Source organism: Flavobacterium flevense (assembly GCF_900142775.1).
Classification (GTDB): domain Bacteria; phylum Bacteroidota; class Bacteroidia; order Flavobacteriales; family Flavobacteriaceae; genus Flavobacterium; species Flavobacterium flevense.
In genome coordinates, this window is record NZ_FRCC01000003.1 from 346029 (window position 1) to 449634 (window position 103606).

At 33.0% G+C, this 103606-nt stretch carries 95 protein-coding genes and 1 tRNA gene (1 of these 96 running past the window's edge); 64 read left to right on the plus strand and 32 right to left on the minus strand.

What is annotated here, in order from left to right; genetic code table 11:
- The 3 genes from BUB89_RS07550 to dnaK all read right to left on the minus strand — a co-directional run.
- Positions 1 to 222, minus strand: partial view of a hybrid sensor histidine kinase/response regulator gene (locus BUB89_RS07550; protein WP_073243609.1) — the 5' end (the start) only. It extends 3330 nt beyond the left edge of the window; 222 of the gene's 3552 nt are visible here — the first part of the coding sequence; the start codon lies at positions 220 to 222; its stop codon lies off the left edge, out of view.
- A 22-nt stretch (positions 223 to 244) separates the two neighbouring features.
- The gene (locus BUB89_RS07555) at positions 245 to 1468 is read right to left on the minus strand and encodes a hybrid sensor histidine kinase/response regulator (RefSeq protein WP_073243611.1); all 1224 of its coding nucleotides are present in this window, start codon (positions 1466 to 1468) and stop codon (positions 245 to 247) included.
- Between the two features lie 573 nt (positions 1469 to 2041).
- Positions 2042 to 3922 (minus strand): molecular chaperone DnaK, encoded by a 1881-nt coding sequence (dnaK, locus tag BUB89_RS07560; RefSeq protein ID WP_073243613.1) that lies wholly within the window; start codon positions 3920 to 3922, stop codon positions 2042 to 2044.
- A 289-nt stretch (positions 3923 to 4211) separates the two neighbouring features.
- On the opposite strand from dnaK, the gene BUB89_RS07565 reads away from it, so the two are divergent.
- Together BUB89_RS07565 and BUB89_RS07570 are read left to right on the plus strand one after the other, a co-directional pair.
- On the plus strand, positions 4212 to 4601 hold the full coding sequence (locus BUB89_RS07565; RefSeq protein WP_073243615.1) for a DUF1398 domain-containing protein: 390 nt from the start codon (positions 4212 to 4214) through the stop codon (positions 4599 to 4601).
- 295 nt (positions 4602 to 4896) lie between these two features.
- Entirely contained in the window at positions 4897 to 6180 is a 1284-nt protein-coding gene (locus BUB89_RS07570) for a serine hydrolase domain-containing protein (RefSeq protein WP_073243617.1), read from the plus strand.
- A 17-nt stretch (positions 6181 to 6197) separates the two neighbouring features.
- Here BUB89_RS07570 and BUB89_RS07575 read toward each other — a convergent pair whose 3' ends face one another.
- Complete coding sequence (locus BUB89_RS07575) at positions 6198 to 7040, minus strand: transglutaminase-like domain-containing protein (RefSeq protein ID WP_073243619.1); 843 nt, start codon at positions 7038 to 7040, stop codon at positions 6198 to 6200.
- Positions 7041 to 7427: 387 nt separating this feature from the next.
- Here BUB89_RS07575 and BUB89_RS07580 point away from each other — a divergent pair, with 387 nt between their 5' ends.
- The 18 genes from BUB89_RS07580 (at position 7428) to ypfJ (ending at position 28755) form a co-directional block, all read left to right on the plus strand.
- Complete coding sequence (locus BUB89_RS07580; RefSeq protein WP_073243621.1) at positions 7428 to 7865, plus strand: acyl-CoA thioesterase; 438 nt, start codon at positions 7428 to 7430, stop codon at positions 7863 to 7865.
- Between the two features lie 83 nt (positions 7866 to 7948).
- Positions 7949 to 8722: a patatin-like phospholipase family protein gene (locus BUB89_RS07585; protein ID WP_073243623.1), complete on the plus strand. Its 774-nt coding sequence runs from the start codon at positions 7949 to 7951 to the stop codon at positions 8720 to 8722.
- 76 nt (positions 8723 to 8798) lie between these two features.
- The gene (locus BUB89_RS07590) at positions 8799 to 10028 is read left to right on the plus strand and encodes an ATP-binding cassette domain-containing protein (RefSeq protein ID WP_073243625.1); all 1230 of its coding nucleotides are present in this window, start codon (positions 8799 to 8801) and stop codon (positions 10026 to 10028) included.
- Positions 10029 to 10107: 79 nt separating this feature from the next.
- On the plus strand, positions 10108 to 11337 hold the full coding sequence (locus BUB89_RS07595) for an MFS transporter (protein WP_073243627.1): 1230 nt from the start codon (positions 10108 to 10110) through the stop codon (positions 11335 to 11337).
- A 419-nt stretch (positions 11338 to 11756) separates the two neighbouring features.
- The gene (gene bla / locus BUB89_RS07600; protein WP_073243629.1) at positions 11757 to 12566 is read left to right on the plus strand and encodes a subclass B1 metallo-beta-lactamase; all 810 of its coding nucleotides are present in this window, start codon (positions 11757 to 11759) and stop codon (positions 12564 to 12566) included.
- A 166-nt stretch (positions 12567 to 12732) separates the two neighbouring features.
- A complete protein-coding gene (locus tag BUB89_RS07605; protein ID WP_073243631.1) occupies positions 12733 to 13650 on the plus strand; it encodes a 6-phosphogluconolactonase in 918 nt (305 codons plus the stop codon).
- Between the two features lie 104 nt (positions 13651 to 13754).
- Positions 13755 to 14177: a VOC family protein gene (locus BUB89_RS07610; RefSeq protein ID WP_073243633.1), complete on the plus strand. Its 423-nt coding sequence runs from the start codon at positions 13755 to 13757 to the stop codon at positions 14175 to 14177.
- A gap of 19 nt (positions 14178 to 14196) precedes the next feature.
- On the plus strand, positions 14197 to 14487 hold the full coding sequence (locus BUB89_RS07615; protein WP_073243635.1) for an RNA polymerase alpha subunit C-terminal domain-containing protein: 291 nt from the start codon (positions 14197 to 14199) through the stop codon (positions 14485 to 14487).
- Between the two features lie 110 nt (positions 14488 to 14597).
- Complete coding sequence (locus BUB89_RS07620; protein WP_073243637.1) at positions 14598 to 15005, plus strand: VOC family protein; 408 nt, start codon at positions 14598 to 14600, stop codon at positions 15003 to 15005.
- Between the two features lie 235 nt (positions 15006 to 15240).
- On the plus strand, positions 15241 to 16539 hold the full coding sequence (locus BUB89_RS07625; protein ID WP_073243639.1) for an APC family permease: 1299 nt from the start codon (positions 15241 to 15243) through the stop codon (positions 16537 to 16539).
- 405 nt (positions 16540 to 16944) lie between these two features.
- Positions 16945 to 18273 carry a rhamnogalacturonidase gene (locus BUB89_RS07630; protein WP_073243641.1) on the plus strand — a complete coding sequence of 443 codons (1329 nt, stop codon included), beginning with the start codon at positions 16945 to 16947 and terminating at the stop codon, positions 18271 to 18273.
- A gap of 82 nt (positions 18274 to 18355) precedes the next feature.
- Positions 18356 to 19648: an acetylxylan esterase gene (locus BUB89_RS07635; protein WP_073243643.1), complete on the plus strand. Its 1293-nt coding sequence runs from the start codon at positions 18356 to 18358 to the stop codon at positions 19646 to 19648.
- 46 nt (positions 19649 to 19694) lie between these two features.
- A complete protein-coding gene (locus tag BUB89_RS07640) occupies positions 19695 to 21059 on the plus strand; it encodes an MGH1-like glycoside hydrolase domain-containing protein (protein WP_174799728.1) in 1365 nt (454 codons plus the stop codon).
- A gap of 131 nt (positions 21060 to 21190) precedes the next feature.
- Positions 21191 to 22009 (plus strand): 3-methyl-2-oxobutanoate hydroxymethyltransferase, encoded by an 819-nt coding sequence (panB, locus tag BUB89_RS07645; RefSeq protein WP_073243644.1) that lies wholly within the window; start codon positions 21191 to 21193, stop codon positions 22007 to 22009.
- A gap of 176 nt (positions 22010 to 22185) precedes the next feature.
- Positions 22186 to 22875 carry an RluA family pseudouridine synthase gene (locus BUB89_RS07650; RefSeq protein WP_073243646.1) on the plus strand — a complete coding sequence of 230 codons (690 nt, stop codon included), beginning with the start codon at positions 22186 to 22188 and terminating at the stop codon, positions 22873 to 22875.
- A 60-nt stretch (positions 22876 to 22935) separates the two neighbouring features.
- On the plus strand, positions 22936 to 23694 hold the full coding sequence (locus tag BUB89_RS07655) for a hypothetical protein (RefSeq protein WP_073243648.1): 759 nt from the start codon (positions 22936 to 22938) through the stop codon (positions 23692 to 23694).
- 193 nt (positions 23695 to 23887) lie between these two features.
- Complete coding sequence (locus BUB89_RS07660; protein WP_159434570.1) at positions 23888 to 27874, plus strand: PAS domain S-box protein; 3987 nt, start codon at positions 23888 to 23890, stop codon at positions 27872 to 27874.
- A gap of 11 nt (positions 27875 to 27885) precedes the next feature.
- Positions 27886 to 28755 carry a KPN_02809 family neutral zinc metallopeptidase gene (ypfJ, locus tag BUB89_RS07665; protein WP_073243652.1) on the plus strand — a complete coding sequence of 290 codons (870 nt, stop codon included), beginning with the start codon at positions 27886 to 27888 and terminating at the stop codon, positions 28753 to 28755.
- Between the two features lie 85 nt (positions 28756 to 28840).
- Here ypfJ and BUB89_RS07670 read toward each other — a convergent pair whose 3' ends face one another.
- The 6 genes from BUB89_RS07670 to BUB89_RS07695 all read right to left on the minus strand — a co-directional run bounded on the left by BUB89_RS07670 (position 28841) and on the right by BUB89_RS07695 (position 35642).
- Complete coding sequence (locus BUB89_RS07670) at positions 28841 to 30145, minus strand: ammonium transporter (protein ID WP_073243654.1); 1305 nt, start codon at positions 30143 to 30145, stop codon at positions 28841 to 28843.
- 236 nt (positions 30146 to 30381) lie between these two features.
- Positions 30382 to 31455, minus strand: a complete 1074-nt coding sequence (locus BUB89_RS07675) for an alanine/ornithine racemase family PLP-dependent enzyme (RefSeq protein WP_073243656.1) — start codon at positions 31453 to 31455, stop codon at positions 30382 to 30384.
- On the minus strand, positions 31455 to 32606 hold the full coding sequence (gene alr / locus BUB89_RS07680) for an alanine racemase (RefSeq protein ID WP_073243658.1): 1152 nt from the start codon (positions 32604 to 32606) through the stop codon (positions 31455 to 31457). Before alr ends, BUB89_RS07675 begins: the two co-directional genes overlap by 1 nt.
- On the minus strand, positions 32578 to 33750 hold the full coding sequence (locus BUB89_RS07685; RefSeq protein WP_073243660.1) for an amidohydrolase: 1173 nt from the start codon (positions 33748 to 33750) through the stop codon (positions 32578 to 32580). The genes alr and BUB89_RS07685 overlap by 29 nt, the downstream gene beginning before the upstream one ends.
- A gap of 7 nt (positions 33751 to 33757) precedes the next feature.
- Positions 33758 to 34192, minus strand: coding sequence for a GNAT family N-acetyltransferase (locus BUB89_RS07690; RefSeq protein ID WP_073243662.1), 435 nt, complete (start codon positions 34190 to 34192; stop codon positions 33758 to 33760).
- Positions 34173 to 35642 (minus strand): sodium:solute symporter family protein, encoded by a 1470-nt coding sequence (locus BUB89_RS07695; RefSeq protein WP_073243834.1) that lies wholly within the window; start codon positions 35640 to 35642, stop codon positions 34173 to 34175. The genes BUB89_RS07690 and BUB89_RS07695 overlap by 20 nt, the downstream gene beginning before the upstream one ends.
- Before the next feature lie 412 nt (positions 35643 to 36054).
- Here BUB89_RS07695 and BUB89_RS07700 point away from each other — a divergent pair, with 412 nt between their 5' ends.
- From BUB89_RS07700 to BUB89_RS07710, 3 genes are all read left to right on the plus strand, one after another.
- Positions 36055 to 37029, plus strand: coding sequence for a Gfo/Idh/MocA family protein (locus tag BUB89_RS07700; RefSeq protein WP_073243664.1), 975 nt, complete (start codon positions 36055 to 36057; stop codon positions 37027 to 37029).
- A 50-nt stretch (positions 37030 to 37079) separates the two neighbouring features.
- A complete protein-coding gene (locus BUB89_RS07705) occupies positions 37080 to 38615 on the plus strand; it encodes a YifB family Mg chelatase-like AAA ATPase (protein ID WP_073243666.1) in 1536 nt (511 codons plus the stop codon).
- Between the two features lie 270 nt (positions 38616 to 38885).
- Positions 38886 to 39491 (plus strand): REP-associated tyrosine transposase, encoded by a 606-nt coding sequence (locus tag BUB89_RS07710; protein ID WP_073243668.1) that lies wholly within the window; start codon positions 38886 to 38888, stop codon positions 39489 to 39491.
- Between the two features lie 479 nt (positions 39492 to 39970).
- Here the strand turns inward: BUB89_RS07710 and BUB89_RS07715 are convergent, their stop codons facing one another.
- From BUB89_RS07715 to BUB89_RS07725, 3 genes are read right to left on the minus strand one after another with little or no spacing between them, the layout of a single operon-like run.
- Positions 39971 to 42013, minus strand: coding sequence for a protein-disulfide reductase DsbD family protein (locus tag BUB89_RS07715; protein WP_073243670.1), 2043 nt, complete (start codon positions 42011 to 42013; stop codon positions 39971 to 39973).
- A complete protein-coding gene (tilS, locus tag BUB89_RS07720; protein ID WP_073243672.1) occupies positions 42013 to 43323 on the minus strand; it encodes a tRNA lysidine(34) synthetase TilS in 1311 nt (436 codons plus the stop codon). The genes BUB89_RS07715 and tilS overlap by 1 nt, the downstream gene beginning before the upstream one ends.
- 18 nt (positions 43324 to 43341) lie before the next feature.
- A complete protein-coding gene (locus BUB89_RS07725; RefSeq protein ID WP_073243674.1) occupies positions 43342 to 44628 on the minus strand; it encodes an anthranilate synthase component I family protein in 1287 nt (428 codons plus the stop codon).
- Positions 44629 to 44987: 359 nt separating this feature from the next.
- On the opposite strand from BUB89_RS07725, the gene BUB89_RS07730 reads away from it, so the two are divergent.
- Positions 44988 to 45368, plus strand: coding sequence for a DoxX family membrane protein (locus BUB89_RS07730; protein ID WP_073243676.1), 381 nt, complete (start codon positions 44988 to 44990; stop codon positions 45366 to 45368).
- 66 nt (positions 45369 to 45434) lie between these two features.
- On the opposite strand, the gene lpdA is transcribed toward BUB89_RS07730, so the two are convergent.
- The 3 genes from lpdA to BUB89_RS07745 all read right to left on the minus strand — a co-directional run bounded on the left by lpdA (position 45435) and on the right by BUB89_RS07745 (position 51431).
- Positions 45435 to 46838: a dihydrolipoyl dehydrogenase gene (gene lpdA, locus BUB89_RS07735; protein WP_073243678.1), complete on the minus strand. Its 1404-nt coding sequence runs from the start codon at positions 46836 to 46838 to the stop codon at positions 45435 to 45437.
- A 200-nt stretch (positions 46839 to 47038) separates the two neighbouring features.
- Positions 47039 to 48490, minus strand: a complete 1452-nt coding sequence (locus BUB89_RS07740; protein WP_073243836.1) for an FAD-dependent oxidoreductase — start codon at positions 48488 to 48490, stop codon at positions 47039 to 47041.
- Between the two features lie 16 nt (positions 48491 to 48506).
- Positions 48507 to 51431 (minus strand): FAD-binding and (Fe-S)-binding domain-containing protein, encoded by a 2925-nt coding sequence (locus tag BUB89_RS07745; RefSeq protein ID WP_373862910.1) that lies wholly within the window; start codon positions 51429 to 51431, stop codon positions 48507 to 48509.
- 369 nt (positions 51432 to 51800) lie between these two features.
- On the opposite strand from BUB89_RS07745, the gene BUB89_RS07750 reads away from it, so the two are divergent.
- The 16 genes from BUB89_RS07750 (at position 51801) to BUB89_RS07825 (ending at position 68677) form a co-directional block, all read left to right on the plus strand.
- Positions 51801 to 53072 (plus strand): acyltransferase family protein, encoded by a 1272-nt coding sequence (locus tag BUB89_RS07750; RefSeq protein ID WP_073243682.1) that lies wholly within the window; start codon positions 51801 to 51803, stop codon positions 53070 to 53072.
- Between the two features lie 135 nt (positions 53073 to 53207).
- Positions 53208 to 54743 carry a glycoside hydrolase family 10-like protein gene (locus BUB89_RS07755; RefSeq protein WP_073243684.1) on the plus strand — a complete coding sequence of 512 codons (1536 nt, stop codon included), beginning with the start codon at positions 53208 to 53210 and terminating at the stop codon, positions 54741 to 54743.
- Between the two features lie 12 nt (positions 54744 to 54755).
- Complete coding sequence (locus BUB89_RS07760) at positions 54756 to 56015, plus strand: MFS transporter (protein WP_073243686.1); 1260 nt, start codon at positions 54756 to 54758, stop codon at positions 56013 to 56015.
- 144 nt (positions 56016 to 56159) lie between these two features.
- On the plus strand, positions 56160 to 56984 hold the full coding sequence (locus BUB89_RS07765; RefSeq protein WP_073243689.1) for a KilA-N domain-containing protein: 825 nt from the start codon (positions 56160 to 56162) through the stop codon (positions 56982 to 56984).
- 26 nt (positions 56985 to 57010) lie between these two features.
- Complete coding sequence (locus BUB89_RS07770) at positions 57011 to 58606, plus strand: glycoside hydrolase family 3 protein (RefSeq protein ID WP_073243692.1); 1596 nt, start codon at positions 57011 to 57013, stop codon at positions 58604 to 58606.
- Positions 58607 to 58741: 135 nt separating this feature from the next.
- Positions 58742 to 59380 (plus strand): peroxiredoxin, encoded by a 639-nt coding sequence (locus tag BUB89_RS07775; protein ID WP_073243694.1) that lies wholly within the window; start codon positions 58742 to 58744, stop codon positions 59378 to 59380.
- A 144-nt stretch (positions 59381 to 59524) separates the two neighbouring features.
- Positions 59525 to 59833 carry a thioredoxin family protein gene (locus tag BUB89_RS07780; protein ID WP_071186001.1) on the plus strand — a complete coding sequence of 103 codons (309 nt, stop codon included), beginning with the start codon at positions 59525 to 59527 and terminating at the stop codon, positions 59831 to 59833.
- 38 nt (positions 59834 to 59871) lie between these two features.
- The gene (locus BUB89_RS07785) at positions 59872 to 60129 is read left to right on the plus strand and encodes a DUF6952 family protein (protein WP_073243696.1); all 258 of its coding nucleotides are present in this window, start codon (positions 59872 to 59874) and stop codon (positions 60127 to 60129) included.
- 187 nt (positions 60130 to 60316) lie between these two features.
- Positions 60317 to 60814, plus strand: a complete 498-nt coding sequence (tpx, locus tag BUB89_RS07790; protein WP_073243698.1) for a thiol peroxidase — start codon at positions 60317 to 60319, stop codon at positions 60812 to 60814.
- Positions 60815 to 60824: 10 nt separating this feature from the next.
- Positions 60825 to 61199, plus strand: coding sequence for a diacylglycerol kinase family protein (locus tag BUB89_RS07795; protein WP_073243701.1), 375 nt, complete (start codon positions 60825 to 60827; stop codon positions 61197 to 61199).
- Positions 61200 to 61219: 20 nt separating this feature from the next.
- Positions 61220 to 63658, plus strand: coding sequence for a DNA translocase FtsK (locus BUB89_RS07800; protein WP_073243703.1), 2439 nt, complete (start codon positions 61220 to 61222; stop codon positions 63656 to 63658).
- A gap of 4 nt (positions 63659 to 63662) precedes the next feature.
- Positions 63663 to 64304 carry an outer membrane lipoprotein periplasmic chaperone LolA1 gene (locus BUB89_RS07805; RefSeq protein WP_141384472.1) on the plus strand — a complete coding sequence of 214 codons (642 nt, stop codon included), beginning with the start codon at positions 63663 to 63665 and terminating at the stop codon, positions 64302 to 64304.
- A 9-nt stretch (positions 64305 to 64313) separates the two neighbouring features.
- Positions 64314 to 65798 (plus strand): LptF/LptG family permease, encoded by a 1485-nt coding sequence (locus BUB89_RS07810; RefSeq protein WP_073243707.1) that lies wholly within the window; start codon positions 64314 to 64316, stop codon positions 65796 to 65798.
- On the plus strand, positions 65785 to 66918 hold the full coding sequence (gene ribB / locus BUB89_RS07815; RefSeq protein WP_073243709.1) for a 3,4-dihydroxy-2-butanone-4-phosphate synthase: 1134 nt from the start codon (positions 65785 to 65787) through the stop codon (positions 66916 to 66918). Before BUB89_RS07810 ends, ribB begins: the two co-directional genes overlap by 14 nt.
- A 158-nt stretch (positions 66919 to 67076) precedes the next feature.
- Positions 67077 to 67161, plus strand: a tRNA-Ser gene (locus BUB89_RS07820).
- A gap of 271 nt (positions 67162 to 67432) precedes the next feature.
- The gene (locus tag BUB89_RS07825; protein ID WP_073243711.1) at positions 67433 to 68677 is read left to right on the plus strand and encodes a site-specific integrase; all 1245 of its coding nucleotides are present in this window, start codon (positions 67433 to 67435) and stop codon (positions 68675 to 68677) included.
- A 51-nt stretch (positions 68678 to 68728) separates the two neighbouring features.
- Here the strand turns inward: BUB89_RS07825 and BUB89_RS07830 are convergent, their stop codons facing one another.
- Positions 68729 to 70642: a WG repeat-containing protein gene (locus BUB89_RS07830; RefSeq protein ID WP_073243713.1), complete on the minus strand. Its 1914-nt coding sequence runs from the start codon at positions 70640 to 70642 to the stop codon at positions 68729 to 68731.
- 107 nt (positions 70643 to 70749) lie between these two features.
- Between BUB89_RS07830 and BUB89_RS07835 the strand changes: the two genes are divergently transcribed.
- The 11 genes from BUB89_RS07835 (at position 70750) to BUB89_RS07890 (ending at position 82445) form a co-directional block, all read left to right on the plus strand.
- A complete protein-coding gene (locus BUB89_RS07835) occupies positions 70750 to 71526 on the plus strand; it encodes a hypothetical protein (protein WP_073243715.1) in 777 nt (258 codons plus the stop codon).
- Positions 71527 to 71608: 82 nt separating this feature from the next.
- Entirely contained in the window at positions 71609 to 71893 is a 285-nt protein-coding gene (locus BUB89_RS07840; RefSeq protein ID WP_073243838.1) for a helix-turn-helix domain-containing protein, read from the plus strand.
- Positions 71894 to 72024: 131 nt separating this feature from the next.
- The gene (locus BUB89_RS07845) at positions 72025 to 72327 is read left to right on the plus strand and encodes a hypothetical protein (RefSeq protein WP_141384470.1); all 303 of its coding nucleotides are present in this window, start codon (positions 72025 to 72027) and stop codon (positions 72325 to 72327) included.
- 14 nt (positions 72328 to 72341) lie between these two features.
- Positions 72342 to 72710, plus strand: a complete 369-nt coding sequence (locus tag BUB89_RS07850) for a hypothetical protein (RefSeq protein WP_073243719.1) — start codon at positions 72342 to 72344, stop codon at positions 72708 to 72710.
- 160 nt (positions 72711 to 72870) lie between these two features.
- Positions 72871 to 73680, plus strand: coding sequence for a DUF5131 family protein (locus BUB89_RS07855; protein WP_073243722.1), 810 nt, complete (start codon positions 72871 to 72873; stop codon positions 73678 to 73680).
- Positions 73681 to 73698: 18 nt separating this feature from the next.
- Positions 73699 to 74091, plus strand: a complete 393-nt coding sequence (locus tag BUB89_RS07860) for a hypothetical protein (protein WP_073243724.1) — start codon at positions 73699 to 73701, stop codon at positions 74089 to 74091.
- A gap of 560 nt (positions 74092 to 74651) precedes the next feature.
- On the plus strand, positions 74652 to 75311 hold the full coding sequence (locus BUB89_RS07865) for a hypothetical protein (protein WP_073243726.1): 660 nt from the start codon (positions 74652 to 74654) through the stop codon (positions 75309 to 75311).
- Positions 75312 to 75579: 268 nt separating this feature from the next.
- The gene (locus tag BUB89_RS07875) at positions 75580 to 78378 is read left to right on the plus strand and encodes a class I SAM-dependent DNA methyltransferase (protein WP_073243730.1); all 2799 of its coding nucleotides are present in this window, start codon (positions 75580 to 75582) and stop codon (positions 78376 to 78378) included.
- Positions 78379 to 78380: 2 nt separating this feature from the next.
- Positions 78381 to 80318, plus strand: coding sequence for a DEAD/DEAH box helicase (locus BUB89_RS07880; protein ID WP_073243732.1), 1938 nt, complete (start codon positions 78381 to 78383; stop codon positions 80316 to 80318).
- Positions 80311 to 81513 (plus strand): GIY-YIG nuclease family protein, encoded by a 1203-nt coding sequence (locus BUB89_RS07885; protein ID WP_073243734.1) that lies wholly within the window; start codon positions 80311 to 80313, stop codon positions 81511 to 81513. The genes BUB89_RS07880 and BUB89_RS07885 overlap by 8 nt, the downstream gene beginning before the upstream one ends.
- Positions 81514 to 81557: 44 nt before the next feature.
- Complete coding sequence (locus tag BUB89_RS07890) at positions 81558 to 82445, plus strand: PDDEXK family nuclease (protein ID WP_073243736.1); 888 nt, start codon at positions 81558 to 81560, stop codon at positions 82443 to 82445.
- 57 nt (positions 82446 to 82502) lie between these two features.
- Here the strand turns inward: BUB89_RS07890 and BUB89_RS07895 are convergent, their stop codons facing one another.
- Together BUB89_RS07895 and BUB89_RS07900 are read right to left on the minus strand one after the other, a co-directional pair.
- A complete protein-coding gene (locus tag BUB89_RS07895) occupies positions 82503 to 82895 on the minus strand; it encodes a hypothetical protein (RefSeq protein WP_073243738.1) in 393 nt (130 codons plus the stop codon).
- A gap of 39 nt (positions 82896 to 82934) precedes the next feature.
- Positions 82935 to 83213 carry a helix-turn-helix transcriptional regulator gene (locus BUB89_RS07900; protein WP_073243740.1) on the minus strand — a complete coding sequence of 93 codons (279 nt, stop codon included), beginning with the start codon at positions 83211 to 83213 and terminating at the stop codon, positions 82935 to 82937.
- Between the two features lie 143 nt (positions 83214 to 83356).
- On the opposite strand from BUB89_RS07900, the gene BUB89_RS07905 reads away from it, so the two are divergent.
- A complete protein-coding gene (locus BUB89_RS07905) occupies positions 83357 to 83647 on the plus strand; it encodes a hypothetical protein (protein WP_073243742.1) in 291 nt (96 codons plus the stop codon).
- 148 nt (positions 83648 to 83795) lie between these two features.
- Positions 83796 to 84431 (plus strand): recombinase family protein, encoded by a 636-nt coding sequence (locus tag BUB89_RS07910; protein ID WP_073243744.1) that lies wholly within the window; start codon positions 83796 to 83798, stop codon positions 84429 to 84431.
- Positions 84432 to 84701: 270 nt separating this feature from the next.
- Here BUB89_RS07910 and BUB89_RS07915 read toward each other — a convergent pair whose 3' ends face one another.
- The 6 genes from BUB89_RS07915 to BUB89_RS07940 form a co-directional block, all read right to left on the minus strand.
- Positions 84702 to 85211: a hypothetical protein gene (locus tag BUB89_RS07915; RefSeq protein ID WP_073243746.1), complete on the minus strand. Its 510-nt coding sequence runs from the start codon at positions 85209 to 85211 to the stop codon at positions 84702 to 84704.
- Positions 85212 to 85226: 15 nt separating this feature from the next.
- Positions 85227 to 86450 (minus strand): FISUMP domain-containing protein, encoded by a 1224-nt coding sequence (locus tag BUB89_RS07920; RefSeq protein WP_073243748.1) that lies wholly within the window; start codon positions 86448 to 86450, stop codon positions 85227 to 85229.
- Positions 86447 to 86692 (minus strand): hypothetical protein, encoded by a 246-nt coding sequence (locus tag BUB89_RS07925; protein ID WP_073243750.1) that lies wholly within the window; start codon positions 86690 to 86692, stop codon positions 86447 to 86449. Before BUB89_RS07925 ends, BUB89_RS07920 begins: the two co-directional genes overlap by 4 nt.
- Positions 86693 to 86711: 19 nt before the next feature.
- Positions 86712 to 87287, minus strand: a complete 576-nt coding sequence (locus BUB89_RS07930; RefSeq protein ID WP_073243752.1) for a hypothetical protein — start codon at positions 87285 to 87287, stop codon at positions 86712 to 86714.
- Positions 87280 to 87732 (minus strand): hypothetical protein, encoded by a 453-nt coding sequence (locus BUB89_RS07935; protein ID WP_073243753.1) that lies wholly within the window; start codon positions 87730 to 87732, stop codon positions 87280 to 87282. Before BUB89_RS07935 ends, BUB89_RS07930 begins: the two co-directional genes overlap by 8 nt.
- 120 nt (positions 87733 to 87852) lie before the next feature.
- Positions 87853 to 88374 (minus strand): hypothetical protein, encoded by a 522-nt coding sequence (locus BUB89_RS07940; RefSeq protein ID WP_073243755.1) that lies wholly within the window; start codon positions 88372 to 88374, stop codon positions 87853 to 87855.
- A gap of 625 nt (positions 88375 to 88999) precedes the next feature.
- On the opposite strand from BUB89_RS07940, the gene BUB89_RS07950 reads away from it, so the two are divergent.
- The gene (locus tag BUB89_RS07950; protein ID WP_234982556.1) at positions 89000 to 89224 is read left to right on the plus strand and encodes a helix-turn-helix transcriptional regulator; all 225 of its coding nucleotides are present in this window, start codon (positions 89000 to 89002) and stop codon (positions 89222 to 89224) included.
- A gap of 147 nt (positions 89225 to 89371) precedes the next feature.
- Here BUB89_RS07950 and BUB89_RS07955 read toward each other — a convergent pair whose 3' ends face one another.
- Both BUB89_RS07955 and BUB89_RS07960 read right to left on the minus strand, forming a co-directional pair.
- Positions 89372 to 92545 (minus strand): SIR2 family protein, encoded by a 3174-nt coding sequence (locus BUB89_RS07955; protein ID WP_073243758.1) that lies wholly within the window; start codon positions 92543 to 92545, stop codon positions 89372 to 89374.
- Positions 92546 to 92556: 11 nt separating this feature from the next.
- Positions 92557 to 93753 (minus strand): pentapeptide repeat-containing protein, encoded by a 1197-nt coding sequence (locus tag BUB89_RS07960; protein WP_073243760.1) that lies wholly within the window; start codon positions 93751 to 93753, stop codon positions 92557 to 92559.
- Positions 93754 to 93916: 163 nt separating this feature from the next.
- Here BUB89_RS07960 and BUB89_RS07965 point away from each other — a divergent pair, with 163 nt between their 5' ends.
- The 8 genes from BUB89_RS07965 to BUB89_RS08000 all read left to right on the plus strand — a co-directional run bounded on the left by BUB89_RS07965 (position 93917) and on the right by BUB89_RS08000 (position 99833).
- The gene (locus tag BUB89_RS07965) at positions 93917 to 94834 is read left to right on the plus strand and encodes a hypothetical protein (protein WP_073243762.1); all 918 of its coding nucleotides are present in this window, start codon (positions 93917 to 93919) and stop codon (positions 94832 to 94834) included.
- 69 nt (positions 94835 to 94903) lie between these two features.
- Positions 94904 to 95110, plus strand: a complete 207-nt coding sequence (locus BUB89_RS07970) for a hypothetical protein (RefSeq protein ID WP_073243764.1) — start codon at positions 94904 to 94906, stop codon at positions 95108 to 95110.
- 12 nt (positions 95111 to 95122) lie between these two features.
- Positions 95123 to 95437: a helix-turn-helix domain-containing protein gene (locus BUB89_RS07975; protein WP_073243766.1), complete on the plus strand. Its 315-nt coding sequence runs from the start codon at positions 95123 to 95125 to the stop codon at positions 95435 to 95437.
- A gap of 439 nt (positions 95438 to 95876) precedes the next feature.
- Positions 95877 to 96260, plus strand: coding sequence for a hypothetical protein (locus BUB89_RS07980; RefSeq protein ID WP_073243768.1), 384 nt, complete (start codon positions 95877 to 95879; stop codon positions 96258 to 96260).
- A gap of 1 nt (position 96261) precedes the next feature.
- Entirely contained in the window at positions 96262 to 96471 is a 210-nt protein-coding gene (locus BUB89_RS07985) for a hypothetical protein (protein WP_073243770.1), read from the plus strand.
- Between the two features lie 402 nt (positions 96472 to 96873).
- Positions 96874 to 98094: a site-specific integrase gene (locus BUB89_RS07990; protein WP_073243773.1), complete on the plus strand. Its 1221-nt coding sequence runs from the start codon at positions 96874 to 96876 to the stop codon at positions 98092 to 98094.
- 90 nt (positions 98095 to 98184) lie between these two features.
- Positions 98185 to 98523, plus strand: a complete 339-nt coding sequence (locus BUB89_RS07995) for a helix-turn-helix domain-containing protein (protein ID WP_234982558.1) — start codon at positions 98185 to 98187, stop codon at positions 98521 to 98523.
- Between the two features lie 59 nt (positions 98524 to 98582).
- A complete protein-coding gene (locus BUB89_RS08000) occupies positions 98583 to 99833 on the plus strand; it encodes a type II toxin-antitoxin system HipA family toxin (protein WP_073243775.1) in 1251 nt (416 codons plus the stop codon).
- A gap of 111 nt (positions 99834 to 99944) precedes the next feature.
- Here BUB89_RS08000 and BUB89_RS08005 read toward each other — a convergent pair whose 3' ends face one another.
- The 4 genes from BUB89_RS08005 to BUB89_RS08020 form a co-directional block, all read right to left on the minus strand.
- Positions 99945 to 100235, minus strand: a complete 291-nt coding sequence (locus BUB89_RS08005) for a helix-turn-helix domain-containing protein (RefSeq protein ID WP_073243777.1) — start codon at positions 100233 to 100235, stop codon at positions 99945 to 99947.
- A 64-nt stretch (positions 100236 to 100299) separates the two neighbouring features.
- Positions 100300 to 100737: a hypothetical protein gene (locus tag BUB89_RS08010; protein ID WP_073243779.1), complete on the minus strand. Its 438-nt coding sequence runs from the start codon at positions 100735 to 100737 to the stop codon at positions 100300 to 100302.
- A gap of 43 nt (positions 100738 to 100780) precedes the next feature.
- On the minus strand, positions 100781 to 101062 hold the full coding sequence (locus tag BUB89_RS08015) for a hypothetical protein (protein WP_073243781.1): 282 nt from the start codon (positions 101060 to 101062) through the stop codon (positions 100781 to 100783).
- A 6-nt stretch (positions 101063 to 101068) separates the two neighbouring features.
- Positions 101069 to 101491, minus strand: a complete 423-nt coding sequence (locus tag BUB89_RS08020) for a hypothetical protein (protein ID WP_073243783.1) — start codon at positions 101489 to 101491, stop codon at positions 101069 to 101071.
- A 27-nt stretch (positions 101492 to 101518) separates the two neighbouring features.
- Here BUB89_RS08020 and BUB89_RS18340 point away from each other — a divergent pair, with 27 nt between their 5' ends.
- Entirely contained in the window at positions 101519 to 102040 is a 522-nt protein-coding gene (locus BUB89_RS18340) for a TraM recognition domain-containing protein (RefSeq protein ID WP_304364774.1), read from the plus strand.
- Between the two features lie 54 nt (positions 102041 to 102094).
- Positions 102095 to 102277 (plus strand): hypothetical protein, encoded by a 183-nt coding sequence (locus BUB89_RS18345; protein ID WP_304364773.1) that lies wholly within the window; start codon positions 102095 to 102097, stop codon positions 102275 to 102277.
- A gap of 735 nt (positions 102278 to 103012) precedes the next feature.
- On the opposite strand, the gene BUB89_RS08030 is transcribed toward BUB89_RS18345, so the two are convergent.
- The coding region (locus BUB89_RS08030) for an OmpA family protein (RefSeq protein WP_143161159.1) at positions 103013 to 103606 on the minus strand (594 nt) is incomplete at its 5' end.

Sequence of the window (103606 nt, forward strand, 5' to 3'; positions counted from 1 at the left end):
TTCTTTACCGGTGATTAAAAATCCTCTCACGCTGGTTTGCGATTCCAGTAAAATTGATTTGCCTTCGTTTATATTATAGATTACTTCCTGTGTATGATACACCAGATTATTGCTTTGTAAAAGACTGCGAATACTTAAAAAAGAAGCTATTGAACTGACCAGTAATATAATTACTGATATGGCAGAGCTAATTAATACATTTCTTTTAAAATTTCCGTTCATAGTAGATTAAGGGTAAATTAGCTTATAAAATTATTTCGTTTGTTAAAGGTAAAATCAGGATAAAAGTGGCTCCTTCATTAGCAACACTTTTGGCAGTAATTAAACCATTGTGTTTTTCAATTATTTTTTTTGCAATGGCTAGACCAATTCCGGTTCCTTCGTAAGCACTTCGGACATTCAGGCTTTGAAAAATCATAAAAATGCGATCGATATAATTTTCATCAAAACCAATTCCATTGTCTTTCACCTCAATGCGGCAATATTTCCCGTCTTCTGAAGGTTCACTGTCAAAAGATTTTTCAGCAATAATTTGTGAGGAAACAGAAATAACCGGTTTAGTATCTTTTTTAACAAATTTCAGGGAATTGCCAATCAAATTTTGAAAAACCTGACGCATCTGGCTAGGAATAACGGTAAGTGTGGGTAAATTGCCCACGTAGATTGAAGCCTCTTTTTTATCAATTAAGTAATCAAAATCAGTGACAACTTCTTCTACAATTAAATTCAGATCTGTTTCTTCCGGAGGCACATTCGAGGAAAGTCTGGAATATTCTAAGAGATCCGTTATTAAATTTTCCATCCTTTCGGCAGAGCGAATAGTCCGGTCAATGTAGTCTAAAGATTTTTCCTCCTGAATCAGGAATCTTTCTTTAATCATTTTAATAAAAATCTGAATTTTTCGAACAGGTTCTTTTAAATCATGCGATACTACCCATGAAAATTGCTGTAACTCATGATTACGCATTTCTAACTCTTCATTCTTTTTTACCAGTTCTTTAGTTCTTTCGGCAACAATAATCTCAAGATTTTCCTGGTCTTTTTTTCTAATTTCAATTTCTTTAGCTAATAAATCGCGTACAATTTTAAGTTCATTCTGCTGATTGTAAATTTTCAAGAAGGTTTTTACCTTTAAAATCAGTAAATCAGGATCTACAGGTTTAGTAATGTATTCAACACCTCCTGTTTCATATCCTTTAGAAATAAATTTCTTTTGTTTATTAACTGCTGAAAGAAAAATTACGGGTATGTCCTTGGTTTTTTTATTTCCGGCTAAAATTTCAACAACTTCAAAACCATCCATTTTAGGCATTTGCACATCCATAATTATTAAAGAATAGCTTTTCTTTAAAATTTTCTTAAGTGCTTCTTCTCCTGATGTCGCTGTATCAACCTCAAGATTATGTAACTCCAGAATTTTTTTCAGGGCAATTATATTTGCCTCAATATCATCAACAATTAAAATCATAATTAGGTATGCCTCTTTTTCAAATGGATTTGTCAGATGGTCAGGAGACTAAAATTTAAATTAATAAAACTTTTTACAACAGTACTATTTGCAAAACTTTTAAACATCTTAAATCAAAAATAAAGAAAAGAAGTCATAAAACCGCTTTATATAAAGCAATTTTCAAATTTTAAATCAAGTATTAAATTCACGACATGCTCTGTTTTCAATTTTTTTTGATTCCGTAATTCATCATTCTTTTATGGTCATTTATAAAAAAAACAGCCTTAGTTAGAAAGCTGTTTTTTTGTACTGAAATTTCAATCTGTATATGGGGCTACAATAGCTAACGCATTATATTCTATGAATCTCATTGACTAAACTTTTTTTATTTGACTTCTGTTAAAAAAACAAATACAACTGTTTTCATTATTTCAATTTGTATATTTCAAAATTCATGAATTTATCAATATAAGCTCTTATATAATTTTTCAGATATGTTTCAAAATTTCATTTACCCCTATTTATAAATAAAAAAACCGAGCCATTTCTGACTCGGTTCTATCTTAATATTTAGTAGTAACTACTAAATAATTACTTCACTTCTTCGTAATCTACGTCCTGAACGTTATCACCTTCAGCTTGTGGTTCAGCTGCAGCAGCTTGACCTTGCTCTCCTTGAGCGTACATAGCTTCAGTAGCAGTTTTCCAGGCAGCGTTTACATTATCTAAACCTTTTTGAATAGCAGCGATATCCTGAGATTGGTGTGCCATTCTAAGTTCAGTTAAAGCAAATTCGATAGCTGTTTTGTTCTCGTCTGAAATTTTATCTCCTAACTCTTTCAATTGAGATTCAGTTTGGAAAATAGTACTATCAGCTTCGTTTAATTTTTCAGCTCTTTCTTTTGCAGCTTTATCCGCTTCAGCATTAGCTTCAGCATCTTTTTTCATTTGTTCGATTTCATCAGCTGTTAAACCAGAAGAAGCTTCGATACGGATATCGTGAGATTTTCCAGTTCCTTTATCAGTAGCAGTTACTTTAATGATACCATTAGCATCAATATCAAAAGAAACCTCGATTTGAGGAACTCCTCTTGGTGCTGGTGGGATACCATCTAAGTGGAAACGACCAATAGTTTTGTTATCAGCAGCCATTGCTCTTGCTCCTTGTAATACGTGAAGCTCAACAGATGGTTGAGAATCAGCAGCAGTAGAGAAAACCTGAGATTTTTTAGTTGGGATAGTAGTGTTAGCTTCGATAAGAACAGTCATTACACCACCCATAGTTTCGATACCTAAAGATAACGGAGTAACGTCAAGTAACAATACATCTTTTACATCTCCAGATAAAACTCCACCTTGAATAGCAGCTCCAATAGCTACAACTTCATCAGGGTTAACTCCTTTAGACGCTTTTTTACCAAAGAATTTTTCAACTTCTTCAACGATTCTTGGGATACGAGTAGAACCTCCTACTAAGATTACTTCGTCGATATCAGAAACTGTTAAACCAGCATTTTTCAACGCTTTAGCAACTGGTTCCATAGAACGTTTTACTAATGAGTCAGTTAATTTCTCAAATTGAGAACGAGATAATTTCTTAACTAAGTGTTTTGGTCCTGAAGCCGTAGCCGTAACGTATGGCAAGTTGATTTCAGTTTCAGCAGAAGAAGACAATTCAATTTTAGCTTTTTCAGCAGCTTCTTTGATACGTTGTAATGACATTGGGTCAAGACGTAAATCAATTCCTTCTTCAGCTTTAAATTCGTCAGCTAACCAGTCAATAATTACGTGGTCAAAATCATCACCTCCTAAGTGAGTATCTCCATCAGTAGATAATACTTCGAAAACTCCGTCTCCTAATTCAAGAACAGAGATATCAAAAGTACCTCCACCTAAATCGTAAACAGCAATTTTTTGATCTGTTCCTTTTTTATCTAATCCGTAAGCTAAAGCTGCTGCTGTAGGCTCATTGATGATACGCATTACTTTAAGACCAGCAATTTCACCAGCCTCTTTAGTAGCCTGACGTTGAGCATCGTTAAAGTAAGCAGGAACAGTAATAACTGCTTCAGTTACAGTTTGACCTAAATAGTCTTCAGCAGTTTTTTTCATTTTTTGAAGTGTCATTGCTGACAATTCCTGAGCAGTATACAAACGACCGTCAATATCCACACGTGGTGTATTGTTGTCTCCTTTTACTACACTATAAGGAACTCTTTTTGCTTCTTCAGTAATTTCAGCAAATGAATGTCCCATAAAACGTTTGATAGAAGCAATAGTCTTAGTTGGATTAGTTACCGCTTGTCTTTTAGCAGGATCACCTACTTTAATTTCTCCACCTTCTACAAAAGCGATGATAGATGGCGTTGTTCTTTTTCCTTCTGCATTAGGAATAACAACTGCTTCGCTACCTTCCATTACAGAAACACAAGAGTTCGTTGTACCTAAATCAATTCCGATTATTTTACCCATTTTTAATATATTTAATTTTTATTATATACTCGATTTAATAACTCAAGGTGCATAAGTCAATCTTTGTGCCAATATCAAAGCCTACTGTAAATTGTCAGAAAACAGAAAAGCTGTCGCAAAATTAGCTGACAATATGACATTTTAAAACAACTGACAGTCTTGCGGAGACCCTAATTAAAACTGTCACATAAAATCGTAGTAAAAATTTACAGAGCATTGAAACTAAAACAGAATGATATTGCTATAATTTGTTTTTAAACTATATTTGAAAAACTTAAAAAATTAAAATATGTTTACCATAGATCAAATCAAAGCAGCACATGAAAAAGTAAAATCGGGAGCTGATTTTCCAAATTACATTCAGGACTTAATCAATCTGGGTGTAAAAGGTTATGATACCATTGTGAGCGACGGTAGTGTATCTTACCTTGGAGATAACGGTTTTGCTGCAAGTACCGAAAAAAAATACGACACCCTGGCTGTTGCTGCTGTGGCTAACAAAGAGCGTTTTATTGAATTTCTGGTCATGCATCAGGACGGTCAAACGGATTATTATACTTTTTGCCAACATGCTGCTCAATGCGGAATTGCCAAATGGCGTGTGGATATTATCGAAATGAGCTGTACCTATTATGATACTGCCGAAAACCCTATTCTGATAGAAAAAATTCCTGCATAATTAAAAAATCCGTACCAATTAAGTAACATTAACCCGTTGGGTGTAATTAGTTTTTAATAATAATTTTTCGTCAGTTCGAGTAATTTTCGATAGAAAATTGTATCGAGAACAAGAAAAATTTTATTAAAAACGGTTCTCGATACATTTTTTGTTTCGTCCCGTCCCGATGTTTCGGGATCGGGACAGCACAAAAAACACTCGAACTGACGTTTTTAATAATTACACCCAACGGGTTAACATCTGTATAATCTATGGGTTATTAATCCAACTCCCAATATTTTAAATTACCCCAACCATGAAAAAAACGCTTATTGCACTTTTTGCCATTTGCAGTCTTAGCACTTTTGCCCAAACGCATTCGGTAAAAAATTCCCCTAAACTTAGCGAAGCCGCTCCTGAAAGCGTAGGAATGTCCAGCGAACGCCTGGCACGTATTGACAATATGCTCAATAAAGCTGTTGCCGATTCGGAAATTCCGGGCGCCATAGCTTTAGTGGCCAGAAAAGGAAAGATTGTTTATCTAAAAGCATTTGGAATGGCGGATAATGCCAGTTCCAAAGCTTTAAAAACAGATGCTATTTTCAGAATTGCTTCACAAACCAAAGCCATAACTACAACCGCTGTGATGATGCTTTGGGAAGAAGGAAAATTTAAACTCGACGATCCTATTGCTAAATACATTCCAGAATTCAAAAATGCACAGGTTTTGGATTCCGTTTATCCCGATGGAAAATACACTACAAAACCTGCCAAAAGAGAAATTACCATTCGCGATTTGATTACACACACTTCCGGAATTGGATATGGCGAAATAGATAGTGACCCGCGTTTTAAAAAAATCTATAAAAATGCCGGTGTATCCGATTTATTTACAACAGATAAAATCACCATTGCCGAAAGTGTTAAAAAACTGGCAAAACTCCCTTTGCATCATAATCCCGGAGAAAAATTCACCTATAGTGAAGGACTCGATGTTATTGGGTATTTTATCGAAATTATGTCAGGTATGCCGATGGATGAATTTTACAGAACCCGTATTTTTGAACCCTTAGAAATGAAAGATACTTATTTCTATTTGCCTGAATCAAAATACGACAGATTAGTAAGCGTTCAAACTAAAGAAAATGGCAAATGGGTGCCGTTTCCCAATACTTTTTATGATACTAATTATCCAAAATCAGGAGCTAAAAGCTTTTTCTCCGGTGGTGCAGGACTTTCAAGCACTGCCAGAGACTATGCTACTTTCCTGCAAATGTACCTGAATAAAGGCGAATTAAACGGAATAAGATTGCTAAGCAGAACGACCGTTCAATTTATGTTAGCAAACCAAATAGGTACTATTTGGGCTAATAGTGATGCCGGTCACGGATTAGGTTTTAGAGTTTTAAATCAGAAGGGCGAAGATTCAGGCGGTCAGGGAAGCGCCGGAACATTCAATTGGGGCGGTTATTTTAATACGCAGTATTTTGCTGATCCTAAAGAAGAATTGATTGGAATCATTTTAAAACAAACACAAAAAACAACTGACAACACAGGTTGGAAATTCCAAATTCTGGCCAGTCAAGCAATTGATGATTAATATAAAAACAAGCCGTTTCAACCATAAGAAACGGCTTCCTTTTTTTCTTTATCGAAAGGAATAAAATCGGTAGCAACGGGATGGCATTCGACTTTCATAAAAGTACAATTCACTTCGCCAAAAAAACTGGCCACAGCTACTTCGCTGGCATCTTTAGCATCGGCAATTTTGACTAGTCCATTGGGAATACTTAATTGAGTAGGATCAAAAAAGAGCCACTTCCCCCCTGCATATGCTTCAAAACAAGCATGAAAATCCGGTGGATCAAGCGCATAAGCATAGCCAGTAAAATAACGTGCCGGAATATCTAAGGCGCGACACAAAGCAATGGCAAGATGTGCAAAATCTTTACAAACACCTTCTTTTAAATCCAGGACATCACAAGCGGAACGACTGGAGTCACTAGTACCTGCTTTGTAAGTAACATGATTAAAAACCCATTCGTTTATTGCTTTGATTTTAGTGTATTCATTAGGTAAATGTCCAAATTGCTGATTTGCAAAATCTAATAATTTATCCGATTCACAATACCTGCTTGGAGAAATAAAAGGTAATACTTCGTTCTCTAAATTAATAATAGCAATGGATTGTGATAATTTTTTATCAGGAATCAGTTCATGCAAAACGTCAACTTCAGCTTCATAACTGATGGAAAAAACAGTTCCTTTGTCTACCTCCATTTTAATGAAACGAGTGGCTGAATTTTGCAATACAAATTCTTCGTATTTAATTTCGGGAGTAATGGTAAGTGATTCTGAAATAATTAATTGCGTTGGCAAACGGGCAACCTGAATATTAAAAATAAAGGTGGTTGCAGAAAAAGCTTCGTAAGATAAAAAACTGCTTACTTTAAATCTCATTTCGTAAAGGTATTAATTATCACTTAGATTACTTACAAAACTCACTGTCCTTAACTTCCGCAGTCGAGTGTCAAATGTTTGAAGAAATGCGTAAAAAGAAAAGCTGTCTGAGCGATAGCGAGTTCTTTTCTTTTAGCATTCGAAAACTAATTTGACCGATGAGGAAGTGTAAGACTTGATTTTTTTGTTTCTTTTTTGATCAAGCAAAAAAGAAAAATGGGAACTCTTTTTTTTTACTTTCAATAAAAATCTTAATTCGAAATTAAACAAATAAATCTTGATAATCATTCTAAAAGTAAATTTATCCCAAACTATAAAGAATCGCTTTCTTTCTTTTTGGCTTATTTTTTTTAAATTTACGAAAACATAATTTTTTAAAACTACAGTATGAGTTCTTTTAGCAAACAGTTATCTTTTCGTTGGTCTGATTTAGATCCTAATTTCCATGTTCGCCACAGTGTTTATTATGATTTTGCAGCTCAGCATCGAATGGAGATATTAGAAAGTCTGGGACTGACACTGAAAACATTTCAAAAACAACATTTTGGTCCGGTACTTTTCAGAGAAGAATGTGTTTTTAGAAAAGAATTAAAACTGGGTGACGCTATCACACTTCATACTAAAGTAGCCAAGATGAAAGCAGATGCTTCCCGATGGTCTATTGCCCATGAATTTCGTACCGAAGACAACCTGCTTTGTGCCACGCTGACTGTTGACGGAGCGTGGATGGATACTAAATTACGTAAACTTGTTGATCCTGTTCCGGAGATTGCTATCGAGGCATTAGCCAGTATTCCAAAATGTGAAGACTTTCTGGAATCATAAATTTTAATCGAATTTCTCAAATATTTGAAGAATATACAAAAAGACAAATACAACTTTTGAGATAAATAATCGTAATAATAAAAATGAAAACTAAAGTCGGAATTGTATTATCTGGTGGTGGTGCCAGAGGCATTGCTCATTTAGGACTCCTGAAAGCATTGGAAGATTTAAATATCAAAGCCTCGCATGTTTCAGGAACCAGTGCAGGTGCCATTGCTGCTGCGTTTTATGCAGCGGGTTATTCAGCAACAGAAATATTAGAAATTCTGAAAAAAGGACAAATATTTAGTTTTTCAAATCTTTTAATCAAACGACAAGGCTTGTTTGCGATGAAAGGTTTTCACGATATTTACCTGAACTGTTTTCCCGCCAATACCTTTGAAGATTTACAAATTCCGTTATACATTACCGCTACCGATATCTTAAAAGGTGAATTAGTCTATTTTTCTAAAGGAAATTTGTCCAGTGCTATCATGGCTTCCTCTTGCCTGCCTCTATTGTTTCAGCCTGTTGAATACGATGGAAATTTGTATGTAGATGGTGGCGTTATTAACAATTTTCCCATCGAACCTTTAATGGGACAATGCGATATCATCATTGGGAGCTATGTTAATTCTATTAAAAAAGAAGTCGATAAAGTAGGCATGAATAACATTCTGGACCGTTGTTTTCATTTAGCCATGAAAAGTTCTGTGGAGCAAAAAACACTCAGTTGTGATTTTTATTTTGAACCGCCCAATATGAGCCAGTTTAGCCTTTATAACCTTAAAAATGCTGACGAAATTTTCAATTACAGTTACCAATACGCTTTAACATTGGAAGACCAAATCAAAGCACTTAATATTCAGACAGATTAATTTTCGATTTAACCCTAAACTTCTAACTTCTAACCTCTAACTCCTAACTTCTAACTTCTAACTTCTAACTTACAACATGAATACTGCAACCCATTGGAATATTCTTTTATCCAATCAAATCAATAAAAAAACATTTATAGAAACCATTATTTCCGGAAAAGCCGCTGCCGAATTAGCGCCTTTTAATGACCTGAAAGGAATTCTGTATTCTGATTTAGCTATTGATCATTTTATCCAGAAAGAGTTTCAATATCTTGAATTGACTGCGGTAGATTCTAACAGAAAACTGAGTACTTTTTCTTCCGGACAACGCAAAAAGAAATTCCTTCAGTATTGTATAAACCAAAAACCGGATTTTATCATTTTTGATAATCCCATGGATCATTTAGACCAGGCTTCCAGAGTAGAATTATCGAAAGCACTGGAAGAAATGGCATCTCATATAAAAATCATCCAAATCATCAATCGTGCAGCCGATATACTGCCTTTTATTTCGAATAACAGGCAAATTAATTCGGATGCTTATATTCTGGAGGAAATAATTACTGAAGCCCACGAAAGTAAAATAATAGCACAATCTGGTATTCCGCAACCGGCACATACTATTGCTTATGACGAAAAAGTGCTGGTTCAAATGAACAATGTCAATGTAAGTTATAATGAACGACCGGTAGTTAAAAATATCAACTGGACAATTCAGCAAAATGAATTCTGGCAATTAATAGGCCCCAACGGCTCGGGAAAAAGCACGTTGCTGTCCTTAATTAATGGCGACAGTCCTAAAGGTTACGGACAGGATTTATATCTCTTTGGTCGAAAAAAAGGGAGTGGTGAAAGCGTTTGGGATATCAAAAAGAATATTGGTTATTTTGCTACCAATATGACCAGTTTGTTTACCCGAAATCACACGCTGGAACAAATGATTCTTTCCGGTTTTTTTGATTCTATCGGATTGTATGATTTACCTACTACTTTACAAAAAAAGATTGCCGATGAGTGGCTGGATTTAATAGGGATGAAACACCTTAAAAACAAAATGTTCAAACGCCTTTCGGTGGGGCAACAACGGCTGGCTATGATTGTACGTTCGGTATTAAAACATCCGCCATTGGTTATTCTAGACGAACCCGTAGAAGGTCTGGACGATGAAAATGTAGCCTTAGTGTGCCAATTGATTAATTTGCTAAAACATGAATCGAATATGACTATTGTGTATGTTTCGCACCGCATCGAACCTAATTTGGCTCCCAATGCTGTTTTCGAATTGATTCCGTCCGAAGAAGGTTCTGTAGGGATTATTAAATAAAATAAAGCAACTGATTATTACACAAATTATAAGCGTATTGTACTAATTAGTAAGATTCATTTACATCTCTTGATACAGCATGGAAAAAAAATTAGGACTCAAAGAAAATTGGCAACAGTTTACTTTATTGGTTGTCATTAATGCTTTTGTAGGTGGGATGATTGGTTTAGAACGAAATGTTTTACCTCAATTAGCCGAAAAAGAATTTGGTTTAGCATCAAAGTCCGCTATACTTTCGTTCATTATAGCATTTGGAATCACAAAGGCTATATGTAATTATTTTACAGGAAAATGGGCAAATACAGTTGGCAGAAAAAAACTAATGCTCATTGGGTGGTTCTTTGCTTTACCTGTTCCGTTTATTTTAATTTATGCAAATCATTGGAATTGGATAATTTTTGCCAATATTCTTTTAGGACTAAATCAGGGATTAACCTGGAGTATGGCAGTGATTATGAAAATTGATTTAGTAGGAAATAAAAAAAGAGGTCTGGCTGTTGGCATTAATGAGTTTGCAGGTTACTTATCTGTAGGTGTCGTGGCTTTTTTAACCGGTTATATTGCAAACAAGTACGGCATTAGACCTTATCCTTTTTATTTAGGAATTATATTTTCGACGCTGGGAATTTTACTAACTTTTTTCTTTTTGAAAGATTCTAAAGGACATGTTGAAACCGAAAGCATACAAAGCAATATTCCTTTATTAAAAAATATTTTTGCTAATACTACATATAAACATAAATCTTTAAGTGCCATTACACAGGCAGGTTTAGTAAACAATTTAAACGATGGAATGACTTGGGGTTTATTGCCTTTGCTACTACTTTCTAAAAATTTCACTTTGTCTCAAATTGGATTTTTAACTGCTGTTTACCCAACTGTTTGGGGTATTAGTCAACTTTTTACAGGAAAACTTTCAGACCTGTATTCAAAAAGATTATTATTGTTTTATGGAATGCTTCTACAAGCTATTGCCATAATTATCATAGCTTATGCAAAAACTGAAATCCATTTTATAGTGATTGGAATTTCATTAGGACTTGGAACCGCATTGGTTTATCCTACTTTTATTAATGCTATTGCTGACTACGTACATCCAATGCAAAGAGCCGAAAGTTTAGGAACATTCCGATTTTGGAGAGATTTAGGATATGCCTTTGGTGCCCTGTTAACAGGTCTGATTGCCGATAGTTTTAGTATTGAGATTTCAATAGTTGCCATTGGATTATTAACAGCAATATCTGGATTTATAATTTTGATACGGGTAAAAGATGTAGAAAAAACGAATAATCAGGTAGATCGTTTGTAATACAAATCAGAATACATTATTAAATAATTACGAACCAAATTAATCATTAAATCATCTCTCAAAGCTTGTTATTGCAATTGTAATTGAAATAGATCCCACAGGTAAATCCGATTTACACCTATTTAATTTTTTTACGAAATCAATTAGAATTAAGATTTGGCTAAAGCCTCTTTTATTTTATTAATTCAATTCATCTTGCTAAAGTCTAAAACTACTAATAAAACATAATATGCATTAAATAAACGGCTTAACAACTACAACGAATTTGGACAATTTTCTTAATGGGAAGTTGGTTTATACTTGAATTATTTGTCAAATCCTAATAATGGTTTAATTTAGTTCCAAACCTACTTTAGTCCCAGAACGTTAGCACTAATATAAAAAAATAACATCAGCAGTAACTAAGTAAAAATAATCTTATGCAAAAATATTTATTACTATTTTCCATTCTTATAAATTTGAGTTTCGTTTCCTGTATCGAATCTTCAAAACACAGTAAAAACAAATTAAATCAAACAAACAGTAAAGAAGACAGTATTCCTTCAAAAGACAGTTTAATAGTTTACCAAACCGATAATTTAATCATTAAAAAATTATCAAAACATATTTACGTGCATATTTCTTACTTAGATACTAAGACTTTTGGTAAAGTACCTTGCAATGGAATGCTGGTGGTAAATAAAAATGAAGGAATTGTCTTTGACACACCAGCCGAAGAAAAAAGTTCGGAAGAACTTATAAATTTTACAAACAACCAATTAAAAAGTAAAATAATAGCACTTATCCCAACTCACTTTCACAAAGATTGTGTTGGTGGAATTCTAAAATTTGAAGATCATAATATCCCAACATACATTACTATCAAAACAAAGGATTTAATGGAAAGTAACAATCAAGTTTTCACCAAACCTGTAGTAGAATTTGTTGATAGCCTCACCCTTAATGCTGGAAACAAAAAAGTATATGCCCGGTATTTTGGAGAAGGACATACTAAAGACAATATTATCGGATATTTTCCTGAAGACAATGCGATTTTTGGAGGTTGCTTGTTTAAAGAGGTTGGAGCTAGCAAAGGAAATTTGGAAGATGCAAACACAAATGAATGGTCTGCAACAGTTGTTAAAATTAAAAATAAGTATCCCAAAGCCAGAATTGTGATTCCCGGGCACGGAGAAGTTGGAGGACCGGAACTGTTTGACTATACTATAAAACTATTCGAAATAAAATAGCTAGCAGCTAAAATCCATGTAAATAAGGACAAAACATTTACTAAAAAGCTTTCTCTTACAGAATTTGGATTGAGAAGAAGCGCCTTTTTTGTATTTTCGTTCATCCAAAAAAACATTTCCCATCACTGGACAAATTAATAATACATCAGAATAAACAATAATCACAATGAACACAAAGTCCCCATTTACAAGATATGAAGACAATAATAACATCTGGTTGTCTCAACAGCACGAACAAGCATTTAACTTTACGGATTATGGTGTACAACCCACTGTCCTGAATAGTGAAGCCGAAGTAGGTCAGGCCATGCTACAGGAACTTTACAGCACTGCAAAATCAAAAAATGGGGATATTAATATTGCTCTTTTGGGGGGCAGAGGTGCTCAGGAGTTACACCGTTTACTGGGAGAGTTGGCTCAATCATCACAACAGGATGAGCTTCTAGGCAGGCTAAATGTGTTTACTCAGGATGCACTTGCTCCTTTGAGCATGGATAATAGTTTTAGTTTTGTCAGGGATTTTGAACGTATTTTAGGGGATGCTTTTTTCAAAAAAATAAAAAGCTTTACACCTATGCGAACCGATACAGAAGATATCGAGTTGGCACTTATAACCTATTTGACTAAACTGGAAGAACTAGGTGGTTTGGATATCTTTTTTATTGGTCATGGACCTGAAGAAAATCAAGCATCGCACCTGGCTTATATCAAACCTTTTTCTGGAGCACAACACCATCATATTGCTGGGATAATCCCAATATCCAGTAGTATTTTAGAACACCATATCAGTAAGTTTAAAGCAGGCGGAAGTCTGGTAAATGAACGTGATGAAAAAGAATGCCGTTCTGCTCAATATATCCTGACTTTGGGACCGGCTGCGATTTTACAGGCTAAAAAAATTGTGCAGTCGGTAGTTGATGCCGACTCTGCTCCTGCTAAAATTAAAACGTATGCTAACGTACTGAACACACCGTTAAGTGCTGATAAAGAGGAAGCAGCTCAGCAATTGAATACCAATCCGGGCTTATGGATACGATTACATCCCAATACTAAATCATTTGTTTTGCCTAATTTAGAGCTGTAATAGCCGGAAAAAACTCTTGACGCAATTTACCTTTCTTTTGACACGATATGCCTTATTTAGGTGAGGATTAAGTATTAAGTTTGGACTAACAAAATATTTGAACTATGGCACTTATCAATCCGCACATTAATTTTAACGGTAATGCCGAAGAGGCATTTAATTTTTACAAATCAGTATTTGGTGGAGAGTTTACCAGAATAATACGTCTTAAAGATCTTGTAAGTTCTGAATTTCCAATAGCTGAAAAGGATACTAATAAGATCATGCACATTGCTTTGCCTATAGGTGAAAATGTTCTAATGGGCAATGATGTTCCGGAAAGTATGGGACCGGTTAATGAAAACGAAAACAGGTCTAAAATAGCTGTCAGCACTGAAAGTCGCGAAGAAGCTGACCAACTGTTTAACGGACTATCGGCCGGAGGAAATATTGAAATTCCTATTAGTGACAGTCCTTGGGAATCTTATTTTGGAATGTTCAGAGATAAATTTGGTATTGAATGGATAATAGAGTTTGATCCCAAATAATCTACAAAATTATTTAAAAATGAATACACTAAGAACGCTAAGAACTTGTGAACGCGGTCATCAGTACTATAAAAGTAGTGATTGTCCTGTTTGTCCCATTTGCGAAAGCGAACGACAGCCTGAAAGCGATTTTCTTTTAAAACTTTCAGCTCCCGCAAGACGAGCATTGGAAAATAATGAAATAAAAACATTAGAAGAACTTGCAAAGTATAGTGAAAAAGAAATTCTGAAATTCCATGGATTGGGGCCAGCTTCTATTCCAACATTAAAAGAAGAATTAGCAAAAGCAGGTTTAATTTTTAAAAATTAGCAGGCTTTATATTTTAGGAAACAGAAAAAAAATAATTTGAAACTAAAAGTTTAGTGAAACCAAATATTCCGGATGCATAAATTAATTTATAATTCAAAAAACAAAATAAAATGGCAAAACAAGTATTTATCAATTTAGCGGTTAATGATCTCCAAAAATCAATGGATTTTTATGCAGCATTAGGTTTTACTAATAACCCTCAATTTTCAGATGATCAGGGAAAATGTATGGTTTGGAGCGAGAATATTTTTGTGATGATTTTGTCTCATGAAAAATTTAAATCTTTTGCAACTAAACCTATTGCAGATACAAAAACAAAATTAGCCGGACTATTCGCATTAGCGGTAGATAGCGTTGACGAAGTAAACAAAATTGTAGATAGCGGGCTTGCAGCTGGTGGCGTGGAACCAACAGAAATGAAAGATTATGGTTTTATGCAACAACGAACTATTGAGGATTTAGACGGACACACTTGGGAAATTTTTTATATGGACATCACTAAATTCCCAACCGAATAAACTACCGGATAATACTAAAATCAGTATTTCAGAATCACATACACGTTCTTTTTTCTATTGCTAAATTCACAATATGATTTTATAAAAGCTCGAAAACCTAAAGTTTTTTTCAGCGTTTTTACCAAAATCTTGATTTTTCATCCGATTTTGAATTCTTTTGTTGCTAAAAAAATTATTTTCCATAACTTCGTTTTTAAATAGAAAAGGCTTTGAGTCTTTTTACAAATAAAAAAAGATGATAAACCCGGAAGAAGAATTAAAACGAACCATTGGTGTATTTGGTTTATCGGCCAATATTATGAATGTTATCATTGGTGCTGGAATTTTTGCTTTACCCGCCATTGTTGCTGCTTCTATGGGAGCTTCCAGTATTATAGCCTATATCTTTTGTGGAATTTTAATGGCGCTTATCATGCTTTGTTTTGCCGAAGCATCGAGTAAAGTAACTCAAACCGGAGGCGTTTATTCGTATATTGAAACCGCTTTTGGTCCTTATGCAGGATTCCTGGCGGGTATTTTTACCGTAACAGGAACACTTCTTGCTGATGCTGCGGTATCTAATGCTTTAGTCAATGTTTTAGGTTCCACCCATCCTATTTTTCAGGAAACAACGGTACGCTTATTATTTTTAATGCTCGTTTTCTTTGGTTTAGCCCTTGTTAATGTCATTGGTGTAAAACAAGGAATAGGTTTGGTTAAAATGAATACGGTTGCCAAATTAATTCCGCTTTTATTATTAGTGATTTTTGGTTGGGAAGCTGTTTCTGTTGCTAATTTATCTATCGAAAGTTTTCCCAGCATACAGCAATTAGGAAAAACTTCGCTCGTTTTATTTTTTGCATTTCAGGGCTGTGAATCCGGAATAGTCGTTTCAGGTGAAGTGATTAATCCAAAACGCACTATTCCCCGGGCTATTTTTATTAGTATTACAGCCATTGTTATTCTTTATATGCTGATTCAGACGGTGGCTCAGGGCGTTTTAGGAAACCAGCTGCCTCAGTTTACCGCAACTCCGCTCGCTTCGACCGCGAATGTTGTTTTTGGCCCTGTAGGTTTTATAATTCTTACCGTAGGAGCTGCTATTTCCATGTTTGGTTTTCTAAGCGGTGATATCCTGAATAATCCAAGAACCCTCTATGCTCTGGCTCGTGACAAAGTGATTCCTGTTCCGGCTTTGGCTAAAATTCATCCTTCATTTGCTACTCCTTACCTGTCTATTATTGTATATGCTTTGATAGGATTTCTGATAGCTGTCACCGGAAGTTTTGAAAGTTTAGTGGTTATTGCAAGTAGTTCTATTTTAATTGTTTATCTGGGTGTTGTTCTGGCTGTAATTAAATTGAGGTACACTCAAAAAGCCAAACCTGATGAATTTACTATTCCGGGTGGTTTAACGGTACCTGTTTTATCTATTGCAATTATTCTTTATTTTTTATCGAATTTATCTCAAAATGAGATCATTGGAACTATTATTTCAATTGGTGTTTTAACTGCAATTTATGCTTTAATTCGTTTTGTAAAAAACAAAGCTTAGCAAAAAAAGATTTTTTTAGATCTCTTATAATGTGTCAAAGATTAAAAAGATTAGCCTAGATTAATCTTTTTAATCTTTTTAATCATTTTAATCGGTGATTAAAAAATATTAAAAACGGTTCTCGATACATTTTTTATTTCGTCCCGAAGTGTCGGGACTCCACAAAAAACACTCGAACAGACGTTTCTAGTAAATTACACCCAATGGGTTAATTAAGTTTTAAAATCCTGAAAATTTCTGTCTGATTGTGATCAATATACTATCCTGCCCTAAATACAGGATGATTATTTGCTTATCATTTTCTTATCTTCGTTAATTCCAAAAAATTAATGCCTTTACTAAATTAAAGATTAAAAAGGCATTCTTTTTGTGGACTCTAAGCTTTATTAACTTTTATTAAGAAAAATGAAAAAAATCTGTTTATTCATTCTTGCCTTATTAGCAATTACTCCAAAAACATTTTCGCAAAAAAACAATAAAGATCTTTTTCCTGACGGAACTAAAATTCCGGATTGGTTTTTAGATGCAACAAAAATTAACCCGGCCGATTTAGGTAAATTTTATTCAGTTACTGATTATGGTGCTAAAAATGACAGCACTATAATACAAACAGCTGCTATTCAAAACACTATTGACGAAGCTTACAAAAATGGCGGCGGAGTTGTAGTAATTCCGAAAGGAACATTTATGAGTGGTGCTTTATTTTTTAAGCCAAATACTCATTTGCATGTATCTGAAGGAGCGGTTTTAAAAGGTTCTGACAACATCAATGATTATCCAAAAATGCCTTCGCGTATTGAAGGACAAAGCATTGAATATTTTACTGCTTTAGTAAATGCTTATGGAATTAACGGTTTTACTATTACCGGAAAAGGAACTATCGATGGAAACGGATTAAAATTCTGGGAAGCTTTCTGGCAACGAAGAAAAGAAAATCCACAATGTACAAACCTGGAAGTTTCCAGACCGCGTTTAGTTTTTATCTGGAAATGTGATAACGTTCAGGTTCAGGATGTTAAATTACATAATTCCGGTTTTTGGACAAGTCATTACTACCAGTGTAACAATGTGAAAATACTTGATTTACATATTTTTTCTCCACACGAACCAGTAAAAGCGCCTAGTACAGATGCTATTGATATTGATGTATGCACTAATATGTTAATTAAAGGTTGCTATATGGCTGTAAATGATGATGCTATTGCATTAAAAGGCGGAAAAGGGCCTTGGGCTGATAAAGATTTCAGCAATGGCGGCAATCAGAATATTATTATTGAGGACTGTGAATTTGGGTTTTGTCACGCTGCTTTAACAAGTGGTAGTGAAGCCATTCATAACAAAAATATCTTAATGCGTAATTGTAAGGTAAACGATGCTAAACGATTATTATGGTTAAAGATGCGTCCGGATACCCCACAAAATTATGAGTATATTACTGTAGAAAACATTACCGGATATGCCTATAGTTTGATTTATGTAAAGCCGTGGACTCAGTTTTTTGATTTAAAAGGTCGAAAAGAAGCGCCACTATCTTATTCTGATCATATTACTTTAAGAAATATTGATTTAAAATGCGATGTTTTCTATGATATGAAAGTTACAGAGTATGACAAATTAACCAACTTTACTTTTGAAAATTTAAAAGTAGAAGCTAAAAATGATGCTATAGACAAAAGTATTATTAAAGGCTTAACTCTTAAAAACGTTATTGTTAACAATAAGGTAATTAAATAATTACGGTACTCATAGCTATTCTAACCACCAAAGGGTATAATTTAAATCATTATACCCTTTGACATTTTTAACCCCATCAATTATGAAACTATTCTCCTGTCTCTTATTATTTGGACTGGCAACAATAAGTTTAAAAGCCCAAAATACTCCTGCCCCAGTTAAGTTAGTTGAAATTATCCTGACCGCTAATCATTCCGACTGGAATTACAAACTCAATGAAGAAGCTTCCGTAAAAATTAGTGTTCTCAGATACGGTTCGCCTGTTGAAAATGTAGAAATTGAATACCAATACGGTCCGGAACAATTAGCTCCGGAAAAAAAAGGAATTTTAAAACTGGAAAATGGAATTGGTAAAATCAACATGAGCACAATGGATATTCCCGGCTTTCGCCAATTAAAAGTACAAACAAAAATTGATGGTTATACTTATAAAAATGAAATCAAAGCAGCCTATGCACCTTTTGAAATTAAACCAACTGTAAGTTTACCGGAAGATTTTGATGTTTTCTGGGAAAAAGCTATTGCCGAAAATAATGCCATCCCCATGGATGCAGTAGTCACTCCTAAACCGGAATTATCAACTGCTACAGTTGCTGTTTATTTGGTTAGGTTGCAAAATTATAAATCAGGACAGTACTTTTACGGTTATCTGAGTAAACCCAAAGACAATAAAAAACACCCTGTTTTATTTAATCCACCGGGTGCAGGAGTAAAAAAAATAGTTCCCATTACTTCCTTTGCCGATCAGGGTTTCATCAGTTTTACAACCGAAATTCATGGTGTATCTCCTGAAATTTCTGAAACTGATTTCCAAAAAATGCACAAAGAACTTAGCTCATATCCCACAATCGATCTTGAAGACAAAAACAATTATTATTACAAAAGTGTCTATTTAGGTTGTGTTCGTGCCATAGATTTCCTGACAAGTCTTCCTGAATTTGACAGGAAAAATGTAGTGGTAACCGGCGGAAGTCAGGGCGGTGCTTTGACAATTGTGACTGCGGGAATTGATAAAAGAGTGAATTATATTGCTTCATTTTATCCTGCATTAAGTGATAATACCGGATATTTACATAACCGTGCCGGAGGTTGGCCTTCGATGTTTAGGGATAAAAACCAAAACAATATTGTCGAAAAAACAAAAACTATGGAGTATTATGACGTAGTGAATTTTGCTAAAAAAATCACTGTTCCGGGATTTTATTCTACTGGTTATAATGACAATACCTGCTCTCCTACTTCTGTCCTTGGAGCATTTAATTCGATTAAAGCGACAAAAGAAATAGTAATCACTCCTATTTCCGGGCATTGGCGATTTGGTGAAACCAATGACAAAGCGATGCAATGGCTTCAGGAAAAATGTGGAATGGAATAAAAATGTAAAATCTTCTATAGTAATCATCAACTTTAAAAATGTAATTATGATCCAAAAAAACATTTTATTGATATTAGCAATTCTGATCAACTTTTTTTCGGCTCAAAGCCAGGAAAAAGATGCGGTATCCGATTATATTTCTATAATAAAATCTAATATTTATAAGGATTATAAAGGAATGTACCGTAAAGGTGGTGGTTCCCTGGTTTATCCTTTTCTAACTCCGGGCAGTAACCAGTATGATAATGTATTATGGGACTGGGATTCATGGCTAAGCAATATTGCACTGCGACAAATTCTAAGTGACATAGGTTCTCAAAAAGACAAACAAGAAGCTATAAAGTACGAACAAGGTTGTGTACTTAACTTTTTACATTATGGTGATTGGGATGGATACTTGCCTATCGTTATTTGGGAAGATTCAAAACCTCGGGATATTCGCCCTGAAAACATTTATAATGTAAATATGCATAAACCCGTTTTAGCACAGCATGCTGCTTTTATTACCCAAACCAATGATGGAGATGCTGAGTGGCTTCGGGAAAAATTTTATCACCTTCAGGCTTTTGTCAATAATTATAAATCCCATCACAGGAATCAGGCAACCGGACTTTATTATTGGCAAAACGATGTAGCTATTGGTGTTGATAATGATCCTGCAACCTTTTTCAGACCTGAAAAGAGTTCGGCTTCCATTTATTTAAATTGTTTGATGTATAAAGAACTGGAGGCTATGGTTTACCTTGCTAAACAATTAAATCAATCTGCTATAGGTGCGGAATTTGCTAATGATGCTTTAGCTCTAAAAGCTGCCATCCAAAAAAACTGTTGGGATGAACGCGATGGTTTCTTTTACAGTGTAGATTTAAATTTAAAACCCATAGACAATCATCAGGATACTACTTTAGGGCGATCGTTTATCATACATAGCGGCTATCCCAGAGATTATGATTGTCTGATTCAGCGCATTGGAGTTTGGTCTGGCTTTTTAGCCTTATGGGCAGGAATTGCCACTCCTGAACAAGCAGACAGAATGGTAAAAGAACATTATTCAAATACAAAAACATTTAATGCTGCATCCGGAGTGAGAACGCTGTCAAAAATGGAAAAAATGTACAGTTTAAGAGCCAGTGCCAATCCATCTAACTGGAGAGGACCTGTCTGGGGAATTTCAAACTATATGGTTTTTAAAGGATTAGAAAAATATGGCTATAAAAAAGAAGCCTCTGAATTAGCTGAAAAAACAATAAAAATGTTTGGAAAAGACTTCCAAAAAAATGGCGCTTTACATGAATATTATGAACCTGAAACCGGAGAACCATTATTAAACAAAGGATTTCAAAACTGGAACTACCTTGTTTTAAACATGATAGCCTGGTTAGAAAATAAAAAAACAGTAGCAGAGTTTTAATATTTATTGTATATCAATTATTGAAATTGAGACCTTTTAATGATAAACGGGATAGTTAAGAAAGCATTTTCATTTTTCTACATTTCATACAAAATTGTTTTACTACTTTTACAGCTCCTAAAACTACGACTATGTCAACAGCAAAAAAAGACTATAAAAAAATTACAACAAAGTCATTAATTGACATGAAAGCCCACGGAGAAAAAATCTCCATGTTGACAGCTTATGATTATACGATGGCTAAAATTGTTGATTCTGCCGGAATCGATGTGATACTAGTGGGAGATTCGGCTTCTAATGTCATGGCTGGACACGAAACTACTTTGCCTATTACTTTAGACCAAATGATTTATCACGCTTCATCAGTAGTGAGAGGAGCTGACAGAGCTTTAGTAGTGGTTGATTTACCTTTTGGGAGTTATCAATCAGACCCAAAAGAAGCTTTACGTTCAGCTATCAGAATCATGAAAGAAAGCGGTGGTCATGCAGTAAAATTAGAAGGAGGAAAAGAAATAAAAGAATCCATCAAAAAAATATTGAATGCCGGAATTCCGGTAATGGGACATTTGGGTTTAACCCCGCAATCTATTTATAAATTTGGAACTTACACCGTAAGAGCTAAAGAGGAAGAAGAAGCCTTAAAACTTATTGAAGATGCCAAATTATTAGAAAAAATAGGTTGTTTCTCTTTAGTTTTAGAAAAAATTCCTGCCAAATTAGCCCAACAAATTGCAGAAAGCATTTCTATTCCTGTAATAGGCATTGGAGCCGGTTCCGGTGTGGACGGACAAGTATTGGTTATTCACGATATGCTGGGTATGAATAATGAATTTAGCCCGCGATTTTTAAGACGTTATATGAATCTTTATGAAGGAATGACTTCAGCCATTAGTCAATATGTTGATGATGTAAAGTCTAAAGATTTTCCTAACGAAAAAGAGCAGTATTAATTACAATAGCTAAGTTTTTCAACTCCTTACATTTAGCAATAAAATGCCCGAAATAGCATTTGGCTTTATCAGAATTCCTGATGAAACAAAGAAAATTTATTTCGGGCATTTTCTTTTTACCTCTCCCTAATCATTTTAGTAAAACCGTTATTTTTGTATTCTAATTAAAGCCATTCATGAAAGAACTTTCAAATAAAAACAACCTTCAGGTTTTACATGAAGACAATCATATCATTGTCATCAACAAGCGTGTGGGCGATATTGTTCAGGGCGATAAAACAGGCGATAAACCGCTGAGTGAAGTGGTAAAAGAATACATCAAAGACAAATACAACAAACCCGGGGAAGTTTTTTTGGGAGTTGTTCATCGTCTGGACAGACCAACAACCGGAATTGTAGTTTTTGCCAGAACCAGTAAAGCCTTAACCCGGCTTAACGATTTATTTAAAAACAGAGAAACTCAAAAAACCTATTGGGCTGTTGTAAAAAATAAACCTTCGGAAAAGGAAGCAAAACTGGTTCATTACATTAAGAGAAACGAGAAAAATAATACTTCAAAAGCACACCTGAAAGAAGTTCCTGATAGCAAAATGGCGAGTCTGGATTATAAAATCATCAAGGAACTCAATAATTATTTTGCTTTAGAAATTAACCTGCATACAGGCAGACATCATCAAATAAGAGCACAACTTTCCGCTATTGGCAGTCCTATTAAGGGCGATTTGAAATATGGATTTGACCGCAGTAACCCTGATGGCGGAATCCATTTGCATGCCCGAAAACTAGTTTTTATACATCCTGTTACTAAAGAAACTGTAAGCATTGTTGCTCCTGTTCCTAAAGAGGTGATCTGGAATGCAGTGTAATTTGGTATACAAAAAATAAAAATCTTACTTTAAAATACAATTAACTATTCTTACCCTAACATGAAATCAAATAGAGAACAAATTCAGGACTTAAAAAAAAACGGCTATCCTTTAACTTTAGAAACTGTTTTTAATCTTGCTTTTGAAAATTATAAAAAAATTGCCATTTATGCAGGCTCCTTGTTTTTAGTTGGTACTGCATTATTTTTAATTATAGCAGCAACAATCATTCATTATACTTATGGTTTAGCTAATTTTCAGGAACTAATACAAAATCCTGAAAATTTAGATCCTAAAAACTTTTCCGATGAATTTATAACGGCTTACATCATTAGCATGACTTTGTTAGGCTGTTTTATACGCCCTGTTTTTGCCGGATTTATTAAAATGGCACATTGCGCACAAAAAGATGAAGAATTTCATGTTGCAACAATCTTTTCATATTACAAATGGTCTTATTTTAAGGAACTTTTTAGCGCCACGTTTATCATTTCTATTTTTAACACGGGAATTACATTTATAATGGAAGCATCGGGAATTCCGGTATTAGGAATGCTTGCTTCAATTAGTATTGGTTTGTTGACAATACTATCCGTTCCTTTAATCATTTTTAGTAATTTTAGTGCTGTCGAATCCATAAATACCAGTATTGTTCTGACATTAAAGCAACCTTTACTTCTTTTGGGTCTTTTAATGATTGCTTACTTATTCTGTATTACCGGATTTTTCATTTTTTTTATTGGACTATTTTTTACATTCCCGTTTTTATATTCGATGTATTATGCCATTTATAGCTCTATTATTGGTTTTAATGACTAAATTATCCATATTATTTTTCATAAAAGAATTACTTTATATTTTTAATATTGTTAATTTTAGCAAAAAATCATTTTGTAGTTCGTATAAGATTACGCTTTTTTAATTATTGAAAAATATGACACCATTTACTAGCTCTGTATTAACAGTAATCATCGAAAATAGTAGCTTAGGTGTGATACACAATTTGTCCGCAATGAACATGTTTGACATAATGGACCAGCTCCCTATTGATAAAAACCTGTATCGTACAGTGGTTCCGTTTGTCTTTTTTATCATCTTTTTACTGATTTATAAATTTCACAGAATCAAATATGCGTTAGGGAATAAATTCATGAAGAATTTTACTCCTCAAAATTCTGAAAACAAAGAATTTCAGCTTCATTTTCTTTTTCTGGGTCTCATTGTTTTAATTTTAGAACTAACTTTTGAATTTTTTAAAATAAGACCCAAAAGCATGTTGGTTACTAACCTGACGATTTCTTTTATTTTAATAGGAATTGCTTATTTAAGTTCTAAATCAGATTTTGTTTTTAGAAACATAAAAAAGATATTCAGGGTCATTTTTTTACTGGCTTTTTTAAATGTTTGTAAAAATTTAGTCTATTCATCATCTGATAATATTCCTTTTTTAAGTTTTCTTTTGTTCATCTATTTTTCCTATAATATTATAAAACCATTAAAGCTGTACTGGTTATTTATATTATTTTCTTTAAGCTATCTTATTAGTATTTCATTATTAAAACTTGCGCCATTAAACAATATCACGGTTGTTTTTAATTATACACTGATAGTAGTTTTTATCAATTATATCAGACATATTTCTATTGAAGATATTAATGATAAATTTCAATTTAACAACCAGATTATCAACAAGGGAAACTCCTTGATTATGGCAAAAAACAGGCAAAACAAAATTGTTTTTTGCAGTGAAAATGTCGAAGAAATTCTGGGCTATAAAATGGAAGAGATTTTGGGTTATGGTTATTATGATCTAACCGAAAGTCCGGAGAAAACCGCTAACGAATCTTTTGAAAGTCAGATTAACGACAAAATATTTGTTCGAAAACTAAAAAGTAAAAATGGAGAATTTAAATTCATCCAATGGAAAAACAAACAATTCTCAGATGATTTAATTATTGGGATTGGGCAGGATATTACTACTGAAATTCATATTCAGAATCAATATAAAAATCTAGTCCAGAATGCTCAGGATTTTATTTATGAAATTGATCTGGAAGGTAAAATTATTTTTGCCAATAATTATACCTTAAAAACCTTAGAATATAAAGAAGAAGAAATTTTAAATCAGCATTATTCTCACTTTATTCGTAAAGATTTTATAAAAAGACTCAGTGTCTTTTATAATAACGGAGAAGAAAATGACTCTGAATTTCCAATACATGAAATTCCGTTTTTGAAAAAAAATGGCGAAATTGTATGGGTGGCACAAAAAGTAATGATTAGTCGCAACGATTCGGATAAAATAAAAGGCTACTCCAGTATTGGGCGGGATATTACTTTTTTCAAAAATATCGAAATTGAAAAACAAAAAAGAGAAGAAAAAAATAAAAAATACAACGAAAATCTAAAACAATTTACTGCTAAAAGTTATTCGATTCATGAAACACTGGAGACAAAATTAAAATTAATACTGGAGAATACCACCAAAACAATCAAAGCTAACCGAGTAAGCTACTGGCTGTATCAGGAAGATAAAATAAGCTGTTTGCAATTATATAATTTAAAAACAGATGAATTTTCAGATGGAGAGGTGTTAACTAAAGAACTATATCCTAATTATTTTAAATCTATTGAAAGTAAAACACCTTTAGTTGCTTCTGATGTTAAAAAGAACCCTTTTACTAAAGAATTACAACCAACGTATCTGAAAAAATACAATATTTTTTCTATGATAGACACTCCTGTTTTTATAAATGGAGAATTAATAGGTATCCTGTGTATTGAAACTACCGAAAGTACCAAACAATGGGATAATGAAGATATTAATTTTGCCCGATCAATAGCTGATAGTATCACCATAGCTTTTGAATCTAAAAGAAGACTGGAAGTAGAACAAAAACTGACTTATAAAAGTGATTTACTTTCGGCGATGAATTTATGTACGGAACGGTTTTTAAATGTAAAAAGTATAGATGCCATTTTTACTGATCTGTTAGTTATTATTGGAAAATCGACAAAATCGTATCGTAGTTTTTTCTATCTAAACAACCCTGTAAACCAAACCATTAGTCAGAAATACCATTGGACAACCCCTAATGAAAGTTTATCTGAAACGAATCCCATCTATCAAAATTTACCTTATTCGTTTTTTGGGGATTTTAATCCTGAAACTATAGAAAATAAGGCTTATACAGGCATCGTTTCAAAAATAAAAGATTCCTCTTTAAAGGAAAAATTACAAGCTTTAAAAGCCGTTTCACTAATCCTTTTTCCGGTATTTGTAAAAAATAAATTTTATGGTTTTCTGGGATTAAATGATTTAAATGAAGACCGAATATGGGCCGAAGATGAAATCCAGATTTTGCAGACGCTGGCCATGAATATTGGATCCTCAATCGAGCGAATAGAAAACGAAATAGCTATTAATGAAAGTGAAGAAAAATTTAGATTATTAGCCAATAATATTCCGGGAACAGTTTATCTCTCTGAAAATGATGAGGATTTCACTAAAATTTATCTGAATGATGAGATTGAAAAACTGACTGGTTATCCAAAAGAAGATTTCTTAAAGAAAAAGATCCGATTTAAAGATTTAATTCATCCCGAAGATTTAGAAAAAACACTGCTAAAATCCAGCGCTAAGTTATCTAAACTGGAAGCTTTTCATATCACCTACCGCATTGTCAATAAGGAAGGAAATATTGTCTGGATTGATGAATTTGTTGATACTGTTGTAAAAAATGGTGAAATCAAATACATCGAAGGAATTATGTTGGACATTAGCAAGCGTAAAGACGCCGAAAAAGCCATTAAAGCAAAAGAATACGCTGAAACTGCCAACAAAGCAAAATCAGAATTCTTAGCTAATATGAGTCATGAAATCCGTACTCCTCTAAACGGAATTATTGGTTTTACTGATTTGTTAATGAAAACAAAACTGGATCACATTCAGGAGAAACACATGATTACAGTGAATCAATCGGCACATACACTACTCGAAATTGTAAATGATATTTTAGATTTTTCGAAAATAGAAGCCGGAAAATTAGAATTACATATTGAAAAACAGCCCATAAAAGAACTGATGGAACAAGTTATTGATTTGATTCATTTTGAAGCCAATCAAAAAAACTTACAATTAGAATTAAACATAGACGAACAGGTTCCCTCCTATTTCTGGATTGATATTGTGAGAATCAAACAGGTTTTAATTAACTTATTATCGAATGCTGTAAAATTTACCGAAAAAGGAAGTGTAAAACTGAATATTGAAGTGAAAGATATCATCAGTACTTCTGAGACTAAAATTCGTTTTTCAGTAATAGATACCGGAATGGGAATTCTAGAGCAAAATCAGAAAAAAATATTCAAAGCTTTTTCACAAGAAGATAGTTCAACTACAAAAAAGTTTGGTGGAACAGGTTTGGGATTAACAATTTCGAATAAACTCCTTAACTTAATGGAGAGTCGTTTGAAACTAAAAAGTGAAGCTGGAAAAGGAAGTTGTTTTTATTTTGATATTGATCTTAAAACCACCAACCAACTGTTACCAAATGTAGTAACTACCAAACCTTCTGTAGATACAGAAAGCATCAAACTATTTGAAAGCAATCCTGATTTAGAAAAGATTAAAATTTTACTTGTCGAAGACAATAAAATAAATATGCTTCTACTGAAAACGATAATAAAAAACACACTCCCAAAAGCCGCAATTTTTGAAGCATCCAACGGATTTGAAGCAGTTAACCAATTTGAAAATATTGCTCCCAACATTATCTTTATGGATATTCAAATGCCGGTAATGAATGGTTATGAAGCCACAGAAGCCATCCGGAAATTACCATCAGGAAAAAATATTCCTATTATTGCAATTACCGCCGGAACAGAAAAAGAAGAAAAAAACAAGTGTTTAGAAATGGAAATGAATGACTATATTTCGAAACCAATTATAAAAGGAATTATTGAAAAAACCCTGACTAAATGGATGATTACTAACTAAAATTAATTTTTATGAAATGGAAAGGCAGAAGACAAAGTAGCAATGTTGAAGATCGCAGGGGAATGTCCTCAGGAGGTAAAACGATTATGGGTGGTGGGATTTTAGGGATCATCATTTTGTTAGTAAACGTTTTTGGAGGGGAAAATGCCCAAATGATTACTCCTGTATTAGAGCAGTTAAATCAGGGACAGAATCAACCTGCTACCGAACAACGGGATCTAACAGCAGCTGAATTAGAAGAACAGGCATTTGTAAAAACCATTCTTGCTGACAATGAAGATGTATGGTCAAGAATTTTTCAAGAAAACAATCTGCAATACAAAAAACCGAATGTAGTGCTTTTTAGCGGAGCTGTCCAAACCGATTGTGGAAATGCTTCTTCTGATTCAGGTCCTTTTTATTGTCCTGCTGACCAAAAAGTATATATGGATTTGACTTTCTTTGAAGAACTGAAAACAAAATTTGGTGCTCAGGGAGGCGATTTTGCTACCGCTTATGTAATTGCTCATGAGATAGGTCATCATGTGCAAACTCTGTTAGGGACATCTGCAAAAATGAGACAAATGCAACAAGGTAAAAGTAAAGCTGAAGCTAATAAATTATCAGTAGCATTAGAATTACAGGCTGATTTTTATGCAGGAGTATGGACGCATTACAACCAGCAGATGAACAATATTCTTGAAGATGGTGATCTTGACGAAGCTTTGAGTGCTGCTCACGCCGTAGGTGATGACGCCATTCAGGCTAAAATGCAAGGCCGTATTGTTCCGGAATCTTTTACTCACGGAACTTCAGAACAACGTAAATACTGGTTTATGAAAGGTTATAAATCAGGAGACATCAAACAAGGAAATACCTTTGAAGAATTGGGGCTTTATTAAATAAACTTCGCTTTAATATCAAAAAAAAACAGCTTAACTGGAATTCCATTTAAGCTGTTTTTTTTTATATAGAAATTGTATTTTTTTACAAATATTCTCCGTGTTGAGAAATATCTAAACCTAACTCTTCTTTGTCTTCACTTACTCTTAAAGGAGTTATTTTATTTACAATAAAGAATAAGAAATAAGAACCTACAAATGCAAATACAGATACCATTACTAAAGCTGTTAACTGGTTAATAAACAAAGTAGATTCACCAAAAATAAGTCCTTGATCAGCAACAGCTGGATTGATAGCTTTTGAAGCAAAAACTCCTGTTAGCAACATTCCCACCATTCCACCTACACCGTGACAGGCAAATACATCCAAAGCATCATCAATTTTTCCTTTTGGAAATTTGCTTACCATAAAGTTACTTACCACACTACTAAATAATCCAATAAAGATTGCGTGAGGAATACTTACAAAACCAGCAGCAGGAGTAATAGCAACTAAACCTACAACAGTACCAATACAAGCTCCCATAGCTGATAATTTATGACCTAAAATTTTATCCATAAATACCCATGCCATACCAGCAGCTGCAGCAGCAACAGTTGTTGTACCTAAAGCCTGAACAGCTAAACCATTAGATGCTAATGCTGAACCTGCATTGAAACCAAACCATCCAAACCACAATAAAGCAGTCCCTAATAAAACATAAGTTATACGTGCCGGATTTACTTTTTGTACTTTTCTTTTTCCTAAAAACATCGCTCCGGCAAGAGCAGCCCATCCTGCACTCATGTGTACTACTGTACCTCCTGCAAAATCTAATACTCCCATTTTAAAGAAATATCCGTCTGAATGCCAGGTCATGTGACACAATGGAGTATAGATAAATAAAATAAATAAAACCATGAATAAAATGTATGCCCAGAAACGTACTCTTTCGGCAAAGGCTCCAGTAATTAAAGCCGGAGTTATAATAGCAAATTTAGCCTGAAATAAAGCAAAAAGCATAAAAGGAATGGTTCCCCAGGCTGTATTAATATTTACATTCTGAAACATGAAAAATTCAGTCGGGTCACCGATAATTCCGTTATAAGAAGTACCAAAAGACAAACTAAAACCAATAACAACCCATAGTATTGTTACAATAATCATAGCTACAAAACTTTGTAACATCGTACTGATAACATTCTTTTTACCTACCATACCTCCGTAAAAGAAACCTAATCCGGGAGTCATTATTAATACTAATGCCGTAGCGACAATCATCCAGGCCGTATCTCCTGTGTCAAAAGTAGCTGCCTCAGAAGGAACCGAATTTGGCGTTAAAATAAAAGTTGAAAATAGTGTAATGACTAACAACGCAATCATTATGACACTTAAACTGATTTTTCTCATCATTTTTTTTTGGTTTAAATTTTTGCCAAAAATATAAAATGATTAACTACCCCTGTTAAAATTAGCCCAAAATATTTTAATTTTTATTATTAATTTAATTTACCCCCTTAAATTTTAAGGGTACAAGCTATAAAATATATAAAAAATAACGATTTGTTAAAATCACACTTTATTTCACCGTAGCAAAAACAAGTTCCTTTTTCTAATTTTACAATAAAAACTCACAGAATTATCTTTTACTCAATGGTTTTATCAATGTAATCAGAATTTAACAAATAAAGAGCCCCCATATATTTCAAATTAAAGGAAACAAGCTCCCCTATTTGATAATTTTTCTTCGAATGGGTTATGTCAATTACCAGCATATCTGAACTGGCATCAATAATAGTTATTTCATCATCTTCAGGGATAAGATACTGGGGTTGCATGTCCAGCAAGCCTACATCCAGAATAGCTCTCAGCGAAGTACTGCTAAAATCTTCTGTTTGTTCCATCGAATAGGTGTTTCCTGCTACATTTTCTCCTAATTCACCCGTGGGAGTATCCGGTTTTTCGGTAATTTCTATAATTTCTGCAAATAACTTAAAAACATCATTATGCATTCCTTCGATAGTTTCACCGGTAAAGAGGTCTTTTCCAAAAAACAAAGCTTCGCCTATTCTAAAATGATTCACCGCCATAGGTCTTGCATTTTTTAGAATCAACGGAACAGCAACTGAAGTTCCTCCTGAAACCCAGGGTATTTCAATATTAAATTTAGCTTCAATAAGCTGTTTGTATAAACTCAACTGAATTAATTTGTCCTGAGTAGGCATCACTCCGCTTAAACAATTCAGGTTAGTTCCTATTCCGCGAATTTCAATATTGGGCAAACTTAAAACAGCACCATAAAATTCGACCAGTTCTTCACCCATAACGCCTTCACGCAAATCCCCCATCTCAATCATAATAATGATTTTATGTGTTTTATTCTGCCTGATGGCTTCTTCAGAGAGCATTTGAATGGTATAATACTCCGTATTAAAACTCACATCAGCATAACGAACAATGCTTTCGATACTTCTTTTAGCCGGCGGCTTAATATAAACTGTCTGAATTTCAGGATTTAATGATTTAATTTTCCTTAAATTACTAACCCTGGAATCATGAATTTCTTTGACTCCTAAGGCAATAATTTCTTTTAAATAAATTTTATTACCACATAACATTTTAGACACTACTCCCCAATAGATTGCTCTTGATTTAAAAATAGTATCCAGGAATTGATAATTTTCTTCTAATTTTTTTCTGTATAATTGTACAAATGCCATCAGTCCGTAATTTTTCGTGGAATCGTTTTAGAGATTCGGGTTAATAATTCATAATTGAGTTGGTTACTATAATCACAAAAAGAAGCTATTGTTATAGCCAAATCATTTTGATTGCCTATCAAAACTACTTCTTCTTCTTTTTTAACACTATTAATATCTGTTACATCTACCGCTACCATATTCATGGTGACCAGACCTACCACCATACACCGCTGCCCTTGTATAAGTATGCGTCCGTGATTACTGAGTGACCTGCTGTATCCGTGGGCATAACCAATAGGAATCACGGCAATTTTCATGTTTTTTTTGGCCATAAAACTGGTTCCATAACCTATAAAATCACCTGACTTTACTTTTTTAAGACTCATTACCGTACTTTTCCAGGTAATAATGCGACGTAAAGGATCCTGTTTTATTTTTTTCGAATTTATATAAGCCACAAATACTTCCTGACTTGGCCACAATCCATATTGCATGATTCCTACCCTTACCAAATTCATTCTTGTTGCCGGAAACATGATTGCTGCTGCTGAACAGGCAGAATGCACTATTTCTGGCTTTAATTCATTTTTAATTAAATACTGATGAATTTCTTCAAAATATTTAATTTGTTTTTCTACTCTGTAATAGTTAGCAATACTTTCAGCACCGGCATAATGCGTACAAAGTCCTTTAAAAATAAGACTATCAGCATCTTTTTTTAAAATTGTAATTATTTCTTTTAATTCTGATTTTTCAAAACCGGTTCGGTTCATTCCGGTTTCAATTTCGATATGTACAATTGCTTTTTTATGAATTTTTTTAGCTATTCTGGAAGCGCTGACAAGTCTTTTTTTATCAAAAACAAAAAACTCAATATCATTTTCAATAATCCACGGCAAATCTTCTTCACTGAGGAATCCCATGATTAAAATAGTTACTTTATCAGATAAAACAGCATGAACCTGTCTTGCTTCATCGGCATCAAAAACTGAAAAATGATTAATACCACATCCGTATGCCATTGCAACAAATTCGGATATTCCATGGCCATAAGCATTTCCTTTAACAACAGAAGAAAGAATTCGCTTTTTTCCAAATAGTTGTTTTAAAAAATCTATGTTATTTTGATATGCCGAACGGCTAAGTTCTATAATTGAATTCGTTTGCATCTGTAATTTGTTTACTTATATGATGAAAAATACTTATCCCTGTTTGCAAAATCTCATCTTCAAAATCATAATCGGGATTATGAAGAGCAGGCATTTCTTTACCGATACCAATCCCAAACATAGCACCTTTGTATTTTTGTGTAAAAAGCCCAAAATCCTCTCCCCAGCTAAACGGTGTTGCTTTCTCTAACAGTTCAAAATCATTTGCATGAGCTGCTTTTCTGACCAAATCAACTGCGCTAATTTCATTTTCATTAGCTTCGAAAGTCTGAATCCACTTCATAGCAATCTCCAGTTGATAGGAATCGGCAATTTTTGCTGCTGTTTCTTCTACATATCGAGTCGTTTCTTTCATTGCTGCACTACTGTCACTTCTTACTGTAAAATGAATCTCCCCTGCTCCTGCTGACACGCCGTAGGCTTTTTCACCCATTTGGATATAAACAGGAGTAATAATCCGATACTTTTTTTGAGTGATATCCGGCTGAATATAGTTATTAAACGCTGAAAGTATCGCTGCAATTGCCAGTGCCGGATTGATTCCTTTTTCGGGTTCTCCCGCGTGAGCCGTAATTCCTTTTAATTTTATAATAATACTACTCACAGCACAGCTAAAAGTATTGTTTTTTACCACAATTAGATTCTTAGAATAACCCGGTAAATTGTGTAAAGCAAAAACATAATCAGGCTTAACGTTTTTGAATTTAGAATCTGAAAGTATTTTTTGTGCCCCGCTTCCGTCCTCTTCTGCGGGTTGAAACAATAAAACTACTGTTCCTGTATCCGGTCTTTTTAGATGGAATTTAATAGCTAAACCACATAAAATAGCCATATGACCATCGTGACCGCATTTATGAGAAACTCCTTTATGAACAGAACGGTATTCAAAATCGTTTACTTCATCAATAGGTAATGCGTCCAGTTCACAGCGAAACAATACTGTTTTTCCTGATTTTTCGCCGTTGTAAACAGCTACAATTCCTGTTCCTCCAATAGCAGTAATCATTTCATCCGGTGGAAATTGTTTTAAAAAAGAAACAATCCGTTTTGCAGTTGCAACTTCCTTTCCGGAAACTTCAGGATGCTGATGCAATTCTTTACGCAATGCAATTACGGTGTCTAAATACGGATTGAAAGATTCCATTTGTATGTTATTTAATGAGACGCATTTCTAAATATTTATTAGTAAAGCCTAATTTTTCATACAGTTTTCTGGCAGGATTATCCGGTTCAACGTGGAGTGCGATATCGCCTTCGGCAATAGAAATTGCTTTTTGCATCAAACTTTTTCCGTAACCTTTACCACGCTCACTGTTATCGACTGCTATATAAACCAGGATATTCTCCGGAATAAATCCTTTCATACCCGTATTGTTTAAAATGACCACACCTACAATCCGGTTTTCATCAATCCCTAGTATAATATTTCCTCCTTTGTCAGGATTCATGACATAAGCAATACACTTTAAAATATCTTCGGTTTTGTCGCCATATTGTTCCAGATGTGTGTAAAGGAACTCAGCAATAGCCTTATTAGAATACGTTTTATCTTCCCCTGATATGTGATTAATTATTTTGAAGTCCATGTTGTAATTGTTTATTATTATGATAAATTGATAAGAGAATAAATAAAATAAGTGAGATACTTATTCCGTAAATATTAGCATCGAGATTTTTAGAAAGCTGTATTCCTAAAGGCAATTCATTTTTTGTAATTATCAGCAAAATGGTAACGGCACCACCTAACAGCATACTCCAGAAGGCAGCTACTGGATGGCTTTTTTTCCAAAATAAAGCGCCTAAAACCGGAATAAACAAGCCCGAAACCATAAAAGCATACGAATAAAGCATCAATTCTAATACGTTTTGCATTTGGGAAGCCAATAGAATAGCAAATAATCCCACGAGCAAGGTTACAATTTGCGAAAGCTGTAACTCTTTTTTATGAGTGAGTTCTTTTTTAGAAAATTTAGCAACGATATCCGTTACAATATTTCCCGAGGCTGCCATCAGGCAACTATCGGCAGTAGAAAGTATTGCCGAAAAATAAGAAGACAACATCAATCCCATTAAACCAACGGGTAAAATAGTTGCTAATAAAACAGGTAATCCCATTTCACTATCCATTGTAGCTGCATCCGTAATTCCCTCAAACATTCCCTGAGTAGCAGCCACTTTAGCAAGCATCCCCAATATAACACCCATAAAAGCCATTATGGGCCATTCAAAAACACCGGCTATCAGCCAGGCTTTTTTAGCTTCTTTTTCTCCTTTACTGGCATAAATTCGCTGGTATAAAGTCATCCCCACAAACCAGATAGGAATAATAGTAACCGACCAGTTAATAATTTGATAAACAGAAACATTTGACATGGATAAATATTCCGGAGCCAGAGTACTTTTGATAGCATCATAACCGCCTACCGCATTATACGCTACCGGTATTCCGATAAAAACCAGTCCACCGATAAGAATTAGCCACTGGACAGTATCCGTATAAATAACTGCTTTTAAACCGCCTATTGAAGTATAGGCGACTGCAATAACTCCCATGACAATCAATGCCGTCTGAATATCTAATTCCGGAATTGTCGCCGAAGCTAATTTGGCTCCAGCCAAAACCTGCGAACTGGTAAAACCAACATAACCAATGGCAGAAATGATTCCCGCTAAAAAGGCTACTTTTCCATTATAGAAATGACTGAAAATTTGAGGAAAAGTAAAAAACTTATGCTGATGTCCCAGCCTGCTGATGGTGGGAATTAAAAACACAGCACTCAACCATGCTCCCAAAACACCTGTAAAAAGCATCCAGGAACCCGATAATCCCATTGTAAATCCCAATCCTCCCAGTCCTATCGAAAATCCGCCACCTACATCAGTGGCAACTACTGATAATCCAATATGCCAGCTGCTCATTGTTCGACCACTTACATAAAAATCTTCGGCTGTTTTGTTTTTATTAAAGAAATAAACTCCTACTCCCAGCATAGCCAGCATATAAACAAAAAAGATTACATAATCAATTATGTGCATTTTTTTAATTTTCAAGATTATTAAATAGCCTGTACAAGGAATTTTTCCAAAAGGCAAAGATGTAGCATGCTACAAAAGGTGATTTTTAAAATTATTTCATGAATATGAAACATTAGAAAGGCTAAAAAAAACGATAGAAAAATCAGTTTTTGCCGTTTAAAAATCAATTAACGAATGCAAATATAAGAAAAATATCCTCAAAAACAGCATTTCTTCAATTCTGGCTTGGTTAAGAAATCATTATTATCCCTTAAAATCGCTAATAAAACTATTTATTTTTTATTTAAAACTTCCTAATATTCTGTCTTTTGTATTTTAAAATTCACTATTTTTAAAAAATTAGACTACAAAAAAAATCCTGTTCAATAAGCATAATTCTGAAAGCAGGAATACATTTTAATTTTAAAAAAGAATGAAAGAAAAAAACATTATTAACTGGGGAATCATAGGACTTGGAAATATTGCACATCTGTTTGCAAAAGAATTACAATTAGTACCAGGAGCCCAACTCGTAGCAGTAGCTTCCAGAAGCAAAGATAATGCGGAGGCTTTTGCAAAAACCTACCAATGCCCAAAAGCTTATGATTCTTACGAAGCTATTTTAAATGATGACACTATTGATATTCTTTATATCGCTACTCCTCATGATTCTCATGCGGAATTAACCCTAAAAGCATTAGAAAAAAACAAGCATGTATTGTGCGAAAAACCAATTGCATTAAGGTATGAGGATGCCGAAAAAATGATTGCTGCTGCTGTAAAATACAATAAATTTTTCATGGAAGCTTTCTGGACCAGATTCAATCCTTCTTTCAGAGCGGCTTTCACCAAAATAAAACAGGGGGAAATTGGCACTATTCGCTACATCAATGCTGATTTTGCTTTCTATGCCGAAGAAAAAGAAGGAAGCAGAATGTATGATTTAAAAGCTGGTGGCGGTTCCTTAATGGATATTGGGGTTTACCCGCTATTTCTTGCTTACACCTTATTGGGAATTCCGGAAAGTATTTATGCAAAATCCATTTTTCATTCCTCTGGAGTAGATACACAAACCACGATGATGTTACAGTACAAAGAAGCACAAGCGGTATTATATTCGGGTATTTCACACACTTCTAATGTGGAAGCTACCATAAGCGGAACTAAAGGCCGAATTAATCTGAATACTATGTGGCACATGGCTGAATCTTATACGCTGATAAAAGAGGACACCAAAACTATTTTTGAATTCCCAACCCAGGAAATGGGATACATTTATGAAATTGAAGAGTGTCATGAATGTATTCGAAATAACGCTACCCAAAGTACCTTGTGGTCACATAAAAACAGTTTAGAGCTTATTCAAATCGTTGAAGAAGTAAAAAACCAAATAGGATTGAAATTCTAATTTTTGCAAGAAAGAGTTTAAGCTCATGTAATAATTTATAAAACCTTTTTATGTTAGTAAAAGTATTTGGAAGTGCCGTTTTTGGTGTAGAAGCAACTACCATCACCGTTGAAGTAAATATAGACAAAGGTGTGGGCTACCATTTAGTGGGTTTGCCTGATAACGCAATCAAAGAAAGCAGTTATCGCATTGCAGCAGCCTTAAAAAACAATGGTTATATGTTGCCGGGCAAAAAAATAACCATTAATATGGCTCCCGCCGATTTACGCAAAGAAGGTTCTGCATACGACTTAACTCTCGCATTAGGCATTCTCGTTGCTTCGGGACAAATTAAGGGAGACGAAATTGACAAATACATTATCATGGGCGAATTATCCTTAGACGGAAGTCTGCAGCCTATTCGTGGTGCTTTACCTATCGCCATTAAAGCCAAAGAAGAAGGTTTTAAAGGTTTTTTTCTTCCAAAGCAAAATGTAAAAGAAGCCGCTATTGTCAAGGATTTAAATGTGTATGGGATTGAAAATGTACAGGAAATAATTGATTTCTTCGAAGGAAACGGCAATTTAGAACCCACACATATTGATACCCGCGCCGAATTTTACAAAGATTTGGATTTTCCTGAATTTGATTTTTCAGATGTAAAAGGTCAGGAAAGCATTAAAAGATGTATGGAAATTGCTGCTGCCGGCGGACATAATATTATTTTAATTGGTCCTCCGGGAGCAGGAAAAACCATGCTGGCAAAGCGTTTACCCAGTATTCTTCCGCCAATGACTTTACACGAAGCATTAGAAACTACTAAAATTCATAGTGTAGCGGGAAAATTAAAAGAAGTGGGATTAATGAATCAACGACCTTTCAGATCTCCACATCACACGATTTCTAACGTAGCCCTTGTTGGCGGCGGCAGTTATCCGCAGCCTGGCGAAATTTCGATGGCGCATAATGGCGTTTTATTCCTGGATGAATTACCGGAGTTTAAACGGGATGTTCTTGAAGTTATGCGTCAGCCGCTTGAAGATCGGGAAGTAACGATTTCCAGAGCCAAATTTACGGTAACTTATCCTTCCTCATTCATGCTTGTTGCCAGTATGAATCCTAGTCCCAGCGGATTTTTTAATGATCCTAATGCTGCTCAAACCGCTTCGCCTTATGAAATGCAACGCTATCTGAGTAAGATTTCGGGACCTTTACTAGACCGAATTGATATTCATATTGAAGTAACGCCAGTTCCTTTCGAAAAACTATCTGATAATCAAAAAGCTGAAAGCAGTATGACCATTCGGAAAAGAGTAACGGCAGCGCGCGAAATTCAATCAGAGCGATTCGAAAAAATGAACAACATTCATTACAATGCTCAAATGAATACCAAGCATATTCGGGAATATTGTGTTTTAAATGAAGAATCCAAATCATTACTAAAAACCGCTATGGAACGCTTGAATCTTTCCGCCCGGGCTTATGACAGGATTTTGAAAGTAGCCCGCACCATAGCCGATTTAGAAGCTTCCGAAGAAGTAATTTCGAATCATATTGCCGAAGCTATTCAGTATAGAAGTCTGGATAGAGATGGGTGGTTGGGATAGATTTTACGCTCCGCAATCCCGAAAACTTCGGGATCGACTTTGCTGATGTGATTTGCGGTTTTTAACCGCTGTAATTTTATTTTATGTCAGTCACAGACTGACATACGCATCCTCAAAGTCAGAGACTTTGCGGAGCATGAATTTATAATAAGAAACGCTCTCAATACATTTTATTGAAAAAAATTTTCTAAGCTCCGCAATCCCGAAGCTTTCAGGACTGACTTTGAGGATGTGATTTTCAGTCTCTGACTGAACTTTAAAAAAAACTAAATGAAAGAAAAAGAAGGATATCTAATTCGAGATCAATCTAAAGCTCATTTTATAACCGCCACAGTTGTGGACTGGGTTGATGTTTTTTCCAGAAAAACGTACAAAGATTGCATCATTGAAAGTCTGGACTTTTGTGTCAAAAACAAAGGAATGATTTTGTACGGATTTGTAATTATGTCGAATCACATTCATTTAATCATTCAATCAGAAAATGGTAAACTATCCGATTTGATTCGGGATTTCAAGAAGTTTACGGCAAAATCCATTTTGAATAAAATAGAAACAGAACCAGAAAGCAGAGCCGACTGGATGCTAAAACGTTTCGAATTTGCTTGTAAAAGTCATAATCGAAATGAAAAATATCAATTTTGGCAGTATGGAAATCATCCTGAAGAAATTTTCTCAGAAAAGTTCTTTTGGTCGAAATTAGATTATATTCATTTGAATCCTGTTCGGTCAGGAATTGTTTCAAAAGCTTCTCATTATACTTATTCCAGTGCTTCTAATTATGTTGATGACAATGGAATTATAACAATCACAAAAGTAGATAATCCGGTAATAGATGTTTTGAAACCTCAATCGATAAGTACAATTTATAATTGGTAAAGAAGGTCCGAGACCTTTTATCACATCCTAAAAGTCAGAGACTTTACGGAGCACGATTTCTTTAAGTTGTAATATTCGCTTTCGGGACTGACTTTGAGGATGCGTTCGTCAGTATGTGATTGACTAAAATATAGATCCAAAATAAAGTCACTTGGAAACCGAAAATAACAACTTCAAGTCGGTTCAAAAAACAATGAAGGTCAGAGACCTTTTGTCACATCCTCAAAGTCGGAGACTTTGCGGAGCACGATTTCTTTAACTTGTAATATTCGCTCCGCAATCCCGAAAGTTTCGGGACTGACTTTGAGGATGCGTTCGTCAGTCTGTGACTGACTAAAATATAGATCTAAAATAAAGTAATTTGGAAATAACAACTTCAAAGTCGGTTCAAAAACAATGAAGGTCAGAGACCTTTTGTCACATCCTCAAAGTCAGTCCCGAAAGCTTCGGGATTGCGGAGCATAGATTGCGGAACACGATTATTTAAACTTCGCTATTCCCTCTTTCAGCCAGTTGTAATATTCCTTAACACCCACATAACTAATTGTTGGTTTTTCCGGATTTAAACTGTTTCCTTCTAAATCAGTCAATACATACAAAGGCTGTGTATTGGTTTTGTATTTAGAAATCATAAAATCAGTCCACTTATCCCCTATTGTTTCAATTTCTGAACCTGTTGTTGGGGAAATAAACTGCTGTGCTTTTGGCAATTCTCTCTTGTCATCCACATAAAGTGAAATTAGAACAATTTCGTTATTCAAAATAGGTAAAACGCTGGCGTCGGACCATACATTGTTTTCCATCTTTCTACAATTCACACAAGCATAACCTGTAAAATCAAGCATGATGGGTTTATTTACTTTTCTGGCATAAGCCAAACCGGACTGATAATCTTCAAAAACAACTATCCCATGCGGACCTATTTTGGCCCCATCCGGTAAATCCGTTTTAGTATTGCCTCCGCCAGAACCACCTAATCCCATTGGGCTTTCGCTGTATTGCATTGGTGGTGGAAAAGCACTGATTAACTTTAAAGGCGCTCCCCATAATCCCGGAATCAAATAAACAGTAAAAGTCAAAACCAGCAATCCCATTCCTAGTCTTCCTACGGAAATATGGGTCAACGGACTGTCGTGTGGCAAGGTTATTTTTCCAAATAAATACAACGCTAAGGTTCCAAAAATAGCAATCCAAATAGCTAAAAAGACTTCTCTTTCTAAAATGTGTAATTGCAAAACCAAATCAGCATTCGATAAAAATTTAAAAGCCAAGGCCAGTTCTAAAAATCCTAAAAATACTTTTACGGTATTTAACCAGCCACCGGATTTTGGTAAGGAATTCAACCAACCCGGAAATAAAGCAAACAACATAAATGGTAAGGCTAAGGCCAATGAAAAACCAAACATTCCCACAATTGGAGCTATTCCACCATTAGATGCTGCTTCAACAAGCAACGTTCCTACGATAGGTCCTGTGCATGAAAATGAAACAATGGCTAAGGCCAAGGCCATAAAAAGAATGCCTACAATACCGCCTTTGTCAGCCTGATTATCGACTTTATTTGCCCAGGAATTGGGTAACATAATTTCGAAAGCTCCTAAAAAAGAAGCTGCAAAAACAAGGAGTAAAACAAAAAACAGTAAATTAAACCAAACATTTGTTGACAAAGCATTCAAGGCATCGGCACCAAAAACCCCGGTAACAATTATTCCTAACAAAACATAAATTACAATAATGGAGACGCCATAAATAACAGCATTTCTAATTCCTTTAGCACGGGTTTTACTTTGTTTGGTAAAGAAACTTACTGTCATAGGAATCATAGGAAAAACACAAGGAGTCAGTAAGGCTGCAAATCCGGATAAAAAAGCAATAAAGAAAATAGACCAGATACTTCTTGAAGGTGTTGCTACAGTTTCAGCTAAAGTTGTTTTTTCAACAGCTTCCACTACATTACTTTCACCAAGACTTGGTACAACCGAATCTGTTTTGATAGCATCAACACGTTTTTCATTTGTAACAGGAATAACTTCAATACTGTCCTTTTTTACGGGTGCAACAACTGCCGTTTTAACAGCAGGAATCTGAAAATAAAATTTCTTAGACTGATTGATACACACCTCTTTACACACCTGATAATTAAGTTCAACTTCAACCTTATTCAACTTTGAATTAGTCAATTTAATTTCTTGCTGAATTTGAGCTTTTCCTTCAAAAAAAGTTTCGTTTACCTCAAAAATATCGTTGTAAGCCGTTCTGGTTTTACTCTCTTTGGCTTTGCCAATTAAATTAAAGTTTCCTTTTTGATTTTTAAAAACAACTTCCATTGCCAGCGGTCCTCCATCAGGAGTAAACTGCGAATACATATGCCAGTCTTTTTCAATTACACCACTAAAAGTCAACAAGAAAACACCTTCTGATTTTTGTTCGATTTTAGTAGTCCACTTAACTGGATCCAGAATTTGAGAATTTACATTGGTAAAAACCAAAAAAGCGGTGAGAATAAGTAATAGTTTTTTCATTATTGCAATGCTATTTTTAATATATTTTGTGTGGAATTATCTGTTCTGAATCGCTCATCCTGCCGGATGCCAACCACCCATACAATTTGATTTCCGGACCATAAAACCCAGCAATTTTCTTTTTCTAATAAAGATAATTTTTCGTCTTTAAAAAGTTTGCTCAGTTTTTTAGACTTTCCATTCATCCCAAATGGCTGAAAAGAATCACCTTCCTCCCACTTTTTTAAAACCAATGGATAAACTAATTGGTCTTCGTCCACAAATATAACTGAATTTGAAGCTCCTGAAATGTCGTCTACTTTGCAAAAAGCAAGATTTAAGGGAATATTAACTTCTCTAACATTTTTTTCTATATAATAAACCTGGGCTTCTTTCTCTAAAAGTATCGGACTTAAAATTAACTGCTCTCTGTCTTTTAGCAAACGATAATTGGGAGCAAAAACCTGTTTCCCTGATTGACTTTCTACCAAGCCATAAATATCCTCCCAGGCTGTAAACCCAAATTCATGTAACCATTGATACAAATAGGATTTATAATTGGGCAGCCTTAGTAATTGTTTTAAATCGAAAACAATCGTTTCTTCATCTTCTTTTGCCACTTGCTGATACACCATAATACTGGCATCATCAACTAATTCCTGCGATTCTTTTAAATACGACTGCGTTTTTTGAAAAGAATCCATAAACTGCGGATTCAGTTCTTTTAACAATGGTACTAAATGATGTCTGATTTTATTACGCAAATATTTATCGGAAGCGTTACTGCTGTCTTCACGCCACTGAATAGTATTCTCCTTAGCATATTGCTCAATTTCCACTCTTGTAAAAGGTAAAAGCGGACGAATTATTTTGTTATTCTGAGCCGGAATTCCAACTAAACCTTCTAATCCTGTTCCTCGACTCAGGTTAATCAAAAAGGTTTCTATGTTATCATCCGCATGATGTGCGGTAAGAATATAATCGTAATTTTCGTTTACAAGCAATTCGTAAAACCAATTGTAACGCAATTCCCGGGCTGCAATTTGAGTCGAAAGTTTGTAATCATTCGCAAATGCTTCAGTATCAAACTGAGTTAAAAAAAGCGGAATTTCATTTGCGTCAGCATACTCCTGAATAAAATGCTGATCGTCAAAACTTTCTATTCCACGTAATTGGAAATTACAGTGACACAAGTCAATAGAATAGTTTAATTGATGTAATAAATGAACCAAAACCATACTATCAATTCCGCCACTTACCGCCAACAACAATTTACTGTTTTCCAAAAAAGGAAAATTTTGATTCAGATGTATTTTGAGTTTTTCAAGCATGAATTAAAAATTTAGAAATTATTTTAAAACTTCAAACATTGCTTTGGCTTTAAGCAAACATTCTTCGTATTCCTTTTCAGGAACTGAAAGTGAAGTAATGGCACTTCCTACCGAAAAAGACAAATACTGATTCTCCTGATTATACAGAATGCTCCGGATAACAACATTAAAGTCAAAATCGCCCTCAGGTGTAAAATAACCTACTGCTCCACTATACAAACCTCTTTTCGTTTCTTCCAGTTCTTCAATAATTTTCATTACCGAAATTTTAGGCGCACCCGTCATACTTCCCATCGGAAAAGTATGTTTTAAGGCATCAACAGCAGTATATTGCGTATCCAGTTTTGAAGTAATCGTTGATATCATCTGGTGCACTTGCAGAAACGAATAGATTCCACATAATTCTGTTACCTGCACCGACCCTTTTTGTGCTGTATGTGATAAATCATTGCGAACCAAATCGGTTATCATGATATTTTCGGCACGTTCTTTAGCATCTGTGGCTAATTTATTTTTCGAATTTTCATCTTCAATTAGATCTGAAAATCGTTTAGCCGTTCCTTTGATGGGTTGAGAAATCAACAAATCGCCTTCTTTTTTTAAATAACGCTCCGGTGATGCAGACAATAAAAACTGTTTATGATTTTTAAAAAAAACAGCGAATGGCGGCTTTGAAATTTCATTCAGTTTTAAAAAAGTTTCAACAGGTTCAATATGTGCTTTTTCGGCATAGAATTCCATGCAAAAATTAGCTTCATACAAATCACCATGATGAATGTGTTCCAGTATTTTAGATACTTTTTCACGATAGGCTTCCGCTGAAATTCGTTGTTGAATATTGATATCCACCTTTAAGGTTTCAAAATCAGTTGCAACAGATTTAATTTCTTCCCAATCGGTTTCAAATTCATCTTCGCAAAAATGCAAATACCTGATTTCGATTTGGTTTCCTTTAGCCAGAAAAAGCTTTTTAGGCTGAAAGAAAAACAAATCCGGAAACTCCAAACCATCAAAATTAGCGGAACTTAAATTTTCAGTATCATTTTTTAAATCATAAGACAAATAACCAAAAATCCAGTCTCTGCTGCTTTGCTGATATTGTTTTAAATCTTCAAAAGCATTAAAATAATCGGTTTTTACAGCTGTAAAAGCATCAACAGCCAGAATCCAATCATAATTAGAATAGTCCTGCTCATACTGATTACTATCCATAAAAGTCACCTCTCTAAATTGTTGTGACCACAGTAAAAGCTGTTTTTTGAAATCAACGAGTTGCGTTATGTCTTGTATAAAAGATGTTCTCAAAGTAATTTTTTAAAAAAGTAAAATTACAACAAAAAGCGGACTTATTTTATTAGTTAAACAGCTTAAAGTATCTGGTACAACAATTTGTTTATTGCAATAAAATCTAACTTCCGAAATAAATAAATTATCAAATTAACAATTTAACGAATAATAATTACCCAATACAAGAAAAATCAATTCGATTTTTTGTAAATTTACTATAACATTAAAACAAGAGACTAGTTTCAACTTGTATTTACTGTTCAAGATTGCTGTGTTTTTTAATTTGCAACGGTTATTTAGGGAGAATTTATACGAAGGACGAAGGTGTCAACCGCAACAGATTTTTTTTTGATTGTTAACCCATAAACCTATATATCATGAAAATCGCAACCCTTATTGTCCGTTCTTTATTAGGAATATTATTTCTCTACACATCCGTTAGTTATTTTTTGCACTTGAATCCTGAACCCGCTACAACAGGAGATTTTAAAGCATTTCAGGTGGGCTTAGTCGCTTCAACTTATTTGATTCCTTTAGCTAAAACACTTGAATTATTATGTGGGCTGTCCTTTGTAACCGGAAAATTTACCACCTTAGCTAATATTGTCATTTTCCCTGTAATCATCAATATTTTACTGATCAATTACTTTTTAACTCCCGAAAGCCTGCCAATTGCAATTGGTATTTTTGTGGCCAATATTTTTCTGATTTACAGCCACTGGGAAAATTATAAAGGATTATTTAAAATGAATGGTTAAATATAAAAACAAGAAACCCGTCTCGTTAAGAATGAGACGGGTTTCTGTATTATAAAAACGTATATTTTAAACGTGTATTGCTCTGTTATCAGTTGCTGCTAATGCTGCTTCTTTTACCGCTTCTGCAAATGTAGGATGCGCATGAGACATTCTCGAAATATCTTCAGCCGAAGCTTTGTATTCCATTGCTACGACTGCTTCAGCAATTAAATCAGCTGTTCTTGCACCAATCATGTGAATACCTAAAACTTCATCTGTTTTCGCATCAGCAAGAATTTTTACAAAACCATCTAAATCAGCACTTGCTCTTGCACGTCCTAATGCTTTGAATGGAAAACTTCCTGATTTATAAGCTACTCCAGCCGCTTTTAACTGCTCTTCTGTTTGCCCTACAGCTGCAACTTCCGGCCAGGTATAAACAACTCCCGGAATTAAATTATAATCAATATGTGGTTTTTGACCCGCTAAGATTTCAGCAACCATTGTTCCTTCTTCTTCCGCTTTGTGAGCTAACATAGCACCACGTACCACATCACCAATAGCATAAATATTAGAAGCCGAAGTTTGTAAATGATCGTTTACTTCAACTTGTCCTCTTTCAGAAATTTTAACTCCTGCAGCTTCAGCGTTCAATCCATCTGTATAAGGACGACGACCAACAGAAACTAATGAATAATCCCCTTCCAGAGTAATTACTTCTCCTTTAGCATTTTCTGCTTTTACAGTCACTACATCACCAGCTCTTTCTACCGATTGCACTTTGTGAGAAGTGTAGAATTTCATTCCTTGTTTTTTCAGAACTTTAGTTAATTCTTTAGACAAAGAAGCATCCATTCCAGGAATAATTCTGTCCATGAATTCCACAACGGAAACCTGAGCTCCTAAACGTAAATATACTTGTCCTAACTCAATACCAATAACTCCACCACCTATAATTACAAGGTGCTTAGGTACTTCTTTTAAACTTAAAGCTTCCGTAGAAGTAATAACTCTTTCTTTATCAATTGAGATAAAAGGCAAAGAAGATGGCTTAGAACCCGTTGCTATGATAGTATGTTTAGCTTCGATAGTCTCAGATGTTCCATCAGCTTTTGCAACAGCAACATGAGTAGCATCTACAAAAGAACCTAATCCTTCAAAAACCGTAATCTTATTTTTGTCCATCAAATAGTTAATTCCACCGGAAGTCTGATCAACAACTGCTTTTTTACGGGCAATCATTTTCTCTAAATTAACTTTTACTTCTCCAGAAACTTCGATTCCGTGATCAGCAAAATGAGCAATTTCAGCATAATGATGTGAAGAAGCCAACAATGCTTTTGAAGGAATACAACCTACATTAAGACAAGTTCCTCCAAGTGTGGAATATTTTTCGATAATAGCTGTTTTGAAGCCTAGTTGCGCACAACGAATCGCTGATACATATCCTCCAGGTCCAGAACCTATAACGACTACGTCAAATGAATTCATAGTATATTGTTTTTTATTATTTTTTTAATTGTCGAAGAGCAAAAATAAGGAATTAAGTTTTGTTTAAAGTTTAAAAAATAAGATATTTTGTTAGGTTTTTGTATCTAATTAAAAAAAGAAACTTGCCTGGTAAACTACTAAATAAGTCCAAACAAATAAGATTTTTAAATTTTTAAAAATCCAATTGCTAGTTACATAAATTACCTTTTGTTTTTTAAACTTCTTCCTCTGGGTTCATCAGCTTTATGAAGTACAATTTCCGAATGTAAAAATTGTGCTGCTTCGGCAGAATAATGCACTTTAACAGCACTTCGTGTGAGCATTTCTGATTCGAAATCATTTAAAACATGTTTTCGTATTCCTTTTTCCCGCCAGTTGGAAGCAGGTTTACATCCTTTTCCTATGGCTCGTGCCAATGCCAGAGCATCAAGTAATGCCTGATTTGCCCCTTGTCCTTTAAAGGGACTCATAGGATGGGCTGCATCTCCTATAAGTGTCACTTTTTCAGATTTCTTTAATAATTCAGCATCAGGTAATTCGCGGTCATAAACCGGATAACCCGATATTTGAGCTTCCTGAGTGGCAGCTACAATCTGAGGAACAGGATCATGCCATTGCGTTCTTTTACAGGCTTCTCGCTTTAATGCTTCCGGTCCCTGAGCACTCAACACCTTAGCTTCATTTTCAGACATGGGAAAACTAAGCTGCCACATCACCGAATCAGCAGCATAAGGCATGATATAAATACGCTCATTTCCATTAGCCGTTTGAAATACTGTTGCCGAATCCAGCAAAGAACTGTCAACACCATCAAGAGCTTTCAATGGACAAATACCTAAAATCACAATACAATCTAAGTAACGCAAAGGGGTCACATTCTCACCAATTATTAACCTTCGCACCGCACTACGAATACCATCGGCTCCAACCACAAGATCTGCCTGAGCGTTTTTTACCGCACCGTTTACGTCAAATCTTAGATCGATACCACCATTTTCAATCTCTTTAAAATCAATTAAATTGTGTCCCCACTGTATCTTATCCTGACCGCCAAGCTGCTCCAGCAAGGCCAAACGTAACGACTGTCTTGCAATGTGTATGTTAGTTCGTTTAGGTGTTTTTTTAGTGTCTGACTGCATCCATTTTCGCATCCCCCATTCTCCGATGACTTTTCCATCAGTAGTATGCACCAAGTGTCTTGTAGAAATAACACCGACTTCTAATGAGAAAATCCCCAATCCCTCAATTGCTTTGCTGGCTTGCTGCAAGGTGAGTCCGTAACCCTGAGATCTGCTGTCAAAACCACTATCGCGTTCATAAACAGTAAAAGGAATTCCGCGATGGAAACAAGCCACCGCCAGTGCCACTCCTCCTATTCCGCCACCAATGATAGCAACATGAGGATAAGTGTTATCTTCCTGAGGTGGATTTATAGCAGCAACCAAACCCGATCCGGCACAATTTACACAGGAATCAAGATGCGCTTTAGGAGGAACAGGAGCCGTTCCTGTTTTATCTGATTTCTCAAATTGTTCTAAAGCCCGTTGATAACTAAGGCGTACTTTTTTAGTAATCCTCCGGCTTTTTTTGCCTTGTCCCTGACATTCTTTGCAAATAGTCCAATGAGTCGCTGTGCTTTCCGGATTTTTCATTTCGTGTTCTTCCAAATTATCGCAAACAACTTTTTAAAATTGTTACCGGATGTTGTGCTTTTCTGCTGGTTCCGTCAAAAATTTGATGGCGGCAAGAAGTTCCCGCAGCAGCAATTAAAGCATCTGCATCAGTGGTTCTGATTTTTGGAAACAAAGTATCTTCACCCATTTGCATACTCACTTTATAATGTTCTTCTTCATAACCAAAAGAACCCGCCATCCCACAGCATCCCGAATTATAAACGGTAACTGTATTATTTTTGGGCACATTCAGCATGCTAAAAGTAGCTTCAACGGTACTTAATGCCTTCTGATGGCAATGTCCGTGAATTTTTATTTGTTTAGCAGTAGTAGCAAATTGTCCCGCATGGATTTTTCCTGCTGTAATTTCTTTTTTGAAAAATTCTTCAATAGTCAAAACGTTTTTAGCTAATTGCTGAGCTGCAGTTTTATCTTCTGCTAATCGCAAATATTCATCTCTAAAAGTCAATATTGCCGAAGGTTCAATCCCAATTAACTGACAATCGTCTGAAATAATTGGTGCAAAAGTAGCTACATTTTTTATTGCAATCATCTTCGCTTCTTCCAGAAATCCTTTTGAGAGATAGGCTCTTCCGCTTTCTTCATGATCCACAATAATTACTTCATACCCTAATGTTGTCAACAATTCGAAAGCATCGATTCCAACATTTACATCATAATAATTTGTAAACTCATCACAAAACAACACTACTTTACCATTTGGATATTTCTTATTGTCATTGTTATTTTTCTCAAGCCACTTTCTAAAAGTTTGCTTGGCTAACAAAGGTACTTCTCTTTCCGGTGCTACTCCCATTCCCTTTTTTACAAAAGAAAGATTAGAAACAAAATTGGTAAATGATGGAAAAAGGCTTCCCATCTTATTCATTTTAGCATTATTGGCAAAGATTTTATTTCGAAAAGAAAAACCATTTGCTTTTTGATATTGGTACAAAAACTCCGCTTTTAAAGTCGCCACATCTACATTAGACGGGCATTCGCTGGCACAGGCTTTACAGCTCACACACAGTTCGAAAACCTCGTATAATTCCTTATGATTGAATTTATTTTCTTTATCCGAATGCGTTAAATATTCGCGTAAAGCATTCGCACGGGCACGGGTGGTATCCTTTTCGTTTCTTGTAGCCCGATAACTTGGACATAAAGTTCCTCCTGCCGAAGGTAATTTTCTACAATCGCCCGAACCATTACATTTTTCAGCCAGTCTTAAAATTCCCATACTATCCGAGAAATCCTGAATAGTTTGAATATCAGGTTCTATTCTGTCTGTTTCAAAACGGAAATTTTCATCCATTTTTAACGCATTGACAATTTTTCCCATATTCAAAACTGAATTGGGATCGAAAGCTAATTTGATGCGTTTGAGTAATTCATAATTTTTTTCGCCAATCATAAAAGGCAGAAATTCTCCTCTTACAATTCCGTCACCGTGTTCTCCACTTAACGAACCACGATATTTTTTGACTAAAATTGCTACTTCGGTAGCGATATTTCTAAATTGGTAAACGCCTTCTTTAGTCTTTAAATTCAAAACCGGACGCAGGTGCAATTCTCCCGCACCGGCATGTGCGTAATAAATAGCTTCCTGTCCATGGCGTTGCATCATAGCCGAAAAATCAGCGATATAATTTGGCAAATCACTTAGTTCCACCGCTGTATCTTCAATAGAATCAGCAGCTTTATCATCGCCTACAATACTTCCTAAAAGTCCCAAACCTGCTTTGCGAAGTTCGTTTACTTTTTCAATATCAGCGCCATATAATTTTACCGAAGCATAACCAAAATGATTGTCTTCTAAATCTTTTATCAAAGCATCCGCTTGTTTTTCAGCTTCTTCCATACTAATATAGGAAGCCAGTTCAAACATCATAATCGCTTTGGGTTCACCATGAATAAAAAACCGGTTCTTACTTTGCTCTTTATTGGTTTTTGTACAATCCAGAATCGTATCATCAATCATTTCGCAGGTGTACAAATGATGCTTCATCGCAACCATTACTGCCTCTAAACTTTCCTGAATACTATCAAAATGAGTCACCACCATGATATTATTCGTTGGAGGTAATTCGTCTAATTGCAAGGTTACTTCTGTTGTAAAGGCTAATGTTCCTTCGCTTCCGCAAAGCAATTTCCCTACATTTATTGTTGGTTCCGTTCCGCCAAACAAATCTGATTTTAATAAAACGTCAACGGCATAACCGGTATTACGTCTGTGAATTTCCGGTTTTGGAAATCCGTTTATAATTTCCTGCTGATGGGCTTCATTCGATAATTCCGTGTATAAATTCCTGTAAATCGAACTTTCGAGCGAATCACCTTTGGTCTTCTCCATAAACTCAGCCGAAGTAATGGTATTGAAAACCGCCAGCGAACCATCGGCTAAAACCGTTTTTATTTCAACTATTTTATCCCTTGTAACTCCGTAACGAATGGAAGTTGTCCCAGAAGAATTATTCCCAACCATTCCTCCTATCATACAGCGATTAGAAGTAGAAGTATTGGGTCCAAAAAAAACACCATACGGTTTTAAATACAAATTCAATTCATCCCTGATAACTCCGGGCTGAACCGTTACCGTTTTACTAACAGCATCAAAAGCCAGTATTTTTGTAAAATATTTGGAGACATCCACCACAATTCCGTCACCAATGGTTTGTCCCGCTAAGGAAGTTCCGGCGGTTCTGGGAATTAATGTTGTTTTATTTTCAATAGCATAACGCACTAATTTAACAATATCCTCAGTGTTTTTAGGCAGGGCTACCGCCAAAGGGATAATGCGATAAGCCGAAGCATCCGTAGCATATAAAGTTTTATGAAGATTGTCGTATAAAAGCGTTCCTTCTAAAGATTCAGCAAGTTTTTCCAAATGTTGATTCGATGCCATGTTGTCTAAGTTCATCCGTTGAGAACGGATTTCATTTTTTTATTATATAAGTTAAACAAAAATACAGCAATTAATTATTCATTTTCAATTAATCATTTAAAAAAATAACACTTAAAAGCGTAGCTGTATATTGTACAACCCTCAAATAATGACGACAGCCATCCATTAAATATTTATTAAAGAAAGTTCTGGATTTTAGTTTTCGAATAAAGTAGTTAATACACTTTAGTCAGGAACAATAATTATAACCCCTATATTTATTGTGCTGAGAGTGTACATTAAGTTATTTTGTTTGCTACTTTAGCCAATAAACCTGTTTCTGATGATTCACTGGGTATCGATGGGTAAAATTCTATTTTCTAAATAAAAACAAAACCAATTAAAATGACAAAAGAACGTTTACTCTCGCTCGATGTATTTAGGGGATTTACCATTCTATTGATGACAATTGTCAATAATCCCGGAAACTGGGATGCTATCTATCCGCCGTTAGAACATGCTGAATGGCATGGCTGCACTCCTACCGATTTGGTTTTTCCTTTTTTCATTTTTATAATGGGTACGGCAATTCCATTTGCCATGCCTGTAAAACAGTTAGATTTCGCCGTTTTTAATAAAATAGTGGTTCGTTCGTTACGCATTTTCTGTTTGGGATTATTCTTAAATTATTTCAGTAAAATACAACTCTTTGGTTTAGAAGGAATCTCTTTGTTGGCATTCCAATTAATAATCACTTTTGGTGTTGCTTATGCCCTTTTAGGAAACTTTAGTTTAAAAATTAAAACCTGGCTTGTTTTTGGGATTTTTGCAATCCTGCTATTTTTGGCATACAGCCCACTCGAAGAATACCAGGATGTAAGACTTCCAGGAGTATTACAACGAATAGGAATTATCTACTTTATAACCTCGCTGCTGTATCTGAAATCCAATTTAAGAACACAATTGCTGGTTGCGGCTTCTATTTTATTGGGATATTGGATTCTTATGGCTTTTGTTCCCGTACCCGGATTTGGAGCAGCTAATTTTGAAAAAAATACTAATCTGGCGGCATGGCTGGATAATCTGGTTCTAAACGGACATTTATGGAGTACCTCTAAAACCTGGGATCCGGAAGGAATTTTGAGTACTTTACCGGCCATTGCAACAGGAATCTTTGGAATGCTTATTGGGCAAGTGCTCAATTTGGGAATTTCAAAAATGGATATTATCAGGAGAACAACCATCATCGGGGTTACACTGGTAGTTACAGGCTTACTCTGGAGTATCATTTTCCCAATAAACAAAGCGCTTTGGACCAGTTCGTATGTATTGTACACCGCTGGTTTAGCTACTTTATGCTTAACCTTGCTGTATTATATCATAGATATTGCAAATTATAAAAAATGGACTCCTTTATTTTTATTTTGGGGTGTAAACCCAATGATTGTATTTTTCTTTTCCGGGATAATACCACGGGTGATGACTGCAATTAATGTTCAAAATCCCGAAATTCCTGATGAACAAATTGATTTAAAAAGTTTTCTTTACGAATTTTACATTGTTCCCGTTTTTAATAATCCGCTAAATGCTTCCTTAGTGTTTCCATTGATTTATGCTGTTTTATGGTCACTTCTTCTATGGTGGTTTTACACCAAAAAAATAATTTTTAAAGTTTAATTCGTAAATAAAAAATTCAGATTTATTTTGGCAAAGAAATTGAGACAATAAAAACAAATAAATCTTTAGAGATACAATATCTTATAAATCTCCTTAAAAAAACTATTTTTGATTTCAATAAAAACATACCACTCAATGAACCCAAAAAAAATCATTCTATTATTACTTCCTTTATTTCTATTATCATTTTTTAATGGAAAAGCCCAAATGAAACCTACAAATCCTAAAAATGAATTCAGAGCGGTTTGGATTGCCACCGTTGCCAATATTGACTGGCCGGTAAGCAGTATCGATGCTGTTGAAAAACAAAAAGCCGATTTTATCGAAATTTTAGATACTTATAAAAAACTGAATTACAATGTAGTTATTGTACAAATTCGTAGTGCTGGCGATGCCATATATCCTACTAATCTGGCTCCATGGTCTAAATATTTAACCGGAAAACAAGGTCTGGCACCTTATCCTTTCTACGATCCGCTGGACTGGATGATTTCTCAGGCACACCAGCGTGGTTTTGAATTTCATGCCTGGTTAAATCCTTACAGAGCTACGATGGATTTAAATATTAGTGCTTTAAGCAGAAGCCACGATGTGATTAAACACCCTGAGTGGATGATACAATATGGCGGAAAATACTATTACAACCCCGCACTTCCTGAAGTTCAGGCTCATTTAATTAATGTGGTTGACGAAGTGGTTACTAAATATGATGTGGATGCCATTCACTTTGATGATTATTTTTATCCTTACAGAATACAGGGAGAAGCATTTAATGATAATGCTGCTTACCGCAAATATGGAAATGGTATGAGTGTGGAAGATTGGCGAAGAGACAATGTGAACACTTATTTGAAAAACACCTATACTTCCATTAAAAATTTAAAACCCTGGGTACAATTCGGAATTAGTCCGTTTGGGGTTTGGAGAAACAAATCAGTAGACCCAAGAGGTTCTGACACTCAGGCCGGACAAACCAATTATGATGATTTATACGCCGATCCAATGGCATGGATGGAAGGCAATTACATCGATTATCTTTTGCCGCAATTGTATTGGAGTATTGAACACAAAACAGCTTCTTATGCAAAATTAGCTAAATGGTGGTCTGAAAACACTAATAAAAATACGGCGCTTTACATAGGAAACGGAAGTTATAAAATCAACAACGATTCAGACAAAAGATGGTCAAATCCAAATGAAGTTCCAAATCAGATTGATTTGACTCGTACCTTTCCAAACATCAACGGAAATGCTTTTTTTAGTGCCAAATGGTTTATCAATAAAAATCAGGCGGTGACCCAATTGCTACAGGATAATCAGTATCAATATCCTGCGTTGCCGTATGTAGTGCCTAATTCAAAAAGAGAAGTTCTGGATATTCCCTGTATAACTAACATCAACAACCAAACGGCAAACACCATTGTAACTCTGGATTTCCCAAAACAAAGTAAAATTCGCTACATTATAGTTTACGGAACTACCAATAAAAACCTGATTGATGTAAATAATCCAAGTCAGATTATTGATAAAATTGCTTTTAGCGAGACCAAAGACAGCATTGCGATTACTATTCCTAAATTATACTTGGAAAAACACAATAACTGTGCAGTGACTTTTGTAGATTATTTTGGAAATGAAAGCCAGGTCACTTTATTGAAAGTAAAAAATTAAAACCAAACGAACATGCAAAACAATAATAACCCGTGGTATTGGATTCCATTATTAAACTTCGCATCAGGTTTTCCGTATGTAATTATAATATCTGTTTCGGTTTTAATGTACAAAAACCTTGGTATCAGTAATGAAGACATTGGGTTTTACACCAGTTTGTTATACTTACCCTGGGTAATTAAGCCTTTATGGAGTCCGTTTATTGATTTGCACGGAACCAAAAGAAAATGGTTTTTAAGTATGCAATTATTAATTTCTATAGCCTTTTTAATTGTTGGTTTTATTATCCCAACCAGTCAGTTTTTCATGATGAGTCTGGCTATTTTTTGGGTTGCAGCGTTCGCTTCCGCTTCTAATGATGTGGCGAGTGACGGTTTCTATTTATTGGCCTTAACCAAAGACCAGCAATCATTCTTTTTAGGAATCCGAAGCACTTTTTACAGAGCCTCAATGCTCACCGGAAATGGATTAATCATTCTTTTTGCCGGTTATTTAGAACACTTGTATGGAGATAATCAAAAAGCATGGTCGTACACGATGCTATTTGTTGGATTAGTAATGACATTTTTAACGGTTTATAACTTTTTTGCTACTCCAAAAGCGGAATTACCAATTAAAGCAGGAGAAGTCGAAGAGAAAAATTTCACCACGGTTTTTGCCAGTTTTTTTAAAAAGAAACAAATCGGATTAATACTGGCATTTATACTTTTATTTCGTTTAGGAGAATCGCAATTACTTAAAATGCTGACTCCGTTTTTAGTCGATAAAACAGCTGTAGGCGGAATGGGATTAGCAACCGAAGATGTAGGAATCATTTATGGAACTTTCGGGTTAATAGCTCTTACTGTCGGCGGAATTTTGGGCGGAATTGCTATTTCTAAACAAGGCTTAGGAAAATGGATGCTGCCTATGATTTTAACCATGCACCTGCCTATAATTGGTTTTATATTATTGGCACATTTTCACCCGGCGTCAGTTTATTATATTTATGTAGTGGTTATTTTGGAACAATTTGGCTACGGATTTGGTTTTGCTGCCTTTATGATGTATTTAATTTATGTTGCCGAAGGGGAATCAAAAACATCCCACTACTCCATTGCTACCGGTTTTATGGCATTAGGGATGATGCTTCCGGGAATGCTTAGCGGATACATTCAGGAATATTTAGGATACGGTAATTTCTTTATTTGGGTTTTACTAGCCACAATTCCAGGAATCATTTTATCCCGATTTTTAATTTTTCCAAAGGATTTTGGGAAGAAAGTGGAATAGCGTCTTTTAAGTTTTAATTATTGTTTTTGATAAATAGAAAATAATAATTCTAATCCCGTCGAATTCGACGGGATTAGAAACAGCAAATTATGGCGAATTCGCCATATTTAAATGAAGCAGAATTAATATCTAAGTATAGATAATATGGCTAAAAATAAAAAAATAAATGTACAAGGAATAGACATTGTTTTATACGAGGATAATAAAGAAGATTTTATATCCTTAACCGATATTGCCAGACACCGTGATGAAGAACGTAGTGATTATATACTTCAAAACTGGATGAGAAACAGAAGTACAATTGAATTTATTGGGTTGTGGGAAAAATTTAATAATCCAAATTTTAATTCCATCGAATTCGATGGAATTAAAAATATAGCTGGATCTAATAGTTTTTCGCTAACACCAAAAAGATGGATCGAAACTACTAATGCCATTGGTATTATTTCCAAAACTGGTAGGTATGGAGGTACATTCGCTCATAAAGATATTGCTTTTGAATTCGCAACTTGGTTAAGTGCTGAATTTAAATTTTATCTAATAAAAGAGTTTCAACGTCTAAAAGAAGAAGAAAACAGCAGTAAAAAACTCGAATGGAATTTACAAAGAACCATCTCTAAAATAAACTATAGAATACATACCGATGCTATAAAAGAAAATCTAATTCCGATAAGTCTAACGGTAAATCAAAAGAATTTCATTTATGCCGACGAAGCCGATATACTAAACGTGGCACTATTTGGTAAAACGGCTAAAGAATGGCGTACCGAAAATCCAAACGAAAAAGGAAATATTAGAGATACTGCTACAATCGAACAATTAGTTGTATTATCCAATCTTGAGAGTATCAATGCAATGCTAATTCAACAAGAAATAACACAACAAGAACGGCTTATAAAACTGAATGAAATTGCTATTAGCCAAATGAAATCCCTTATCAATACCAACGCATTGGGTAAATTGAAATAAATCTTACCAATGCTAAATTCTCAATAATGACATTAGAACAAAAAATAGGACAATTCTTTTTTCCAGCTGTTTTTATCAATGACAGCGAAGAAAATATCCAGGCAACCGAAGAACTAATCAGGAAATACAATATTGGCGGATTGACTTTTTTTCACAGTCGTGCCAGTGCTGCAACGAATTACGAATCAAAGAAAAAAATTGAATTCAACGATGACAGTTACATTCGATTAAAAGAATTAATTGTCCGTTATCAAAAATGTGCTTCTACTCCACTTTTGATGAGTATTGATGCTGAATGGGGTTTAGCGATGCGTGTCGAAAAAACACCGCAATATCCTTATGCAATTACTTTAGGTGCTTTACCCGAAGAGCAAAAAGACTTGGTGTACGAAGTTGGAAAGCAAATTGCACTAGACTTAAAATCGGCGGGAATTCATTATAATCTGGCGCCATTGGCTGATATCAATAATAATCCCAATAATCCGGTGATTGGTTATCGTTCTTTTGGCGAAAGCAAAGAAAAAGTTGCCAGTTTTGCATTAGAATATTTACGCGGAATGAGCGATGAGGGCGTTTTAGGCTGTTTGAAACATTTTCCCGGACACGGAAATACCAATGTTGATTCACACTTAGGATTGCCTGTTTTAGAAGAAAATCTGGAACAATTATTAGCTAACGAATTGTATCCGTTTATCAAAGGGATTGAAAATGATGTTGATTCGATTATGATTGGACATTTGGCCGTTCCTGCATTAAACGAAGGAAAAGATACTTCGGCAACCTTGTCTAAAAATATTATTCAAAAACTTCTGAGAGAACAATTGGGTTATGATGGTTTAGTGATTTCGGATGCTTTGAACATGCACAGTGTTTCTAAATTATATGACATTAAAGGCCAACTGGAATGGGAAGCTTTCAATGCCGGAAATGATGTATTGTGTTTTGCCGAAAATGTTCCCGAAGGCATTCAGGCAATTTTAGAAAATGCTTCTGCGGAGCGCATCGATGAAAGTTTTAATCGAATTTGGAAGTGCAAAGAAAAAGCAGGTATTATCACGAACAATCAACCGACAGGAAATTTAAATTTCGAAAAAGCCGCCGCTTTAAACGCTGAAATTGTACAATTCAGCATTACAAAAGTAATTGATGATCTTGATTTTGAAACCATTCAAAAAGCAAATGCATCGCAAAAAACAGCCCAAATTTCTTTATACAAATCAGCAGAAAATATTTTTTCAAAAACGATTCATTCCCAATGGAAGTGTCCACAGTTTTCGATTGAATCAGTGGATAATTTGGACTTTGAAACATTCGAAAAAAGCATCCGTAATTTTGAATATCTTATCATTTCTTTATTTGTTCCAAAGGCAAAACCACTAAATAAATTTGAAATTGACGATGCTGTTTTTAATTTATTGGAAAAATTATTGGAAACCAAAAAATGTCTGGTTTACGTATTTGGAAATCCGTATGTTTTGCCTTTAATTCCTAATTTAAGTAAAGCTTTAAGAGTGATTGAAGTCTATCAGGATTTTGAGGAATTTCAAATTAATGCAGCTAATCAACTTTTGTTTGATTATGAATGTAGCGGAAAATTACCCGTTACAATTGATATTCAATAATTTAAACTTGCTTTTCAGGTAACCATAATCAAAAGTTATTATTAAATAAATATTAATAATCAACTACTATTACCATAAACGTTTTTTAAGGCTTATTTTTGCACCCAAGAAATAATAACTTTAAAAATAAATAATATGTCTTTAGTAGGAAAAAAATTCCCAAGTATTGCAGTTGACGCCATTTCTGAAATGGGTGATAATTTAAAAATCAACATCTTTGAAGAAGCAGTAAACAACAACAAAAAAGTACTTTTGTTTTGGTATCCAAAAGATTTTACTTTTGTATGTCCAACTGAATTACACGCTTTTCAAGCAGCTTTACCAGAATTTGAAAAAAGAAACACAATTGTTATTGGTGCTTCTTGTGATACTAACGAAGTACACTTTGCATGGTTGAATACAGCAAAAAATAACGGTGGAATTGAAGGTGTAACTTACCCACTTTTGGCTGATACTACAAGAAATTTATCTGCTGCATTAGGAATTCTTGATGCTGAAGCTGGTGCATATAACGAAGATGCCGATACGTATTTAGTAGAAGGTTCAAACGTAACTTACAGAGCTACTTATTTAGTAGACGAAACCGGAAAAATTTTCCACGAAAGTGTAAACGATATGCCATTAGGTCGTAACGTAAACGAATATTTGCGTTTAGTAGATGCTTACACACACGTACAAACAAAAGGTGAGGTTTGCCCGGCTAACTGGGAAGAAGGAAAAGAAGCAATGTCTGCTGACAGAAACAGTACTGCTGCTTATTTGAGCGCTAACTAATTTTTTAAAGTTGCTAAGATTCTGAGTTGCAAAGTCCCTAAGATTTAAACCAGAATAGAAACTTTAGAATTAAATCTTTAATAACAAGTCACAAGGTTCTAAGATTCAAACTTAGAACCTTAGCGACTTAGAAACTCAAAAAAAATGTTAATAGAATTAAACGAAGATACATTAGCTAATTTAGTTAATGAAAATGAAAAAGTAGTGGTTCAGTTTTCGGCTTCATGGTGTGGAAACTGCCGTATTATGAAACCAAAATTCAAAAAACTGGCTACTGAAAATGAATCCATCACTTTTGCACTTGTTGACGCTGAAAATTTTCCGGAATCAAGAAAATTAGCTAATGTGAGTAACTTACCAACCTTTGCTACTTTTGTAAACGGAAAACTGGTAAACGAAACACAAACGAACAAGCAAGAAGTTTTGATCGAATTGGTAAATGAAATTGTTTAACAAATCGTCCCTACTTCTAACCTCCAACTTCTAACTTTATGAAATTACCTGTAATAAAACAACTGACTCAGTTTATCGAAGAAAACGATCAGGATTACATCATCGAAACCATTGAAGTTCTGGAAGCTATGACTGAGATTCCTTCTCTTAAGGATGAAGAATTAGATGTTATAGGTGAATTAATTTCGAATATGTACGGCGCACTTGAAGTACATAAACTAGTTAAAAACGGAACCGATAAAAAAGAAGCTCTTAATACTTTTATGAAAAGAGTAATGGGTTCCATTGATAAATAAGAGTTCCTTTTTTATAAAAAAAAGCAAGTAAAATGCATCTCCAACAGTTGCATTTTTTTGCATTTACAGCTGTTTCCTAAAAAGAAAACAGCTTAAACATAATACTTTCTTAATTTAAAATCTTAAAGCAGTAATCCTAATTCTTAAATAAATTTCATACTTTTGAGGCTCATTAAAAAAATTAATTATGGCTTCAATTACATTAGGAGGAAATCCAATAAACACTGCAGGAGAATTACCAAAAGTAGGTTCAAAACTTGCCGATTTTAAATTAGTAAAAAACGATCTTTCTGTTGCTACTTTAAGCGATTTTAGCGGAAAGAAATTAGTTTTAAATATTTTTCCAAGTATCGACACCGGAACTTGTGCTACATCAGTAAGAAAGTTCAATGAATCAGCTGCTAAATTAGAGAACACTGCTGTTCTATGTATTTCAAGAGACTTACCTTTTGCTCAAAAACGTTTTTGTGGTGCTGAAGGAATCGAAAATGTAGTTAATTTATCTGACTTTCAGGAAGGAAGTTTTGGAAAAGCAAACGGATTAGAAATTGTTGACGGACCACTAGCGGGACTACACTCCAGAGTTTTAATCGTTACTGATGCTGAAGGAACAATTTTACATACGGAACAAGTAGGTGAAATTGCTAACGAACCTAATTATGAAGCTGCTTTAGCGGTACTTTAATATCTGTTGAATGGCATTTCAAAAGGACAATAGCTTTCTTACCGGAAGATTAAAAAGTGTAAGCTATGCGCTAAAAGGATGCATCAAGCTCATCACTACTGAACATAGTATTATGGTTCAGACTTCACTGGGAGTTTTACTCACTATTGCTGGTTTTCTGGTAGGGATTTCACATACTGACTGGCTTTTTCAAACATTTGCTATTGGTTTAGTTTTAAGTATTGAAGGCCTGAATACCGCAATAGAAAAAGTAGCCGATTTTATTCATCCAGATTATCATGAAAGAATTGGTTTTATAAAAGATATTGCTGCTGGTGCAGTATTTTTTGCTGCAATTACTGCAATAATTATTGGTTTAATCATATACGTACCTCATTTTATTTAGAGGATTAGTTACATTATAGAATGGCAAAAACAACAAAAAAAGAGACTTTAGAGAACAATACCAAAGCTAAAGTTTTTAAATCATGGGAAATATCGAAACAGCAAAAAACTATTTTGGGCTGTTTGTTAGTCTTGTTTTCTATTGCTTTACTGGTTGCATTTACCTCTTTCTATATCCATGGACAAACTGATCAAAGTGCTGTTCTGGAAATATCTGACAGGACAGAAACAGTAAAAAATTGGCTGGGAAAGTTTGGTGCTTTCCTGGCTGATTTAATTATTTATAGAGGTTTTGGTCTCGCCTCTTTCCTATTTGTCCGCTTGTTTTTCTTAAGCGGAATCTTTTTAGTACTTGGTATTTCTGGTCGAAAATTAAAAAATATCTGGTTTTGGGATTTATTTGTAATGATTAATTTATCGGTTTTGTTTGGCTTTTTTGCCACTTCATTACCTGAATTAGGCGGAATAATCGGTTACGAATTAAATCTGTTCCTTCAGGATTATATCGGAAAAACAGGAACACTGTTATTGCTAATCTTCGGACTGATTGTTTATGTTATTTTCAAATTAAAATTATCTCCTGAAAAGATTCAGTCTTTTTTTGAAAATACCAAAAAAGAAATCATTCCTGCTGAAAATAATGGTTCCCTATCTAAAACGGATAGTGCTTATAATTTAGAAGAATTTGCCATTACAGAAGAAGAACCTGAATTAAAACAGCCTACTGAACCTAAAACATCCCAATTCGAAATTAATAAAGAAGCTCTAAAGCCTACAATTAGTCATTCGTCTGAAATTAATCTGGATCCTGTTTCTAAACCACTTGCTGTTGAAAAAGTTGCTGCTGTTAACGCAACTACAGCTAATGAGGACTTTTTGATTGAAACTGCTCCTGAAGAGGAAATTGTGGAAGAAAATCTGGCTTCAAAATTAGTTGCTGACTTTGGATTATTTGATCCTACTTTGGATTTATCCAATTATAAATACCCTACCATTGACTTATTAAAAGAATATTCAACTGGCGGAATTACTATTAATCAGGAAGAATTAGAAGAAAACAAAAACCGAATTGTAGATACACTTCGCAATTATAAAATTGAAATTGCCCAGATTAAAGCAACCGTAGGTCCATCGGTAACATTATACGAAATTGTTCCTGAGGCGGGTATTCGAATTTCTAAAATTAAAAGCCTGGAAGATGATATTGCACTTTCGCTTTCGGCTCTTGGAATTCGTATCATTGCTCCTATTCCTGGAAAAGGGACTATTGGTATTGAGGTTCCCAACAAGAATCCAACTATGGTTTCGATGAAATCAGTTATTGGTTCCACCAAATTTCAGGAAGCAGAAATGGAATTGCCCATTGCGCTTGGAAAAACTATTTCAAATGAAACTTTTGTTGTTGATTTGGCTAAAATGCCTCACCTTTTAATGGCGGGAGCTACAGGACAGGGAAAATCGGTAGGATTAAATGCTGTCTTAACTTCGCTGTTGTACAAAAAACATCCGGCCGAAGTCAAATTTGTATTGGTTGACCCAAAGAAAGTGGAACTTACCCTTTTTAATAAAATTGAAAGACATTATTTAGCCAAATTACCAGACACCGAAGACGCCATTATTACAGATAATGCTAAAGTTGTCAATACTTTAAATTCCCTTTGTGTGGAAATGGACAACCGTTATTCTTTACTAAAAGATGCGATGGTTCGAAATATTAAAGAATATAATGAAAAATTTAAATCCCGAAAATTAAATCCGGAAAATGGTCACCGCTTTTTACCGTATATCATTTTAGTTGTCGATGAGTTTGCCGATTTAATTATGACTGCCGGAAAAGAAGTTGAAGTTCCTATTGCCCGTTTGGCCCAGCTGGCTCGTGCCATTGGTATCCATTTGATTATTGCTACTCAAAGGCCTTCGGTAAACGTAATTACAGGTTTGATTAAAGCCAATTTCCCTGCCCGAATTGCTTTTAGAGTAACTTCTAAAATTGATTCCAGAACCATTTTAGATACTCAGGGAGCCGATCAGTTAATAGGCCGCGGAGATTTATTATATACAAACGGGAACGATGTGGTACGTGTACAATGTGCCTTTATAGACACTCCCGAAGTAGAAAAAATTACTGATTTTATAGGCTCTCAAAAGGCTTATGCTACTGCATATTTACTACCGGAATATGTAGGCGGAGAAGAAAATGGCATCAATCTTGATATGGATATTTCCGAAAGAGATACCCTGTTTAGAGAAGCGGCCGAAATTATTGTAAACGCCCAGCAAGGTTCGGCATCCTTATTGCAACGCAAGTTAAAATTAGGTTACAATAGAGCTGGTAGATTAATTGACCAATTAGAAGCCGCTGGAATTGTAGGCCCTTTTGAAGGAAGTAAAGCCCGCAGTGTGAACATTCCTGACATGCATGCTCTTGATCAGTTTTTTAATAATGAAGAAAATAATTAACACAATGAAAAAGTTTATCCAAATTGCATTTATTTTATTAATCTCCTTTTCTGTTCAGGCTCAGGATAAAAAGGCAAAAAGCCTTTTGGACCAAGTGACAGCTAAAGTAAAAAGTTATGACAATATTGTAATTGATTTTAAATATTCACTTAATAACGCTAAAGAAAATATCAATCAGGACAGTAAAGGAAATGTAACCTTAAAAGGAAATCAATATGTATTGAATTTTATGGGAATGACTAAAATATATGATGGCAGAAAAACATACACCATTATTCCTGAAGATGAAGAAATCAATATTTCTACAGTAAATGAAAAAGATGACAGCGCCATTACACCATCAAAAATGCTGACATTCTTTAATAGTGGATATAAATATTCGATGAGTATTCTGCAAAATGTCAGAGGCAGAAAAATACAATACATCAAATTAATTCCTACTGATCCTAAAGATCAAAGAAAAGAAATATTGTTAGGTATTGATGTTCAGACCAAACACATTTATAATTTGATTGAAACAGGTAAAAAAGGAACAAAAACAACTTTAACCGTTAATTCTTTTAAAACCAACCAACCTTTGTCAAAAAATCAATTTACCTTTGTAGCTAATAAATATCCTAATTACTACATCAATAAATTAGATTAATTCATTTACGTGAAAATTCTCGACAAATACTTATTAAAAACATTCCTGATTACATTTACTACGGTATTTGTAATCTTGTTTTTTATATTCATACTTCAAACGATCTGGCTTTTTATTGCGGAGCTTGCCGGAAAAGATTTAGACTTGCCTTTAATCGTTAAATTCCTGATGTTTTCTATGCCCAGGATTGTTCCGCTAGTACTTCCTTTATCGGTTTTACTGGCGTCTATTATGACTTTTGGAAATCTTGCCGAAAACTATGAATTTGCCGCCATGAAATCCTCCGGTATTTCTCTACAAAGAGCCATGCGAAGTCTTACCGTATTTATCGTTTTACTAAGTATCATAGCTTTCTTTTTTGCCAATAATGTGATTCCTTTTGCCGAATATAAATTTATTAATTTTCGAAAAAATATCGCGCAATTAAAACCTGCAATGGCTATAACAGAAGGTCAGTTTAGCGAAGTAGGATATTACAATATTAAGGTAAATAAAAAATCAGGTGAAAACGGTAACAAATTAACCGGAATTACGATTCATAAAAAAGCGATGAATGGCGACGGAAGTAAAACAGTCATTAAAGCTAAAGACGGAGAACTTATAAGTAGTGAAGAATCAAGTATTTTACAGCTTGTTTTAAATAATGGTAATTATTACGAAGATATTACGCCTAAAAAATATACGGATCGAAAAAAACTTCCATTTGCTAAAAGCGCATTTAAAAAATACACAATAAATATTGATTTATCCCAATTAAACAATGTAGATGTTGATGATGAAAAAGTCAATAATTCGAATACAATGCTTACTGTTAATGAATTGAATTACACCTTAGATTCGCTCCATAAAAATTACAAAACAGAACTTGCTTCTTATTCCGAAAATATAAACCAACGGACTACCATACAAGACCAAACTTTCAATGATTTACCAAATAAAGAATTGGTTAAAAAGCGAAAAAAACTTCCCTTGGATATTTTGTCATTATATGATACAAATAAAAAATCGCAAATATTAGGTACTGCCAGTAGCAATCTAAGCAGTATTGGGTACACTATTGACGGAAGCAAAATCAATTTACAAGTAAAGAAAAAAAACATCAACAACCACCTGCTTGCTTTGTATGATAAGTTTGTTATCGCTTATGCCTGTCTTATGATGTTTTTTATCGGAGCTCCACTAGGTGCTATTATTAGAAAAGGTGGATTGGGACTTCCTATCATTTTTGCGGTATTGATTTTCATCACCTTTCACTTTATCAATACTTTTGGGAAAAGATTTGCACAGGAAAACGGAATGACTCCTTTTATGGGTTCGTGGATGTCTTCCATAGTACTCACCCCATTAGCTATACTATTAACCTACAGGGCAACAAACGATATTGGATTAATCAATATCGATGTAATCTTCTCACCAATACAAAAAACACTACAAAAACTACTATACAAAATTACACCTAACAAAAAAAATGCAACCGAAAATGGGCGAAAATAAAATAAAACTCAACACAATTGAAGAAGCAATAGAAGATATTCGTCAAGGAAAAATAATTTTAGTTGTTGATGATGAAAATAGAGAAAATGAAGGTGATTTTCTTGCTGCCGCAGAAAAAGCTACTCCCGAAATGATCAACTTTATGGCTACACACGGACGTGGACTTATTTGTGCTCCACTAACCGAAAGCCGTTGTAAAGAATTAGGATTAAACGTAATGGTGAGCAATAATACCGATCCTATGGAGACTGCTTTTACCGTTTCGGTAGATTTAAGAGGAAAAGGAGTTACAACAGGAATATCAGCTTCTGACCGCGCACAAACTATTGTAGCACTAACCGATCCTTCTACAAAACCACATGATTTAGCCAGACCGGGACATATTTTTCCATTAATTGCAAAAGAAGGCGGCGTTTTAAGAAGAACGGGACATACGGAAGCTGCTATAGACTTTGCCCGATTAGCCGGTTTTAAACCCGCTGGTGTGATTGTGGAGGTGATGAACGAAGATGGTACGATGGCTCGTTTACCGCAATTAATCAAAATTGCTAAAAAATTCAATATAAAAACTGTTTCCATTGAAGCTCTTGTGGCTTACCGAATGCAGCATGATAGTATTATTGTAAAAAAAGAAGATTTTGACATTAATACCCGTTTTGGAACTTTCCGTTTAAGAGCTTACGAACAAATAACAAATAAGCAAATTCATATTGCATTAACCAAAGGAAATTGGAATTTAGGAGAACCTATCCTAACCCGAATCCATTCTTCACAAGTAAACAATGATCTTTTGGGTACATTAACTAATAATGTAGACCAACAATTAGATGCTATGTTTAAAATAATTAATGAAAACGGTCGCGGAGCAGTTATTTTCATCAATCAGGATATGTCAGCCGTAAATTTGTTAAGCCGTATTACCGAATTAAAAGAATTACAAGCCGAAGGAACCATGAAAGCGCCAAAAGTAGTAATTGACACTAAAGATTACGGAATCGGGGCACAAATATTACACGATATTGATATCTCAAAAATACGCTTAGTATCCAATACAGAACAAACAAAACGTGTTGGAATGATTGGTTATGGCCTAGAAATAACCGAATATGTAAACTATTAATTATTTATTTAAAAAATAATTATTACCTAACTACCACGTAATAAAACCATTAAATCAGCTATCAAAAAATAGCTGATTTTTTTTCTAAAATTGTTTGGATTTAAATGAAAAAAGGTTCTATATTTGCACTCGCAATCACGAATTGATAGCGACATACTGGAGAAATGGCAGAGCGGTCGAATGCGGCAGTCTTGAAAACTGTTGACTGTAACAGGTCCGGGGGTTCGAATCCCTCTTTCTCCGCAAAAAGCCCCTCACAAAGGGGCTTTTTACATTTCAATACTTTCCTTACTTTACAAAATCCTATATTTTACAGCACTTACGAGCCGTTTTGATTTAAATCATGAAATGAAGTCATTTTCATTTTATCCTTTAAATCGTATCCGACAAGTACCCTATTTGGTACCCTGAGAATGAACTCTCAAATTAGGGTACCAAAAAGTTGACAATTGTTAACAAATACGGGGGCTTGGAAACTTTCAATAGTACGTTTGCACTAATTAAAAACGGAAATATGAAAAAACTAAAAGTGAGCTTCTATTTGAAAGGAGACAAAAAAAATCAGAATGGTGAAACTGCAATTTATGCTAAAATTTATTTGGGGAATCTCTACTCTACATTTTCAACATCTAAATACATTTTACAGGAACGTTGGTCTAAAACCAACAACCTACGAAACGTGGTTAGAGTCGACAATGAAATTAACCTGAAGAACTACTTAAAATCATTAGTAGATGGCATTGAGAGTAAATACAATGAGCTAATCAGGAATAACCCAGATAACGAAGAAATAACTCCCTTATATCTAAAAAACTATTGTTTCAACGAAAAGACTGAACATAAAATCACATTGTTGGAAATTATTGAGAAACATAATGAATATTTTAAAAAACAAGTTACTAAAGGAGACCGTGCCAAAGGTTCACTTGAAAAATATGAAAGAATGGCAAATGTCATTAAAGACTTCCTCCAATCTAAACATAAAATAAAAGATATTCAGTTTGAAAAAGTCAATAGACAATTTGTTTATGCTCTGGATGAGTTTTTAAGATTTGAAAGGATACACGGAAAAAATAAAGGATTAGGAAACAATACTACTGTGAAATATCTAAGAAACATTTCTTCAATGATTAATCATGCAATAACAGTTGGACTGGTAGCTAATAACCCTTTTTCAATTTATGATGGTAAATTAAAAGATATTGATACTACGTTTTTAACACTTGAAGAATTGAGAAGTATTGAAAACAAAGTATTTTCAAATCGAAGATTGGATGTAACACGAGATATATTCTTATTTAGTTGCTATACCAGTTATGCTCCAGTTGATGTGATGAACCTACGTCAAGGTAATTTTAGCTTAGATAACGATTTAGACAGTTGGATTCAAACAAAAAGGCAAAAGACAGGTGTAAAGACCAATGTTTTAGTTATTCCCCCATTGCAACGCATAATCGACAAATACAAAGACGACCCCGAATGTGTAGAGGAAAACCGATTGGTTCCAAATCGAAGTAACTCTAACATGAATGCTTATCTCAAAGAAATTGCAGATTTGTGTGGCATCGATAAAAATTTGACATGGTATGTTGGAAGACATACTTTCGCAACCACAGTTGCTTTGGCTAATAATATTCCAATGGAAGTAATTAGTCAAATTATGGGTCATAAACGAATTACCCAAACTCAGCATTATGCAAAATTGCTGGATGGTACTGTAAAACAACACATGAAAGTATTAAGTGAAAACTTTGCTTAAATTCATAAACAAAAAAACAGAGCTAAATGCTCTGTTTTTTGTTTATAGTTATCAACCTAATTCATTATCTATTTGTTCACATAACTCTATTAACAATCTTAGAAATCTATTATTGTAAAAATCAAAGGTATATAATCTACTTTTTATCTGTTCTGTGCCTTTCAAATCATCAATAATGCGATAATGATTTTCACTAATTACTTTAGCATCTATATCAGTAGTAATACTAAAAAGATAACCTACTTCATCTAAGCAAAAACTATTAATTTCCCATTTTTCGAATTGAGAATGTAAAAAAAAGATAGTTGGTTTTTGTCTATGTTGGCTTAATATTAAAAAGTAATTCTCCTCTTTTTTAACAATAGCAATCCCATCTTCACCCGAGTTATCTACTGAATCGTCATAGAAAAGTAGGTATTCAAGGTTTTCTCTGAACTCCTCATTTAAACCCTTACCAAATACTAATTTAATAGTATTTGGAATTTCGTCATAAAAAAACACATTTTGCAAATCTTCTTTGTCAAATCTAAAAGTATCCTCTATAAGAAACTGTATTGTATAATAATCGTCATCATAATTCTCTAAAGAGGTTCTAATATCAAATTTGGGTTCAATTTTCCAATTACCTTTTATATCTATCCAACCATACTTATTTTGCAATGTTGCTTTTACCAAACCAAATTCATCAATATTTTCAAGTTCATCATATATTGGTGTAACAACCCAAATACCTTCCGAGTTTAAAATTCCATATTTATTATTACTATGCTGAGAAATAGTCAAAATACTTTCATTAACACTTTCAATTCCTTTTAAACTTGAAGTTGGTAATAATTTATCTTCATTATTAAAAACACCATGTTTTGTTTCTTCTTCAGCTCTGAATTGAGGTAAACCTTTTGCTGATATAAAAAAATCTTCATCCTTAGGCTCTACAATTGTTTTGTTTTTTATATCGAGAACTGCACTTTTATCATCCAATCTGAATACAACTCTGTTATTTCCAACTAAAAAATAAATATGGTCGTACTTAGGCTCAATAATTAAATTAAAATCTCTGTCTGCCATACCGTACTTGTAATTGATATTGACTATTATAAATCCATTTTCATTAAAAAATGGAGCTGAAGTATAAATGGGCTCAACTTTCCAATTTTTATCAATATCTATTATTCCATATCTACCATTAAGCCTAACGTTGTAATATTCTTCATTATATATCGAACAATCGTTAAATTCAGGCTGAATCACCCAATTCCCTTTACGATTTATTACTCCATAAACTGAATTAATATTTACACAGCAATTTCCATTTTTATTGAAATCAGAAACATGATTATATATTGGATAGATAAGCCATTTTCCAGCACGGTCTATGAAGCCAAATAAATCATTATTTTTAGCTATCGCAAATCCTTCATCATCAAAATTTCTAATTTCCTGAAAACTAAAATCAATTAAGCATTGACCATCAGAATCTATCACCCCTGTTTTACCGTTTAAGTTAGCACGAATAAATCCTTTTTTATCAACGTCGGATAGGTTGTCGTAAATGGCATCAATAGCAACTTTAAAATTTGATTTTATTATTCCGTATTTATCATCAACTTTAATGATGTAAAAGTCTAGCTCATTCTTATACTTTATAGATTCGTATTTTATTTCGATTAATGAATCTTCATTGGCATTAATAAGACCTTTTCTCCCATTAATTGAAACTTCAAAATTTCCATTTAAGAAATTTATATCATCATATTGAGGCTTAATTATTATTTCATTACTTGAATCAATTATCCCGTAAAAATTATTTTTACGAAATTTAAAATAATCTTTATATCCAAATTTAACTAGGTATTGAAATTTAGGTTCAACAATCCATTCTCCCTGATGACTGATTATACCGTAATTAAAATTTTCGTATTCTTGAACTGTAGCTATATAAGTATTTTTTAATTCCTTTGACATTTTTAAGTAATAAAGTAGATTTGCGATAAATTTATAAGATTTTCCTATATTTATCAGCTATCACTTAAAAATAACTCCATTTAGTTTAAAAATTTAATTTATTATAAATGAATGTAATTCAAATTCAAGACCTTATCAATAAAATTGGTGATTTAAACACTAACATGGAATCACAGTCAAATGTGGAAAATGGAGAAGAGTTTTTAGAATCTGAAATGGAAATTATTGAAGAACTGAACAATGACCTTAACCATAAACTACTTATTCAATTAAAAGAGAATAGTGATGTTGAATTGCTACAAACTTTTATTACACAAATAATGGAGAAAGAAAATTCATTGACCACTCAATATCATAAATTTAGAATCAAATTGGCTGAGAATGATGATTTAACTGTTATTAGTCAAAAATTTATTTCTACTTCATGCAAAATAATTGACTGCAAACTAGACCATTTATCTAATATTAAGAAGGACATAGAATCTAAAATGACCTTCTTCAATTACAAAATAAGTACTGACTTCAATGAAAATTCAGATATTTTATCATCTCAAAATCAAGAATCTTTAACTAATAGCAGAGCATCTTTCAATCTAAGTAAGAAAGAGTCACTAATGTTATTATATATTTTAGAAGAAGTAAATCTTCTAAAATTTGAGAATGTAGCTCAAAGAAAATGTTTCATAGAGCAAAACTTCAACTTTACCGAAGTTAGAAATAATGAATCTTATGGTAAATCATTCCCTATAACTGATATTAAAAGTGAATACTCCAAATTTAATAGCAATGATAGAGATGAACTTAAGTCCAATAATAAAACCTTAGAAAAGCTATCTAAAAAACTAATTACCATAATGGAAGAATTTAAATTTGAAAAAAAATAAAACTTGACAATTGTTGACAATTAATAATTGTTGGCAAGTTTCTGACCTTCCTTTGCAGTATCAAAATAAAACAATTGATACTATGAAAACAACAAACGAAACCTTCGAGCCAGTTATTAAGTTATTAGAAGAGCTTAAAACTAAAATTGACAATGTCCAATCTCCAAAGCGATATTATCGAAACAAGCATCTTAAAATGTATTTCGGACTAAGTGATAATACTATCCTAAGTTACCGAGATAAAAACTTACTTCCTTTTACAAAGATTGGGGATATCTATTATTATCCGATTGCTGAGATAGAAAGTATTTTAGTCCAGAACAGCAATTTTGATTTGATGAACAATCGATTCAATCAAAGTGCATAAACTTCAAAGTCTTTCCTAATCTGGAGAGCAGATAATCAAAAAATAGTAAAACAAAAAAATTCCATTTGAATATGGACAGGAAGAGAACTGTCTTAACCCAACCTTAAAATTTAAAAACCATGAAAAATTCAATGACAACAACTGAAAACAATTTGCAATTAATTAGTGTGGTGGTACCTAAAGTCAATGGCATATATGCCAAACTATTAGTCCTAACAGATGAAGTATATTCTAAAATTAAAGAATTATCCGAATCAAATAAAGGAACAGATTTAGAACTGTTTGCTTTATATGCCGAATCAAACTTATATCACGAGCTATCTTCTGAAATGGGAGCTTTAACAAGAATCCAATTTGATGAATTGCTCAAGGAAAGCTACAATGGAAAAATGCAACAAGGTAGAAGTGGAAAATATTTAAAATCAGTACAATAAAAATCAAAAAAAATATGAAAAAAGTAAAATTAACAAATGAAGAATTAAACTATTTAGATACTCTAATTATTGAGATAAATAGCAAACTAGGATTAATTAAAAATGATGAAAGCTGTGAGGATGGCATGGATGGTGGAATAAGAGGTTTACTGTTTTTTATTCAAGCAACCCTAACATATCCTGAATCTGAAGAATTTTTTACATATGATGAGGGGAAAATAGAAGCATTGACATATATAGCGAGCTTCTCAAATGAGCAGATATTTTTTATAATTAAAATACTTGAAGATAAAGAATTTAAAGATGAAAACCTATCCGAAGATATCATTGGAAAAATCCTAAAGAAATTCAAAAAAATACAACCTAAATTCATTGATGCTTAATAAGTTCGCTATAGAATCACTGAATCATCTCATTTTCTATTCTAGTCTGAATAGATAAAAACAATTAAAAATTAACGAAATCACTTTTTACCCAGCAATTGGGTACAGGACTTCTTGTGTCCTAATTAACATCAATAGAAACAAATTAAAAATTAAAATTATGGCTAAAAATAGCAAAATAGAATGGACAAATCACACGGCAAATTTATGGTGGGGATGCATGAAAGTTACAAAAGGCTGTGACAACTGTTACGCTTTAACCTTCGCAAAAAGAGTTGGAAATAATGTCTGGGGTAATGATAAACCTAGAAGAATGATTAAAGATGTTTGGTCAAAAATTGGAAAATTTCAAAAGGAGGCAGAAAAGCAGAATGAAATCCACAGAGTCTTTGTGGGCTCGATGATGGACATTTTCGAAAAACCAATGCCATTAGTAGACCATAAAGGAAATCCATATCCAGAAGAAGAAAATGAATTCTGGAATACAGGACAGTTGAGAGATAAATTCTTCAATGAGATTGTTCCTAATTCGCCTAATCTGATGTTCTTACTCTTGACCAAAAGACCTTCAAACATCAACAAATACATTCCTGAGAGTTGGAAGGAAAATCCACCGAAGAACGTAATGTTTGGAACTTCACCAGTCGACCAAGAAACAGCTAATAAACTTATCGTTCAGCTGTCAAAGGTAAAAGGACAAAGGTTCCTTTCTATTGAACCGCAATTGGAAAAAGTAGATTTAATGGTTGAAGCTAATGATGGAACGGATAGAGTCTTATTAGACATGGTCGATTGGGTTATCAATGGTGGTGAAAGCGGTCATGGAAAAAGACCGTTTGACACTGACTGGGGAAGACTACTCAGAGATGATTGCAAAAAGAAAGGTATTCCTTTTTTCTTTAAGCAAATTGATAAAATCCAAGCGATTCCAGAAGATTTGTTGATAAGAGAATTTCCAATAAAAAACTAACCAATTAAATTTTATAAAATGTTTAAAGCAACAACTACCTTAAATGATGATTTCCCTTATACTGAGGGATTAGAACGTATGTATCTTGATGAAAAAATATTAAGAAACATGAATTTCAACGATAAAGAAATAGATTTATTGATGAATCTAAGATATTTTAATGCTTATGAAAAAGTACCTGTCAGGAGAAATGAAATAATCACAAAGAAATCTGTTGAACTTGACCCTTTTTGCGTAGCACTATATGATTTCTACTATGGAGCTAAAATGGTACTTGAAAATTCTTCTTTAAATATTAAAAAAATGCCTCATGGTCATGATTCAGAACTTCTCAAAATACCCCCTAAAATGAAATTAGCTAAATCGATAATTAGAAAATATTCTCAAAAGGCTTATAAAGTAATGTTCTAAAATAAGCAGATTTTTTGGAGGGGGTTGAGCGGAATTCGGGGGTGGCAATTGAGCGGAGCCAAAACTTTCTTTTAGTTGAGATGTGTTTCTGATTAAAAAATAACAAAGCTTCGCAACGTTGATATTATTCTTTTTAGAAAGGAAAAAACAAATGCTCCGCAGGATATTGAGTTGAGGTTTGTTTTCTTTTAATCAATTTCGATTAGGGTAATTGCTTCGCAATTTAAATCCGTTGAAGTGTTTCTGTTATCAATCAGATTGAGTATAGTAATTGATATTAATCTAAAAGAACATAAAGAATAAAATATAAATATTTCATCATTAACATATTGAATATGAATCTAGTAATTAATATTAATTTATTTTATTATTTAATCTTATTTTAATATAGTAATAATCTAATAGATAGAGTTTTATTCAACATCCCTGCTACTGCTCCAACAAAACCCCCTGCTCTTTAAACACAATTCACAGTTGTTAAATCAACATCTATTGCTGTCAAAAGAACACCTCCTACTGAAATAAAAACAAATAAAAAGAATTTAAAAAATTAAATAAACATGAAAGAAAAACAAATGAAAAGCTTCGTAAAAGTAGATTACAATTTACTAGCAACAACAAAACTATCTTCAACGCAAAAACTATTTGTATCCTACATTATTGGCTGGCAAAAGAATGGGAAAATCTGTTTCGAAACGAATAAGACTTTAGCTTTAAAGTTCGGAATGCAATATGGGGGAATGAGGTCAGTTATAACAACATTAAACAAATTTGATTTTTTCAAGGCGATTAAAAAAGATTATGATGAAAGAACTGGTACCTCTGGACATGAAATTACGGTTAGTATTGATTTGTTAGAAAAATTTTTACAACCTGATGAAAAACCAAATGAAATTGTCTCAACAAAGGCTAAATCAATTGAAGAGTTAAACTCAGAATTTTATGTAACTCCAACTTTAAAACAAGACGAATTGAAATCTATACCAACATATCAAGATAGCGATATTATTGATATTGAAGAAATAATGAATATTTTAAATTTTAAAGAAACTGATATTAGAGAATTTAAAAAAGAATTTAGAACGGCTAAAGTTAGTTTTGAAGATTTTCAATACTATTTCTGTAGTATTGCTTTAACTCAAAATAAAGAATATCATAAAGGCATATTAATTTCTGAAGAGCAAAAAGATAGATTCAACAAAATGATTGCTAATCAATAAATTAAACCAAATGAATGATTATCATCCTCTTAATGACAGGCCTCCTCCACTTATTATACAAAATATAAGAGTGTTTTTTTTTCTGGAATTTAACCCCTCCCTTTTGTTCCTACATGCTCCTGTATTTGCTCTTACGGTATTTTTTAAAAAGCTTGTTTTTACTACCAAAATCAAGTTTTTAATGATGATGTTCGTGAACCGTTTTAAATAATTCGAAATAATATTTATAAATGACTATTTTTGAAGATTAAAGTAATTAAATCTTGCAATGAACGCATCTCAAATAGAAAAAAATGTAAGTGAATTAGTAAAATCAATAGATAAAGAAAATTTTATTTTTGATTTATTAGTTGCTTATGGAATTTCCAAAACTTCGATAACTCGTTTAAAAAAAGGAGATTTCAACTTGTCAAAAGTTGAAGGTGAGGTTTTATACAAAAAGAAAGTCTTTTTTAAAGAAGTTGCTTCTGATAAATTACTAACTACTATTGACGATTTAACCAAAAACGAAGAAGATTTAAAACACAATCCTCGTTTTGTTATCGTTACTGATTATAAAACTCTTTTAGCAAAGGACATTAGAACAGGCTTAACGCTTGATACACCAATTACTGAAATCAATAAAAGATTCGATTTCTTTTTACCTTGGGCTGGACAGGAGAAATACCAATCTAAAAATGAAAACCATGCAGATAGAAAGGCTTCGTACGAAATGGCCAAACTGTATGATATTTTAGTACACGAAAACCCAAATATTTATGATGATGGAGGCCATAATTTAAACATCTTTTTATCAAGATTATTGTTTTGTTTCTTCGCAGAAGACACAGGGATATTCAATGAAGAAGGTATTTTTACCAATACATTAGGCCAACATACAAAATCTGATGGTAGTGATGTACATTTATTTTTAGATAGGTTATTCAAAGTATTGAACACTGAGGACAATAGTACAGAACCTAATTATTTACAAGTATTTCCCTACGTAAATGGTGGCTTGTTCGGGAGTAATATAGTTTCTCCAAAATTTTCATCTAAAGCCAGAAAGATAATTCTGGAATGCGGTGAACTAGATTGGTCGGAAATCAATCCAGACATATTTGGCTCCATGATTCAGGCCGTAGTTAATCCTGCCTATCGTAGTGGCTTAGGAATGCACTATACTTCTGTTCCTAATATCATGAAAGTGATTGAACCTTTGTTTCTCAATGAACTTCGAGAAGAGTTTGAAAAAAGCAAAGGAAAACCTAACCAACTAAGAAAGTTAATCTTTAGATTATCAAAAATAAAATGTTTTGACCCTGCTTGTGGTAGCGGAAATTTTTTGATTATAGCTTACAAAGAATTAAGAGCTTTAGAAATAGAAATTATTAAGGAAATTAATGAGCCACAAAGCTCAATTATAGTTGATGGTAGCCAATCTAAAATACATTTTACAAAAGATGGTCATGAAGTAGTTTCCAACGCTCCACAAGCAAGGATGAATTTTAATGCTAAACAAATTGAGATTTGGTTCACCGAAATCAAGCTATCTCAATTTTACGGTATTGAGTTAGATGATTTTGCACACGAAATGGCTATTTTATCACTCTGGTTGGCCGAGCATCAAATGAATAAAGTTTTTGTCGATGAATTACATGATTTTGGTAGAGCCAAGCCAATTTTACCACTTAAAGAAGCTGGCCATATTACTCAAGGCAATTCGATAAGATTAGATTGGAAAGAAGTTTGCCCAACTAAAGAGAATGATGAAATTTATATTTTGGGGAATCCCCCGTATTTAGGTTCTAGTATGCAAGACAAAATACAAAAAGAGGATATGTCCATCATTTTCAAAGGATTTAAAAATTTTAAAAATTTAGACTATATAGCCTGCTGGTTTAAAAAAGGTAGCGACTATATAGTAAATTTGAATTCATCCTTTTCATTTGTATCAACTAATTCAATTTGTCAAGGTGAACAAGTAGATTTATTGTGGCCATATATTTACAATAATAACTTAGAAATTTCATTTGCACATACTTCATTTAAATGGACAAATAGTGCTAAAGGAAATGCAGGTGTCATAGTTGTAATAATTGGAATTCGAAATAATTCACCGCAGAAAAAAATCATTTACTTAAATGGTATTCAAAAAGAGGTTAAGAATATTAATCCATATCTTTCAGAGGGCTCTAATATTACATTACCAAGGAGGAGTAGTCCAATTAGCAAAATTTCAAAAATGGTTTATGGAAATAAATCGACAGATGATGGTCAACTATTTCTTAGCACTGAAGAAAAAAACAACTTGATAAATACAAATCCAGAAGCAATATATTATATAAAAAAATTGGTTGGTGCGATAGAACTAATTAGAGGTATTGAAAGATGGTGTTTATGGATTGAAGACTGTGATGTTGAAAATGCTCGCAAAATACCTTTTATAGATAACAGATTAAAAAACGTAACAGAATTTCGCTTAAAAAGCAAAGCTCAATCGACAATTGACTATGCTGTTTTTCCAAATAGGTTCAAACAAAGAACATATAATGGCACAAATACAATAATCATACCAAGGGTTTCTTCAGAAAGAAGAGACTACATTCCCTTTGATTTTTTTGATTCTAATACAATTGTTTTAGATTCAGCCCAAGCTATATATAATGCTCAGCCTTGGATATTTGGAGTGATTTCATCAAAAATACACGTAATATGGGTAAAAGCTACTGGAGGTCGACTGAAATCAGATTTTAGATATTCTACTTCATTGAGCTATAATAATTTTCCGTTTCCGACAATTACAGATAAACATAAAGAAATAATCAATCTCCATGTTTTCGAGATATTAGACGAAAGAGCAAAATATCCAGAAAAAACGTTGGCTCAATTATATGACCCTGATAAAATGCCCGCTGGATTAAAAGAAGCCCATCATCAACTTGACCTTGCTATAGAACGGTGCTATCGTTTAAAACCTTTTGAGAGTGATATAGAACGTTTAGAGTATCTCTTCAAAATGTATGAAGAAATGACAACTAAGAATAGTTTGTTTCAAAAAGAAAAGAAAACCAAGAAAGCAAAATAATTATGCCAGATATAGTTAATGTAAGCTACAACCAAACAGGTAAAAGCAAGAAAACCAATGAATTTGGTATGAGAGAAATGCAGGAAAGAGCTTTTGAAGCTCGTACTGCACAACATCTATTAATCAAAGCACCGCCAGCATCGGGTAAATCAAGAGCGTTAATGTTTATTGGTTTAGATAAATTAATAAATCAAGGTATCCGAAAAGTTATTGTTGCCGTTCCAGAGCGTTCTATTGGTAGTTCGTTTTCAAGTACTGATTTAATGAAAGACGGTTTCTTTGCTAATTGGGAACCAAATGATATTTATAATCTTTGTACTCCAAGTGGTGAAGGCAGTAAAGTGAAAGCCTTTAACAATTTTCTTGAAAGCGATGAAAAAATATTGATTTGTACACATGCTACATTGCGTTTTGCTTGTGAAGGTGTAGATGAAAAATTATTCAACGATTGCGTTATTGCGATAGATGAGTTTCACCATGTTTCAGCAGATGGTAATAATCGTTTAGGTGAGGTATTGCGTTCTATTATGGCCAAGTCAAAAGCGCATATTGTGGCCATGACTGGTTCTTATTTTCGTGGTGATAGCGTTCCTGTGTTGTTGCCTGAATTAGAAGCGCAATTCACTAAAGTAACCTACAATTATTATGAGCAATTAAACGGATATGAACATTTAAAATCATTGGGTATTGGTTATCATTTTTATCAAGGAAAATACACTACTGCAATTGATGAAATTTTAGATGAAACCAAAAAAACGATTGTACATATTCCAAGTGTAAATGCGGGTGAATCTACTAAGGACAAATATGAAGAAGTAAGCCATATTGTGGATAGTTTAGGGGACTTAGAGTATCAAGATTCAAATACAGGATTATTATTTATTAGAAGTAAAAAAACAAATAAACTTTTAAAAGTTGCCGATTTAGTTAACGACAATCAAAAAGAAAGAGATAAAATTCAAGAGTATTTGCGAGTTTCTAAAAATCCTGATGATGTAGACATTATCATTGCATTAGGAATGGCCAAAGAAGGTTTTGACTGGCCATTTTGTGAACATGCTTTAACGGTAGGTTACAGAGGTTCCTTAACTGAGATTATACAAATTATTGGCCGATGTACTAGAGATAGTGAGAACAAATCACATGCTCAATTTACAAATCTTATTGCTCAACCAGATGCCGAAGATGGAGAGGTAAAACTCTCCGTTAATAACATGCTTAAAGCTATAACGGCTTCCTTATTGATGGAACAGGTATTGGCTCCAAATTTCAAATTCAAACCAAAATTTCCTGATGAAGACGATGATGAATCAGAAGACGATGATGAAACTATTAGAATAAAAGGATTTAAGAAAGCTACATCTCAACGAGTAAAAGACATTGTAGAATCAGATATTAACGATTTGAAAGCAAAGATTCTTCAAGATGATAAGATGATTAAAGCATTGCCTGGAAACGTTGACCCCGAAGTTATCAATACGGTTTTGATTCCAAAAATCATTCGTGAAACCTACCCAGATTTAACTGAGGAACAAGTTGAAGAAGTGAGACAATATGTTGTAGTGGATTCTGTTATTAAAAATAGTACGATTGAAACACAAGGTGACAAACGTTTTATCAGAATGGCCGATAGTTTTGTAAATATTGATGATATTGATATTGATTTGATAGACCAAATAAATCCATTTCAAAAAGCATTTGAAATTTTATCAAAGTCTGTTACAGCATCGGTATTCAAAGCGATTCAAGAAACTATTGATGCAACAAGAATTGAAATGACCGAAGAAGAAGCTCTTGTTTTGTGGCCAAAAATTAAAAATTGGAGAGCTAGAACAGGAACAGAACCAAGTCTTCAATCATTCGACCCACAAGAAAAAAGAATGGCAGAGGCCATAATATATTTAAGAGAACAATTAAGAAAGAAAAAAGCTAATGCCTAAAAAGTTAACATTAGACGATATTTTTAATGATGATGAGTTTGGACTTTTAGAATCAAAAGCTAAAGTTTCAAACATAAAATCAGAGGATGAACGATTGATTGATTCGTTCCAAGAAATTAATGCCTTTTTTGAAAAAAATAAAAGAGAACCAAAAGCAGATGTTTTTGTCATTTCTGAAAGAAGTTTAGGTGTTGTATTAAAAGAATTAAGAAAGAACAATAAAAAATCCCAAATATTAAAGTCTTACGATACCTACAATTTATTAGGGAATGTAGTGACTGAAATAAATTCAATTGATGATATTCTAAATGATGATGAATTTGGTTTATTAGATACTGAAGATACGCTGGATATATTTAAACTTAAAAATGTTTCAAGTTCAAAAGACAGAGAAGAAGCTGACTTTGTAGCTAGAAGAAAAGCTATGAAAGACAAAGATTTTGAACCTTATGAACATAAGTTTAAAGAAGTACATAAAGAATTAAAAGAAGGAAAAAGAAAATTATCCGAATTCAAAGATGTAGAACAAAATCTTGAAAAAGGTAAATATTACATCCTAGATGGTATTCTACTGTTTTTAGAAGATGATGGAATTGAAGGCAGAAAATTAGGAGACGCAATCAGGAAAGATGGTCGTACCAGAATAATTTTTGAAAATGGTACGGTCAGTAATATGTATTATCGTAGTTTATCCAAAGGGCTTTACAACAATGGTAGGATAGTTTCTGATACTGATTCTGAATCAGAAAACGAATTGTTTAAAAATGCTAATTTGGTAAATGAAGAAGATTTAGAAACAGGTTGGATTTATGTTTTAAAATCTAAATCAAGCAATAAAGCTATTTCTGAAATTAAGGATTTATATAAAATTGGTTTTTCTAAAGTTGATGTACGACAAAGAATAAAAAATGCAGTAAAAGAACCCACCTACTTACTTGCTGAGGTTGATATTGTTTCAACCTATAAATGTTACAATGTTAATCCGCATAAATTTGAACAGCTATTGCATCGCTTTTTTGCTGAGGTTTGTTTGAACGTAGATATTCATGATGATAAAGGAAGAAGAATTACTCCTAGAGAATGGTTTGTTGCTCCATTCACAATAATTGACAAAGTAATTGATTTAATCTTAGATGGAACTATAGTAAATTATAATTATGACCATGAAAATAAATCAATTATTGGAAAAAAATAAAACTAACATCAACATTAGAGCAGTTCGTAAAACAATCAAAAAAAATGCAAGAAACAAAAATCTGGAAAGTAAATCATAATACATTAACTGAACTTAATAAATCTAATTTGGATTATGAAGACCGAATTCATAGATGGATAGAAAATGATATAAAAATCATTCTTCCTGATGCGATTTTGATTGGCTCAAAAATCAAGACAGACCATCTAAAAGAGATTGATTTATTAGCTATCGATAGTAGTGGAGATTTAGTTATTATTGAACTAAAAAGAGGAAATACTCCTAGAGATGTTATTGCTCAAACTTTAGACTATGCCGCTTGGGCTTCCACTTTGAAAGTTGATGATATTAACTCAATTCTTCAAAAACAAGGACGTAAAGAAACAATTTACGAGCTTTTAAACAAGAATTTTGAAGATGGTGAAGAAATTGAGATAAATGAAAACCAAAAACTATTAATAGTAGCTTCTGAAATTGATGCAATTACAGAAAGAGTAATTAACTATTTATCTACAAAAGGATTAAACATAAATGCAGTTACATTCAATTATTATAAAGATGATAATGCCGAACTGGTAGCTAGAAATTTTTTAATTAAGCGTAATGAAATCTTTACTACTACAGACGAGAATAAGCGTAATGGCAGGTTTATCACAAAACTTTTCAATGAAGGAAAATTATTAGTTGGTCACAAAGTAAAATATATTCCTTTAAATAATAAAGGAATTGAAAATGTTGCAGAAATTATTAGGAAAGGAAGTAAGTGTTTAAAAATAGCTGGAACGGATGAAACATTTTCTTTTAGTGGGTTAAGAAAAAAATTCATTCTTGAAAATGAATTAAATGACTATAACGCATATTTCCCATACAATCAATGGGGAGAATGGGAATTGATTGGTGAAAGCGAAAATAAAGAGTTGGCAGAATTATAACTGAAAGTGATTTAATTTAAAAAAAAAAGACAGGTTTAAACCTGTCTTTTTTATGCTTTAAAATTTATAATTCTCAGCGAGTTTGTCATATTTAAAACCTGCTAACCCTTCAGTGATAATTTCTGAAATTGACTTCTTTATTTGTTCTTCACCAAACCAACTTACAACGAGCCTGCTACCATCATATTGATTTTCGGTATCATCAATTGAGTCCGATTCTAAAAATGCAGAATAAATAACTGGTTTTAGTGTGTCATTTGAAACATAGTCATTCCTAGTAAGATGAAAAACAGATTTACGATGACCTTTTGTTAATGAATTTATGTAATCAGACAAGATTTTGGTGTTAATGACTTCATTTGGCAACCCAATTATTAGCCCATTATAGGTGTGTTCAAATTGAAATTTTTCAATTGTTATTTCTCTTTTACCAATTACAATATTTTCCATAAAGTGCTTTAATTATAAATATCTGGTAATTTTTAATACCTACATTTTTCCTTTTAAAATACCAAGTCCTTTTTCAATTAATTCCTTAGCTTCATCTACTTCCAATTGAGTTATAGAAGTTCCTCTGGTTGGAATAAACAATTCCCTAATATCAACATGAAGAGCTTCAGCTATCTTCAAGAGAAGTTGAATCGTTGGTAAATTTTTTTCACTTGAGATATTTGATATAGTTGTTGGTGATACTTCAACTATTGATGACAATTCATCCCTAGACATTCCTTTTGATATCATTATTTCCTTTAATCGTAGTACAGCCATTTTAATATTTTTTACAAATATATAAAATAAATCAAGTAAGGCTTAATTTATTTTATAAAATATTAAACAAAACTTGCTTTTTAGTCAAATATTGCTTTACTTTGTAGTGTATTAATCAAGTATCACTTTATAACTATAGCAAAATGGAAATAGCTAAAACAATCATTGAACAAATTAAATATGCTGATAAATGGGCTTTAATGGCTTATGGTTCTAAAAACTTTATTGCATTACCAGAATCAAAAGAATACCAAGGAGGATTACAATTCCAATGTTCAGGTTTCAGACACAAAGGAACTGTTAGAATCCAATTAAAATGGATTGATACTTACACGATAACATTTGTTAGCAAAAAAGGAGAAACTATAAAAGAGGTAAATGATGTGTATTGCGATATGCTAGTAGATATTCTGGACTGGATTGAAGGCAAATAGCTTTCAATACTGTGCAAAATTAGGTTATAGTCATACTGCTCACATTATAAAAAATTATTACTCAATAATATCAACCAATAAAACTGTGCAAAATACACCATCCTAAAAATGCACACTTTTTCAAAATTTCACCTAAAATAATCTAGTTATGAAAAAAGCGAGATACATTCGCCAAAGTACGGCTCAACAATCTAACCTGCGCCAACTGGCAAAATCCCATCCAGATGAAATATTATTTATTGATACAATAAGCGGTTCAATTCCATTTGCAGAAAGACCAGCTGGAAAAAAACTAACTGAAGCCGTTGAAGCTGGAGAAGTGAATTTCGTTTCAATCCATGCAATCGATAGGGCTGGAAGGTCTACTATCAATGTATTACAAACCCTTAAATTTTTCTTTGATAAAGGAGTGATTGTGAAGATAGATAATTTAGGGCTTGAGTCAATGATAAATGGAAAAGCCAATCCAGTATTTAACCTAATTACAACTATTTTATCAGAGCTATCGAGTTTGGAAAAAGCCTCACTTCTTGAAAGACAAAAAGAGGGTATTGCACAAGGTCGTCTTCGTGGAGTTTATAAAGGCAGATTAGCTGGGACAAATGATTCTCCAGAAGAAACACTAGCAAAACACAATAGAGTTGTTAAGGTTATAAAATCAAATACTACAATGTCACTAAGAGATTTGGCAAAACTGGCAAGCGATAAAAGCAAAGGGTATAATGTATCGCCAAACACCGTAAAAAAGGTAAAAGATTTGATGTTGAATCTTTCTATGATTTGAATTTGATATTCCCCTCCCTCCAGTTACCGCCCCTGAGGGGGGGGGTGGTGTATCGGTCAAAGTGGGGGGTACGATAGCGTTCTCAAAAAATATTTTCCAAATTTTTTTGATATTAATATTTTAAAAGACTAATTCTCAAAAAAATATTTTTAGAATTTTTGTATAAAAAATTGCGCTTGCTCATTTGACTTAAATCTTCCAATTTTATCAATTGGAACAGTTGTAAACCAGTGGTTACACCCAACTGGGTTTTATTGTTTTTGTATTGTTTTAATTGCCTAAATATGGTTTAGGATGCTTAAAATCATAGATTAACTTCTCGCATTGACGCTTAGTTAAATCGTAACTCATACCATTGAAACTAAATTTAACTCCCGAATCATATTTCCAAATTGTATTTTTAAAGTGAACTGTTTCTCCCCCAGCCATAGCAGTCTTAATATCTTCAATAAAGTGACCTTTATAATCGATATGCTCAGTACATAAACGAGCATTATCTTCTGTACGACAAATGAGGAAACAGTTACCTGCATAGCTTGCATATAATGGACTTTGAACAGACTCAAGTGGAATTGATGCTTCGTATTCCTCAACTGTCTGTTCAGTCGTAGGTTCATTTTTTGAATTTACTGACTCAATAATAGTATCAGTCAAAGTTGTATTATTTGTGCTCTCATTTACGTATGCTTTCATAGAATTCAAATACCCAGAAGTGTTTAAAAAAGTATACGAAGCGATTAAAAATGCCATAATTGCAAATGCTAATGTTAATTTTTTCATTTAGTTTATTTTGATTTATTTATTAATAAGTGTGTACTTACTTCCTTGTTCTTCTGGTTTATGGTCATTTTCATCAAAATTTTCGGTGCTTTCAATTTCCATTGTTGCTCCTCTTCCGTCCATTCTTCTATTTGTCCATTTGTATTTCGTCCATACTCCAACTTTTTTACCATTATAATAATTGCCTGATTCAGTAATCTCGCCGTAAATATTAACCTCGTTACTTTCTCCATTTAGCATGCCGTCCTTGTAGTTTTGCCTTGAGAGAAGTGTTCCATAACCATCGTATGTCATTCTTACACCATTTTCGATACCATTGATATATGTTTTAGTTACAGAATTTCTATAACTATCAAAAGTCCATGTGCCTTCTCTTGGTTTTCCGTCTTTGTCTAACTCTACAAATTCATTTTGCAATATTGGAATTTTAGTGGTTCTATTCATTTCTCCTTTAATACATCTTACCGAAAGTCCAGTCCCTGCATCAAAACTTCCTGCTCCAATACCCGATACCCAATAATCAATAGATAATTCACTCGGATTCCTTTTGTTTGAATTTACTTGATTAAAACTTGAATTCCAAACATTTTCAGATGTCCACCAATGACCTTGTTCATTGATGTCATTAAAACTACCACTACTTTCATATCTTAATCCAGCAGGTAAAGCGGTAAAACCACTGCTATTTGTTGCAGTTTCATTCTTCCTATCCATAATGGACGACCACAAGTTGCTTGTTGATTTTAATTTAGTCGCTGTATTGTGTCTATCTTGTTGATTACCGTGATGACCCAACCCCAAGTTTAAAAGAAGCATATCATATTCAAGATTGTTAGGAATATGAAAACCCAAAGGAGCTAAACCTCTTTCGTCCATTACGGCATACCAATTATAAAGACATCCATACTTTTTGCCATTTTCATCATCATTATTATAGTAGCACCATGCTGGAATATGAAGTTTTGAAGCTCTCTTCCAATCTTCTTCCGATTTTGCCTCAAAAATGGTATCGCCATTTCTAAAAGTAATTACATCTAAATTTTTCGTCATCCAAATTTGATTGCCTATTGTGACAGTTGAAATTGAATTTATGTTATTTTCGTGGGCAACGGTAACGGTATCAGTAATATTTAAATTTTGTTGATTTGATTCATCTAATGTTTCGGCTCTTTTTTTACAAGAAGAAAATAGAATTGCTAAAAAAAATAAGCAATATAATATTGGCTTGATTATTTTCATTTGGTCTTTTTTGTTGAAGTTTTACTTCCTTGTTTGTTGTAAAATGTTGTTGTACCGTTTTTAGATTCTTTAGAAGTGCTAGTTTTATTATAAGATTTATCATAATAAACTGTTTTGTTTCCTGTTTGTTTTGAATAACCAGCAGGATTACCACTTTTGTTTTTATAAGTGGTGGTTTTTGTTTGGGCAACTGCTGATACCAACAAAAACATAAAAATTATTATTACTATTAATTTGTTCATATTGTTTTTTTTTTAAGATTTAATAACTCCTAACACCTCTACCTTCACACATAGGACAAATCCTTCCTTCAGTTTCTCCAGTAGCGACATTGCGCCCTGTTTCAATACCTGTTCCTTTGCATAATGGGCATTTATTTTGTTCATAAACTCTGCCATCATTACCCATCTTATATTCGGCTTCACTGCTAGTGTTTGTTTCAGAATTCTCTAAATCAACGCCATACTTTTTTGCAACATCATTAAATTGTTGGGTATGAATTCTACCACAAGCAGGACTGCAAATTTGACCTTGATTCCCTTCTGCCAGCTCTCTCCAAACTCCTTCTGAAACTTCCTCGTAACCTCTAATGTTAAATTTTTTGCCACAAATTGAACAAATGTTGGAAGTTGATTCAATTGAATTGCTCACAGAATCAACATCTTCTCGTTCCTTTTGAGAAGAATTATTGTTTGAACTATCATTTGGATTACGAAAAATTTCGAAAATTTTATCTGTCCCAATATTTAAAAATGTTAGTAAAATTGCAAAACAAACAAGCATTAAGAAATATTTCCATTTATTTGATATTTCCTGTTTTACTTTTACTTTAACCATTTTCTGTGATATTAAATTTATTGCTGTATTTTCCCCAAGCTGTATCGTAAATCAAACCTAATGTGTAATTTTTTGATTTATCGAGTTCTTGTAACTCATAAAGCGTTGATTTAATAGATGCCAGTACAACTTTAATTGATATTTTATCTGTTATGATAGGTATTCTAACATTAAATCCTTGTTTTGTGGAATGAGTACAATGCAAGTCATCGTTTACAAACAATTTTGTTTTCGCATCAAATAGAAACCACTGTCCACTAAAACTAATAGTTAATATTCCATTTTGTTCAGTTCCTTTTTTCGTAACATTTAAATTTTGTATTGATTCTTTTTCATTATTTGTCTTTGATAAAATTTGAATTTTCATTTCAACACATTCTTTTTCAGAAAGTGCACCATCATCTAATAACTGTTTTAGTTTTTTTAAGTTTTCAAGTTTATCCATAGTATTTTTAATTTATAGAGTGGCAATTATGAGTAAATAAGCATGTCTATTTAATAACTGTTTTAATATTCATCATAACTACACAAAAGAGTAATTAAATATTTTTTACGACATTAAAACTTACTCATTACTTATAAATGAATATTTACTAGTTCTTAAATCAAATTTTCCATTTTCGAAAATGTGCCCTCTGTAATTTGGGTCTTGGGCATCTAATGAATCATAATAATCTTTTTGAACAGATAAAACATCTTGACCTAATAATCCTGTTACAAACATGCTTGAGTTAATTTGTGGAATTAGTTTTGATTGCTTTTTATTGTAAATTATCGTCTGGGAATTTTGCCCAAAACTAGATGAAACCACTATGTAATTTTCAGTGACAATTAGATTTTTGTATAGGTCATTATCATCCGTTAATCCAACAAGTACGCCACCATTTTCTAAACTTACGTGAGTTATTTTGCCACTTCCTAACCAATAATTTTTTGAAAACTCTACTTTAGCTTCACTGCTTAGATTTTCAAAATCCAAATATTCGATTGATTTAGTTAAAGGTTTTTCATTAATGTCTTTTTTATTGTCATTTTTTTGACAGCTAACAAGAATAAGAACAATTAGGAATGATAGTTGAATTTTCATATTTTATTTAATTAGGTTTATTGTTTATACTTGTTTGCCTGCATTTTATTAGTCTAATAACAAGTCTCTTTTTCCTGTTCCGTTACAAGTTGTACAAATTAAACTTTTAATTTTTCCAGTGCCATTACACTTATCACACTTAACCTTTTTTGGTTTCGTAGTTTCTTTTGATACATTCTTCATTGTTTATAATTTTAAATTGTATTAGTTTATTTCATAGATGCAACTTGCAATTATTAAAGAATGTAAGGAATGGGGTGAAAGGTTTTTTAAAAAAATTAATTTGAAATAGTATAATGCTTGTCATAGGATTTACTTTCGCACGTGCATCCTGTAAACGAACATTTACTACATGTAATTTTTTTGCACATTGCGCATCTTTTAACTTTATCTCCATTACGGCTATTACCGCAACTAGGACACATTGAAATTTTTCCCATGATAAAATTTTATAATTCATCCCAAACCTACAGCAAATTAATTTTCAAAAAATTAAGAATTAGTTACCGTACTATTTTCTTGTTTTAACGTTTACTTTTTAAGTTTCCACAAACATAATTAAAAATTCGATTAACATATTATAGTATGTTAAAAAAATTAAGCATTATCCTCAAATTGGCTTCATATGGAAGCTATGGATAATACAAATGAATTGAAGCGATTAGGATTGCGTATTAAGCAATTAAGGACAGCTCGTGGATTATCACAAGCTAAACTTGGTTTACTTATATTAAAAGACCAACAATCTATTCATAAAGTCGAAGCAGGAGAATTTAACCCAACATATCTTTATCTTCTTGAAATAAGCAAAGGACTTGAAATCCCACTGAGTGAATTGCTGGACTTTTAATAAACCGAATACATCGTGTTTTAATGATAATTATAAGAAATACATTTTATGAACTTGCTGGTGTCTCAGATAATATAACAAACTTGCAATAAAACAGAAAAATAAAAAAACTATATATCAAAATAATCAAGTTGATTTCTTGTATTTTTAAATAAACAGCCTATAATCATATGTTTTGCCTTCAAATCTTGAAAGTAGTTTCCCAATACGAGCAATTTGATTTGATGAATTAATAGTGGCAGGTAATTTGGAATATAAATCGAAAGAATTCCAATTCATTTTAGTTAATCCTAAAATTTCAATTGCAATTGTATTGATATCCGAATCACCGTAATGTCTCGTTATTTTTATAGGAGCAGGAATACTCCTACCTCCTAAGTAATATCTGTAATTTGTATTCCTTACTGATGGAACGATACCATGAGTCCATAATAGTGCTTCAAATCTATTAGTTACAATACATGTTCCTCTTGATATTGGAAATTTATCGGTGCTTAATAAACTATTAAATACATTCATAGATAAAAAACGAGCTTCAGTTTCGTAGTTAATCTCTATTAAATCTATTTTTGTTATACCTGCCAAATTCAGACTAGCTGTAATTCCCTTAATCTCATCTTCTGTGAATTTTGTCCTTTTATGAATTACAACTCTTTCTGGTAACCTATCTAATGAATTATAAAAAAGCTCTCTAATTGAAACTCCAAACTGAAAGGCATCATTATAAGACATAAAAGGATTTGACTGTTTATCTAAAAAATAATTATCAACTTTTGATAATTTATATTTTAAGCCTTGACCATTCGAATCGTAAATATGACTACAACCAATTACAACCTCGGTATCATTTGAGTTCTTCTTAATACTATAACCAATTCCAGCATATGCAGTATTTTTTTCTTGGTTATTTAATATCCAAGGTGTTCTTAATGATTTTACATAAAAAGATAAAGATAACCACCAATATACTTGACACTTTAATCTATCACTTAAGGTTTCTTCTCTAATTAACTGTGTTGAAACCCCTTTAGAAGCTGAAAATGCTTTTATATAATCATGCAAATCAAAAGTTTCCCCTTTTTCTTGAAAGCTCTCAAACGCCTGCCATTCCTTTGGTATGAAGATTACAATAGTATGTTGACTCTGAATATTAATTATTTGTTCAATTTTTGAAGTTATTAATCTAGCCAATTTAATTGCATTTTCACTATCCGTATTACCTCTATTGGATTTATCTAATTCGATATTTATCCATTTATCAGCATCTCCAAAATATGGAATATTTATGGGTAAATTATATGCCGAAGCAAAGCTTGGATATTCAATCAAGAAATCGGGATTAATATTATCTGTAAGATGCTTTAAATTTAATTGATTCAAGAAATTATATAATTTTTCAGAATAATTTTCGCCACAAATAACAGCTATATTAATTTCATTTGAATAAATTACTCCGTTTAAATTACTATCAAAAGGTTTATGATTTGTCAATGCTCTCATAGGATGATAATCTTTAGCCTGAGAATTTGACATGTTATTTTGAAATATTAGCTGAGGCTCTAAATGCTGAACACCTTTAAATTGTGTTAGCTTATTATTATAATCTGAAGGTTTATAAGCTCTGTAACTATTATCAAGCACCATTATTTCGGCAAAAGCGGTATTTTTAGTAATTTGAAATTCAAAACCAGTTCCTGAATTTAATGGATAATCAAATTTTAGATTTTTATTTTTAAACAAAATACTATTCCAATATTCTAAAATTTCATCAAATTTATCATTGTATAATTTCTCTAAAACTTCTTTGCTTATTCTTTGCTTTACCTCCTTTGAAATTTCGGATTCACTTGTCAAATGAACAGTTGGGCTGAAAGATAAATAACCAAATTTAGTGTTATTATCAAAATAAAAAGATAGGTAAATTGCTTTGTGAATTTTTTTATCTCCAATTGATTTGTCACTGGTTCTTAACCAAAGTTTATCCTTTAAATTAGAATCAAATAGTCCATAACTTAAAAAGTGCTTCAGGACAGCTTGAATCATTAAAGACCTAAATGCGCTAACATTCTCAATATCAAATTTCGAAATGGGAACCCTTCTAATTTCAGTTTTCTTAAAAACATTTGATATATCTGATAATGTACCTAGCGCAAAAACTTTTTTCTTAAAGGGAATTGCACAAATATCAGTATTCCTAGTTTTGTCTTTTAAAAATGCCCAAGGCTTATTATCTCCATATTCAACTTCAAATTGAAATAATTCTTTTGGAAAGACTATTGCATGTAAATTACTTTTTAAATATTTATCTGCTCTAGCTATTGATTGACCAAATTCTGCTTTTAATAATTCTTCATTATCTGCTAATTTAAGAATCGAATTAAGCGATTCTAATGATATAGAATTATCTTCAAAAGCTGACTTTGATAAATGAATAAGAGTCTTGTCAAAACCATCAGTGGGTATATAAAAGGCTTCTCGTCCAGCATTTCTTATATTTCTTAAAAGTTCTTCAACTTCATCATTAATTTTATCTCCGTAACCACACCAATAAAGTCTCCCAGTTCCTTGTTTAGTAAATGCGTCATTTAAAGATTTCATTAAAGACTTATCTCTACCACTATACCCTATCACAATTAGATTCTTATCAACATGGTAATTTCCCAGATGGTCAGAAAAGGTTTCGTCCTGAGAATCCAGTTCTTTCTCTGTGTTTTTAAGTTTGGTATATTTATAATCTCCGTGGAGCGCAATTGAAAGAAGTTCTCTTTTGCTTTGGTTACGATAGAGTCTATCAACATTATCCAAAGTAATCTCAATTGGCGTCAAACTACTTTGAAAAGCAGTTCTAACTGTGAGACCATCAAAATTTGTTGTCCAAACTGCTTTAACAATATCATTTTTAGCAAGGAGACATAAAGCTTTATATCCTATATATGGCTCTTTATTCTCAATAAGACTTTGAAAATACTTCCTTCTATCATTTGCTATTGGATAAGCTATTTGTGCGTAAAAGGAGTATTCTTCAGATGAATCAAGACTTGGATATATACCCTCGTTATCTAGCCATTTCTGAATGCTACTTCTTACAGATTCATTTTTATAATTCTTATAAAACTCTGATGAATTTAAATGTTTCGACAAATAGATATCCTTTTTCCATTCCCAAATACAGTCATAAGCTGATTGAATTCCTGAACTAATTGATGCTCCAGCACCAAGTAAGAAAGAATAAGGTGTATCAATGTTACGCTTAAATGACCTTAAAAATGCATCATAACTTAAAAAAAAACTTGCGTTACCTTCTATTGTGTTTTGTATCATAATTTAAATATTCAAGATTTACCATATTTTCTAAATGCTTGTATTGTTTGATAGTAACCGTAGCCTATAAAAATCCTACCTATAAATAGAACTATATATGAATAATTATAATCAGTTATACCAAATGGTTTAATGTCCCACTTTGCAATATTTAGAAATTCAAAAAAATGCCTAAAAAATGATGCAAAACCTTTATGTGTTGGGAGATAATAAATTTCATCCCATAGAAAGGTTAAAAATAAACTATAAAAAATTACCGTTATCACAAAAACAAAAAGTAAACCCCGTGCCCAACTTGTCCCAAAATTATTTGAAATTTTATTAAAAAATAAAGAAGTTCGTTCTTCAATTTTATTTTTCCTATTATCCACTTTTAATTCATTACCATAAGCCGACATCTCTCTCATATAAAAAGAAATAGCTTCAATATTATTCCCTTCTTTATAAAATACGTCCTTGATAATTCTATATGTCTCCCTTAAGACCTTATATGCTTTCTCATTATTTGTATTTTGTGACTGTCTAATTTCATCTGTTTGATATAGCCATATTTCAGTAGGAATATAATTAATATTAACACTCCAAAAATTAAGTTTGCACCAAAAATTAGCTCTCGAGATATCTAGTGATTGATTAAAATTTGCATTTTCAAAACTGATTATTGTGTCCTTAGATGTTTTATTATAAATGAATTGGACTTGATGGTTAAATGTAACATGTGAAAAAATTGTTACTCCTAAAAAATCAGTAAGATAAAAACGTTGTATATCATTGAATGTAACATTCCAAAAATCAGCTAAATCTTTAAATGTAGTATTGTTAAATGATACTGTTTTACTGAAAATACTTTCGTGAAATCTTACTTTTTTTTCAAATTTACTTCCATTAAACCTAACTTTCTCTTTGAATTCTGCTTGCCGAAAATCGACCTTCTCTTGGAAAACACAATTTTTAAACGTTATTTCTTTATAAAAAATACAATTAGATAAATTAATTATTAAATCAAACAATTTATCTAGAAATAGTAACTCTTTATTAATATGAATTATAATAGATAAATTATGTTTTCTAATAAACCCTATTAATTCTTCAAGATTACTTTCATCAACCAAATGGAGTTTACAGAAATCATAAACGTTATTTTCAATTGTTATATGATTTTGATAATTATTGTTATTTATAAGAGTTAAAAGGTCACCATTATTCATTTAAAGTATTTTTAATTTAACAATTGTAAATGTAGGAGAATAGTTTAAATATATTCAATGTAAGTCCTACATTTATTAAATTTAAAACAAAGCTAAATGTTAAATTTAAAATAAAAGCAAAATAAATTAGGTTTAAATTTAAGTTCAACTTAAATTTGTACTCATGAATGATTCTTTAAAAAATATTATCAATTTCTCATCCCAGCTTACTGCTCAATTAAAAGCAACTGAGAAACTTTCTAATATAATGAAAGTTCAATCTCAATATAGCGAAATTTCAGAAGTCTGTAAAAAATTCAATTCAATAAATTTAAAAATTGAACAATCAGATAATTTATTTTCTCGATGTCAAAATCTGGCTAATGCAGTTGTAAATACTAAAAAAAGCACATACAATCCTTTAGACCTTTATACATCAGTCAATAGTGGTGGAATGTCAAATACAATGCTTACTTTACGACAGTTTATTCGTACACAAAAATATTTTGAGGAGTGTAGTAAGCCATTAAAATTATCATATTTTTCAAGTTATCCAGAAATAAACACATCTGATACTTGGAATAACTATCCTCCTAAACTTGCTAATTTTAATAGTAGTTTTAAAAAATTAGAATATTATGAAACTTTACATTCTTTTGCTGAATATGATATAGCAAAGAACAATCTATTAAAAAACAAAATAAGTCAGAAAGTCGAAAAAGTTTTAAATGGAAGTATTAGTTATAGTGAAGGATATAGTAATTCTTATCAGTTTACGCAAGGAATAATCGACCGTGACTTAACTCGTCACCAACATCATTTAGAAAATTTAAAAAACTTCATTATCAATGGGGGTTTCGATTTTACATATACCCATGGTTTAGAAGATTTTCTTTGGACTCATTTTACTAAGATTGAAGAATTAGAAGAAACAATCAACCGCTCTGTATTTGAATTAGAATTTTTAAATAAAATTATAATATCAATATCTAATATTCTTAAAAAAAGTGCATTAAATAAAAGAGATTTTTTTAGAAAAATAAATAGTTTTTATTTCAAAAACCTAGATGACGAACACCATTCATATTCTTTAACAGCTTAGGCGAATTAAGGTTTATGATGGTTTTCTAAACCTTAATATTTTAGATTTTAAAATCAAAATATTAAAGAAATGAAAAATAGAAATAAAGAGATTACGTCTCAAATAGATAATGCTCTATTAAACATAGAGATGAATGATGTTACTAGAGAATTGTTAATAATGCTAAAAGAGGAAATCCCTAAAGCAAAAACAAAAGAAGAACAAATTCTAATAGGAATTAAATTAATGGAAGCAATAACTACTACAGCAGTAAGTATTGCATCTATATTTCAATAAAAATAATTTATTATGGAAATAGGTAAAGTAATTAAACTTTTAATCAAAAAAAGAGGTTTTAAACAAGTAGAAGTAGCTAAATTAATTGGCAAAAGTCCTACTGCATTATCACAGATTATTAGCGGTACTTTCAAACCTCAATCAGACACACTTGAGAAACTTAGCGAAGTTTTAAATATACCAATAGCTGTAATACACTTTTTATGTATTTCGGAAGATGATGTGCCAAAAGAGAATTTACCACTTTATAAAACCCTTGCTCCAAGTATTGAAAAGTATTTAATAGATATTTTTTCGGTAGAAAAAGAAGATTTAACACTCGGTTAAACTATAAAAGGACGTATAATTATACGTCCTTTTATAGTTTTTTTTCTTAGGTTAACTAGAATTATATATTTGTTCATTTACTTCCTTAAAAGTTTCTAATCAAAAAAATAATTTATTCAAAATCTCATTATCGTTAATTATTTGTTTATAAAAGTCTTGAAAGTATTAACGGTATAGCCTTTGAAAGAATTTTGCCTGTCTGGTATAGTCAAACAACAACGAGACCGACAAGGCTTTGTTGTATTTGAGTGAGTTGTTTAAACATTCATCACCAGCGATAACGAAAAGGTATTTGGGAATCCGTCAGGAAGAGCTGGACGATTATTTATATGAGTTTGTAAGAACGTTTTTGATATTAGTGATTTTGTTTTATAAATATTTAGTTTATAAACACTACTTTAGCTGTTCAATATCTATTTCACAAACATATATCTAAAGTATGGTAAAAGCCCAAACATCTGGCACATCTGGCACATCTGGTACATCTGGTATATCTGGTACATCATTATTTTCAGAATCAGATTATATAAAAGGCGAATCAACAATCCGAAATAAAATAAAAGATGAGTTAAATAAGGTTCAAATTATAGTTGCAAAATATATATTCACAACAATATTGGGTGCTATGGTGGTTATAGTTTGGAATATACGAACTGAACTTAGCCAAGTGCAAGGTCGAATTTCTTCTCCAGATAAATACCTCGAAGTGTTAGACTCTCGATTAAATAAACTCGAAAAGGAAAACAATGAACTACAAACACATAATTATCAACTTGAAATCGACAAGATGAAATTAGAACTAGAATTAAAAAATAAAAAATAAAATGGGAGTTAGTATAGGTGGTCTAGATATAGCAAATGAGATTGTTGAACTTCACTTTCAAGTTTTAAGAACTCAATTATTATTAGAAGAAATAATAAACAGAAATAAGTTAACCAATCTTCCAAATCCACAGGAAATGGTCGACCTTGAGAATAAAGTTATTGAAATTTTAAATCGTAAATTCCCCGATATGGGTATTAAAAAGAAGTAAACAGTATATTTGCATTAATTAGTACTTTGAAAGTTTCTAATCGGTTGGTACCCTCGTTGGTACCCTGTAAAATATAGCTTTGTAAAGCATTGAAAACATTGGCTTGAAGCGGATTACGAAAGAACCTCTTTCTCCGCCAGATGAAGTTTCAAAAGAAACTTTAAGAGTCAAAAAGCCTTTAAATACTAGTATTTAAAGGCTTTTTTCTTTTTTAGACTGTGTCAAAAAACACATATAATATCAAAGGACAGTGACCCTATAGGTGACCCTATTTTATTTAGTGCCTTTTTTAGCAAAAATAGGGTCACTAAATCTGAAGAATTCCTCAGGAATTCCCTGTAAACACTAGATACTTTCAGAGTTTTTAAATCAATTTGAATATTAATTTAAAAACAAGAAGTCATGTTAAAAATCATCTTCTATTTAAAGGCTGGTAAAGTGAACAAAAATGGAGAATCTCCAATTTTTGCACGTATTACCTACAATCAAAAATCCACAACTATGGCAACGGGTAAATCAATCTTAAAAGAAAGATGGCTCTTTACCAACAACCTGAGAAACGTGCTGAAAATTGAAAAGGAAAAAGTTATAAAACACAGCTTAGATCTTTTTCAACTAAACATTGAAAAAAAATTCAATGAAATGATTAAAGAAAGTTTAGACATTTCATTGCAATTACTAAAAAACGAATTTACTGGTAAAACTGAGCCAAAAACCAAGGAAGTAAGTATATTAGAAATTTTAGACAAGCATAACAAATACTTTGAAAAGAAAGTTAATGGAGATGAACGCTCTAAAGCTTCGCTTCAAAAATACGAGCGCTCCAAAGAATTGCTTATCACTTTTATGAGAAAACAATACAACATCAAAGATCTCTCATCAAATGAAATTTCCAGTGCTTTTATATACAATCTTGAAGCATTTCTTAAATATGAAAGTGATTTTAAAGGCAGAATTGGCATCAAAAACAATTCTGTAGTCAAATACATGAGAATGTATAAAACCTGCTGTAATCATGGCATCAAAATGGGGCTGATAGATAAAAATCCTTTTGATCTCTATACCGGTAAACTCAATATCAAAGATGCTGTATTTCTTAGCCAACAGGAGCTAGATCGCATTGAAAATAAAAAATTTTCTATTGAACGTCTGGAGAAAGTAAAAGATATATTTTTATTTAGCTGCTATACTGGATATGCCCCTGTAGATGCTTTAAATCTAACTTCAAGCAATATCTTCCAAGACAGTAATGATGATTTTTGGATTTTGACCAACAGAACAAAAACAGAAATTAGAGCAAACGTTCCTCTACTCCCTCCAGCCCTAAAAATAATTAACAAATATAAAAATCAACAAATTGGTTTGATTCCCAAGATATCCAATCAAAAAATGAATGCTTACCTCAAGGAAATAGCTGATCTATGCGAAATAAACAAAAATCTCACTTGGTATGTATCAAGACATACATTTGCTACAACCGTTACTCTAGCCAATGGAGTCAGAATAGAAAATGTTTCATCAATGTTAGGGCATACAAATATTAAGCAGACACAACATTATGCCAAGGTATTAGATGAAAATGTAATGGTAGATATGTCTAAATTAAAACAAAAATATAGTTAATGAATTCATTAAAACAGTAATTAATATTAGAAATTATAAGATCACACAGTACTATCCACTAAAGAATAAAACACAAAAATGTTTGTTATTATGAACATAAGTATTAATTTTGTTTATAATAACGAACATTTTATCAAAATGAACAGAAAAAAGCAAACCATTTTCCCGAAGCATCAAATAACATTAGAACAAATGGGAGAAAACATAAAGTTAGCCCGAAAAAGAAGAAAACTAACTACTATTCAAGTAGCTGAAAGAGCTGGTATTGTTAGGACTACTTTATATCAAATCGAAAAAGGAAATCCTAGTGTTGCTATTGGGGCCTATTTTAATGTTCTAAGAGTATTAGGCTTGCAAGATGATTTTCTTAAACTCGCTTCAGATGATGAACTAGGAAGAAAACTACAAGATCTTGAATTGCTAAAATAATAGCATGGTGAGAAACAAAGCATTCTACTTAAACAATCCAATAATTTAAATTATCCAAAATGTCCACCAACAAAACCGACATATACGTTTATGCACATTGGAAAGAAATGTCCGAACCGAAAATCATTGGCATCCTATCGGCACAACAAGCGAAAGGGAAAAAAGCATTCAGTTTTGAATACGATAAGGAGTGGCTTAAATCAGAACAAAAATTTATACTCGACCCGGATATTCAATTATACGGTGGTAAACAATACCCAAATCAAAAAGAAAACTTCGGAATATTTCTGGACAGCATGCCCGATACTTGGGGACGGACTTTAATGAAACGCAGAGAAGTACAGCTTGCAAGGGAAAATAACGAAAAACCAAAAACACTCTACGATATTGATTTTCTTTTAGGTGTGTATGACGAAAGCCGTATGGGAGCATTGCGTTTTAAAACAGATCCCAATGGAGATTTCTTAGACAATAATAAAACCACTTCTACCCCACCCTGGTCCTCTATTCGAGAATTACAAAATGCGGCATCTATTTTCGAAAATGACAACGACAATGAAGAGGTCAATAAATGGTTAACAGTACTTATGGCTCCAGGTTCTTCATTAGGTGGAGCAAGACCTAAAGCTAATATTTTAGACAGCGATAAAAGTCTTTGGATTGCCAAATTCCCTTCTAAAACAGATACCATAGACAAAGCAGCCTGGGAGTTTTTAGCTTATCAATTAGCTATCAATGCAGGAATTAACATGGCTGCTTGCCGTATAGAAAAAATCATAGGCAACCATCATACTTTTTTTACAAAACGCTTTGATAGAGAGAATGGAAAACGCATTCATTTTGCATCAGCAATGACCATGACAGCGAATAACGAAGATACAATTAGAGATCATCAGGCAAGCTATTTAGACATTGCTGAGTTTATCAGTAATCATGGAGCAAATGTAGAAGCAAATCTACACCAACTATGGCGAAGAATTGTTTTTAACATTGCAATTTCAAATACTGACGACCATTTAAGAAATCACGGCTTCATACTGACTAAGGAAGGCTGGACACTATCACCGGCCTATGACCTTAATCCATCTATTGACAAAGACGGCTTAGCTTTAAACATTGATATGGACAACAATGATCTTGATCTTGAATTAGCAAAAAGCGTGGGCGAATATTTCCGTCTAAACAAACAACAAATGGAAATTATTATACAGGAAGTTCTTCAAGTAACGAGCAACTGGAAAACTATAGCCAAAGAAATAGGGATTTCAAGAAGTGAACAGGAGTTGATGAATAAAGCGTTTAATTCTTAAAAAAAGGTCTATCCTGTAAAATCACACTACATAAAAAACTTAGATTGTACGGGATTAAAAGGTACTACTTTAGTTTATCTGATGAAAATTATTCAAAATCAAACTGAATATTTATTGTTTATTTTCATTAAGTATTTTTTCTATTATAGCCGTATCGTACAAATAAATATCTCCCAATTTAGTATATGGCAGCACTCCTGTTTGACGGTATTTAATAATAGTATTATTTGACAGTCCGAATATTTTCTTTAAATCCTCATTCCTGTAGTACCTAACAGACTTTTTTAGATCTTGACCTTTAATCTTAAAATCAATTTTTTCTAATCGGGCATACAATGGATCTAACAATTGCTTAATTGCCACTATATAAGAGATTTTATCTTCGTTAGTTTGTTTTGACATGATGAAAAGTTTAAACGTAATAAAAATTAAAAAATAATTCATTTTGAAATTTCAAGGCTAAAAGCTATCTAGCTGCTACTTTTTCTCTTCGCCTTTGGAACATCCAAATAATTTTATCCAAAAATCTTAATTGTTTTTCTCCATAGGTAAACCCTTTAGATTCGGAAAATTGTTTACTAATAGTGTCTATTTTAGTCTGCAAGCCCGCATCCCCACTATAGGTAAAATTCTCTTCGATGAACTGCTGCATTTTGCTTCTATTATACTTTTCTCTTTTATCATCAAAAAATAAAACATTCTCATCCATCAGAATGTAAAAAAATTGCGCCAAATCACTTTTATTGAAGCTCGAAGAGCATTTCTCCTTTACCAAATGATTTTGAGATCTATCATTAAGTTTATGGATATAAAAGTTCTCTTTTAACAACAACTCGATCCACTCTATCTTTTCACCCAGATTCACTACTGCATCAGGGATTTCGTCATAGGTTAATTTTTTCATAGTTCCGTCACTTTACATATTAGACTTGCGATTCATATAAAGATCATTGAAAATAAATCTTACTCCTTTGATTGTTTTTAAAAGAAGGCTCATACCTGATATACCCATATTCACTTAATTCCTTTACACATTTATGATAGGTGTACGGTGCAGATATCTTAGCAATAGGCATGATTTCATAACTATATGCCTCAATTGGATTAATAAACCCCTTATCTGTCCTAAACTGCAACAAAGCGGCATAGATACCAATATGTGTAATACTGATCCTAAAATCGTTTTCAATTGCTGAAAAAAAATGTGATAAGGGGTTTATCGTTTCCATTAGTATCTAAATTGAATTAGACTGTTTTTTTCTTCTCTTTTTTTCTTGGGGTGCTTCCGGGCGATCGGTATCATCACTTTGGTTTTGCTTTTTAGCCTCTTGTTTAGCCGACTTAGTTTCTCCTCCAGTCTGCTTTTCCTCTTTAGACTGTCGGTTATCGATGCGCTTCATATTGGAATCGTAAACATTGATGGTTTTGAATTGAGGATTGGCTTCAACATATTGCTTGATTTCATTTCCGTCTTTTACGAAAGTAACCGATTGGCGATTCCCTTTTTTGATGGAATCCATAAGAACTTCTTTGTACTTGGGTGTCTCCAGTTCTTTAATCGGATGCTTGGATAAAGCATTTTCAAGATCGTATCCATAATTTTGATGATATTGATTCAACTTAAAATTGCCATTGGTATCGGCTTCCTTAAAATCCATTTGAACCCTGCTTATCTCAACGATGTAATGGAACAACTCGAAGGGCAAATTGCATCGGCTAAAATCGCAATGGCAAGGTTGTCCTCTCCCCAACTCTATTATGTCTTATCTGGTAATGACTTCAATTTAGATATTAATAACCCAGAGGAACCCAAGATTGTCTGCATGGGTAATAATCCTCAAAAAATACAGATTTACGGAGCCGTCTTATCGCTATATGTAAGCCGGTTAATAAAACAGGTTAACCAAAAAGGCAAGCAAAAAAGCAGTCTGATATTTGATGAATTTTCAACAATTTACCTCAATAATATGGATAGCCTAATTGCCACAGCCAGAAGCAACAAAGTAGCGTCTTGTTTAGGTATTCAGGATTTCAGTCAACTACGAAAAGATTATGGTCTTGAACAGGCTGTTGTGATTATGAATATTACCGGAAATATTATCAGCGGACAAGTAACGGGTGATACTGCAAAACAATTGTCAGACCGATTTGGTAAAATTATGCAGGACAGAGAAAGTCTTTCTATTAATAGCGGAGATAATACCTAAATTAGCCGTTCCAAACAGTTAGAATCTGCTGTCCCTCCTTCTAAAATTGCTGCTTTGAGTTCCGGCGAATTCGTCGGTATGGTTGCCGATGATCCCGATTGTAAAATTAAACTCAAAACATTTCATTGCAAGTTAATAAATGATCATGATGCATTAAAAAAAGAACAGGAAAATTACAAAGATATAGCCGTTATTCGAAAACTGGATAATACTATTGTACAACGGAATTACCTGTAGGTTAAACAGGGTACTCAGGAAATTATACACTATGAAATGGAACGATTACTCAATAATCCGGGACTGGCTTATTTGGTGTTGAAAAAGTGATATGCTTTTGTTACTACAAATTGATCGATACACAATTACTTGTAGCTCATGTTATTTAAATTTCTTTAATTTCCCTCTTCTATAATCACTGATAGTATTTTCATTAATAATAATGATAATATTTTTTTTAACTACCATTATAAAATTATTAAAGGAATACTAATACAAAGTAACTTGGAGTTGCATCCTCCTCTTTTTATGTTTTTCTAATCTAACAAGAAACACTTTTTTAGATCTTTCAGCGATAATTATTGGATTAAAATATTACTACAAACTCAAAATACTGTTATATAACTGACAGATAATCGGAAAAAATCCGATTATCTATTTATTTACACACAAAAAACATGTAAAAATATTTGATATTTTCAGAAGTGACTTTTACATAACTTTTAGCTGGTTTAATAACGATATTCCCAACTTTACCTTTTACTTGCTTATCTAACGCAGCAACTCGTATCGAATTAGAGAGTAGTTAAGCCCAATCTATTGTACAATCGAGTTTCGGCAATATTAAGACACTTATTTATCCTTTTCAAACAAATGAAGAGAAAGCAGTACCTTTTCTCTGAGTTCCAATTTTAAAACAGAAGAAATGTAGACAGTAACCATCTCAACCCAATAATCAATAAATATTTTTTATTATTACAAATCCGTAATGATAAATTCACTTCTACGATTCATCTGGTGTTCTTCTTCGGTACATTTTACATTGTCGGCACATCTGTTAACCAGTTGGCTTTCACCATATCCTTTACCTGTTAATCTGTCAGCACTTATGCCGTTTTGAACTAACCAGCTAATGGTTGATTTAGCTCTTCTGTCTGACAAAGCTTCGTTGTATTTAAAGGAAGCACGGCTATCAGTATGCGAGCGAATATCAAGTTTCATATTAGGATATTGATTCAAAACATCTAATATTTTTTCTAAATCCAGAGCCGCTTCGGTTCGGATATTTGATTTATCCAAGTCAAAATAGATATTTTTAATACCAAAGCATTTTCCTAAATCATCTCCAATAGTTACTTTACACTGGTCTTTTTCTAAAGCTATAGGTAAATGGGTTCTTCCGTTTTCTTTAGCAATAGTAACTTGTTTTTCATTGGTAGTATAATTTTCTTTTTCAGCCCTTACGGTGTACATTCTGCTGCATTCTACTAAGAAAGTGTACGCTCCGTTTTGATCCGCATTAGTGGTTTTTAATACATTCATTTTGTTGTCAAACAAAGTTACCTTAGC

Excerpts from the sequence above, each read along its gene's own strand:
- BUB89_RS07730 (WP_073243676.1), top strand. The coding sequence starts at position 44,988 with ATGAAAATCGCAACCCTTATTGTCCGTTCTTTATTAGGAATATTATTT.
- BUB89_RS07985 (WP_073243770.1), top strand. The coding sequence starts at position 96,262 with ATGGGAGTTAGTATAGGTGGTCTAGATATAGCAAATGAGATTGTTGAA.
- BUB89_RS07780 (WP_071186001.1), top strand. The coding sequence starts at position 59,525 with ATGTTAATAGAATTAAACGAAGATACATTAGCTAATTTAGTTAATGAA.
- BUB89_RS07570 (WP_073243617.1), top strand. The coding sequence starts at position 4,897 with ATGAAAAAAACGCTTATTGCACTTTTTGCCATTTGCAGTCTTAGCACT.
- BUB89_RS07830 (WP_073243713.1), bottom strand. The coding sequence starts at position 70,642 with ATGTCAAAGGAATTAAAAAATACTTATATAGCTACAGTTCAAGAATAC.
- BUB89_RS07590 (WP_073243625.1), top strand. The coding sequence starts at position 8,799 with ATGAATACTGCAACCCATTGGAATATTCTTTTATCCAATCAAATCAAT.
- BUB89_RS07880 (WP_073243732.1), top strand. The coding sequence starts at position 78,381 with ATGCCAGATATAGTTAATGTAAGCTACAACCAAACAGGTAAAAGCAAG.
- BUB89_RS07760 (WP_073243686.1), top strand. The coding sequence starts at position 54,756 with ATGCAAAACAATAATAACCCGTGGTATTGGATTCCATTATTAAACTTC.
- BUB89_RS07960 (WP_073243760.1), bottom strand. The coding sequence starts at position 93,753 with ATGAATAATGGTGACCTTTTAACTCTTATAAATAACAATAATTATCAA.
- BUB89_RS07565 (WP_073243615.1), top strand. The coding sequence starts at position 4,212 with ATGTTTACCATAGATCAAATCAAAGCAGCACATGAAAAAGTAAAATCG.
- BUB89_RS07910 (WP_073243744.1), top strand. The coding sequence starts at position 83,796 with ATGAAAAAAGCGAGATACATTCGCCAAAGTACGGCTCAACAATCTAAC.
- BUB89_RS07685 (WP_073243660.1), bottom strand. The coding sequence starts at position 33,750 with ATGGAATCTTTCAATCCGTATTTAGACACCGTAATTGCATTGCGTAAA.
- BUB89_RS07885 (WP_073243734.1), top strand. The coding sequence starts at position 80,311 with ATGCCTAAAAAGTTAACATTAGACGATATTTTTAATGATGATGAGTTT.
- BUB89_RS07690 (WP_073243662.1), bottom strand. The coding sequence starts at position 34,192 with ATGGACTTCAAAATAATTAATCACATATCAGGGGAAGATAAAACGTAT.
- BUB89_RS07595 (WP_073243627.1), top strand. The coding sequence starts at position 10,108 with ATGGAAAAAAAATTAGGACTCAAAGAAAATTGGCAACAGTTTACTTTA.
- BUB89_RS07580 (WP_073243621.1), top strand. The coding sequence starts at position 7,428 with ATGAGTTCTTTTAGCAAACAGTTATCTTTTCGTTGGTCTGATTTAGAT.
- BUB89_RS07695 (WP_073243834.1), bottom strand. The coding sequence starts at position 35,642 with ATGCACATAATTGATTATGTAATCTTTTTTGTTTATATGCTGGCTATG.
- BUB89_RS07630 (WP_073243641.1), top strand. The coding sequence starts at position 16,945 with ATGAAAAAAATCTGTTTATTCATTCTTGCCTTATTAGCAATTACTCCA.
- BUB89_RS07555 (WP_073243611.1), bottom strand. The coding sequence starts at position 1,468 with ATGATTTTAATTGTTGATGATATTGAGGCAAATATAATTGCCCTGAAA.
- BUB89_RS07805 (WP_141384472.1), top strand. The coding sequence starts at position 63,663 with ATGAAAAAGTTTATCCAAATTGCATTTATTTTATTAATCTCCTTTTCT.
- BUB89_RS07990 (WP_073243773.1), top strand. The coding sequence starts at position 96,874 with ATGTTAAAAATCATCTTCTATTTAAAGGCTGGTAAAGTGAACAAAAAT.
- BUB89_RS07895 (WP_073243738.1), bottom strand. The coding sequence starts at position 82,895 with ATGGAAAATATTGTAATTGGTAAAAGAGAAATAACAATTGAAAAATTT.
- BUB89_RS07705 (WP_073243666.1), top strand. The coding sequence starts at position 37,080 with ATGTTAGTAAAAGTATTTGGAAGTGCCGTTTTTGGTGTAGAAGCAACT.
- BUB89_RS07920 (WP_073243748.1), bottom strand. The coding sequence starts at position 86,450 with ATGAAAATAATCAAGCCAATATTATATTGCTTATTTTTTTTAGCAATT.
- BUB89_RS07620 (WP_073243637.1), top strand. The coding sequence starts at position 14,598 with ATGGCAAAACAAGTATTTATCAATTTAGCGGTTAATGATCTCCAAAAA.
- BUB89_RS07575 (WP_073243619.1), bottom strand. The coding sequence starts at position 7,040 with ATGAGATTTAAAGTAAGCAGTTTTTTATCTTACGAAGCTTTTTCTGCA.
- BUB89_RS07750 (WP_073243682.1), top strand. The coding sequence starts at position 51,801 with ATGACAAAAGAACGTTTACTCTCGCTCGATGTATTTAGGGGATTTACC.
- BUB89_RS07800 (WP_073243703.1), top strand. The coding sequence starts at position 61,220 with ATGGCAAAAACAACAAAAAAAGAGACTTTAGAGAACAATACCAAAGCT.
- BUB89_RS07980 (WP_073243768.1), top strand. The coding sequence starts at position 95,877 with ATGGTAAAAGCCCAAACATCTGGCACATCTGGCACATCTGGTACATCT.
- BUB89_RS07860 (WP_073243724.1), top strand. The coding sequence starts at position 73,699 with ATGTTTAAAGCAACAACTACCTTAAATGATGATTTCCCTTATACTGAG.
- BUB89_RS07915 (WP_073243746.1), bottom strand. The coding sequence starts at position 85,211 with ATGAAAAAATTAACATTAGCATTTGCAATTATGGCATTTTTAATCGCT.
- BUB89_RS07840 (WP_073243838.1), top strand. The coding sequence starts at position 71,609 with ATGAAAACAACAAACGAAACCTTCGAGCCAGTTATTAAGTTATTAGAA.
- BUB89_RS08015 (WP_073243781.1), bottom strand. The coding sequence starts at position 101,062 with ATGGAAACGATAAACCCCTTATCACATTTTTTTTCAGCAATTGAAAAC.
- BUB89_RS07675 (WP_073243656.1), bottom strand. The coding sequence starts at position 31,455 with ATGGCATTTGTACAATTATACAGAAAAAAATTAGAAGAAAATTATCAA.
- BUB89_RS07975 (WP_073243766.1), top strand. The coding sequence starts at position 95,123 with ATGGAAATAGGTAAAGTAATTAAACTTTTAATCAAAAAAAGAGGTTTT.
- BUB89_RS07955 (WP_073243758.1), bottom strand. The coding sequence starts at position 92,545 with ATGATACAAAACACAATAGAAGGTAACGCAAGTTTTTTTTTAAGTTAT.
- BUB89_RS07710 (WP_073243668.1), top strand. The coding sequence starts at position 38,886 with ATGAAAGAAAAAGAAGGATATCTAATTCGAGATCAATCTAAAGCTCAT.
- BUB89_RS07640 (WP_174799728.1), top strand. The coding sequence starts at position 19,695 with ATGATCCAAAAAAACATTTTATTGATATTAGCAATTCTGATCAACTTT.
- tpx (WP_073243698.1), top strand. The coding sequence starts at position 60,317 with ATGGCTTCAATTACATTAGGAGGAAATCCAATAAACACTGCAGGAGAA.
- panB (WP_073243644.1), top strand. The coding sequence starts at position 21,191 with ATGTCAACAGCAAAAAAAGACTATAAAAAAATTACAACAAAGTCATTA.
- BUB89_RS08020 (WP_073243783.1), bottom strand. The coding sequence starts at position 101,491 with ATGGATTTTAAGGAAGCCGATACCAATGGCAATTTTAAGTTGAATCAA.
- lpdA (WP_073243678.1), bottom strand. The coding sequence starts at position 46,838 with ATGAATTCATTTGACGTAGTCGTTATAGGTTCTGGACCTGGAGGATAT.
- bla (WP_073243629.1), top strand. The coding sequence starts at position 11,757 with ATGCAAAAATATTTATTACTATTTTCCATTCTTATAAATTTGAGTTTC.
- BUB89_RS07625 (WP_073243639.1), top strand. The coding sequence starts at position 15,241 with ATGATAAACCCGGAAGAAGAATTAAAACGAACCATTGGTGTATTTGGT.
- BUB89_RS07925 (WP_073243750.1), bottom strand. The coding sequence starts at position 86,692 with ATGAACAAATTAATAGTAATAATAATTTTTATGTTTTTGTTGGTATCA.
- tilS (WP_073243672.1), bottom strand. The coding sequence starts at position 43,323 with ATGCTTGAAAAACTCAAAATACATCTGAATCAAAATTTTCCTTTTTTG.
- BUB89_RS07905 (WP_073243742.1), top strand. The coding sequence starts at position 83,357 with ATGGAAATAGCTAAAACAATCATTGAACAAATTAAATATGCTGATAAA.
- BUB89_RS18340 (WP_304364774.1), top strand. The coding sequence starts at position 101,519 with ATGGAACAACTCGAAGGGCAAATTGCATCGGCTAAAATCGCAATGGCA.
- BUB89_RS07770 (WP_073243692.1), top strand. The coding sequence starts at position 57,011 with ATGACATTAGAACAAAAAATAGGACAATTCTTTTTTCCAGCTGTTTTT.
- BUB89_RS07995 (WP_234982558.1), top strand. The coding sequence starts at position 98,185 with ATGAACATAAGTATTAATTTTGTTTATAATAACGAACATTTTATCAAA.
- BUB89_RS07900 (WP_073243740.1), bottom strand. The coding sequence starts at position 83,213 with ATGGCTGTACTACGATTAAAGGAAATAATGATATCAAAAGGAATGTCT.
- BUB89_RS07940 (WP_073243755.1), bottom strand. The coding sequence starts at position 88,374 with ATGAAAATTCAACTATCATTCCTAATTGTTCTTATTCTTGTTAGCTGT.
- BUB89_RS07865 (WP_073243726.1), top strand. The coding sequence starts at position 74,652 with ATGAAAGAAAAACAAATGAAAAGCTTCGTAAAAGTAGATTACAATTTA.
- dnaK (WP_073243613.1), bottom strand. The coding sequence starts at position 3,922 with ATGGGTAAAATAATCGGAATTGATTTAGGTACAACGAACTCTTGTGTT.
- BUB89_RS07605 (WP_073243631.1), top strand. The coding sequence starts at position 12,733 with ATGAACACAAAGTCCCCATTTACAAGATATGAAGACAATAATAACATC.
- BUB89_RS07890 (WP_073243736.1), top strand. The coding sequence starts at position 81,558 with ATGCAAGAAACAAAAATCTGGAAAGTAAATCATAATACATTAACTGAA.
- BUB89_RS08000 (WP_073243775.1), top strand. The coding sequence starts at position 98,583 with ATGTCCACCAACAAAACCGACATATACGTTTATGCACATTGGAAAGAA.
- BUB89_RS07655 (WP_073243648.1), top strand. The coding sequence starts at position 22,936 with ATGAAATCAAATAGAGAACAAATTCAGGACTTAAAAAAAAACGGCTAT.
- BUB89_RS07785 (WP_073243696.1), top strand. The coding sequence starts at position 59,872 with ATGAAATTACCTGTAATAAAACAACTGACTCAGTTTATCGAAGAAAAC.
- BUB89_RS07715 (WP_073243670.1), bottom strand. The coding sequence starts at position 42,013 with ATGAAAAAACTATTACTTATTCTCACCGCTTTTTTGGTTTTTACCAAT.
- BUB89_RS07825 (WP_073243711.1), top strand. The coding sequence starts at position 67,433 with ATGAAAAAACTAAAAGTGAGCTTCTATTTGAAAGGAGACAAAAAAAAT.
- BUB89_RS07775 (WP_073243694.1), top strand. The coding sequence starts at position 58,742 with ATGTCTTTAGTAGGAAAAAAATTCCCAAGTATTGCAGTTGACGCCATT.
- BUB89_RS08010 (WP_073243779.1), bottom strand. The coding sequence starts at position 100,737 with ATGAAAAAATTAACCTATGACGAAATCCCTGATGCAGTAGTGAATCTG.
- BUB89_RS07745 (WP_373862910.1), bottom strand. The coding sequence starts at position 51,431 with ATGAACTTAGACAACATGGCATCGAATCAACATTTGGAAAAACTTGCT.
- ypfJ (WP_073243652.1), top strand. The coding sequence starts at position 27,886 with ATGAAATGGAAAGGCAGAAGACAAAGTAGCAATGTTGAAGATCGCAGG.
- BUB89_RS07935 (WP_073243753.1), bottom strand. The coding sequence starts at position 87,732 with ATGGATAAACTTGAAAACTTAAAAAAACTAAAACAGTTATTAGATGAT.
- BUB89_RS07855 (WP_073243722.1), top strand. The coding sequence starts at position 72,871 with ATGGCTAAAAATAGCAAAATAGAATGGACAAATCACACGGCAAATTTA.
- BUB89_RS07585 (WP_073243623.1), top strand. The coding sequence starts at position 7,949 with ATGAAAACTAAAGTCGGAATTGTATTATCTGGTGGTGGTGCCAGAGGC.
- BUB89_RS07835 (WP_073243715.1), top strand. The coding sequence starts at position 70,750 with ATGAATGTAATTCAAATTCAAGACCTTATCAATAAAATTGGTGATTTA.
- BUB89_RS07610 (WP_073243633.1), top strand. The coding sequence starts at position 13,755 with ATGGCACTTATCAATCCGCACATTAATTTTAACGGTAATGCCGAAGAG.
- BUB89_RS07670 (WP_073243654.1), bottom strand. The coding sequence starts at position 30,145 with ATGAGAAAAATCAGTTTAAGTGTCATAATGATTGCGTTGTTAGTCATT.
- BUB89_RS07795 (WP_073243701.1), top strand. The coding sequence starts at position 60,825 with ATGGCATTTCAAAAGGACAATAGCTTTCTTACCGGAAGATTAAAAAGT.
- BUB89_RS08005 (WP_073243777.1), bottom strand. The coding sequence starts at position 100,235 with ATGTCAAAACAAACTAACGAAGATAAAATCTCTTATATAGTGGCAATT.
- BUB89_RS07850 (WP_073243719.1), top strand. The coding sequence starts at position 72,342 with ATGAAAAAAGTAAAATTAACAAATGAAGAATTAAACTATTTAGATACT.
- BUB89_RS07950 (WP_234982556.1), top strand. The coding sequence starts at position 89,000 with ATGGAAGCTATGGATAATACAAATGAATTGAAGCGATTAGGATTGCGT.
- BUB89_RS07700 (WP_073243664.1), top strand. The coding sequence starts at position 36,055 with ATGAAAGAAAAAAACATTATTAACTGGGGAATCATAGGACTTGGAAAT.
- BUB89_RS07930 (WP_073243752.1), bottom strand. The coding sequence starts at position 87,287 with ATGGTTAAAGTAAAAGTAAAACAGGAAATATCAAATAAATGGAAATAT.
- alr (WP_073243658.1), bottom strand. The coding sequence starts at position 32,606 with ATGCAAACGAATTCAATTATAGAACTTAGCCGTTCGGCATATCAAAAT.
- BUB89_RS07845 (WP_141384470.1), top strand. The coding sequence starts at position 72,025 with ATGACAACAACTGAAAACAATTTGCAATTAATTAGTGTGGTGGTACCT.
- BUB89_RS07615 (WP_073243635.1), top strand. The coding sequence starts at position 14,197 with ATGAATACACTAAGAACGCTAAGAACTTGTGAACGCGGTCATCAGTAC.
- BUB89_RS07755 (WP_073243684.1), top strand. The coding sequence starts at position 53,208 with ATGAACCCAAAAAAAATCATTCTATTATTACTTCCTTTATTTCTATTA.
- ribB (WP_073243709.1), top strand. The coding sequence starts at position 65,785 with ATGGGCGAAAATAAAATAAAACTCAACACAATTGAAGAAGCAATAGAA.
- BUB89_RS07875 (WP_073243730.1), top strand. The coding sequence starts at position 75,580 with ATGAACGCATCTCAAATAGAAAAAAATGTAAGTGAATTAGTAAAATCA.
- BUB89_RS07740 (WP_073243836.1), bottom strand. The coding sequence starts at position 48,490 with ATGAAAAATCCGGAAAGCACAGCGACTCATTGGACTATTTGCAAAGAA.
- BUB89_RS07970 (WP_073243764.1), top strand. The coding sequence starts at position 94,904 with ATGAAAAATAGAAATAAAGAGATTACGTCTCAAATAGATAATGCTCTA.
- BUB89_RS07765 (WP_073243689.1), top strand. The coding sequence starts at position 56,160 with ATGGCTAAAAATAAAAAAATAAATGTACAAGGAATAGACATTGTTTTA.
- BUB89_RS07635 (WP_073243643.1), top strand. The coding sequence starts at position 18,356 with ATGAAACTATTCTCCTGTCTCTTATTATTTGGACTGGCAACAATAAGT.
- BUB89_RS07965 (WP_073243762.1), top strand. The coding sequence starts at position 93,917 with ATGAATGATTCTTTAAAAAATATTATCAATTTCTCATCCCAGCTTACT.
- BUB89_RS07650 (WP_073243646.1), top strand. The coding sequence starts at position 22,186 with ATGAAAGAACTTTCAAATAAAAACAACCTTCAGGTTTTACATGAAGAC.
- BUB89_RS07660 (WP_159434570.1), top strand. The coding sequence starts at position 23,888 with ATGAACATGTTTGACATAATGGACCAGCTCCCTATTGATAAAAACCTG.